The 112767-nt window shown below is 65.1% G+C and carries 106 protein-coding genes (1 of these 106 only partly in view); 49 read left to right on the forward strand and 57 right to left on the reverse strand.

Annotation, left to right across the window (positions count from 1 at the left end; all coding sequences use genetic code 11):
* Window positions 1–226 precede the first annotated feature (226 nt).
* Both AC1VNY_RS12205 and AC1VNY_RS12210 read left to right on the forward strand, forming a co-directional pair.
* On the forward strand, window positions 227–1003 hold the full coding sequence (locus AC1VNY_RS12205) for a sulfite exporter TauE/SafE family protein (protein WP_482405328.1): 777 nt from the start codon (window positions 227–229) through the stop codon (window positions 1001–1003).
* A gap of 35 nt (window positions 1004–1038) precedes the next feature.
* Window positions 1039–1983 carry an MBL fold metallo-hydrolase gene (locus tag AC1VNY_RS12210; protein WP_482405329.1) on the forward strand — a complete coding sequence of 315 codons (945 nt, stop codon included), beginning with the start codon at window positions 1039–1041 and terminating at the stop codon, window positions 1981–1983.
* Between the two features lie 366 nt (window positions 1984–2349).
* Here the strand turns inward: AC1VNY_RS12210 and AC1VNY_RS12215 are convergent, their stop codons facing one another.
* A complete protein-coding gene (locus tag AC1VNY_RS12215; protein WP_482405330.1) occupies window positions 2350–3762 on the reverse strand; it encodes a flavin monoamine oxidase family protein in 1413 nt (470 codons plus the stop codon).
* Between the two features lie 198 nt (window positions 3763–3960).
* Between AC1VNY_RS12215 and AC1VNY_RS12220 the strand changes: the two genes are divergently transcribed.
* Both AC1VNY_RS12220 and AC1VNY_RS12225 read left to right on the forward strand, forming a co-directional pair.
* Window positions 3961–4836, forward strand: coding sequence for a YiiX/YebB-like N1pC/P60 family cysteine hydrolase (locus tag AC1VNY_RS12220; RefSeq protein WP_411779834.1), 876 nt, complete (start codon window positions 3961–3963; stop codon window positions 4834–4836).
* A 178-nt stretch (window positions 4837–5014) separates the two neighbouring features.
* Window positions 5015–6613, forward strand: coding sequence for a glycosyltransferase family 39 protein (locus AC1VNY_RS12225; RefSeq protein ID WP_482405403.1), 1599 nt, complete (start codon window positions 5015–5017; stop codon window positions 6611–6613).
* On the opposite strand, the gene AC1VNY_RS12230 is transcribed toward AC1VNY_RS12225, so the two are convergent.
* The gene (locus tag AC1VNY_RS12230; RefSeq protein ID WP_482405331.1) at window positions 6614–8818 is read right to left on the reverse strand and encodes a TonB-dependent receptor; all 2205 of its coding nucleotides are present in this window, start codon (window positions 8816–8818) and stop codon (window positions 6614–6616) included.
* 147 nt (window positions 8819–8965) lie between these two features.
* Here AC1VNY_RS12230 and nikR point away from each other — a divergent pair, with 147 nt between their 5' ends.
* Entirely contained in the window at window positions 8966–9409 is a 444-nt protein-coding gene (nikR, locus tag AC1VNY_RS12235) for a nickel-responsive transcriptional regulator NikR (RefSeq protein ID WP_482405332.1), read from the forward strand.
* A gap of 62 nt (window positions 9410–9471) precedes the next feature.
* On the opposite strand, the gene AC1VNY_RS12240 is transcribed toward nikR, so the two are convergent.
* Both AC1VNY_RS12240 and AC1VNY_RS12245 read right to left on the reverse strand, forming a co-directional pair.
* Window positions 9472–10419, reverse strand: coding sequence for a hydroxymethylglutaryl-CoA lyase (locus AC1VNY_RS12240; RefSeq protein WP_482405333.1), 948 nt, complete (start codon window positions 10417–10419; stop codon window positions 9472–9474).
* Between the two features lie 7 nt (window positions 10420–10426).
* Window positions 10427–11596 carry a CaiB/BaiF CoA transferase family protein gene (locus AC1VNY_RS12245; RefSeq protein ID WP_482405334.1) on the reverse strand — a complete coding sequence of 390 codons (1170 nt, stop codon included), beginning with the start codon at window positions 11594–11596 and terminating at the stop codon, window positions 10427–10429.
* A 171-nt stretch (window positions 11597–11767) separates the two neighbouring features.
* Here AC1VNY_RS12245 and AC1VNY_RS12250 point away from each other — a divergent pair, with 171 nt between their 5' ends.
* From AC1VNY_RS12250 to AC1VNY_RS12260, 3 genes are all read left to right on the forward strand, one after another.
* Entirely contained in the window at window positions 11768–12691 is a 924-nt protein-coding gene (locus AC1VNY_RS12250) for a LysR family transcriptional regulator (protein WP_482405335.1), read from the forward strand.
* A 335-nt stretch (window positions 12692–13026) separates the two neighbouring features.
* Window positions 13027–14439, forward strand: coding sequence for an MFS transporter (locus tag AC1VNY_RS12255; protein ID WP_482405336.1), 1413 nt, complete (start codon window positions 13027–13029; stop codon window positions 14437–14439).
* A 104-nt stretch (window positions 14440–14543) separates the two neighbouring features.
* Window positions 14544–15296: a sulfate transporter family protein gene (locus AC1VNY_RS12260; RefSeq protein ID WP_482405337.1), complete on the forward strand. Its 753-nt coding sequence runs from the start codon at window positions 14544–14546 to the stop codon at window positions 15294–15296.
* Between the two features lie 98 nt (window positions 15297–15394).
* Here the strand turns inward: AC1VNY_RS12260 and AC1VNY_RS12265 are convergent, their stop codons facing one another.
* From AC1VNY_RS12265 to nth, 6 genes are all read right to left on the reverse strand, one after another.
* Window positions 15395–16897, reverse strand: coding sequence for a DHA2 family efflux MFS transporter permease subunit (locus tag AC1VNY_RS12265; protein ID WP_482405404.1), 1503 nt, complete (start codon window positions 16895–16897; stop codon window positions 15395–15397).
* A gap of 62 nt (window positions 16898–16959) precedes the next feature.
* Complete coding sequence (locus AC1VNY_RS12270; RefSeq protein WP_482405338.1) at window positions 16960–17472, reverse strand: isoprenylcysteine carboxyl methyltransferase family protein; 513 nt, start codon at window positions 17470–17472, stop codon at window positions 16960–16962.
* Window positions 17469–18521 (reverse strand): type III polyketide synthase, encoded by a 1053-nt coding sequence (locus AC1VNY_RS12275; RefSeq protein ID WP_482405405.1) that lies wholly within the window; start codon window positions 18519–18521, stop codon window positions 17469–17471. The genes AC1VNY_RS12270 and AC1VNY_RS12275 overlap by 4 nt, the downstream gene beginning before the upstream one ends.
* 138 nt (window positions 18522–18659) lie before the next feature.
* Window positions 18660–20288 (reverse strand): MFS transporter, encoded by a 1629-nt coding sequence (locus tag AC1VNY_RS12280; RefSeq protein WP_482405339.1) that lies wholly within the window; start codon window positions 20286–20288, stop codon window positions 18660–18662.
* Window positions 20275–21420, reverse strand: a complete 1146-nt coding sequence (locus tag AC1VNY_RS12285) for an HlyD family secretion protein (RefSeq protein ID WP_482405340.1) — start codon at window positions 21418–21420, stop codon at window positions 20275–20277. The genes AC1VNY_RS12280 and AC1VNY_RS12285 overlap by 14 nt, the downstream gene beginning before the upstream one ends.
* Before the next feature lie 170 nt (window positions 21421–21590).
* Window positions 21591–22376, reverse strand: a complete 786-nt coding sequence (gene nth, locus AC1VNY_RS12290) for an endonuclease III (RefSeq protein WP_482405341.1) — start codon at window positions 22374–22376, stop codon at window positions 21591–21593.
* Between the two features lie 22 nt (window positions 22377–22398).
* On the opposite strand from nth, the gene AC1VNY_RS12295 reads away from it, so the two are divergent.
* The gene (locus AC1VNY_RS12295; RefSeq protein WP_461192646.1) at window positions 22399–22959 is read left to right on the forward strand and encodes a DUF2244 domain-containing protein; all 561 of its coding nucleotides are present in this window, start codon (window positions 22399–22401) and stop codon (window positions 22957–22959) included.
* Window positions 22960–23066: 107 nt separating this feature from the next.
* Complete coding sequence (locus AC1VNY_RS12300) at window positions 23067–23963, forward strand: methylated-DNA--[protein]-cysteine S-methyltransferase (protein ID WP_461192653.1); 897 nt, start codon at window positions 23067–23069, stop codon at window positions 23961–23963.
* A 140-nt stretch (window positions 23964–24103) separates the two neighbouring features.
* Here AC1VNY_RS12300 and AC1VNY_RS12305 read toward each other — a convergent pair whose 3' ends face one another.
* The 8 genes from AC1VNY_RS12305 to dnaK all read right to left on the reverse strand — a co-directional run bounded on the left by AC1VNY_RS12305 (window position 24104) and on the right by dnaK (window position 31224).
* On the reverse strand, window positions 24104–24727 hold the full coding sequence (locus AC1VNY_RS12305) for a 2,3-bisphosphoglycerate-dependent phosphoglycerate mutase (protein ID WP_482405342.1): 624 nt from the start codon (window positions 24725–24727) through the stop codon (window positions 24104–24106).
* Window positions 24728–24774: 47 nt separating this feature from the next.
* On the reverse strand, window positions 24775–25587 hold the full coding sequence (dapB, locus tag AC1VNY_RS12310) for a 4-hydroxy-tetrahydrodipicolinate reductase (protein ID WP_482405343.1): 813 nt from the start codon (window positions 25585–25587) through the stop codon (window positions 24775–24777).
* 65 nt (window positions 25588–25652) lie between these two features.
* Entirely contained in the window at window positions 25653–25955 is a 303-nt protein-coding gene (locus tag AC1VNY_RS12315) for a DUF1330 domain-containing protein (RefSeq protein WP_482405344.1), read from the reverse strand.
* Between the two features lie 21 nt (window positions 25956–25976).
* Window positions 25977–26687, reverse strand: coding sequence for an orotidine-5'-phosphate decarboxylase (gene pyrF / locus AC1VNY_RS12320; protein ID WP_482405345.1), 711 nt, complete (start codon window positions 26685–26687; stop codon window positions 25977–25979).
* 6 nt (window positions 26688–26693) lie between these two features.
* Window positions 26694–27272 (reverse strand): NADPH-dependent FMN reductase, encoded by a 579-nt coding sequence (locus tag AC1VNY_RS12325; RefSeq protein ID WP_482405346.1) that lies wholly within the window; start codon window positions 27270–27272, stop codon window positions 26694–26696.
* A gap of 50 nt (window positions 27273–27322) precedes the next feature.
* Complete coding sequence (locus tag AC1VNY_RS12330) at window positions 27323–27925, reverse strand: class I SAM-dependent methyltransferase (RefSeq protein WP_028341757.1); 603 nt, start codon at window positions 27923–27925, stop codon at window positions 27323–27325.
* 99 nt (window positions 27926–28024) lie between these two features.
* Complete coding sequence (gene dnaJ / locus AC1VNY_RS12335; RefSeq protein ID WP_028341758.1) at window positions 28025–29152, reverse strand: molecular chaperone DnaJ; 1128 nt, start codon at window positions 29150–29152, stop codon at window positions 28025–28027.
* 170 nt (window positions 29153–29322) lie between these two features.
* Complete coding sequence (gene dnaK / locus AC1VNY_RS12340; protein WP_026192053.1) at window positions 29323–31224, reverse strand: molecular chaperone DnaK; 1902 nt, start codon at window positions 31222–31224, stop codon at window positions 29323–29325.
* A gap of 567 nt (window positions 31225–31791) precedes the next feature.
* Here dnaK and AC1VNY_RS12345 point away from each other — a divergent pair.
* From AC1VNY_RS12345 to AC1VNY_RS12360, 4 genes are all read left to right on the forward strand, one after another.
* The gene (locus AC1VNY_RS12345; protein ID WP_482405347.1) at window positions 31792–32727 is read left to right on the forward strand and encodes a hypothetical protein; all 936 of its coding nucleotides are present in this window, start codon (window positions 31792–31794) and stop codon (window positions 32725–32727) included.
* A gap of 83 nt (window positions 32728–32810) precedes the next feature.
* Window positions 32811–33521 (forward strand): bifunctional nicotinamidase/pyrazinamidase, encoded by a 711-nt coding sequence (gene pncA, locus AC1VNY_RS12350; RefSeq protein WP_482405348.1) that lies wholly within the window; start codon window positions 32811–32813, stop codon window positions 33519–33521.
* A 22-nt stretch (window positions 33522–33543) separates the two neighbouring features.
* Window positions 33544–34398, forward strand: coding sequence for a helix-turn-helix domain-containing protein (locus AC1VNY_RS12355; RefSeq protein WP_482405349.1), 855 nt, complete (start codon window positions 33544–33546; stop codon window positions 34396–34398).
* 68 nt (window positions 34399–34466) lie between these two features.
* Window positions 34467–34892 carry a VOC family protein gene (locus AC1VNY_RS12360; protein ID WP_482405350.1) on the forward strand — a complete coding sequence of 142 codons (426 nt, stop codon included), beginning with the start codon at window positions 34467–34469 and terminating at the stop codon, window positions 34890–34892.
* 48 nt (window positions 34893–34940) lie between these two features.
* On the opposite strand, the gene grpE is transcribed toward AC1VNY_RS12360, so the two are convergent.
* A complete protein-coding gene (grpE, locus tag AC1VNY_RS12365; protein WP_482405351.1) occupies window positions 34941–35546 on the reverse strand; it encodes a nucleotide exchange factor GrpE in 606 nt (201 codons plus the stop codon).
* Window positions 35547–35711: 165 nt separating this feature from the next.
* Window positions 35712–36800 (reverse strand): heat-inducible transcriptional repressor HrcA, encoded by a 1089-nt coding sequence (gene hrcA, locus AC1VNY_RS12370; protein ID WP_016841498.1) that lies wholly within the window; start codon window positions 36798–36800, stop codon window positions 35712–35714.
* A gap of 170 nt (window positions 36801–36970) precedes the next feature.
* On the opposite strand from hrcA, the gene rph reads away from it, so the two are divergent.
* Genes rph through hemW form a run of 3 tightly spaced genes read left to right on the forward strand, consistent with a single transcriptional unit; the run spans window position 36971 to window position 39475 of the window.
* Window positions 36971–37684 carry a ribonuclease PH gene (rph, locus tag AC1VNY_RS12375; protein ID WP_016841497.1) on the forward strand — a complete coding sequence of 238 codons (714 nt, stop codon included), beginning with the start codon at window positions 36971–36973 and terminating at the stop codon, window positions 37682–37684.
* Between the two features lie 11 nt (window positions 37685–37695).
* Window positions 37696–38331: an RdgB/HAM1 family non-canonical purine NTP pyrophosphatase gene (gene rdgB / locus AC1VNY_RS12380; RefSeq protein ID WP_482405352.1), complete on the forward strand. Its 636-nt coding sequence runs from the start codon at window positions 37696–37698 to the stop codon at window positions 38329–38331.
* The gene (gene hemW / locus AC1VNY_RS12385) at window positions 38318–39475 is read left to right on the forward strand and encodes a radical SAM family heme chaperone HemW (RefSeq protein ID WP_482405353.1); all 1158 of its coding nucleotides are present in this window, start codon (window positions 38318–38320) and stop codon (window positions 39473–39475) included. The genes rdgB and hemW overlap by 14 nt, the downstream gene beginning before the upstream one ends.
* Before the next feature lie 88 nt (window positions 39476–39563).
* On the opposite strand, the gene AC1VNY_RS12390 is transcribed toward hemW, so the two are convergent.
* Complete coding sequence (locus AC1VNY_RS12390; protein ID WP_482405354.1) at window positions 39564–40778, reverse strand: penicillin-binding protein activator; 1215 nt, start codon at window positions 40776–40778, stop codon at window positions 39564–39566.
* 323 nt (window positions 40779–41101) lie between these two features.
* On the opposite strand from AC1VNY_RS12390, the gene rsmI reads away from it, so the two are divergent.
* The 4 genes from rsmI (at window position 41102) to AC1VNY_RS12410 (ending at window position 44564) form a co-directional block, all read left to right on the forward strand.
* A complete protein-coding gene (gene rsmI / locus AC1VNY_RS12395; RefSeq protein ID WP_304497963.1) occupies window positions 41102–42055 on the forward strand; it encodes a 16S rRNA (cytidine(1402)-2'-O)-methyltransferase in 954 nt (317 codons plus the stop codon).
* Complete coding sequence (locus AC1VNY_RS12400) at window positions 42042–42428, forward strand: YraN family protein (protein ID WP_038382707.1); 387 nt, start codon at window positions 42042–42044, stop codon at window positions 42426–42428. The genes rsmI and AC1VNY_RS12400 overlap by 14 nt, the downstream gene beginning before the upstream one ends.
* Window positions 42429–42453: 25 nt before the next feature.
* Complete coding sequence (gene gshB, locus AC1VNY_RS12405) at window positions 42454–43401, forward strand: glutathione synthase (protein ID WP_482405355.1); 948 nt, start codon at window positions 42454–42456, stop codon at window positions 43399–43401.
* A 191-nt stretch (window positions 43402–43592) separates the two neighbouring features.
* Window positions 43593–44564, forward strand: coding sequence for an MBL fold metallo-hydrolase (locus tag AC1VNY_RS12410; protein WP_482405356.1), 972 nt, complete (start codon window positions 43593–43595; stop codon window positions 44562–44564).
* Window positions 44565–44658: 94 nt separating this feature from the next.
* Here the strand turns inward: AC1VNY_RS12410 and fsrB are convergent, their stop codons facing one another.
* Both fsrB and AC1VNY_RS12420 read right to left on the reverse strand, forming a co-directional pair.
* Window positions 44659–45948, reverse strand: coding sequence for a siderophore utilization protein FsrB (fsrB, locus tag AC1VNY_RS12415; RefSeq protein ID WP_482405357.1), 1290 nt, complete (start codon window positions 45946–45948; stop codon window positions 44659–44661).
* A gap of 28 nt (window positions 45949–45976) precedes the next feature.
* On the reverse strand, window positions 45977–48139 hold the full coding sequence (locus AC1VNY_RS12420; protein ID WP_482405358.1) for a TonB-dependent siderophore receptor: 2163 nt from the start codon (window positions 48137–48139) through the stop codon (window positions 45977–45979).
* Between the two features lie 550 nt (window positions 48140–48689).
* Here AC1VNY_RS12420 and AC1VNY_RS12425 point away from each other — a divergent pair.
* The 3 genes from AC1VNY_RS12425 to AC1VNY_RS12435 all read left to right on the forward strand — a co-directional run bounded on the left by AC1VNY_RS12425 (window position 48690) and on the right by AC1VNY_RS12435 (window position 53245).
* Window positions 48690–50240 (forward strand): YifB family Mg chelatase-like AAA ATPase, encoded by a 1551-nt coding sequence (locus AC1VNY_RS12425; protein WP_482405359.1) that lies wholly within the window; start codon window positions 48690–48692, stop codon window positions 50238–50240.
* Between the two features lie 229 nt (window positions 50241–50469).
* Window positions 50470–50892, forward strand: a complete 423-nt coding sequence (locus tag AC1VNY_RS12430; protein ID WP_482405406.1) for a hypothetical protein — start codon at window positions 50470–50472, stop codon at window positions 50890–50892.
* A gap of 103 nt (window positions 50893–50995) precedes the next feature.
* On the forward strand, window positions 50996–53245 hold the full coding sequence (locus AC1VNY_RS12435; protein WP_482405360.1) for a PAS domain-containing hybrid sensor histidine kinase/response regulator: 2250 nt from the start codon (window positions 50996–50998) through the stop codon (window positions 53243–53245).
* Between the two features lie 166 nt (window positions 53246–53411).
* On the opposite strand, the gene coaA is transcribed toward AC1VNY_RS12435, so the two are convergent.
* The 7 genes from coaA to hisB all read right to left on the reverse strand — a co-directional run bounded on the left by coaA (window position 53412) and on the right by hisB (window position 58246).
* Window positions 53412–54368 (reverse strand): type I pantothenate kinase, encoded by a 957-nt coding sequence (gene coaA, locus AC1VNY_RS12440; protein WP_026192056.1) that lies wholly within the window; start codon window positions 54366–54368, stop codon window positions 53412–53414.
* A gap of 35 nt (window positions 54369–54403) precedes the next feature.
* Window positions 54404–54727, reverse strand: coding sequence for a phosphoribosyl-ATP diphosphatase (locus AC1VNY_RS12445; RefSeq protein ID WP_028341982.1), 324 nt, complete (start codon window positions 54725–54727; stop codon window positions 54404–54406).
* A gap of 150 nt (window positions 54728–54877) precedes the next feature.
* Complete coding sequence (gene hisF, locus AC1VNY_RS12450; protein WP_038382736.1) at window positions 54878–55654, reverse strand: imidazole glycerol phosphate synthase subunit HisF; 777 nt, start codon at window positions 55652–55654, stop codon at window positions 54878–54880.
* 9 nt (window positions 55655–55663) lie between these two features.
* Window positions 55664–56392, reverse strand: a complete 729-nt coding sequence (gene hisA / locus AC1VNY_RS12455) for a 1-(5-phosphoribosyl)-5-[(5-phosphoribosylamino)methylideneamino]imidazole-4-carboxamide isomerase (protein WP_028335795.1) — start codon at window positions 56390–56392, stop codon at window positions 55664–55666.
* Window positions 56389–57039: an imidazole glycerol phosphate synthase subunit HisH gene (hisH, locus tag AC1VNY_RS12460; RefSeq protein WP_482405361.1), complete on the reverse strand. Its 651-nt coding sequence runs from the start codon at window positions 57037–57039 to the stop codon at window positions 56389–56391. Before hisH ends, hisA begins: the two co-directional genes overlap by 4 nt.
* Window positions 57036–57566 carry a DUF2628 domain-containing protein gene (locus AC1VNY_RS12465; RefSeq protein WP_482405362.1) on the reverse strand — a complete coding sequence of 177 codons (531 nt, stop codon included), beginning with the start codon at window positions 57564–57566 and terminating at the stop codon, window positions 57036–57038. Before AC1VNY_RS12465 ends, hisH begins: the two co-directional genes overlap by 4 nt.
* 86 nt (window positions 57567–57652) lie before the next feature.
* Window positions 57653–58246 carry an imidazoleglycerol-phosphate dehydratase HisB gene (hisB, locus tag AC1VNY_RS12470; RefSeq protein ID WP_016841476.1) on the reverse strand — a complete coding sequence of 198 codons (594 nt, stop codon included), beginning with the start codon at window positions 58244–58246 and terminating at the stop codon, window positions 57653–57655.
* A gap of 244 nt (window positions 58247–58490) precedes the next feature.
* Here hisB and hslV point away from each other — a divergent pair, with 244 nt between their 5' ends.
* The 5 genes from hslV to AC1VNY_RS12495 all read left to right on the forward strand — a co-directional run bounded on the left by hslV (window position 58491) and on the right by AC1VNY_RS12495 (window position 62776).
* Complete coding sequence (hslV, locus tag AC1VNY_RS12475) at window positions 58491–59048, forward strand: ATP-dependent protease subunit HslV (protein WP_028335798.1); 558 nt, start codon at window positions 58491–58493, stop codon at window positions 59046–59048.
* Window positions 59049–59050: 2 nt separating this feature from the next.
* Window positions 59051–59536, forward strand: a complete 486-nt coding sequence (locus AC1VNY_RS12480) for a GNAT family N-acetyltransferase (RefSeq protein ID WP_482405363.1) — start codon at window positions 59051–59053, stop codon at window positions 59534–59536.
* Window positions 59533–60180, forward strand: coding sequence for a DUF2585 domain-containing protein (locus AC1VNY_RS12485; RefSeq protein ID WP_482405364.1), 648 nt, complete (start codon window positions 59533–59535; stop codon window positions 60178–60180). Before AC1VNY_RS12480 ends, AC1VNY_RS12485 begins: the two co-directional genes overlap by 4 nt.
* A gap of 9 nt (window positions 60181–60189) precedes the next feature.
* Window positions 60190–61494, forward strand: a complete 1305-nt coding sequence (gene hslU, locus AC1VNY_RS12490; RefSeq protein WP_016841472.1) for an ATP-dependent protease ATPase subunit HslU — start codon at window positions 60190–60192, stop codon at window positions 61492–61494.
* 157 nt (window positions 61495–61651) lie between these two features.
* Window positions 61652–62776 carry a hypothetical protein gene (locus tag AC1VNY_RS12495; RefSeq protein ID WP_482405365.1) on the forward strand — a complete coding sequence of 375 codons (1125 nt, stop codon included), beginning with the start codon at window positions 61652–61654 and terminating at the stop codon, window positions 62774–62776.
* An 18-nt stretch (window positions 62777–62794) separates the two neighbouring features.
* Here the strand turns inward: AC1VNY_RS12495 and AC1VNY_RS12500 are convergent, their stop codons facing one another.
* The 3 genes from AC1VNY_RS12500 to AC1VNY_RS12510 form a co-directional block, all read right to left on the reverse strand.
* Window positions 62795–63385 carry a Smr/MutS family protein gene (locus AC1VNY_RS12500; RefSeq protein ID WP_482405366.1) on the reverse strand — a complete coding sequence of 197 codons (591 nt, stop codon included), beginning with the start codon at window positions 63383–63385 and terminating at the stop codon, window positions 62795–62797.
* The gene (gene mltA / locus AC1VNY_RS12505; RefSeq protein WP_482405407.1) at window positions 63382–64827 is read right to left on the reverse strand and encodes a murein transglycosylase A; all 1446 of its coding nucleotides are present in this window, start codon (window positions 64825–64827) and stop codon (window positions 63382–63384) included. Before mltA ends, AC1VNY_RS12500 begins: the two co-directional genes overlap by 4 nt.
* A 148-nt stretch (window positions 64828–64975) precedes the next feature.
* Complete coding sequence (locus AC1VNY_RS12510; RefSeq protein ID WP_038382753.1) at window positions 64976–65680, reverse strand: Tim44/TimA family putative adaptor protein; 705 nt, start codon at window positions 65678–65680, stop codon at window positions 64976–64978.
* A 421-nt stretch (window positions 65681–66101) separates the two neighbouring features.
* On the opposite strand from AC1VNY_RS12510, the gene secB reads away from it, so the two are divergent.
* A complete protein-coding gene (gene secB, locus AC1VNY_RS12515) occupies window positions 66102–66590 on the forward strand; it encodes a protein-export chaperone SecB (RefSeq protein ID WP_069279084.1) in 489 nt (162 codons plus the stop codon).
* A gap of 200 nt (window positions 66591–66790) precedes the next feature.
* On the opposite strand, the gene dnaQ is transcribed toward secB, so the two are convergent.
* Genes dnaQ through AC1VNY_RS12535 form a run of 4 tightly spaced genes read right to left on the reverse strand, consistent with a single transcriptional unit; the run spans window position 66791 to window position 69650 of the window.
* Window positions 66791–67516 (reverse strand): DNA polymerase III subunit epsilon, encoded by a 726-nt coding sequence (gene dnaQ, locus AC1VNY_RS12520; protein WP_482405367.1) that lies wholly within the window; start codon window positions 67514–67516, stop codon window positions 66791–66793.
* A gap of 30 nt (window positions 67517–67546) precedes the next feature.
* Window positions 67547–68146, reverse strand: coding sequence for a dephospho-CoA kinase (gene coaE, locus AC1VNY_RS12525; RefSeq protein ID WP_482405368.1), 600 nt, complete (start codon window positions 68144–68146; stop codon window positions 67547–67549).
* Between the two features lie 48 nt (window positions 68147–68194).
* Window positions 68195–68803, reverse strand: coding sequence for a Maf family protein (locus tag AC1VNY_RS12530; RefSeq protein WP_482405369.1), 609 nt, complete (start codon window positions 68801–68803; stop codon window positions 68195–68197).
* Window positions 68804–68813: 10 nt separating this feature from the next.
* Window positions 68814–69650 carry a pyruvate, water dikinase regulatory protein gene (locus tag AC1VNY_RS12535; RefSeq protein ID WP_016841463.1) on the reverse strand — a complete coding sequence of 279 codons (837 nt, stop codon included), beginning with the start codon at window positions 69648–69650 and terminating at the stop codon, window positions 68814–68816.
* Between the two features lie 475 nt (window positions 69651–70125).
* On the opposite strand from AC1VNY_RS12535, the gene hemJ reads away from it, so the two are divergent.
* Window positions 70126–70548, forward strand: a complete 423-nt coding sequence (hemJ, locus tag AC1VNY_RS12540) for a protoporphyrinogen oxidase HemJ (RefSeq protein ID WP_038382762.1) — start codon at window positions 70126–70128, stop codon at window positions 70546–70548.
* Between the two features lie 252 nt (window positions 70549–70800).
* Window positions 70801–72066, forward strand: coding sequence for a transcription termination factor Rho (gene rho, locus AC1VNY_RS12545; protein ID WP_028341998.1), 1266 nt, complete (start codon window positions 70801–70803; stop codon window positions 72064–72066).
* A 31-nt stretch (window positions 72067–72097) separates the two neighbouring features.
* Here the strand turns inward: rho and AC1VNY_RS12550 are convergent, their stop codons facing one another.
* On the reverse strand, window positions 72098–72466 hold the full coding sequence (locus AC1VNY_RS12550; protein ID WP_482405409.1) for a hypothetical protein: 369 nt from the start codon (window positions 72464–72466) through the stop codon (window positions 72098–72100).
* Between AC1VNY_RS12550 and mnmE the strand changes: the two genes are divergently transcribed.
* The 5 genes from mnmE (at window position 72366) to AC1VNY_RS12575 (ending at window position 78481) form a co-directional block, all read left to right on the forward strand.
* Complete coding sequence (gene mnmE, locus AC1VNY_RS12555; RefSeq protein WP_482405370.1) at window positions 72366–73691, forward strand: tRNA uridine-5-carboxymethylaminomethyl(34) synthesis GTPase MnmE; 1326 nt, start codon at window positions 72366–72368, stop codon at window positions 73689–73691. The two genes, AC1VNY_RS12550 and mnmE, sit on opposite strands and share 101 nt — an antisense overlap.
* A 233-nt stretch (window positions 73692–73924) precedes the next feature.
* Complete coding sequence (gene mnmG / locus AC1VNY_RS12560) at window positions 73925–75808, forward strand: tRNA uridine-5-carboxymethylaminomethyl(34) synthesis enzyme MnmG (protein WP_482405371.1); 1884 nt, start codon at window positions 73925–73927, stop codon at window positions 75806–75808.
* A 134-nt stretch (window positions 75809–75942) separates the two neighbouring features.
* On the forward strand, window positions 75943–76608 hold the full coding sequence (rsmG, locus tag AC1VNY_RS12565) for a 16S rRNA (guanine(527)-N(7))-methyltransferase RsmG (RefSeq protein WP_482405372.1): 666 nt from the start codon (window positions 75943–75945) through the stop codon (window positions 76606–76608).
* Between the two features lie 31 nt (window positions 76609–76639).
* The gene (locus AC1VNY_RS12570; RefSeq protein WP_028342002.1) at window positions 76640–77491 is read left to right on the forward strand and encodes a ParA family protein; all 852 of its coding nucleotides are present in this window, start codon (window positions 76640–76642) and stop codon (window positions 77489–77491) included.
* A 99-nt stretch (window positions 77492–77590) separates the two neighbouring features.
* Complete coding sequence (locus AC1VNY_RS12575) at window positions 77591–78481, forward strand: ParB/RepB/Spo0J family partition protein (RefSeq protein WP_304497983.1); 891 nt, start codon at window positions 77591–77593, stop codon at window positions 78479–78481.
* Between the two features lie 15 nt (window positions 78482–78496).
* Here the strand turns inward: AC1VNY_RS12575 and holA are convergent, their stop codons facing one another.
* From holA to AC1VNY_RS12595, 4 genes are all read right to left on the reverse strand, one after another.
* A complete protein-coding gene (holA, locus tag AC1VNY_RS12580) occupies window positions 78497–79528 on the reverse strand; it encodes a DNA polymerase III subunit delta (protein ID WP_482405373.1) in 1032 nt (343 codons plus the stop codon).
* 8 nt (window positions 79529–79536) lie between these two features.
* Window positions 79537–80094: an LPS assembly lipoprotein LptE gene (gene lptE / locus AC1VNY_RS12585; protein ID WP_028342005.1), complete on the reverse strand. Its 558-nt coding sequence runs from the start codon at window positions 80092–80094 to the stop codon at window positions 79537–79539.
* Window positions 80081–82729: a leucine--tRNA ligase gene (gene leuS / locus AC1VNY_RS12590; RefSeq protein ID WP_482405374.1), complete on the reverse strand. Its 2649-nt coding sequence runs from the start codon at window positions 82727–82729 to the stop codon at window positions 80081–80083. The genes lptE and leuS overlap by 14 nt, the downstream gene beginning before the upstream one ends.
* A gap of 352 nt (window positions 82730–83081) precedes the next feature.
* Window positions 83082–84773, reverse strand: coding sequence for a sensor domain-containing diguanylate cyclase (locus AC1VNY_RS12595; protein ID WP_482405375.1), 1692 nt, complete (start codon window positions 84771–84773; stop codon window positions 83082–83084).
* A gap of 109 nt (window positions 84774–84882) precedes the next feature.
* On the opposite strand from AC1VNY_RS12595, the gene AC1VNY_RS12600 reads away from it, so the two are divergent.
* Window positions 84883–85599, forward strand: coding sequence for a YggS family pyridoxal phosphate-dependent enzyme (locus AC1VNY_RS12600; protein WP_482405376.1), 717 nt, complete (start codon window positions 84883–84885; stop codon window positions 85597–85599).
* Between the two features lie 164 nt (window positions 85600–85763).
* On the opposite strand, the gene AC1VNY_RS12605 is transcribed toward AC1VNY_RS12600, so the two are convergent.
* Complete coding sequence (locus AC1VNY_RS12605) at window positions 85764–86549, reverse strand: 2-keto-4-pentenoate hydratase (protein ID WP_482405377.1); 786 nt, start codon at window positions 86547–86549, stop codon at window positions 85764–85766.
* 103 nt (window positions 86550–86652) lie between these two features.
* A complete protein-coding gene (locus AC1VNY_RS12610; protein ID WP_482405378.1) occupies window positions 86653–87192 on the reverse strand; it encodes a L,D-transpeptidase family protein in 540 nt (179 codons plus the stop codon).
* A gap of 242 nt (window positions 87193–87434) precedes the next feature.
* Here AC1VNY_RS12610 and AC1VNY_RS12615 point away from each other — a divergent pair, with 242 nt between their 5' ends.
* Together AC1VNY_RS12615 and AC1VNY_RS12620 are read left to right on the forward strand one after the other, a co-directional pair.
* Entirely contained in the window at window positions 87435–88121 is a 687-nt protein-coding gene (locus AC1VNY_RS12615) for a response regulator transcription factor (protein WP_016841446.1), read from the forward strand.
* A gap of 57 nt (window positions 88122–88178) precedes the next feature.
* A complete protein-coding gene (locus tag AC1VNY_RS12620; RefSeq protein WP_076833662.1) occupies window positions 88179–88619 on the forward strand; it encodes a cyclic nucleotide-binding domain-containing protein in 441 nt (146 codons plus the stop codon).
* 178 nt (window positions 88620–88797) lie between these two features.
* Here the strand turns inward: AC1VNY_RS12620 and AC1VNY_RS12625 are convergent, their stop codons facing one another.
* The 4 genes from AC1VNY_RS12625 to AC1VNY_RS12640 all read right to left on the reverse strand — a co-directional run bounded on the left by AC1VNY_RS12625 (window position 88798) and on the right by AC1VNY_RS12640 (window position 94402).
* Window positions 88798–89613 carry an exodeoxyribonuclease III gene (locus AC1VNY_RS12625; protein WP_028342012.1) on the reverse strand — a complete coding sequence of 272 codons (816 nt, stop codon included), beginning with the start codon at window positions 89611–89613 and terminating at the stop codon, window positions 88798–88800.
* Window positions 89614–89771: 158 nt separating this feature from the next.
* Window positions 89772–90578, reverse strand: coding sequence for an outer membrane lipoprotein carrier protein LolA (locus AC1VNY_RS12630; protein ID WP_482405379.1), 807 nt, complete (start codon window positions 90576–90578; stop codon window positions 89772–89774).
* Between the two features lie 100 nt (window positions 90579–90678).
* Complete coding sequence (locus AC1VNY_RS12635; RefSeq protein ID WP_482405380.1) at window positions 90679–93159, reverse strand: DNA translocase FtsK; 2481 nt, start codon at window positions 93157–93159, stop codon at window positions 90679–90681.
* A gap of 16 nt (window positions 93160–93175) precedes the next feature.
* Window positions 93176–94402, reverse strand: a complete 1227-nt coding sequence (locus tag AC1VNY_RS12640; protein WP_304497991.1) for an aminotransferase class I/II-fold pyridoxal phosphate-dependent enzyme — start codon at window positions 94400–94402, stop codon at window positions 93176–93178.
* Window positions 94403–94582: 180 nt separating this feature from the next.
* On the opposite strand from AC1VNY_RS12640, the gene AC1VNY_RS12645 reads away from it, so the two are divergent.
* Window positions 94583–95056, forward strand: a complete 474-nt coding sequence (locus tag AC1VNY_RS12645; RefSeq protein ID WP_482405381.1) for an NUDIX domain-containing protein — start codon at window positions 94583–94585, stop codon at window positions 95054–95056.
* Between the two features lie 208 nt (window positions 95057–95264).
* Here AC1VNY_RS12645 and AC1VNY_RS12650 read toward each other — a convergent pair whose 3' ends face one another.
* From AC1VNY_RS12650 to AC1VNY_RS12660, 3 genes are all read right to left on the reverse strand, one after another.
* Entirely contained in the window at window positions 95265–95669 is a 405-nt protein-coding gene (locus AC1VNY_RS12650; protein WP_016841439.1) for a GFA family protein, read from the reverse strand.
* A gap of 230 nt (window positions 95670–95899) precedes the next feature.
* Window positions 95900–97348: an ammonium transporter gene (locus AC1VNY_RS12655; protein WP_016841438.1), complete on the reverse strand. Its 1449-nt coding sequence runs from the start codon at window positions 97346–97348 to the stop codon at window positions 95900–95902.
* A 40-nt stretch (window positions 97349–97388) separates the two neighbouring features.
* Complete coding sequence (locus AC1VNY_RS12660; RefSeq protein WP_026192063.1) at window positions 97389–97727, reverse strand: P-II family nitrogen regulator; 339 nt, start codon at window positions 97725–97727, stop codon at window positions 97389–97391.
* A 682-nt stretch (window positions 97728–98409) separates the two neighbouring features.
* Between AC1VNY_RS12660 and AC1VNY_RS12665 the strand changes: the two genes are divergently transcribed.
* Genes AC1VNY_RS12665 through AC1VNY_RS12690 form a run of 6 tightly spaced genes read left to right on the forward strand, consistent with a single transcriptional unit; the run spans window position 98410 to window position 106160 of the window.
* Window positions 98410–98655: an acyl carrier protein gene (locus tag AC1VNY_RS12665; RefSeq protein WP_304497994.1), complete on the forward strand. Its 246-nt coding sequence runs from the start codon at window positions 98410–98412 to the stop codon at window positions 98653–98655.
* Window positions 98656–98659: 4 nt separating this feature from the next.
* Complete coding sequence (locus tag AC1VNY_RS12670; RefSeq protein WP_482405382.1) at window positions 98660–99862, forward strand: acyl-CoA dehydrogenase family protein; 1203 nt, start codon at window positions 98660–98662, stop codon at window positions 99860–99862.
* 1 nt (window position 99863) lies between these two features.
* Window positions 99864–100787, forward strand: a complete 924-nt coding sequence (locus tag AC1VNY_RS12675) for an amino acid--[acyl-carrier-protein] ligase (protein WP_482405383.1) — start codon at window positions 99864–99866, stop codon at window positions 100785–100787.
* Between the two features lie 15 nt (window positions 100788–100802).
* Window positions 100803–101801, forward strand: a complete 999-nt coding sequence (locus AC1VNY_RS12680; RefSeq protein WP_482405384.1) for a DUF1839 family protein — start codon at window positions 100803–100805, stop codon at window positions 101799–101801.
* Between the two features lie 46 nt (window positions 101802–101847).
* The gene (locus tag AC1VNY_RS12685; RefSeq protein ID WP_482405385.1) at window positions 101848–104361 is read left to right on the forward strand and encodes a glycoside hydrolase family 2 protein; all 2514 of its coding nucleotides are present in this window, start codon (window positions 101848–101850) and stop codon (window positions 104359–104361) included.
* Window positions 104358–106160 carry an alpha/beta fold hydrolase gene (locus AC1VNY_RS12690; protein ID WP_482405386.1) on the forward strand — a complete coding sequence of 601 codons (1803 nt, stop codon included), beginning with the start codon at window positions 104358–104360 and terminating at the stop codon, window positions 106158–106160. Before AC1VNY_RS12685 ends, AC1VNY_RS12690 begins: the two co-directional genes overlap by 4 nt.
* 121 nt (window positions 106161–106281) lie before the next feature.
* Here AC1VNY_RS12690 and AC1VNY_RS12695 read toward each other — a convergent pair whose 3' ends face one another.
* The 5 genes from AC1VNY_RS12695 to AC1VNY_RS12715 all read right to left on the reverse strand — a co-directional run bounded on the left by AC1VNY_RS12695 (window position 106282) and on the right by AC1VNY_RS12715 (window position 109494).
* On the reverse strand, window positions 106282–106884 hold the full coding sequence (locus AC1VNY_RS12695; protein ID WP_038382777.1) for an ATP-dependent Clp protease proteolytic subunit: 603 nt from the start codon (window positions 106882–106884) through the stop codon (window positions 106282–106284).
* A 51-nt stretch (window positions 106885–106935) separates the two neighbouring features.
* Window positions 106936–107292, reverse strand: a complete 357-nt coding sequence (locus tag AC1VNY_RS12700; RefSeq protein WP_482405387.1) for an SRPBCC family protein — start codon at window positions 107290–107292, stop codon at window positions 106936–106938.
* On the reverse strand, window positions 107289–107603 hold the full coding sequence (locus tag AC1VNY_RS12705) for an ArsR/SmtB family transcription factor (RefSeq protein ID WP_016841428.1): 315 nt from the start codon (window positions 107601–107603) through the stop codon (window positions 107289–107291). The genes AC1VNY_RS12700 and AC1VNY_RS12705 overlap by 4 nt, the downstream gene beginning before the upstream one ends.
* Window positions 107604–107752: 149 nt before the next feature.
* Window positions 107753–109072: an ammonium transporter gene (locus tag AC1VNY_RS12710; protein WP_482405388.1), complete on the reverse strand. Its 1320-nt coding sequence runs from the start codon at window positions 109070–109072 to the stop codon at window positions 107753–107755.
* Window positions 109073–109155: 83 nt separating this feature from the next.
* The gene (locus AC1VNY_RS12715) at window positions 109156–109494 is read right to left on the reverse strand and encodes a P-II family nitrogen regulator (protein ID WP_016841426.1); all 339 of its coding nucleotides are present in this window, start codon (window positions 109492–109494) and stop codon (window positions 109156–109158) included.
* A 329-nt stretch (window positions 109495–109823) separates the two neighbouring features.
* On the opposite strand from AC1VNY_RS12715, the gene AC1VNY_RS12720 reads away from it, so the two are divergent.
* Complete coding sequence (locus AC1VNY_RS12720; protein WP_482405389.1) at window positions 109824–110714, forward strand: DUF4339 domain-containing protein; 891 nt, start codon at window positions 109824–109826, stop codon at window positions 110712–110714.
* A gap of 43 nt (window positions 110715–110757) precedes the next feature.
* Here the strand turns inward: AC1VNY_RS12720 and tesB are convergent, their stop codons facing one another.
* On the reverse strand, window positions 110758–111621 hold the full coding sequence (gene tesB, locus AC1VNY_RS12725; RefSeq protein ID WP_016841424.1) for an acyl-CoA thioesterase II: 864 nt from the start codon (window positions 111619–111621) through the stop codon (window positions 110758–110760).
* Window positions 111622–111738: 117 nt separating this feature from the next.
* Between tesB and AC1VNY_RS12730 the strand changes: the two genes are divergently transcribed.
* Window positions 111739–112767, forward strand: the 5' portion of a protein-coding gene (locus AC1VNY_RS12730) for a ubiquinone biosynthesis hydroxylase (RefSeq protein WP_482405390.1). Its footprint extends 192 nt past the window's final position; 1029 of the gene's 1221 nt are visible here — the first part of the coding sequence; its start codon is at window positions 111739–111741; its stop codon lies off the right edge, out of view.

Raw genomic sequence — 112767 nt, forward strand, 5'->3', positions numbered from 1 at the left:
AGATGTGTATAAGGGACAGGGGGTGGGGGTCTCTCCACCAAGAGAATATTCGGAAGGGGCAGATTGCTCTGACGACGACTGCGCGCGGAGCAGCGAAATTAGTGCATCACCTTGAAATCACCAACGCGGCGCGAGCCCCCACCCTAACCCTCCCCCGCAAGCGGGGGAGGGAATTGATGGAGCGTGCACTTGCCACGCGATTGGCACTCTTTCTCCCTCCCTTCCCATGACCTCCCTCTCGCTCATCCCCTCCGACATTTCGACCAGCATCGCGCTCGCGATCTGTGCGATCGCCTTCGTGTCGGGCACGGCGCGCGGCTTCTCCGGCTTCGGCTCGGCACTGATCTTCATGCCGCTCGCGAGCAGCGTCGCGGCGCCGCGGCTGGTGGCGGCGCTGCTGCTGATCATCGACTTCGTCGCCGCCACGCCGCTGCTGCCGAACGCCTGGACCCATGCCGACCGCAAGGCGACCGCGGTCATGGTCGCCGGCGCGCTGGTCGGCGTTCCCATCGGCACCTATTTCCTGACCGTGCTCGAACCTGTCACGACGCGCTGGATCATCTCCTGCTTTGTCGCGGCGCTGCTCGCGCTACTGCTGTCGGGCTGGCGCTATCACGGCAAGGAGCACGTCGCCCTCTCCGTCGGCGTCGGCAGCCTCTCCGGATTTTGCAGCGGCCTCGCGCAGACCGGCGGCCCGCCGATCGTCGCCTACTGGCTGGGCCGCCCGATCTCGTCGGTGATCTCGCGCGCCAATATCGTGCTGTTCTTCGGTGCCTCGGACTTCTTCTCGCTGGTCAGCTACTGGTTCACCGGCCTGATCACGATCGAATCGGTCAAGTTCTCGCTGATCGTCGGCCCGATCTACGGCATCGGCGTCTGGTTCGGCGCCGCGCTGTTCGGCAAGGCGAGCGAAAAGATGTTTCGCGCGATCTGCTACGCGCTGATCGCCGCCGCCGTCATCGTCGGCCTGCCGGCGCTTGATGGCATCTTGCGCGGCGGCTAGGGTCGCAGCACTCAAAAGAGACCAGGGAGACACCGATGATCGATCGCCGCAATGCATTGAAACTGGCGCTCGGCGGCGCCGCCGTGCTCGCAGCGCCTCACTTACGCGCGCAAACCGACAAGGCGCGGACCCGCATCGTGTTCCTCGGCACCAAGGGCGGGCCACGCGTCGGCAACGGCGCTTCGAACCCCGCCAATCTCGTCGTCGTCAACGATACGCCGTTCGTGATCGATTGCGGCATGGGCGTCAGCCGCCAGCTTGTGCGCGCGGGCGTGCCGATCCCGCAGGTCAAGTACATCTTCATCAGCCACCATCATTCCGATCACAATCTGGAATACGGCAATCTGTTCTACAACGCCTGGGCGGCCGGCCTCTCGACGCCGATCCATTCGTTCGGCCCCAAGGGCATCGAGGCGATGACCAAGGAATATTGGGAGCTGAACAAGTTCGACGTCGAGACCCGGATCGAGGACGAAGGCCGGCCCGATCCCCGAAAGCTGCTGATCGCGAAAGACATCAGCGACGACGGTGTGGTGCTGAAGACATCGGATGTCACCGTGACCGCGTTCCGCACGCCGCATCCGCCGATCACGGATAACTTCGCCTACAAGTTCGAGACGCCGGACGGCACCATCGTGTTCTCCAGCGACACCGCCTACAATCCGAAGCTCGCCGAGTTTGCCAAGGGCGTCGACGTGCTGGTGCACGAATGTCTCTACGTCCCCGCGGTCGATCGCCTGGTCGCCACGACCAAGAACGGCGCCACGCTGAGGAAGCATCTGCTCGACAGCCACACCTCGACCGAGGACGTCGGCCGCATCGCCGCCGCTGCCGGCGTGAAGACGCTGGTGCTCAGCCACTTCGTCCCCGGCGACGATCGGCAGGTCACTGACGACGACTGGACCCGGGACGTGAAGAAGAACTATTCCGGCCGCATCGTGGTGGCCAAGGATCTGATGGAGCTAAGGCTGCCGGTGTGAGGGGGCACGCGGCAAGCACACTGTTCAGGCTCCCTCCCCTTGCAGGAAAGCCTTCCGTCGGCGCCCGGCTTTCCCTGCGCCCTCTGCTAACGGAGAGAGCGGAACGAACGGCAAAACTCGGACAAAACATGTCGCGAGAATGCGGATTTGTGATTCACAAATCGCGCAACATATTCAGTGTCGTCCCTGCGAACGCAGGGACCCATAACCACGAATGGTTATTGGTGAACGATGGTGGAACGACGAGCCCCGTTCACAACATCTGCTGCGGCGTATGGGTCCCTGCTTTCGCAGGGACGACATCTGTTGTGCGGCAACGTCTTTCGGCCAGCATGACAAATCGCAGCGCCTGATCTTCCTCAACCGTCAATTCATCGCCCCGGAGCGCGGCGACGTGCGGCGCTTGTGTTTTGCGGCGGGCGCTGCGGGCGCCGGTGTCGCTTCCTTCACCCCGCCGATCCTGCGTAGCGCGGCGTCGGCGGCGCGCTCGCCGCTGTCCCAGGCGCCGTCGATCGTGCCCCACAGCGTTTCATGGGTGGCCTCGCCCGCGAGATACATCGCGCCGATCGGCTCGGACAGGATCCTGCGGGAGAACTGTCCGCCGGGTACTGCGGCAGACATCGCGCCGAGGATGAAGGGCTGTGCATTCCAGCGCGTCGCGCTGGTCTTCTTCACGGCGGCGCCGACCTCGCTGCCATAGAGCTTGGTCAGCCATTCCACCGCGAAAGCCGCCATCGCCTTCTCGCCCTGCGCGGACAGGTCGCGGCCGAACGAACCTGCAACGTCGATCGTGCACAGCGAGGAGCCCGCGATATTGCCGTAGAGCAGCGCCGTCTTGGTCGAATTGCTCTGCTCGATGATGACGTCGTCGCGCGACGGCCCGAGCGGATTGCCGGGGATCTCCAGCGCGATGCGATCGTAGCTGCCGAGGCTGAGCTTGGCGGCGGCATCGAGCGCGCGCTTCGGAAGCTCCGGCGCGAACTTGATGTTGCCGCTCGCAAGCACGTTGCTCGACACGGTGACGATGGCGGCGCGCGCGGTGATCTTGCCGGAGGGCGTCTCGACCATCACGTCGCGATTGCTCCACAGGATGCGCTGCGCCGGCGTCGACAGCGCGAGCGGCAGTCCCTCGCCGAGCTTTGCGATCAGCGCGCCGAGCCCCTGCCGGCAGGCGATCGCGGTGTTGCGATCCTGCGCGCGCACCTTGTCGACGGCGGAAAGATCCTTCAGATCCTTGCCGCAGAAATTGGGCCCGAGCAGGAATTCCGCGGTGCCGGTCCAATCGCCGAGGTCCTTCGGCATGACCGCGGCGCAGGCGATATCGGCCTTGCGCGCAGCGTCGTCGATGGCGCGATTGGCGCGCACCAGCGCCGCCAAAAACTCCTCGGTCTCGCCGGGGCGGGCATAGCGCCGGCCGATCCGGATCTTCTGGCCCACGGGGGCCGTGACGATGTCGAGGCCCGCGGAGCGGGCCAGCCGGATCATCGGGTTGGTTTCGGGATTGTGCATCCAGCGCGCGCCGCGGTCGAACGGCACGCCGAATGTCGATGCGTCGGTCTGGCAGCGACCGCCGAGCTGGCCGGCCGCCTCCACCACGATCACCTTGCGATTTGCGGCAACGATCCGTCGCGCCGCGGCGATGCCTGCGGCACCCGCGCCGATCACGACGACGTCGGCCTCGCGCGGCGGCGGCTGCGCAGCAAGCACCCGGCCGCCCAGCGCAGGCACCAGCGCGAAAGCTGCGGACGCCGACAGGAAATCGCGGCGGGTCACTGTCATGACATAGCTTCTGGCATGGTTTCCGGGGACTTGCGGAGAACGGGAACGCTTCGCGAACTGTGCCGCATCTCACCGACCTCAGCAACCATCATGGTAAATCAATCATGATTGATCCGCCGATGGCATGAACTAAATTGCAACGGCTTGCGACCATGATTAAGTCAGCACAAGCGGTCGTAGAACCGCTGGGGGGAATCCATGGGCGTAATGCTCGATACCGTCGGTAAATGGATCGCGGGGTACCTTCAAAAGGAAGTTCCCGGTTACGAGCCGTTCACGCCGAGCGACCCGGACCATTTGCGGAGCATCATGCAGCCCGGCGACGTGCTGCTGGTCGAAGGCAACAACCGGATTTCCGGCATCATCAAATACCTCACGCAATCGACCTGGTCGCACGCCGCGCTGTTTGTCGGACCGATCGACGGCGCGTTCGAGCCTGACGGCGAACAGCATGTGCTGATCGAGGCCAACATCGGCGAAGGCGTGACCTCCGCGCCGCTGTCGAAATATCTCGCCTACCACACCCGCCTCTGCCGTCCGGTCGGACTGTCGTTCGAGGACCGCACCACGGTGTGCCGCTACGCCATCAACCGCATCGGCTTCGGCTACGACACCAAGAACATCGTCGATCTCGCGCGCTATCTGTTTCCGCTGCCGATCCCGCAGCGCTGGCGCCGCCGCATGATCGCGTTCGGCTCCGGCGATCCGACCAAGATCATCTGCTCGGCGCTGATCGCGCAGGCGTTCGACGCCGTGCGCTATCCGATCCTGCCCAAGATCACGCGCGCTGCCAGCCGCAAGGCGCGCCGCGACATCCTGCATATCCGCGATTCCTCGCTTTACATGCCGCGCGACTTCGACATCTCGCCCTATTTCGAGGTCGTCAAACCCACTATCGTGCACGGTTTCGACTACACGGCCCTGCACTGGGCCGACAAGCAGAAGCCGCTCCAGGAGGTAGCCGGCGAATTCGGTGTGTTTCCAAAATCGCCGCCGCTTGTTCCTGAAGCGACTGACGAAGAGGCGGCGCTTCCGGCTGCGGAAATGACCGCGGAAGATCGCGCGCCGGTGTGACGGGCGCGGGCGTCAGGCTCGAAATATCGGGCGTTGGCCGCGTCGGCCATGATCTGGAATCCGTCTCATCGTCCGGCTTCGACGTTGAGTTCTTGCTCCCACATCAATAGGGTGCGCGCGCTTCGGCCTGCTTTCATTCGGTAGTTTTACGGTGCTTTCGATCTTCAATTTCTCGGCGATGGCTGCGGCCTCGGAGAATGACCCGGCGCGCTGGCGCCGTCCGTTCATCAAGTGGCTTGAAGGGATCGAGACCGGGTGGTCTGTTCCCGTTCTGCTCACCCTCTTTGTCGCGATCTGGACCGCCTATCTCGTCATCGCCTATCTCGGCGCCGGCCTGCACCCTGATGTGCTCGAGAGCTGGACGCTCGGCCGGCACCTCGCATGGGGATACCCCAAACATCCGCCGTTGATGGGCTGGATCACGCGGGGATGGACCGCGATCTTCCCGCTGACCGATTGGTCGCTGCAGCTGACGGCGATGGTCAACGCAGCCGTGGCGCTGTGGGCGGTCGACCTGATCTCGCGCCGGTTTGTCCGCGGCGAGAAGCGGGTGATCGTCCTGCTGCTGGCGATGCTGCTGCCGGTCTATCAATTCCATGCCCAGCGCTTCAACGCCAACACGGTGCTGCTGGCAGCTTGGCCGCTCGCGACCTACTGCTTCCTGCGCGCATTCGAGGCGACGAGGCAACTCGGCTGGGCGATCGCGGCGGGCGCGGCCTGCGCGCTCGCCATGCTCGGCAAATACTATTCGATCTTCCTGGTCGCGAGCTTCGTCTTCGCGGCCGTGCTGCATCCGGACCGCCGCCGCTATCTGCTGTCGGCCTCGCCCTGGATCTCGGCGCTGACCGGAGTGCTCGTGCTCGGTCCGCATCTGCACTGGCTCTCCACCACAGGCGCAACGACGTTCGACTATGCGCTCGCGCATGCCGGCGCCGATCATGTCGCTGCGCTGCGGGAAGTCACCTATTTCATCCTGGGGCTGATGGCGGCGCTCTCGCTCGCGGCGGTCACCTGGGCGTTCATCACCGGCCCGCGGCTGGCGCGGCTGCCGGCCGACTTCCGCGCCATGAACGCCGGGCTCCGCTTGCTGCTGCTGGTCGCGATCGGGACCATCCTGTTTCCGGTGGCCGTCTCGCTTGCGGTCGGCACCGACTTGCCGTCGCTCTGGGCGGTGCAGGGCCTGTTCCTGTTCATTGTTCTGATCGTGTGCACAACGAGCTATCCGATCGAACGCTTCTATGCGGTCAACCTGGCCGTGATGGTGGCGGGGTTCGCGGTTCTGGCCGTCGTCGCCGGCGCGCCGCTCCATGCGCTCTATCGCAATGTCTACGGCTATGGAGAAGGCCGCGGCTTCTATCACGCGGTCGCGGCGGAACTCACCGCGCGATGGCACGACGCGGCAGGAATGCCGCTCGCCGCCGTCAGCGGCGACGACGCGCTCGCCTTCGCTACGGCTTTCTACAGTCCGGACCATCCGTTCTATGCCCGGCCGTTTGCCTATCAGTACACATGGGGCCTGCCGCGCAAAGTCACGCTCGACCGCGGCTGGGCCGCGCTGTGTTTCGCCGATCAACCGGATTGCCTGAACTGGATGGAGCGCACGACACTGCGCGCAACGGACGTCATTCGCTCCGAATTCGATGCCGAGGCGACGTTGCTGGGCAGGCGTGGCCAGACACGCCGGGTCGTGATGTTGATCGTGCCGCCCACCCGCGAAACTCCCGCCGTCCACCCCGATGTCGAGGATTTCAGCTCGAGCCGCCGCGCGCGCGACTGATCAGAACGTCGCCGCCAACGTCAGGCGGACGGCGAGCGGCTCGGCAGGATGCACATGGCGGTCGGCGACGCCGTCGATCGGTTCGCCCGGCAGCCGCGACAAATAGTAGTATTCGATCTGGTTGGTTTGTGCGTTGAAGAGATTGAGGACGTCGAGCTGCAGCCGCATCCCGTTGTCGAATTTATAGCCGGCGCGGGCGTTGACGATGAACGACGACAGCGAGCGCACGCTGTCGTCCTCGATCAGCGGGCGCGGGCCGAAATAGCGGGCGCGCAGGCTGCCGAACCAGCCGGTGTCGCGGCCGAAGGTGACGCCGCCGCTGGCGACCCAGGCCGGCGCACCTGGAATGAAATTGCCGGCCGGATCGGCATCCGTGAAGCGGGCGCGGGTATAGGCGAGATCGAAATCAAAACTCATCCACGGCAGGAGCTTGTACTGGTTGGTCCACTCGACGCCGACGCGCCGGCTCGGGCGGCTCGGCTCGGTGGTGCCGGCATCGCCGACGAACAGCAGCTCGGAATCGAAGTCGAGCACGAACACCGCGAGCGACGAAGTGAGGCCGTCGATCGCCCTGGTGCGGATGCCGAGCTCGGCGCCCTTCGAGCGCACCAGCAGCGGCACGCGTTCGAGCGGCGTCATCTTGTCGTTGGGATCGACGGTGATGGTCGCGCCCCTGATGTCGTTGGAATGCAGGCCGAAGCCGGCATTGCCGTAGAACTCGGTCCTCGACCAGGGGCCGAGCACGATGCCGGCCTTCGGGCTCGTCATCGCGGCCTGCGCGTTGCCGGAATTCTGCGGCGTGTCGCTCAGCACGTGGCCGGCGAAATAATCCTCGCGGATGCCGACCGTGGTGCGCCGCCAGTCGGTCCAGCGCGCGGTGCTATCGGCCCACAGCGCGACGCTACCCTCTTGCACCTGGTCGTTGCGCACGGTGGACAGGATCTCGCGCTGCGCGGTCTTGAACAGGCCGACATTGATGTCGTCGTAGCGGGTCTGGACGCCGACCCGGGTCTGCGTATCGACGCCGGCGAAGCGGGCATCGAAGGCGTGGCTGGCGTCAAAGCCATACACCGTGCGCTTGTCGGTCTGGCTGAACTGGTCGCCATTGACGGGGTTGTCGAGGAAATAGGTGAAGTCATTGTAGAGCTGCAGGGACGAGCGGATCACATAGGCGTTGAGCTTGCTCTGCCCGTAATCGCTGGACTGCGCCCAATTGCCGGACAGGCTGAAGCGGCTCGAGGTGCCGCCGTCGGTCGGATTGAGCGACCCGTAACGGTCGATCAGGCCCTGGTCGATCGCGCGCTGCGCGACCTGGTCAGTCGAATTCCAGCCGTTGGAATAGGCCATCGCTGTCAGCGAGAAGCCGTCGGTCGCGGTGCCCTGGCTATAGCGCAGCACGCCGTTGAGCTTGCGGATGTCGTCGGGCACGTCCCAGGGACCGTTGTATTTGTTGGCCTCGAAAGCCGCGAGCAGCGTTCCATCACCGACCTTGGTCGCACCCGCAGCCATCGCGCGCTGATAGCCGAAGCTGCCAACGGTCAGCTCGGCGACGTTCCTGGGCAGGCCGTTCAGATAATTGATGTCGACCGCGCCGGCGGAAGCGAAGTCGCCCTTGTCCGCGTAGTACGGACCCTTGCGGACGTCCATCGACCGGATCAGCTCCGGGATCAGGAAATTGATATCGGCATAGCCCTGGCCGTGACCATGGGTCGGCATGTTGACCGGCATGCCGTCGACGGTGATGGCCAGATCGGTGCCGTGATCGAGATTGAAGCCGCGCAGAAAATACTGATTGGCTTTGCCCTCGCCGGAATGCTGGGTGACGATCAGGCCCGGCACCACCTCCAGAACTTCGCCGACACGCGAGACCGGCCGCGCATTCACTTCGTCGCCGCTGATCTGCCGCGCGCTGGCGGCGGTCGGTTGCAGATCGGACGCGGACACGGTCGCCGAGCCGCCGGTGATTCCGTCGCTCGCAGCGGTGGGCTGGGTCGGCTGGAGCGCTGCGGGCTTGCGGCCGCCGGCGGCGACATGCCGCGGACGCTGGGACGGGTTGGCGCGCTTGGGCGGCGCCTGGTCCGGCGACGTCACCGTCACCGGCGGCAACTGGCCGGGCGCGGGAGCGACCGTCTGCGCTTCGGCGACCGGCGCGAGTGCTGCAATGGATGCGGCGGCGGGAAATATCCGCCATGCAGTACGACGCAACGCGCATGCCCCCGCATGATACCTGTTACAGTCACGCGACGACCGCACCAGTCCAACCAACCCCGGCAAAACGACGCTAGCAAGCGCGGTATGACGTTACAAGAAAAATGTCATACCGCCAGGCAGCCGAGCCACCACGGATAATCCATGCAACGCATCACCATCACCATCGAGGATGACCTGCTCGCGGAGATCGACGCCGCCGCCGAGGCGCGCGGCTATCAGAACCGCTCCGAGATCATCCGCGATCTCGCACGCGCCGGCTTGCAGCAGAGCGCGGAAGAGGCGCCGTCAGGGCAGTGCGTTGCGGCGCTGGTCTATGTCTACGACCACGCCGCGCGCGATCTGTCGAAGCGGCTGGTGCAGAATTTCCACGGCCATCACGACCTGTCGCTGGCGACGCTGCACGTCCATCTCGACGACGACAGCTGCATGGAGGTGACGGCGCTGAAGGGTGCCAGCAGCGAGGTCCGGCATCTCGCCGATCACGTCATCGCCGAACGCGGCGTGCGTTACGGCCGCGTCGTGATGATCCCGACCGCCCCGGACAAGAAGCCGCGCAAGCGCGGGCATGGGCACAGGCATGATTGAGAGCGTGGCGTTTTCGTAGCCCGGATGGAGCGCAGCGCCATCCGGGCTACACAATGAATACGCTACGCCGCCTTCGCCTTGGTGCCGCGCGGCAGGCCGGCGCGGGCGAGGCCGCCATAGAGCTGCTCGTTCGGCATCTCGGATTTCAGGATCGCGCGCACCTCGACCAGGCGATCGAGATCGATGCCGGTCGGAAATCCCTTGCTCTCGCAGAGGAAGACGAGGTCCTCGAACACGACATTGCCGGTGGCGCCCGGCGCGAACGGGCAGCCGCCGAGGCCACCGAGCGAGCCGTCGAGCACGCGGGCGCCCTCGTCGAGCGCGGCGGAGGCATTGGCGATGCCCATGCCGCGCGTGTCGTGCAGATGCACGCAGACCGGCTTCGATCCCGCGATCTTCACCGCGCCCCGCGTCAGCTCGCCGACCTGCTTCGGCCCGGCATAGCCGACCGTGTCGGCAATCGCGACCATGTCGACGCCGACCTCAAAGAGTTTCTCGGTGAGGCGCAGCACCTCCTTCGGATCGACCGCACCCACGATCGAGCAGCCCAGCCCCATCGAGATCGCGGCATTGACCAGCGGCTTGTGGGCGCTGGCGTCGCGGAGCTCGCAGAGCCGCTTGATGTTCTCGATCGCCGATTCGCGCGAGCGGTTGGCGTTGGCCTGGCTGTGCTCCTCGGTCGCCGACACCACCGAGGCGATCTCGGCGACGCCGGAGGCCAGCGCCTCGTTGACGCCGCGCTCATTCAGCGCCAGCGCGACGCCGTGCGCGCCGGGCAGCGCGGCAATGGTCGCGACGACGTCACGGACATCGACGAATTGCGGGAAGGTCTTGGCCGGCAGGAACGAGCCGACCTCGAAATGCCGGACGCCGGCGGCATATTCGTCGCGCACCCAGCGCTCTTTCGCCGCGGTCGACGGGAACGTCTTCACCAGCTGCAGGCCGTCGCGCAGGCCGACCTCGCGCAGGCTCACCTTGTCGCTCGGATAGATATCGTGGACGCGGGTCATGTCAGCCTCACGCAGCGTTTCCGGTTGATGAAATTGTCTGTTGTGCGAGCTCGGCGCGCACCGCCTCGGTATCGGCGCCCAGTACCGGCACTTTCAGGCCTTCGCCGATATTGCGGCCGTTCCATTCGAGCGGCAACGCGGGGACGCGGAACGGCTTGCCGTCGGCGTTCACGTTGTTGACCAGACCGCCCGGACGCAGCACGTGCGGATCCTGCAGTAGATCCTCCGGCCGGTTGATCGGCGAGAAGCAGATGTTGAGCGCATCGAGCCTCGCCGAGAGGTCCGCCACGTTCCAGTCCTTGATCACCGCGGCAACGCGCGGAATGATCCGGTCGCGCGCCATGATGCGGTCCGTGGTGGAGCGCAGCGTCGGGTCGTCGGCGAATTCCGTGAGGCCGAACTCGCGGCAGAAGCTCTGCCAATGACCTTCGGTGACGACGCCGATGAAGATGCGATCGCCGCCGGCGGCATCGAAGATGTCGTAGATCGGCCAGGCATGCTCGCGCTCCGGCATCGAGCGCGGTTTGCGCCCGGTCATCTCGTACTCGACCATGTGCTGGGCGACCAGGAACAGGCAGTTCTCGAACAGGCCGATGCGGATGTCGGCGCCATCAGCCTTGCCGCCACGCTTCTGATAGAGCGCGGCGAGGATCGAGATCACCCCGAACATGCCACCCATGATGTCGTTGGCGGAGGAGCCGACGCGCTGCGGCTTGTCACGCGTGCCGGTCATCGCCGCGAGCCCGGACATCATCTGCACGACCTCGTCGAGCGCCGGCCGATGATCGTAGGGACCGGACAGAAAGCCCTTGTGGCCGGCGATGATCAGCTGCGGATATTTTTGGCGAAGCTCCTCGGCGCCGAGCCCCTGCTTGTCGAGCTGGCCGTCGCGAAAATTCTCCAGGAACACGTCAGCACTGGCGAGCAGCCGGTGCATCGTGTCGCGGTCCTCGGGCTTGGCGAAGTCGAGCACGATGCTGCGCTTGCCGCGGTTGAACAACGGGAAGAACGAGACCCCCATACCGCCGAGCGTACGGGTCTTGTCGCCAGCGGGCGGTTCGACCTTGATCACCTCGGCGCCGAGTTGCGCCAGGATCATGCCGCAGGTCGGCCCCATCACCATGTGGGTCATCTCGACGACCCTCACGCCTTCCAGCGGCAGTCCGCTCCCGGTCATCGGTTTCTCCGTGCTCGTTGCGCTCTTGTTCTGACGCGTTTTCTCAATGCGAACCGGTACCCGTTTCGCTCGAAAACGCTTTGTGATCGGCGCAGGTTAGGCTTCCGCACGCTATCTGAAAAATATAATCTGTCGAATAGTGTATTCGTGGTTCTAGAACGCTGAACCCTCATGGATTCGCGCCAGCTTCGCTATTTCATCGCGGTTTACGAGCAGCGCAACCTGTCGCGGGCGGCGGATCAGGCCAATGTCGCGCAATCCGCGCTCAGCCACCACATCGCCAATCTCGAGGCGGAATTCGCCACGCCGCTATTCGAGCGCAAGCCGCGCGGCATGGAACCGACCGCGGCTGGCGAGCGGCTCTATGAACATGCCCGCATCATCCTGCGCGCGATGGCGGCGGCCGAGCGCGAGATCAAGGAAGGCGCCAGCGTGATCGCCGGCGATATCTCGATCGGCATGGCCAATTCCGGGATGAAGGCGATCGGCGTGCGGCTGATGCGGACCGTGCTGACGAAATATCCGAACCTAAAGCTGTCGCTGACCGAGAGTCTCTCCGGCGCGACGCTGCTGCATCTGCTGAGTTCCGAGGTCGACCTCGCGCTGGTCTACAATCCGCCGTCGGAAAAGGACCTGATCGCCGAGCCGGTGCTGGAGGAACAGATGTTCTGCGTCGGCACCGAAAAGCTGATCGGCAAGAAAACGCCAATCACCTTCGAGGAGGTGACGCGGCTGCCCCTGATCCTGTTGCGGTACGGACTATCGGCGCGCGCACTGCTGGATGATCCCGTGCTGCTGAAGCGGCTCGAGGCCAATGCGATCATGCACCTCAACTCGACCAGCGGCATGATCGGCGCGCTGACCGCGGGCTTGGGCTGCACGATTGCGACCACCCATTTCGTCAGCGAGCCGTTGAAGGCACGATCGCTGGTCGCGCGCGAAGTCATCGAACCAAAGCTGACCCGCACCCTCTATCTTTGCCGCTTGCGCAATCGCCCGATGACCTACGTCATGGAGGAGATGTGCCGCCTGATCCGCGCCCTGATCGCAGACCAGGTGGGCCGCGGCGCCTGGGAGGCGACGCTGCTGATCTGAATGCATGACTCAGTGGTTGCATAACAGGTTCAGTGTCGTCCCTGCCTAGTGCGCAATTGCGCACGGGAGCAGGGACCGCAAAGTTGCGCACCAGTGGGACGACGAGTCCCTTTCACGGCACCCGCCGCGGCGTATGGGTCCCTGCTTTCGCAGGGACGACAGTTGAACAAGCCGTTTGACAGGTGAATCAAAGCAACCCTTCCCCCTGAGTTCGAAAATATCGAACGTTTCCTTCGATATGTTCGTCTGGATTTCTGGCTCCCGGCTGCCAAACATGCGCGACCGGCACGCCTTCGCAAGAGGGGCGGCCGTTGCACCATTCGGGGAGGACCATCATGAGCGCCGTCGAACTCGGCTCGGTCGCCGATATCGCCAACACGACAAGCGGACCCGACCAGATTTCGCGACGGCTTGAGGCGCTGCCCACCTCCGGCCTTGTCTGGCGGCTGGTGATCCTGCTCTCGCTCGGCGGTTGCTTCGAGATCTACGATCTGTTCTTCACAGGCTATATCGCGCCGGGCCTCGCCCGCAGCGGGTTGATGACCACGACGACGCAGGCCTTCTTCGGCTTCTCCGGCATCGGCGCCTTCGTCGCGGCGACCTTCGCCGGCCTGTTCATCGGCACCTTCTGCCTCGGCTTCCTCGCCGATCGTTTCGGGCGCAAGGCGGTCTTCACCTGGTCGCTGCTGTTCTACAGCGCTGCATCGGTGATCATGGCGTGCCAGACCACGCCCGGCGGCCTACTGCTGTGGCGCTTCATCGCCGGGATCGGGATCGGCATCGAGGTCATCACGATCGACGCCTATATCACCGAACTGGTGCCGAGCTGGATGCGCGGCCGGGCGTTTGCGATCAACCAGGCGGTGATGCTGTCCGCGGTGCCTGTTGTCGCCGCGCTGTCGTGGTGGCTGGTGCCGCTCTCGCCTCACGGCATCGACGGCTGGCGCTGGGTGGTGCTAATCGGCGCCGCCGCCAGCATGATCATCTGGGTGCTGCGGCTCTACGTTCCGGAAAGCCCGCTCTGGCTGGCCCGCCATGGCCGCGCCGCCGAGGCCGAGAGGATCATGCGGACGCTCGAGACCGCAGCGCGGACGGCTGCGCCGCGTCCTGCCCCCGCGGTCGCAGCCGCACCAGTTCGTGCGCCGGTCGAGACCGGCTATGCCGACCTGTTCAGGCCGCCCTACGTCTCGCTGGTCGTGCTGCTCATGATCTTCAATCTCTGCCAGGCGTTCGGCGTCTACGGCTTCTCCAACTGGGTTCCGGCGCTACTGGTGCAAAAGGGCATCAACGTCACCAAGAGCCTGCAATATTCGTTCATCATCGCCTTCGCCTATCCGCTCGCGCCGCTCCTGGCCGCAACCTTCGCCGACCGCTTCGAGCGCAAATGGATCATCTGCGGCGCGGCTGCCGCGATCTCGGTATTCGGCCTCGCCTTCTCGCAGCTCACCGAGCCGGTGCTGCTGATCGCCAGCGGCGTGCTGGTGACGGGGGCCAACATGACGCTGTCCTACGCCTATCACGCCTACCAGACCGAGGTGTTCCCGACCGCGATCCGGGCGCGCGCCGCGGGCCTCGTCTATTCGATGAGCCGGCTCAGCGCGACCTTCTCCGGCTTCATCGTGGCGTTCATGCTGAAGGAGGCCGGCGTTGGCGGGGTATTCGGCCTGATCACCGCGGCGATGGTCATCGTGATCATTGCTATCGGTGTCTGGGGACCGAACGTCCGCGGCAGGCCGCTCGACGCCTAGAGCCTTTCGCTCGAAAACGCTCGTACCGCGGCACAAACGGCACTTGCCGAAGCCATATTGGGTGTCTACCTCTCGCGGGTCATTTGTGCAGAGGTAACCCAGTCATGTTAGCCGCCGCCGTCAAGGCGCTTTCGCAAATCCTGTCGCCGCCGATGCGCTCGATCCTGTGGCGCTCGATCGGGCTTGCGCTGGTGCTGATCACCGTGCTGGCGATCGGCCTGCAGCGGCTGCTGAGCTGGTTTGCCGACACTGGCGAGGTCTGGGCCGAAGGCATGCTCGGCCCCAGCTTCCATTCCACGCTGCACGTGCTGTCCTGGATCGTCTCGATCTCGGCGGGCCTTGGCGTCGTGCTCGGCGGCATCTTCCTGATGCCCGCGATCACTTCGCTGGTAGCGAGCCTGTTTGTCGACGACGTCGCCGACCATGTCGAGCGCGAGCATTATCCGGCCGACCATCCCGGCACGGCGCTGCCGGTCACGCTCGCGACGATCGAGGGCGTCAAGACCGCGCTGCTGACGATCCTGGTCTACCTCGTCGCGCTGCCGTTCGTGCTGTTCGCGGGCGCAGGCTTCATCATCTTCTTCATCGCGACCGCCTGGCTGCTCGGCCGCGAATATTTCGAGCTTGCGGCGATGCGGTTCCGCTCGCCTGATGACGCCAAGGCGATGCGCAAGGAGAACGCGGCGACAGTCTTTACCGCGGGCCTGTTCATCGCGGCCTTCGTCTCGATCCCGATCGTCAATCTGGCGACGCCGCTGTTCGGCATGGCCTTCATGGTGCACATGTACAAGCGGCTGTCGGGCCCGCGGCGCGAGCTGATCGAGCCGGCGCGGCGAACCAATGTGTCCTCGGTCTAGAGCTTTTCCCGTTCCGATGGAATCGGAACGGGGCTCTAGATTCTTGTTTTGACGCGTTTTCTTCACGCGAACCGGTATCCACTTCGCTCGAAAACGCTCTAGGTGGTATCCGGAAGCGCCGGCAGCGATGCCGATACCCGATCGCTTGCGAATGGCACGAGCAGCAGTCCGACGATCGCCACGCAGGCGAGCATCGCCCATGCCTCGTTGACGGTGAGTGCGAGCGACGCCCGTTCGACCAACGGCCGGATGAACGCCACCGTCGCGTCGTCCGGCAGACCCGGCGGACGATCGATCAGCAACTTCGGATCGAGCCCGATCGCCTGCGCCGCGGTGATATCCCCCGCCAGCAGGCGCACGCGGAAATCCTCGCCATAGATCGGGCTTCGCCCATAGAGGATGGTATCGATCAGGGCGATCCCGATCGCGCCGCCCAGATTGCGCATCAGGTTGAACAGTCCGCTGGCGTCGGCGATTTCCGCCTCCGGAAGGGCGCCCAGCGCAATGCGCGTCGGCGGCAGCAGGCAGAACATGATCGCGACGCCGCGCACGACCTGCGGCCAGAACATCTCGCCAAAATCCGCTGTGCGCGGCTGAATGGCGCTCCAGCCGAGGCCGAGCGCGAACAAGGCGAAGCCCGCACCGGTCAACCGCCGCGCGCCGACGCGGCTTTCGAGGATCGCCGCAAGCGGCGCGGCGACGAGCTGCGCAACCCCCGTGACCAGCATGATCTTGCCGATCTCGAAGGCGTCATGGCGGCGGACGAAACCGAGGAATACCGGCATCAGATAGGTCGATCCATAAAGGCCAATGCCGAGGCAAAAGCTCAGTGCGCAACCGATCGCGAACGGGCGCCGCTTGAAAAGCGTCAATTGCGCGATCGGATAGGCCGCGCGGAGCGTGCGCCGGATCAGCAGCGCCATCCCGGCAATGCTTCCGATCAGCAGGCCGAGGCAAGGCATCGCGGCCCAACCGCGTTGCGGCGCTTCCTTCAGACCGATCATGAAGCTTGCGAGCGTCGCTGCGAACAGGACAAGCGACCATTTATCCAGCCTTGAGAATGCGCGAAGCTGCACGCCTTCCTTCGGAAGCAGCAACGGCGTGACCGAGGCTGCCACCGTTCCCGGAACCACATTGATCAGGAACAGCCATGGCCACGACCAGGTCTGCGTGATCCAGCCGCCGACAACGGGTCCGACGGTCGGCGCGAGCACCGCGACGACGCCGCCGATCGTGGTGGCCACCGCATGAAGCCGCGCCGGGAACAGCGTGAACACGGCGGAGAACACTGCGGGGATCAGGACGCCGCCGGAAAATCCCTGCAGCACGCGAAACGCCAGCAGCGCGGCAAAGCCGTCGCTGAGGGCGCAGCCGACCGACGCGACGGTGAACAGGCTCACGGCAAGCGCGAACAGCCATCGTAACGACAGCGCATGCGTGAACAGGCCGGTCAGTGGGATCGCGATCACTTCCGCGATCAGATAGGCGGTCTGGATCCAGCTCATCGCCGCCGGCGAGATCGCAAGCGCGCGCTGGATCGTCGGCAACGAGGTTGCGACGACCTGGATGTCGAGAATCGCCATGAACATGCCGCAGCACATCAGGAGGAAGCCGGCCCAGGTCGCAGCCGATGGGCTGTCGGTTCGGTGATCCGCCCCCTTGCTCATGGCGTGCTTGTGCGTGGCCAGTCGGAAACGGAGAGCGCGCGGTTCTCGACCCGAATCCGGAGCGCAAGCACCGCGAGATTGAGGAGGGTGAAGATCAGCGCCAATCGCGGCAGGTGCAGCGTGAGCGGTAGCAGCGCGATTTCACCGACCACGACGGCGTAGTTTGGATGCGGGAAATATCGGTATGGCCCGGATGCGACCAGCGGCGCGCCCGGCAGCACGACGATTCGCGTGGTCCATCGCGGCCCGAGCGCCGTGAGGATCCACAGCCGCAAGCCTTGCAGCAGCAGAAAACCCGCCAGCGCGGCCAGATTGACGTCCTGGTCGCGGCCCCAGATCCACAGCGCGGTCAGCCAGCCGGCGTGAACCAGGACAATGAGCGGGTAGTGATTGGCGCCGACCTCGACCGCGCCTCGTGCGAGAAGCCGCTCCGTGTTGCGACGTGACAGCACGAGCTCGGCGAGACGCTGCAGCGTGACCAGAGCGAGGATGACCGACGCGAAGCTCACGCCGCGTGCCTGAGCGCAACGCAGCTGAGCGTGAAGCCCGGGCCAAGCGCCGTGAGCAGCGAGCGCGACGGCAATCCCTTGGCGCAGGCGCGTTCGAGAACAAAGAGAACCGTCGGGCCCGACATGTTGCCGCAAGCCGCGATGACGTCGCGTTCGTGATCGAGCGTGCCCTGATCGAGCGCGAGCGCCCGCTCCAGCGCGGCGATGACCTTGGCGCCGCCGGGATGGCAGAGGTAGCGGTCGACGTCATCGGCCGTCAGCTGCATCCGCGCGAGGATTTCGGCAACGGCCGGCCCAAGATGGTCGCGGACGAAATCCGGAATGGTTCGCTGAAAGACCACGCCGAATCCTTCCGGATCGACTGTCCAGCCCATGATGTCGAGCGTATCCGGCCACAGCTTTTCACCCGTCGCCTCGATCCGCGTCGCGCCGCCGTCCCCGGCGCGCAGCACGATCGCGGCCGCGCCATCGCCGAACAGGCTGGCCGCAACGATATTTGCCTTGGTGAGCTCGTCGTGCCGGACCGCGAGCGTGCAGAGCTCGAGCGCAACCAGCAGCACATTCGCTCCCGGCCGCGCTTCGGCCAGCCGCGCCGCGATCGACAGGCCAGACACACCGCCCGCGCAGCCCAGGCCGAACACCGGCACGCGCGACACATCCGTTCGCAGACCGAGCTTGCCGGCGACGCGCGCCTCCAGCGTCGGCGTGGCTATCCCCGTCGAGCACACCGTGACCACGATATCGATGTCCCTGCCGGTCAGGTCGGCGCGCGCAATCGCCTTGCGGGCCACGTCGACATATAGCGTCTCCGCGCCCTCGAGGAACGCCAGCGTTCGCTCCGGCCAGCCGCGCCGTTCGAGATACCATTCGATCGGCTTGACGCCGTAGCGATGCTGGATGCCGGTGTTGGCGAACAGGCTGGAGAGCGTCTCGAATTCGGCATAGCGGTCCGCGAGGAGGTTACGCGCGGCCTGCAGGACCTGTCCCTGATGGAATAGATGCGGTGGAACCGCCGTCGCCAGGGAAACAAGCGCGGCCGTCTGCTTCATCTCGATCATCGTGGCTCCATTTCCCCCGCTCTTGGAACCGCGCGATGAGCAAAATATTTCAGCACGCCTGCGACATAGCACGAGCGCCGCATTCACTATAAATTGACCCGGCGGCGATATCCGCCGCCTCCTCGCAAATCAGGAAGCGGCGACGCCCAGCCTGCGCATCACGCTCTTCACGAAGCCCAACGGCGCCGGCGACAGCGGGCCCTGCGGCGCGCGCGTGATGAAGGCGACCAGGACCAGCGCCAGGATCGCGAGCCAGAAGCACAGCCAGAAGCCGTCGATATAGGCGAGCGTGTTGGCCTCGCGCTGCACCAGCGCCGCCAGCGTGCCGACGGCGCGCCCCGTCGCGGTCCCGATGCCGTGGCCGGAAAATTCACCTGCCAGCCGCTTGAGCAGGTTCACGACGTCGATGTTGCCGTTCTGCACATGCTGTCCGAGATAGTTCGAATGGATCTGCTCGCGGACCCGCAGCCAGGTCCCCATCAGCGCGACGCCGATCTCGGCACCGCCAAGGCGCATGATCTGGATATAGGCCGCGAACGCCGTCGCCCGCGACGGATCGGAATTCGACAGCGCCATGATGATGATCGGCAGCAGCGTGAACGCCTGCCCGATCGACGTGAGCAGGACGATGCCGACAAAGTCCTCGCGCGCCCAGACATGGCTCAGCTGCGTGCCCCAGAGATTGGCGGCCGCGAATGCCGAGAAGCCGAGCACCACGACGATGCGCGGATCGAGGTGGCGCAGCAGCAAGATCGAGACCGGCACCAGCACGAACATCGGCAGCGCGCCGTAGGTGAACAGCAGCACGCCCGACTGCTCCGGCCGCAGCGCGGCGACGGTGCCGAGGAAGTTCGGCACCAGCGACGAATTCGACAGGCTGGTCAGCGTGTACAGCAGGATGACGATCAGCGAGAGCCCGATGTTGCGCGAGAACAGCACGTTGAAATGCGCCCAGGGCCGACGCGCCACCATTTCGTTGATCATGAAGGCGACGATCAACAGCCCGCCACCGATCAGAAGCGCCATCACCGTGCCCGACGACAGCCAGTCCAGCCGGTTGCCCTGATCGAGCCCGGCATAGACCATCGACACCCCGGCGCCGAGCAGCAGCATGCCGCCCCAATCGGCATGGTGCAGCAGGTCGCGATTGACCGGCTCGTTCGGCGTGCCGAGATACACCATCAGCCCCATCAGCGGCGCGATCACCACGCCCTGCCAATACAGCCACTGCCAGCCGAGATGCTCGACATAGAAACCGACCAGCGAGCTCGACGAGTCGAGCGCGAAGCCGACGCGGATCGAGTACATCGCAATCGCCGGCAGCCACCATCGGATCGGCAAATTGCGCAGGATGATCATCAGCGTCGCCGGCACGAAGGTGCCGAGCAGGATGCCGTGGGCGATGCTGAGCGTGATCAGCATCGTGTAGTCGCGCACGAACGGGATGGTCAGCGAGACCACCGCATAGACCAGACTCGGAATGCCGAGCACACGGCGCAGGCCGAACACGGTGGCAAGCCAGGCCACTGCTGGCGCGACGAAGATCTGCGAGCCGATCGCAGCCGTCGAGAGCCAGGCGCCCTCGTCGAAGCTGAGCGAGAACGCGCCGCGCAAATCGGGCAGGCCGACGGAAGTCAGGCGGCTGTCGAAATTCGCCAGGAACGCGCCGAGCAGCACGGCGACGACCGCGAACAGCGGATAGCGCGCGACGTCGCCGCGCGAGACCGGACCGCTGTGTCGGTCGTCACTTTCCGCCATTGGCGACCGCCTCGCCGGTGTCGATCCGCGTGACGACCGACATGCCCGGCAGCAGGCGCTCGAGCAATGGCTGGCCCTTGTCGAACTGGATACGCACCGGGATGCGCTGCACCACCTTGGTGAAATTGCCGGTGGCGTTATCGGGCGGCAGCAGCGCGAATTGCGATCCGCTCGCCGGCGCGATGCGCTCGACGACGCCGCGCAGCTTCTGGCCCGCGAATGTGTCCACGGTGACCTCGACCGGCTGGCCCGGCTTGACGTTCGTAAGCTGGGTCTCCTTGTAGTTGGCGATCACATAGACGTTCGGCAGCGGCACGACATTGATCAGATTGGCGCCGATGTTGACGTAGTCACCCGGCTGGACCTGGCGCTCGCCGGTGACGCCGTCGAACGGCGCCACGATCTTCGTATAACCAAGCTTGAGCTTGGCCGATGCCAGCAGCGCCTTGGCGGCGTCGAGATCGGCGGCACGCTGCTTCTTGGTGCCTTGCAGGACCTCGAGCTGATGGCGCTGCGCCGCGATCACGGCGCGGCTGGCGCGCACGTCGGCCTCCGCCTTGGCGTAGGATGCGGTCGCCTGCTCGAGCCGCTGCCGCGTGCCGGCGTCGGTTTGCGACAACGACTGCTGACGCTCTTCCTCCTGGCGTGCCAGAGTCTGCTGCGCTTCTGCGGACAACCGTGCAGCCTCGGCCTGCGCGATGGTCGCATATTGCAGCTCGACCTGGTTGTTGAGGTTGTCGAGCACGGCCTGGGCACCGACCACGCCGGCCTCGGCCTGCGCCACCTGCGCCTGATAGTCGGCCGGATCGATCTGCACCAGGAGATCGCCGGCCTTGACGCGCTGGAAATCGGAGACGGCGACGGTGAGCACCTCGCCGGACACGCGGCTGGAGAGCTGGGTCAATTCGGCGCGCACATAGGCATCATTGGTGGTCTGGATCGTGGCGCTGCCGACCCAGGCATCCCAGCGACTGGTCGCCACCGCGACGAACACCAGCGCGATGAGCACGGCAAACAGCGGAATCGCGAAACGGCTCCAGAAGCCGCTTGCTACTGATTGCGGCTTGGCAGGCGCCGGAGCAGGCGCGGTCTGGCTGGCGGGCGACGGACCATCTTCAACCTGCTCTGCCACACCGCACTCCCTCAATCACGCACCGGAACAGCCGACGAACCTGGAGCCTTTTCCGTTCCGATTGAATCGGAACGGAGCTCCAGATTCCTTTTTTTGACGCGTTTTCTTCACGCGAACCGGTATCCACTTCGCTCGAAAACGCTCTGATAGCACATGATGACGATCATGCCTCAGACGGTCTTTTCCGGCCACCGGCAGAGATCATTGATCAGACACACTTCGCAACGTGGACCGCGGGCGAGGCAGGTATAGCGGCCATGCAGGATCAGCCAGTGATGGGCGTGCAGCATGAACTCGGTCGGGATCACCTTCTCCAATCCCAGCTCGACCTCGAGCGGCGTCTTGCCGGGCGCGAGCCCGGTGCGATTGCCGACGCGAAACACATGGGTGTCGACCGCCATCGTGTGCTCGCCGAATGCCATGTTGAGCACGACATTCGCGGTCTTGCGGCCGGCGCCGGGCAAGGACTCGATTTCGGCGCGCGTGCGCGGCACCTCGCCGCCGAACTCGGCGATCAGCTTCTGCGAGAGCGCGATGACGTTCTTCGCCTTGTTGCGATAGAGCCCGATGGTCTTGATGTAGTCGCGCACCCTGTCTTCGCCGAGCTCAAGCATCTTCTCCGGCGTGTCGGCAACCGCGAACAGCGCTCGCGTCGCCTTGTTGACGCCGGCATCGGTCGCCTGCGCCGACAGCACCACCGCAACCAGCAGCGTGTAGGGGTTGAGGTGCTCGAGTTCGCCCTTCGGCTCGGGATTGGCTTTGCGGAACCGGTCGAAAGCCTCGTAGACCTCCTCCGATGTCCATGGCTTTGGCTTTGCGACGTGCTTGGCGGCCTTCTTGGCCGCCTTCTTTGCCCCGCGTTTGGGCAGCAGCCTTGCCGCTTTTGCGGCTTTCTTCTTCGGTGCGGAGCGAACGCTTGACGTGCTGGCGCGTTGAGAGCGAATGATTTTGGCCATGAACCGGATATACTGATACGTCATGACCGCAGGCAACGACTTTGATCCGGGCGAAGACCTCAGGGCCAATGACCTCGCGGCTGATGCCGCTGAGGCCGAGCCCAAATTGTTCTCGGCATTGCTGACGCCGCACCGCTCGCTCAATCGCACCGGCTTTATCGTGCTGATGTCGTTCGTCACCGCGGTCAGCTTCATCGCCGGCGCGGTGTTCTGGTGGCTCGGCGCCTGGCCGATCTTCGGCTTCTTCTGCCTCGACGCGCTGGTGATCTATTGGGCGTTCAAGGTCAATTTCCGCACCGCCAAGGCGAGCGAGGAAATCACCGTCACACCGTCGGAACTGCGGGTGCGCAGGATCAGCCATCGCGGTCATGTGGTGGAATGGGTGCTCAATCCGCTCTGGGTGCGGTTCGAACAGATTTCGCATGAGGAGTTCGGCATCGAGCGGCTCTATCTGGTCTCCAGGGGCCGCCGGGTCAGCGTTGGCAGCTTCCTGGGTCCGGACGAAAAGGCCAGCTTCTCCAAGGCCTTGACGGCGGCGCTCAACGCCGCAAAACGTGGCCCGACCTACAACCCCATCCGCTAGGTCTTATTTGAGCATGATCTTTTCGGAAAACCGGTCTCCACTTTTCCGGATCATGCTTGTCAGAAATCGGGTGGTTTGGACGCGCCATGGCTCCTAAATCAGACACCATGATGACACTCGCCATACACGATCAGCGCCTGGCCAAGCCGGGCCTCCAGAGCGCCGCGCTGCGCGACTATGACTCGGTTCGGCGCGCCATCGCGTTCATCTCGGAGCACTGGCGCACGCAGCCGACCATCGAAGCGATGGCCGATGCCGCCGCCGTCACGCCGGATGAACTGCACCATCTGTTCCGCCGCTGGGCAGGGCTGACGCCGAAGGCTTTCATGCAGGCGCTGACCCTGGACCACGCCAAGAACCTCTTGCGCGATTCCGCCAGCGTGCTCGACGCGGCACTCGACTCCGGCCTGTCAGGGCCGGGACGGCTGCACGACCTGTTCGTCACGCATGAGGCGATGTCGCCGGGCGAATGGAAGACCGGCGCCGGCGGCATGACGCTGCGCTACGGCTTCCACCCCTCGCCGTTCGGCACCGCGATCGTGATCGCAACGGATCGCGGGCTTGCGGGGCTTGCCTTCGCCGATCACGGCGACGAGCAGACCGCATTCGCCGACATGAAGCGGCGCTGGCCGAACGCGACCTATGTCGAGGACACCAACGGCACCACCGCATTGGCGCAGCGCGTGTTCGATACAAGGTTGTGGCGGGCGGACCAGCCGCTGCGCGTCGTCTTGATCGGCACCGATTTCGAGGTGCGGGTGTGGGAGACGCTGCTCAAGGTCCCGATGGGCCGCGCGGTCAGCTATTCCGACATCGCCTGCAAGATCAACAGTCCAAAGGCCTCGCGCGCGGTCGGCGCCGCGGTCGGCCGCAATCCGGTGTCGTTCGTGGTGCCCTGCCATCGCGCACTCGGCAAGAGCGGCGCGCTGACCGGCTATCACTGGGGCATCACCCGCAAGCAGGCGATGCTGGGCTGGGAAGCCGGCCAGGTCGGATTGCATTAAGCAACCGTTACCCGTCACCCTGAGGAGCGCGAAGCGCGTCTCGAAGGGTCGACGGCCCGGCTGGTGGCCGTGCATCCTTCGAGACGCGCGCAAGGGCGCGCTCCTCAGGATGACGGGACGAGCAGATTGATCGCTTCAGCCTACCCCGCCAGATCGACCTTGGACGCAACGGTGGAATCGGCATTGAGCCGATAGACCACCGGCGCGCCGGTCGCGAGCTCGCGCTTGAGGATCTGCTCCGGCGTCAGCTTCTCCAGCACCATGATCAGCGCGCGCAGCGAATTGCCGTGGGCGGCGATCAGCGTACGCTGGCCGCGCAGCACGCCGGGCAGGATCTCCTGCACGTAATAGGGCAGCGTGCGCGCCAGCGTATCCTTCAGGCTTTCGCCGCCGGGCGGCGGCACGTCGTAGGAACGGCGCCAGATCAGGACCTGGTCCTCGCCCCATTTCTTGCGGGCATCGTCCTTGTTGAGGCCGGAGAGATCGCCGTAGTCGCGTTCGTTGAGCGCGAGATTCTTCGTGGTCGGCAATCCGGTCTGGCCGATCTGCTCCAGCATCAGCTTCAGCGTGTGCTGCGCACGGATGAGATCGGAGGTGAACGCGACATCAAACGACAGGCCCTGCGCCTTCAGCTTGCGGCCGGCCTCGTTGGCTTCGTTGACGCCTTGCTCGGTGAGATCAGGGTCCTTCCACCCGGTGAAGAGGTTCTTCAGATTCCAGTCGCTCTGACCGTGACGAACGAGCACAAGAAGACGATCACTCATTTCAGATTCCGTTTTCGCTTAGCTGGATTTCATTCCGTCGAGCGGCGTTAGTCGCTCAACCCGAGGACGTCGGCCATCGAATACATGCCGGGCTTCTTGCCATGCGCCCACAGCGCTGCCTTCAGCGCGCCCTGCGCGAACAGCGCGCGATCTTCTGCATGGTGCGAGAGCGTGATGCGCTCGGAGGGGCCGGCAAAGATCACGCTATGATCGCCGGCCGCAGTGCCGCCGCGCAACGAGGCAAAGCCGATATCGCCCGCGCGCCGCGCGCCGGTGAGACCATCGCGACCGCGCGCCGAATGCTGATCGAGCGCGATCTTGCGTCCCGCGGCCGCGGCTTCACCGAGCATCAAGGCGGTGCCCGACGGCGCATCGATCTTGGACTTGTGGTGCATCTCGAGAATTTCGATGTCAAAGCTCTGGTCGAGCGATTGCGCGACGCGCTTGACGAGCGCGGCGAGCAGATTGACACCGAGGCTCATATTGCCGGATTTCACCACGATGGCGCGGTTGGTCACGCTGCGGATCACCGCATCGTCGGACGGCGACATCCCGGTGGTGCCGATGACGTGAACGAGGCCGCGCTCGGCCGCGATCGCGACATTGGCGATGGTCGCGGCCGGCACCGTGAAATCCAGGATGCCGTCGGCGCCCGCCGACATCGACCACAGATCGGCCGACAGCTTGACGTCATTGGCGGGGAGGCCGGCGAGCACGCCGGCGTCCTTGCCGAGCAGCTCCGAGCCCGGCGCTTCCAGCGCACCGACCAGCGCCGCCCCCGGGGTCTCGGAAATCACCCGCGTCAGCGTGCGGCCCATCCGGCCGCCGGCTCCCGCAACAATCAGACGCATGTCAGCCATGGCTCACCTCTCCACGCGATATAGCGAGCCAAGGCTGTTCCGGCAACCGAACCGGCCACCCGCGATCAGGGCTGCGGGCCGTCATAGCCCTCGATGATGATGAGGTCGGCGATCGAATGCGGCTGCCGCACCCTGATGTTGGCCTGGTATTCCGGGGAGTTGTAGCAGGCCATCGCGGTTGCGTAGTCGGGGAATTCGATCACGACATTGCGGGAGCGGCTCTCTCCCTCGACGCAGTTGAGCTGGCCGCCGCGCACCACATAACGGCCGCCGAACTTCTTGAAGATCGCAAGGTTGGCCACCGCGTAGGGCTTGTAGCCCTCGTCATTATGAACGTCGACGCGTCCAATCCAGTATCCCTTCGCCATCTCTGTTCTCCCTCTTGTTGTTCAGGCGAGCGCCTGGGCGATTTCGGCGTGAATGGCTTCGGCTGAAGCCTTCGGATCGGCGGCTTCCATCACCGGACGTCCGACCACCAGATAGTCGGCGCCGGCGGCAATGGCGCGGGCCGGCGTCATGATGCGCTTCTGGTCGCCGGTCGCCGAGCCTGCGGGACGGATGCCCGGCGTCACCAGGTTCATCTGATCGCCGACGATCTTGCGCAAGGCGGCGGCCTCCTCGGGCGAGCTGACGAGGCCGTCGACGCCAAGCGCCTGCGCCTGTTTGGCGCGCGCTTCGACGAGATCGGAGACGTTGAGGCGATAGCCCGCCGCATGCAGGTCGGTGTCGTCGTAGGAGGTCAGCACCGTCACCGCGAGGATCTTCAGGCCGGAGCCTGCGCGGGCCTCGACCGCTGCCTTCATGGTCTGCGGATATGCATGCACGGTGAGAAAGGTCGCGCCGAGCCCGGCGACGCTTTCGACCCCGCGCGCGACGGTGTTGCCGATGTCGTGCAGTTTCAGATCGAGGAACACCTTCTTGCCGCTGCCTGCAAGCTGTTTCGCCAGCGCGAGGCCGCCGGCATAACCGAGCTGATAGCCGATCTTGTAGAAGGTGACGGCATCGCCGAGCCGGTCGATCATCGCCTCGGCGCTGGCGACCGACGGCAGATCGAGCGCCACGATCAACCGGTCTCTTGGAGCGATCCTGGTTGGCTGCATGTCACCTCACATCATGCGTTGGGAATGGTCGATCAGCTGCCGCACCAGCGCGCGCATTACGTCGATGTCGGCCTGGTGCTTCAGATGATCCATATCGTCATAGGCCTGCTCGGCGAATGACAGCGCGAGCTGGTTCGGGATCACGGTGGCGTGGCACGCCGTCAGGATCAGGCGCAGCGCAGCCAGCGCGCGCGTGCCGCCGAGCCGGTTGCCGGATGCGGCTGAAATCGCGAACGCGCGGCCGTGGAACACTTGACCTCGCACCTCATGCGGATCCTGCACGCGGCTCACCCAGTCGATCGTGTTCTTCACCAGCGCCGGCACCGAGGAATTGTATTCCGGCGTCACGATCAGCACGCCATGATGGGCGCCGATCATGCGCTTCAGATTCACGGCATGCTGCGGCACGCCGGATTTCGCCTGCAGGTCGCCGTCATAGATCGGCAGCTGAAAATCGCCGAGCGAGATGCGGGTGACGTCGGCGCCGGATTGCGCCAGTTCGTACGCCAGCACGGCGGCCAGCTTCGCATTGAGCGAGCCTGACCGAAGCGATCCGGGGATCACGAGGATTTTCAGCGCGGACATCTTGAAATCGCAGGTATTGGGCGCAGGCCCGGCGCGACGGCGCTGGGTGGTCAGCCCTTGCGATACACCCAGACCCGCGCGGGCGGAAGGTTCATCCAGATCCGCTCGGAGGCCTCTGTGGACACGCCCGGCAGCGACTTCGGAATCGGAGGCACCACCGAATAGGTGAACTGAATGAACGGCGCGCCGGGCGCGAGCGCCAGGAAGGCGTCACGGACCAGCCTCAGGCGGGTCAGCATCGGCTTGGTGACGAGCGGCAGGCCGGAGACCACGGCCGAGGCGGGAGATTTCAGCACCTCCCACACAGTATCGCGCAGCGTGTAGGCATCCCCCTGGACGACCCTGGCCTGCGGATAGCGTTCGCGCAGCAACGCGCAGAAGCCGGGATTGTATTCGACCAGGACGAGACGCTTTTGATCGACGCCATGCTCGATCAGCGCGTTGGTGATCGCCCCGGTGCCGGGCCCAAGTTCGATGACCGGCCCTTCGGCGTCACGATCGACATATTGCGCCATGGTGCGGGCGAGCAGCCGTCCGGACGGCATCACCGCGCCCATATGCAGCGGCTTCTCCATCCATGAACGGAGAAATCGAACCTCGTCGTCGAGACGGAGGGGCTTCTTCGACGCACGCACGGACGATTGCAAAGGCATGTCGCTACCAGGCGGGGACCGCACAATCGAGCGGTTGTCAGAAAACAGTCACAAAGACGTATAGGTCGAAGTCGTTACGGTCAAGCATAACGACTGCGGCTAGACGGAGCGATTGCCAAAGAAGTCCTTGACCTTAGAGAAGAAACCCGCTGCCTCCGGCTGGGTTGCGCCGGACGAGAGTTTTTCGAACTCCATCAGCAGTTCTTGCTGCTTCTTGGTCAGATTTTGCGGCGTTTCGACCACGACCTGCACATACATGTCGCCGGTCTGGCGCGAACGGAGCACCGGCATACCCTTTGATGCGATGCGGAATCGCCGGCTGGACTGGGTGCCGGCCGGCACCTTCACCTTGGTCTTGCCCTTGTCGATGGTCGGCACCTCGAACTCGCCGCCGAGCGCTGCGGTCACCATCGAGATCGGCACGCGGCAGTGCAGGTCGGCGCCGTCGCGCTGGAAGAACTGGTGCGTGGTCAGCGACAGGAAGATGTAGAGGTCACCCGGCGGTCCGCCGCGGACACCGGCCTCGCCTTCGCCGGCGAGACGAATTCGGGTGCCGTCCTCGACGCCCGGGGGAATGTTGACCGACAGCGTGCGGTCGCGCGTCACCCGGCCGGAACCCGCGCAGGAGGTGCAGGCATCCTCGATCATCTGGCCGCGGCCCTGACAGCCGGGACAGGTCCGCTCCAACGTGAAGAAGCCCTGGGCCTGCCTGATACGGCCGGCGCCGCCGCAATGCGAGCACGTCTTCGGCTTGGTGCCGGCCTTGGCGCCGGTGCCCGAGCAGGATTCGCAGGTGACCGAGACCGGGATCTCGATCTGCGCGGTCTTGCCCTGGAAGGCTTCCTCGAGCGTGATCTCCATGTTGTAGCGCAGGTCGGCGCCGCGCTCGCGGCCGCCGCCGCGGCGCTGCCCGGCCATGCCGAACAGGTCTTCGAAAATGTCGGAGAAGGATGAGGCGAAGCCGGCGCCGAAGCCGGGACCGCCGCCGCCCATGCCCTGCTCGAACGCGGCATGGCCGAAGCGGTCATAGGCGGCGCGCTTGTCGCCGTCCTTCAGCACCTCATAGGCTTCGTTGATTTCCTTGAACCGGACTTCGCTGGTGGCGTCGCCCGGATTCTTGTCCGGATGCCATTTCATCGCGAGCTTGCGGAAAGCCGATTTGAGCTTGGTCTCGTCCGCGTTCCGCTCAACCTCGAGGGTCTCGTAATAGCAGCGCTTGGTGGACATCCTTCAATTCCGTCCGAAGTTCATCGCGATCGCCGAAGCTTGCGCTCAGGATCGCGTCAAGGATTGCGCCTGTCTGGAAGATGCAGCGATCGCCTTAAAGAAAAATGACCCCCACTCCTCCGAGACGCGGCGCGTGCTCATTGGTGTGAGGGTCATGATCGCAAATCCGCTTAAGCAGACTTCTTGCTGTTCTTGTCGTCATCGACCTCGGTGAATTCCGCGTCGACAACGTCATCCTTGGCAGCGTCCTTGGCCGCATCGGCCTCGGCCTGCTGCTTGTACATGGCCTCGCCGAGCTTCATCGAAGCCTGCGCCAGCGTGTTGGTCTTGGCCTTGATCGCCTCGGCGTCGTCGCCCTTCAGCGCTTCCTTGAGGTCGCTGACGGCGTCTTCGATCGCGCGGCGCTCGGTGTCGGCGATCTTCGAACCGTGTTCGGCCAGAGCCTTCTCGGTCGAATGAACCAGACCGTCGGCATGGTTCTTGGCGTCGACAGCCTCGCGGCGCTTCTTGTCCTCGGCCGCGTTGACCTCGGCGTCCTTGACCATCTTGTCGATGTCGGCCTCGGACAGACCGCCGGATGCCTGGATCCGGATCTGCTGTTCCTTGCCGGTCGCCTTGTCCTTGGCCGACACGTTGACGATGCCGTTGGCGTCGATGTCGAAGGTCACCTCGATCTGCGGCATGCCGCGCGGAGCCGGCGGAATGCCCATCAGGTCGAACTGGCCGAGCATCTTGTTGTCGGCCGCCATTTCACGCTCGCCCTGGAAGACGCGGATGGTGACGGCGCCCTGATTGTCTTCGGCGGTCGAGAACACCTGGCTCTTCTTGGTCGGGATCGTGGTGTTGCGGTCGATGATGCGGGTGAACACGCCGCCCAGCGTCTCGATGCCCAGCGACAGCGGGGTCACGTCGAGCAGCAGCACGTCCTTGACATCGCCCTGCAGCACGCCGGCCTGGATCGCAGCGCCGATCGCGACGACCTCGTCGGGATTGACGCCCTTGTGCGGCTCCTTGCCGAAGAACTGCTTCACGACTTCCTGGATCTTCGGCATGCGGGTCATGCCGCCGACCAGCACCACTTCGCCGATCTCGCCGGCGGTCAGGCCGGCATCCTTCAGCGCCTTGCGGCACGGCTCGATGGTTTTCTCGACGAGGTCGGCCACCAGCGCCTCGAACTTGGCGCGGGTCAGCTTCATCGTCAGATGCTTCGGACCGGTCTGGTCAGCCGTGATGAACGGCAGGTTGATTTCGGTCTGCGTGGTCGACGACAGCTCGATCTTGGCCTTCTCCGCAGCCTCCTTCAGGCGCTGCAAGGCAAGCTTGTCGTTGCGCAGGTTGATGCCCTGTTCCTTCTGGAATTCGTCGGCGAGATAGCCGACCAGGCGCATGTCGAAATCTTCACCGCCGAGGAAGGTGTCGCCGTTGGTCGACTTCACCTCGAACACGCCGTCGCCGATCTCGAGGATCGAGACGTCGAAGGTGCCGCCGCCGAGGTCGTACACAGCGATCGTGCCGGACTTCGACTTGTCGAGACCGTAGGCGAGCGCGGCAGCCGTCGGCTCGTTGATGATGCGCAGCACTTCGAGACCGGCGATCTTGCCGGCGTCCTTGGTGGCCTGACGCTGCGCGTCGTTGAAATAGGCAGGAACCGTGATGACAGCCTGCTCGACCTTCTGGCCGAGATGCGCCTCAGCGGTCTCCTTCATCTTCTGCAGAATGAAGGCCGAGACCTGCGAGGGCGAATAGGTCTTGCCATCGGCTTCGACCCAGGCGTCGCCGTTCGATGCCTTGACGATCTTGTAGGGAACGAGCTTCTTGTCCTTCTCGACCATCGGGTCGTCATAGCGGCGGCCAATGAGGCGCTTCACCGCAAAGAACGTACGCTCGGGATTGGTCACCGCCTGGCGCTTCGCCGGCTGGCCGACGAGGCGCTCGCCATCGTCAGTGAAGGCAACGATCGACGGCGTCGTCCGCATGCCCTCGGCATTCTCGATCACCTTGGCGTTCTTGCCATCCATTACGGCGACGCACGAATTCGTGGTGCCGAGGTCGATCCCAATGACCTTACCCATGGTTTTCATATCCTCTTTGCTACGGCAGGTTGGTTGGGCCCTGACGGCGCTCCGTACCGAACCCCCAGACGTTCACATACTCGCGATATTGCGACGGTGAGCCTGATATAGGAGAGAGGGTCCTGCCCGCAAGGACTGGACGCAACGTTGAGGCCTGAAAAGACTGACGTTTGAAAGATTGTGTCAGCCCGACTGCGGCGCCGGTTCAAGCCCGATCCAAGTTAACAAATCGGCAATGATGCGGCCCGACGTCGACCGCGAACATCCGCTACACGACGTCGGCGCTGTTGAGTGAACACTCACAAACGTCGTATGCGAGAGCTGCGCACAGGCCGAGGGCGCGCTGTTTGGCCGCTGGCGGCCGATCGTCGGAAACGTCGGGAAACCGGGAAGTGCCAGCCAATCGGGACGAAAAGCCCATGGAATCGGGCCTGCAGGCCCGGAGCGGGGCTTTGGCGGCCTGTTGCAGGGTCATCAAAACCGCTAAAAGCGGTCCGACTGAAAGAGGCCATCCAGCCCTGCACCGGCCCCGTTGCGCGGCCACCAAGCAAAACCGGTAGATCCCCCATGACGCCTTTTCGACTTCTCGTTGCGGTTGCCTTGCTGCTTGCTGCCACCTGTCGTGGCTTTGCCGCCGACGTGGTGTTTCCGCCGGGCGCGCATGTCGGGATGAAGCCGCTGGTGGGCCTCAACCGCGCCAAGTCGTTCATCGGCTTCGAGACCGAGGACCAGGGCGTGAAGGTCTTGATCGCCGATCTACCCGCGGACGCCTACAACGAGGTCGTGAGCGCCTTCAAGGCCAACCCGGCCGGTAGCGGAAACATCAAACCGGAGAGCCTCGAGACGCCGGCCGGCCTTGCCTATTACACCGTGGAGAGCGCGCGCGACGGCACCACCAATGTGCGGCGCTATTCCATGATCCTGCCGGGACCGACCTTCTCCGGCTATGTCGCGGTGCAGGTGCCGGAGAACGCGAGCAAGATCTACACCGACGATGCCGTGCGGCAGATGTTCGCCACCGCCCAGATCCGCAGCGAGGTGCCGGTCGACGAACAGCTCGGCATGATGCCGTTCAAGGTCACCGAGCTCAGCAGCTTCAAGAATGTCCGCATGCTGGCGCCGGGCGCGGCGCTGCTGATGGCCGACGGCGACGACAAGGGCCTTGAGACCAAGCCCTTCATGCTGCTTGGCATCATCGGCTCGGCCCCGGCCACACCAGATGATCGCGGTCGCTTCGCCCAGCAGATCGCCACCACGATCCCAGGCGTACGCGACGGGCGGATCACCATGTCCGAACCGATCCGGATCGACGGCCAGCCCGGCTTCGAGACGCGCATCGACGCCGTCAGCGGCAAGGACAACACCCCGGTGACCATCGTGCAGTGGCTGCGGTTCGGCGCGCAAACATCGATGCGCATCATCGGCAGCTCCCCGCGTACCGATTGGGAGAAGGCCTTCCCGCGCTTCCGCGCGGTGCGCGACGGCATCCAGCCGCGCGGCTGACAGGCCCGCCGAAAAATCGGCCTTTCGCAGCTCCACGAACGGAACTAGCCTCCTCGCGCGGCTACCAAAGCGAGGAGGGCGCGATGTTGGATCGACGACAGGTCGTTGCAGGGCTCGGTACGCTGGCGCTTGCGGCGCTGGTTCCAAAACATCTCTGGGCGGCTGCCATCAAGCCCGACGACGGCTCCGCGCTGCTCGTGATCGACGTCCAGAACTGCTTCCTGCCCGGCGGCAGCCTCGCGGTGAAGGACGGCGAGCAGGTGGTGCCGGTGATCAACCGGATCGCCAAGAGCTTCGCCAATGTCGTGATGACGCAGGACTGGCACACGCCCGGACACATCTCCTTTGCCTCGACCCATTCCGGCAAGAAGCCGTTCGAGACCGTCGACCTTGCCTATGGCAAGCAGGTGCTGTGGCCCGACCACTGCGTCCAGGGCACCGATGGCGCTTCGCTGTCGAAGGAACTCGCGATCCCGCAGGCCGAGCTGATCATCCGCAAGGGTTTTCACAAGGACGTCGACAGCTACTCCGCCTTCACCGAGGCCGACGGCAAGACCACCACCGGGCTCGCCGCCTATCTGAAGGCGCGCAACGTCGAGCGGGTTTTCGTGGCCGGGCTCGCCACCGATTTCTGCGTGGCATGGACCGCGCTCGATGCGCGCAAGGCCGGCTTCGAGACCTATGTGGTGGAAGACGCCTGTCGCGGCATCGACACCCAGGGATCGCTCGCCAAGGCATGGGACGACATGGCCAAGGCCGGCGTCAAGCGCATCCAGTCCACGGATATCGCGTAAGACGCAGCCTCGCGAGATCCGCATGGCCGCGTCTGCGTCACCCCTTGCATTCGATCTCGCGCAGCGCCTGCCATCGCCGCGCCTGGCGGGCCTGATCGTCCGGATCACCGGTTATCGCGAGACCGCGACGGGCCGGTTCGCGCAACGGCAGACCGCGCCGCTGATCGTCCCGCTGATCATCAGTTTCGGCTCGCCGTTCCTGATCGCGCTGTCGCGCGAGCCCGGTGCGGCCGATCGTCAGCTCAGCTTCGCCGCCGGCCTGCATGCCGGGCCTGTCTACATCGAGTCCGACGGCCACGCTGCCTGCGTGCAGGTCGATTTCACCCCGCTCGGCGCCTACAGCTTCTTCGGCGGCGCCGTGACCGACCTCGTCGGGCGCATGGTCGATATCGGCGATGTGCTCGGCCGTGATGGCCGTCGTCTGCGCGAGCAGCTCGGCGCCGTGGCGTGCTGGCAGCGCCGCTTCGACCTGATCGAGGCGTTCGTGCTGCGCCGCGCCGGCCACACGCCGTCTCCCGAAGTCGCGTTCGCCTATCGAAAACTGGCGCGTTCGGCCGGTGCTGTCAGCATCACGGCACTGGCCGACGAGATCGGCTGGAGCCGCAAGCATCTGGCCGGCCGGTTTCGGTCCGAGCTCGGCCTCGCCCCCAAATCGCTGGCGCGCATGATGCGGTTTCACCGGGCGAGCCGGCTGGCACAAAGCGGCGCCGCGCTTGGCTGGGCGGGGATCGCGGCGGAAAGCGGCTATGCCGACCAGGCCCATCTCGCCCGCGAGTTCGTCGAGTTCGCGGGCGAACCGCCAACCGCCTGGGCGCGCCGCCAGGCGCTGACCGACCGCCGGCTGGTTCACGCCGACGATGGGCTGGCGGACTGGTAACAAACCTTCAAGCCGACGCCACGTTGCCTCGTGCAGGATGGCGCCGTCAGCCAAGGAGGTGAGCGACCATGACGCACGACATCGAACCGCCCCGCATCTATCCGACCCTGCGCTGCAAGGACGCCGAGGCGATGACCAATTGGCTCACGACGGTGCTTGGGTTCACCGAACACGTCGTCTACCGCGATGGCGGCGTGATCCATCACGCCGAGCTCGCCTATGGTTCCTCGATGCTGATGCTGGGCCAGAGCCGCGACGACGCATATGGCAGGCTGGTCGGCGACCTCGACAACCGCCGCACGGACTCGATCTATATCGCCGTCGACGATCCCGACGCGCTGCACGCGAAGGTCAAGGCCAGCGGCGCAAAGATGGAGATGGAACTGCGAGACACCGACTATGGCAGCCGCGACTTCGCCTGCCGCGATCCGGAAGGAAATCTCTGGAGCTTCGGCACCTATTGGCCGAAGGCACACGAGAAGCCGCGACCGTGAGCCCGCGCAATCCGCGAGCTCACAAACGGGCAGCCGGGGTTGGACGGATCAGGCGGTGATGTCGGCCGTCGGGACGGCCTTGGCGCCGCCCTTGGAGACGCCGACCAGTGCCGGACGCAGGATGCGCTCGCCGATCATGTAACCGGCCTGCACGACCTGCACCACGGTGCCCGACGGCACCGACGGATCAGGCACCTCGAACATCGCCTGCTGGAAGTTCGGATCGAACTTCTCGCCGATCGGGTCGAACTTCTTGACGCCGTTCTTCTCCAGCGCGTTGAGCAGCGAACGTTCGGTCAGCTCGACGCCTTCGATCAGCGCCTTCAGGCCGGGATCGGCGGCTTCCTTGGTCTCGGCCGGCACCGCATCGAGCGCGCGCTGCAGGTTGTCGGCGATATCGAGCACGTCGCGAGCAAAGCCGGTGATGCCGTAGGTCTTGGCGTCGGCGACCTCGCGGCGGGTGCGCTGGCGGAGATTCTCCATCTCGGCCAGCGTGCGCAGTGTCCGGTCGCGCGCCTCGGCGAGTTCCTTGGCCAGCGCCTCCGCCGATCCGGCCTCGGGCTCGTCAGGCATGATGTAGGGCTTCGAGACCACGGGCTCACCCGTCGGCGCCGAATTCTCGGTGTTGTCATTGGCCCGGTTCGGATCGGTCATGGCTTGCCTTCTCGAAAACTCGCGTCGGTTCAAATCTTGGGGATTGCTTGCCGGGATATCGTGCTTTGGGCGGCGAAAATCAAGCGCAACATACCGGTTTCGGGAACTGGCATCTCCGGCTTGGGTGAAGAAAACCCGTCAAATGAAAGCGAAATCGCCCTCCGGTCAGCCGCCGAGCATCTTGCTGACGATGCGAGCGGCATAGTCCACCGTCGGTATCACCCGCGCATAGTTCAGCCGCGTCGGTCCAATCACGCCGAGGACGCCCACGATCCGCCCCTGGGCGTCGCCGTAGGGCGCGATGATGGTCGAGGAACCCGACAGCGAGAACAGCTTGTTCTCCGAGCCGATGAAGATCCGCACGCCCTCGCCGCGTTCGGCGCGGCCGAGCAGATCGATCACGCCGCGCTTGGTTTCGAGATCGTCGAACAGCGACTTGATGCGCTCGAGATCGTCGAGCGCATGCAGGTCCTCGAGCAGATTGGCGTGACCGCGCACGATCAGCTGGCGGTCCTCGTTCTCGCCGCCGGACCAGCTCGCGATGCCCGCCGCGACCACCTTTTGCGTGAGCTGATCGAGCTCGGCGCGGTTTTGCGTCAATGCCGTCTCGAGCTCGAGCCGCGCTTCAGCCAGCGTCCGGCCGCGGATCCGCGCGTTGAGGAAGTTGGTCGCTTCGGTCAGGGCCGAGGATGGAACACCCGGCGGCAGCGCCAGCACGCGGTTTTCGACCTGGCCGTCTTCGCCGACCAGCACGACCAGCGCCTTCTCCGGCTCCAGCCGCACGAACTCGATGTGCTTCAGCCGCGCATTCGACTTTTGCGTCAACACCACCGCCGCGGCACGGGTCAGCCCCGACAGCCGCGTCAGGGCTTCGCCAAGCGCGGCCTCGACGGATTGCGCGCGGCCGACGGCAGCAAGCTGGGTCTGGATCGATTGACGCTCGGCCTCGGTGAGGTCACCGACCTGCATCAGCGCATCGACGAAGAAGCGCAGCCCGAGTTCGGTCGGTAACCGTCCGGCGGATGTATGCGGCGCATAGATCAGACCGAGCTGCTCGAGATCCGACATCACATTGCGGACCGAGGCCGGTGACAGCGGTAATGCGATCAGGCGCGAAATGTTGCGCGAACCGACCGGCTCGCCGGTCGCAAGATAGCTTTCGACGATTTGACGAAAAATGTCGCGCGAACGCTCGTTGAGCTGGGCGAGCCCGGCATGCGGCGCGATCAGGCCAATCGGATCGTGGTGAGTCACACTCCAGTCCCTCACAATTACTGCATAATTTGTCGATCCGGGAGGCCGATGACAAGCATGCATTCGGCCCCGTGGTACCGGACCATACCGGGGCCGAAAACCCTTGCCGCTGCCCCTTCCCCCTCCTACAAGCACGGCCAGCCAATTTTCTCGGATTTCTGGAGGATTTCATGCGGCCAAGCCGCCGTGCACCCGATGAACTGCGTCCCGTGTCGCTGGAACGCGGCGTCGTCAAATATGCCGAGGGTTCCTGCATGGTGAAGTTCGGCGACACCCATGTGCTGGTGACCGCCACGCTGGAAGAGCGGTTGCCGCCGTGGCTGAAGGGCCAGGGCCGCGGCTGGGTCACCGCCGAATACGGCATGCTGCCGCGTGCCACCCTGGAACGCACCCGCCGCGAGGCCTCGGCCGGCAAGCAGGGCGGCCGGACGGTCGAGATCCAGCGGCTGATCGGCCGCTCGCTGCGCGCGGCCGTCGATCTCGAGGCGCTCGGCGAGCGCCAGATCACGGTCGATTGCGACGTCATCCAGGCCGACGGCGGCACCCGCACCGCCTCGATCACCGGTGCCTGGGTGGCGCTGGCCGACTGCATCAACTGGATGAAGACCCGCAACATGCTGAAGACCAATGTGTTGCGCGACAACGTGGCGGCGATCTCCTGCGGCATCTACCAGGGCACGCCGGTGCTCGATCTCGACTATGCCGAGGATTCCGAAGCCGACACCGACGCCAATTTCGTCATGACCGGTGACGGCCGGATCATCGAGGTGCAGGGCACCGCCGAGAAGACGCCGTTCTCGGAAGGCGAGTTCCTGGCGCTGATGGCGCTGGCGCGCAAAGGTGTCGCGCGTCTGGTCGACTTGCAAAAGATCGCGGTGGCGTAGTCAGATTGGTCATGCACCGCCGAATCACCGGAAGGCTCGTCATCGCCACCCATAATCCCGGCAAGCTTGCCGAGATGCGGGAACTGCTGGCGCCGCACGGCGTGGAGGTGGTGTCGGCCGGCGAGCTTGACCTCGCCGAGCCCGAGGAGACCGGCGACAGTTTTCGTGCCAACGCGGCGATCAAGGCGATCGCGGCAGCGAAGGCGACCGGACTGCCCGCCTTCGCCGACGATTCCGGCATCGTGGTCGACGCGCTCGACGGCGCGCCCGGGATCTACTCGGCGCGTTGGGCCGGCGAGGGCAAGGACTTCATGGCGGCGATGACGCGGATCGAACGGCTGCTGCAGGAACGCGGCGCCACCGCACCGGACCGGCGCAAGGCGCACTTCGTATCGGCGTTGTGCGTGGCCTGGCCGGACGATCATCTCGAGGAGGTCGAGGCCCGCGTCGATGGAACCCTGGTCTGGCCGCCGCGCGGCACCGCCGGATTCGGCTATGATCCGGCGTTCCTGCCCGACGGCTACACACGGACCTTCGGCGAGATGACCAGCATCGAGAAGCACGGCCTGCCGCCGCTCGGGCTCGGCCTGTCGCATCGCGCCCGCGCCTTCGTGAAGCTCGCGGAGATCTGCCTTGAGCCACGCTGACCGAGAAGCCTTCGGCGTCTACGTGCACTGGCCGTTCTGCCTGTCGAAATGCCCGTATTGTGATTTCAACAGCCACGTGCGGCATGCGCCCGTCGACGAGGAGCGCTTCGTGCGCGCGTTCGCCCGCGAGATCGAGACGACGGCCACGCGCGTGCCGGGGCGGCAGGTGTCCTCGATCTTCCTCGGCGGCGGCACGCCTTCCTTGATGCAGCCGCAGACCGTCGGTGCCGTGCTCGATGCCATCGGCAAGCACTGGCAGGTCTCGCGCGATGTCGAGGTCACGCTCGAGGCCAATCCGACCAGCGTCGAGGCGACGCGCTTTCGCGGCTATCGCGCAGCCGGCGTCAACCGCGTCTCGCTCGGCGTGCAGGCGCTGGATGATGCTTCGCTGAAGGCACTGGGCCGCCTGCACACCGCGCGCGAGGCGCTCGACGCGGTCGCGATCGCGCGAAGCGCATTCGACCGCTACTCGTTCGATCTGATCTATGCCCGTCCCGACCAGACGCCGCGGATGTGGGCCGATGAACTGAAGCAGGCGATCTCGGAAGCGGCCGAGCATCTGTCGCTCTATCAGCTCACGATCGAGGAAGGCACGCCGTTCTTCGGGCTGCATGCCGCCGGCAAATTGCAGACGCCGGATGAAGCGACCGCGCGCGCGCTCTACGACGTGACGCAGGAGGTCTGCGCCCGCGAGGGATTGCCAGCCTACGAGATCTCCAATCACGCCCGTGCCGGCGCCGAGTGCAAGCACAACCTCGTCTACTGGCGCGGTGAGGAATATGCCGGCATCGGCCCCGGCGCACATGGAAGGCTCGACATCGACGGCGTCAGGCACGCGACCGCGACCGAGCGGCGCCCCGAGGCCTGGCTGTTGAATGTCGAGGAGCGCGGCCACGGCGTCGTCAGCGATGACAGCCTCAACAGCGAAGAACGCGCCGACGAGTTTCTGCTGATGGGGCTGCGGCTCGCCGAGGGCATCGATCCCAAGCGCTATGCGAAGCTCTCCGGCCGCCAGCTCGACCCGCACCGGATCGCGATGCTGCGCGAGGAAGGCGCGATCGCCGTCGATGCCGACGGACGGCTGCGCGTCACGAAGTCGGGATTCCCGGTGCTCGACGCCGTCGTCGCGGATCTCGCGGCCTAGCTGCACGGCGCCAAAATATCGAAAACAACCCCATGCACAGTAGCTGGCGGGTGCTTTAGCGCGATTTCAGGCCGCCGCCTGACGAAAATTAAGCCCCAAAACTCTTCGGCGAACCTGCAACCGCAGTAGCGCCGCCCGAGGCCACCTTCATGACCGCAAGGCCGCGCTCATTGGTGCCGTCGGAGCGGAAGCGGAACAGACCGTCGATACCGGCGAATCCGGATGGATTGGTCAGCGTCTCCGGCGCAAAGCGCTGCGCCCCTTGCGTGCGCGCGAGCGCCGCCATCAGCGCCACCGCATCATAGGCAAGCGTCGCGGTGCGCACCGGCTCGCCGCCATATTTGCTGCGGTAGCGGCCGGCGAAGCTGCGGAAGCCGGACGGATCAGGCGCGGCGTAGAGGCCGCCCTGCAAGACGGGGCTCGCGAACACCCGCGGATTGTCCCACAGCCCGGTGCCGAGCAGCTGGATGTTGCGCAGATTGGCGCCCGCCGCGGTCAAGGCATCGGCGGTCGCGACGACCGAATCACCATCGTCGGCGATCAGCAGCGCGTCGGCCTGGCCGAGCGCCTGCGCCACGGTTCGCGCCGGCGTCGCGCGATCGGCGCCATATTTCTCGAATGCGACGACGCGGCCGTTCTTGCGGCCGACCGCCTGCTTGAACGCGGCCTCGACCACGTTGCCATAGGCATTGTCCGGCACCATCGCGGCGAACGAGCGCTTTCCGATCCCCGCCGAGTAGTCGATGATGCGATTGATGTCGGATTCCGGCAGGAAGCTGAGCAGATAGACGCCGCGCCCGGCCACGCTCGAATCGGTGGAGAACGCGATCACCGAGGTTCCGCGCGGCCGCGTCAGTTGCGCGACGGCCGGCACCGAGCCCGCGAACAGCGGTCCCAGAATGATCTCGGCGCCTTCGGACAGTGCCTGCTGGGCACCCTGCGACGCGCCCTGCGGGCTGCCGCCATCGTCCTTGATCAGGAGCTGGATGTTCGGGTTCTGAAATTCCGCCAGCGCCATTTCGGCCGCGTTCCGCATCGACTGGGCGGCAAGCCCGGCATTGCCGGAAGCCGATAGCGGGAGGATCAGCCCGATCTTGACCTGCCCGGTGCCGACCGCCTGCGGCTGCTGCTGCGGGCCGGCAGGACCGCCTTCCTGGTTGCCGCCGAGCGGGCTGGAAAACTGGCTCAAGCTTTGCTGCACGCCGGAACAGGCCGTCAGCAGCGGCGCGCCCACGAGGAGGCCGAGCGCGGTCCGCCGGGTGGTGCCCGACGGCGGGGACTTGCGGTGATGCGGGCCTTCCATCGTCTCTCTTCTCTTGGCCGACCGTGATCAGCCAGGACTCCATCCAGCTCTGATGAGGCGGGTGGATTCAGGCATATTCTCGGCGAATAGTTAACTAAAACAAAAGGATTATGGCCCCGCGGCGCCCTTGCCGCGGCCTCCATTCCCCCCCCTCAGGCAGCGTTCCGTCACCGCCGTTTGCAGATATGGCGCTAGCGCCGCCATCCCTCTAGAGCTTATCCCGTTCCGATTGAATCGGAACGGGGCTCCAGATTCTCGGTTTGACGCGTTTTCTTCACGCGAACCGGTACCCACTTCGCTCGAAAACGCTCTAGATTGGCATTATGCGCGCAAAAGCCAGTTCCCTCCACCATTCGGATGCCACGACAGGCGCTGCGGCCAGAACCTTTTCGATCGGCGGCCAGCAATTGGCCGCGCCAAGGGCCGCACCCGGGCTCCATCTGGTCGCGACCCCAATCGGAAATCTCGCCGACATCACCCTGCGCGCGCTGGAGACGCTGGCCGGTGTCGACGTCATCGCCTGCGAGGACACAAGGATCACCCGCCGGCTGACCGAGCGTTACGCGATCGCCGCCGAGCTCGCGCTCTACCACGAGCACAACGCGGTCCAGGCCCGTCCCAAAATTCTGGAGCGGCTGGCGCAGGGCGCCGCGATCGCGCTGGTCTCGGATGCCGGCACGCCGCTGATCTCCGATCCCGGCTTCAAGCTGGTGCGCGACGTCTGCGCCGCCGGGCATGCCGTCATCGCGGTGCCGGGGCCATCGTCGGTGCTGACGGCGCTGTCGGTCGCGGCCCTGCCGACCGACCGGTTTTTCTTCGAGGGATTTTTGCCCGCGAAGGAGCACGCGCGCCGGGCACGGCTCAACGAGCTGGCGAGGGTCGATTCGACGCTCGTGATGTTCGAATCGGGCAATCGCGTACAGGACACGCTGCGCGATCTCGCTGCGATCATGGCCGGCCGCGATGCCGCGATCTGCCGCGAGCTGACCAAGCTGCACGAGCAGATCACGCGCGCGCCGGTCGCCGAGCTGGCGGCAAGCGCGGACGCGCTGGAAACACGCGGCGAGTTCGTGCTGGTCATCGGACCGCCGGCCGATGATGCCGGGGTGATGGACCAGGATAAACTTGACGATCTGCTGCGGGCGCAGCTCGCCCGCGGCAGCGTCAAGGATGCGGTCGCCCATGCGGTCGAGCTGTCGGGCCGACCGCGCCGCGAGGTCTATGCCCGCGCCCTCGAGCTTGCGAAGACCACCGGGGACGGAAATGGCGAAGACTGACAGCGCCTCGCCGGAGCGCGTCGCGGCGTTCCGGACCGGCATCTCGGCCGAGAGCCGCGCCGCAGCCCTTCTGATCGCCAAGGGCTATCGCATCCTGGCACGACGCTTCCGTACCCCCTTCGGCGAGATCGACCTGGTGGTGCGCCGGCGCAACTTGCTGGCCTTCGTCGAGGTCAAGGCCCGTGCCAGCCTCGACGACGCCGCCTATGCGGTGACGCCACGGCAGCAGCTGCGCATCATCAATGCCGCCCAGGCCTGGCTGATGGCGCATCCCGAACATGCCGAATTTGATCTCAGATTCGACGCCGTGCTGATTGCGCCGAAGAGCCTGCCGCGCCATCTGTTAGCGGCATTCGACGCCAGCCCTAATTAACCTCAAGACCTCGCGGGACACGCTTATGAAATTGAAGATCGCCGTCCAGATGGATCCCATCGCGCGCATCAATATCCGCGGCGATTCGACGTTTGCGCTGCTGCTCGAGGCGCAAAAGCGCGGCCACGGCATTTCCTACTACACGCCCGACAAGCTGTCGCTGCGCGGCGAGGAGCTGGTGGCGCCGGTGCAACCTCTCACCGTGCGCGACGAGGTCGGCGATCACTTCACGCTGGGCGAGCCGAAGCGCGAGCCGCTCAACGGCTTCGACGTCGTGCTGCTGCGGCAGGATCCGCCGTTCGACCTCGCCTACATCACGTCGACCCATTTGCTCGAGCGCATCCATCCGAAGACGCTGGTCGTCAACAACCCGGCCAGCGTACGCAACGCGCCGGAAAAGCTGTTCGTGATGAATTTCCCGCAGCTGATGCCGCCGACCCTGATCTCGCGCGATCTCGACGAGATCAACGCATTCCGCGACCAGCACGGCGCCGTCGTCATGAAGCCGTTGCACGGCCATGGCGGCGCCGCGGTCTTCCGCGTGATGCCGCAGGACATGAATTTCGGCTCGCTGTTCGACATGTTCTCGGTCACCTTCAAGGAGCCCTGGGTGATCCAGCGCTTCCTCCCCGAGGTGAAGCATGGCGACAAGCGCATCATCCTGGTGGATGGCGAGTTCGCCGGCGCCGTCAATCGCGTGCCGGCAGCGGACGATCTGCGCTCCAACATGGTGCGCGGCGGCGCGGCCAAGGCGACCGAGCTCTCGGATCGCGAGCGCGAAATCTGCGCCACCGTTGGGCCCTCGTTGCGCGAACTTGGTCTGATGTTCGTCGGCCTCGACGTGATCGACGGCAACCTGACCGAGATCAACGTCACCTCGCCGACCGGCATCCGCGCAATCCAACGGCTCAATGGCCCCGACGTCGCAGCGATGATCTGGGATACCATCGAGAAGAAGCGCGCCGCGAAATAATCCTTCTCTCTTGTTGCGTTGCACATGCTGGCTGAAATTTAGCCAGCGTACGGGCGCGCGTGCGTTCGCCTTATTCTACTTGCCAGCTTGCGCGGGCGAGGGCAGCATTCTCTTGCCTGCGTCAGGTCAAGCGGCGGGTCAACGCGCGGGCAACAACGCAAAATCTCATAAAAATTGTGGAGGAAGACGTTATGACGCTCAATGTCTCACGACGATCCTTGCTCGCGCTCGGTGCCGGTCTCGGCGCCAGCACCCTGCTCGGGGGCACCGCACAGGCACGCGCGCCGAAGCTCGGCACGCAGACACCCTATTGGCACCGCTTCATGCTCGGCGAAGCCGAAGTGACCGTCGTATCCGACGGGCCGCTTCCGCTCGGCGATCCCTCCGGCACCTTCACCGGTGTGCCGAAGGAGGAGGTGAAGAAGATGCTCTCCGACAACTTCCTCTCGCCCGACAATGTCGTGCTCGAGCAGAATTCGCCGATCGTCAACACCGGCGACAAGCTGATCCTGTTCGATACCGGCATGGGCACATCGCAACTGTTCGGCAAGACCACTGGGCGGCAGCAGAAGAGCATGCAGGAAGCCGGCATCAAGCCGGAGGACATCGACGCCGTCGTGCTGTCGCACGCGCATATCGATCATATCGGCGGCATCGTCGGCGCCAACGACAAGCCGTTGTTCCCGAATGCGCAGTACTACATCGCGCAGAGCGATCTCGAGTTCTGGACCGACGAAGGCAAGATGGGCAGCCCGTTGAAGGATTTCATCGTGCATGCCCGCAAGAACCTGCTGCCGGTGCGCGACCGCATCGTGTTCTTCAAGGACGGCCAGGAATTCCTGCCCGGCGTGACGGCAATCGCAGCGCCCGGACACACCGTGGGCCACACCATCTTCATGGTGAGCTCGGGCGGCAAATCCTTCGCGTTCCTCGGCGACCTCTCGCATCATGCGGTGCTGCTGCTGGAGCGGCCGCGGATGGAGTTCTCCTACGACACCGACCCGAAGCAGGCGGCGAACTCGCGGGTCAAGCTGCTGGAGATGCTGGCCGCGAACAAGACGGCCGTGATGTCCTATCACTTCGCCTGGCCAGGCTACGGCCACGTCGCCAAGGTCGGCGAAGGCTTCCACTACTATCCGGAGCCGATGCAGATGAACCTGTGACGGACTGATTGCGAAGACGGACTGCCTCGGGAGCGGCCGCCGCCGCTCCCGAATGCATTTGTCATCCGGTGCAAGGAGCCACTGGGTGTCCGGCCTATTCCGCCGGCGCAAGACGGCTCTCGGGGCGTGTGCGCATCGTACCTCGCGCGCCAATCCGCGCACGACGCTTGCGCCACCAGATCACCACACCCGTCGCCGACAGCGCCGCAACCACCAATCCCATCAGCGAGATCAGGATGCGCCCGGGCAAGCCGGCGATCCGGCCGGAATGCAGCGGAAACTGCATCTGCACGAACACGTCGGCCGCGGTGCCGACCCATGGCAGCCGCTCGCCGAGCGGACGGCCGTCCTCGCTGTCGTAGTAAAGCTGCGCCGGCCCGACGCCCGCGGCGCCATGTTCGTCGCCCGGCTCGAAGAATGCGACCGCATAGACGCCATGGGCCGGACCATAATTGATCGAACCGATCGGCGTGGTCCAGCCGCGCGCCCTGCCGTCGGCCGCGGCCCGCGCGGCAATCTCCGCATAGGTCATCCTTGGCTCGATCGGATCGTCGAGATGACGGTATGGCCGCTGCTCGTAGGGTGTCGGCGTGTAGTTGGACACCGTCTTCATCAACGGCGAGAACACCTCGAAATAGAGGTTCAGCGAGAATGCCGTGAACGCGATCACGAACAGCAACGCCCAGGTCCACAGGCTGAAGGCGCGATGAATGTCGAAATTGATTCGATAGGCGCTGCCTGAGGTCTTGATCTTCCAGGCCGGCGCCCAGCGGGTCCAGAAACCCTTGCCGCACGGGCCTGATATTGCCGACGCCCGCTCCGCTCTTGCGCGCCGCCGCGACGGCAGGGTCAGGTAAAAGCCGACGAAGCAATCGATCGTCCAGATCACGGCGATGACGCCGAGGAAGCGCATGCCCCAGCGATCGCTGCCCCAGAATTCGGGGATGTGCATCGTGTAGTGCAGCTTGTAGAGGAACGAGACGAAGTTTTCGCGGGTCACCGGCCAGACCGCGCCCCAATAGCGGCGTCCGAGCTCGGCGCCGGTGTTCGGATCCAGGAAGACCTGGTTGTAGTCGAGCGTGTAACGTTTGCCGGTCGCCGGATCGATCCGCGGCAGCACGAAGAACCACAGCGACTCGCCTTTCTCCGCGGTCATGAACATGTGGACGACGCGGGCACGATGATCGCGCTGCTCGATCAGCCCTGCGAGCTCGACCGACGGGATCGCCGGTCCGGAGCTCGTCACCTCGAACAGCTGGCTGTTGAGCACATCGTCGATCTCGTGGTCCCACGAGATGATCGCGCCGGTGACGCCCGAGAAGAACAGGAAGGCCGCGGTGAGAAGACCCGCCCAGCGATGCAGTCGTCCGAAGATTGGTCTCATGGGCATTTCAGCAGGTTGTTCGGGGTGATCACCAGCGATAGGTCAGCTTCGCGATCGCCTTGCGACCCTCCGCGTAGAAGCAGCTGGTGTTGCCGTAGCAGGCTGCCACGTAACGCGTGTCGGCGAGGTTGGTGACGTTGAGCGAGAGGCGATAATTGTCCCTGGTGTAGGCGACGAGCGCATCGACGACCGTCGATGCCGGCACCTTGAAGGTGTTGGCGTCGTCGCCGAACGTCGATCCGACGTAGCGGACGCCGGCCCCGAACTGGACGCCGGCGAGCGGACCTCCCTGAACGGTGTAATCGCCCCACAGCGAGAAGCGGTTGAGCGGGACCGTGGTCGGCGCCTTGCCGACATTGACGGGATCCTTGGTGACGACCGCGTCGACATAGGCGTAGCCGCCGCGGATATTGACGCCCTCGACAAGCGTCGCGGTGCCTTCGAGCTCGATGCCGCGCGACCTGACCTCGCCGGTCTGCTCCGCGAAATAGGACGGCGGGGCGTAGGTGACGACGTTGGATCGGGTCAGGTCGAAGGCGGCCAGCGTGATCAGCGCATTGATGCCGACCGGCTGGTACTTGACGCCGACTTCGTACTGGACGCCGGACTCCGGCTTCAGCAGTTCGCCGGCGGCGTTGATGCTCAGCACCGGCAAGAATGATTCCGAATAGCTGAAATAGGGCGCGATGCCGTTGTCGAAATTGTACATGACGGCGGCCCGCCCGGTGAATGCCGAGGCATCGGTCGAGGTCGACGTCCTCGCGAGATTGTTGTCGAGGTCGGTGGTGACGAAATCCTGCCGCCCGCCAAGCAGGAACGACAGCCGGCCGAGCCTGATCTGGTCCTGCAGATAGAGGCCGGCCTGCGACTGCTTGATGCCGGTGTCGTCATACGGCCCGTTGTTGATCCAGCTGTTGGTGTAGACCGGTGCGAAGACGTTGAGCTTGCCGGTGCTGTAGCTGGAGGCCATGTCTCGGAACGAGGTGTTGCGGTAGTCGACGCCGAACAGCGTCGTGTGGCTCAGCATGCCGGTGACGAACTTGCCCTGCAGCTGGTTGTCGACCGCGAAGGAATCGATCGTCGAGCTGCCACCGGCGCCGCCGCGCGACAATAGGCCCGCGGCTTCGTCGGCGGCCGACGCATAGCCGGTGCCGTAGAAGCTCTTCTGCTCGTTGTGCATCCACGAATAGCGCAGGTTCTGGCGGAAGGTCAGCGCCTCGTTGAAGTCGTGCGACAGCATGTAGCCGACCGAAGATTGCTCGGTGTCGAACTGGTTGAAGCCGGGTTCGCCGACGAAGCGCGTGTTCGGAATGTAGCGGCCGTTATTGGCCCAGACGGTGCCGGACGGCGGCAGGAATTGCAGGCCCCAGCCGGTGCGTTCCTTCTGGTAATTCGCGAGGAAGGTGATCGTGGTGTCCTCGTTCGGCTTCACGGTGACGGCGGGCGCGATGAAGACGCGATTGTCCTTGGTGTAGTCGACCTGGGTCTCGCCATCGCGCGCGACGCCGGTCAGGCGCCACAGCACCGTCCCTTCCTTGTTGGCGCGGCCGCCTATATCGAACTCGCCCTGATAGCGGTTGAAGCTGCCGCCGGACAGCGACACTTCCCCGAACTCGCGCGCGGTCGGCAGCTTGCTGACATAATTGAGGATGCCGCCGGTGCCGCTGCCGCCGAACATCGCCGAGGATGGTCCCTTCAGGACTTCGAGGCGCTCGGCGCCGTACGGATCGAGCCCGAGGAAGTGCACATAGTTGCTGCTCGGCAGCCGCAGGCCGTCGAGATAGAGGCCCGGCATCGTCATGTCGAAGCCGCGGATCTGCAAGCCGCCGAAGCGGGTGTCCGAGCCGCCATTCACGTCGCCACTGACGCCTGCGGTGTAGCGCAATGCCGCGCCCACCGATTCCGCACCCTGATTCCTGATCTGCTCCGTCGTGACGACCGAGATCGATTGCGGGATTTCGATCAACGGCGTGTCGGTCTTGGTCGCCGTGCCCGAACGCGTGGCAACGAACCCGACCACCGGACCGCCGGCGCGCTCACCGGCGCCGGCACCGGATCGTGCCGCCGCCGGCGGCGTCGCCTGCTGGGATCGAGCCACGCGGTTGGCGCGGCTCGGGCGTGCGGTCACCGGACGACGAACCGGTTTTGCATTCGGAGCTGTCGCGCGCTGCTGCGGCGCGTCCACGCTCACCGGCGGTAGTTCCGATTGCGCGTCGGCGCGTTCGATCGTGACTCCTGCGGCAAGGACGGCGGCGGTACATAGACCGATCGTTCGCAGTCGCGGATGTTGACGGGTGGAATGCGAAGCAAGTCGATCGATCACGCGAAGGCGCCCCTGATGTCAGCCTGGATGGATTTGTGATCCGGCTCTACAGCGCGGGGCTCGCGAGTACAGACCTCGGCAGTTGGAATAGATCGAGACCGCGCGCGCGATCAGCGTGCGATCGCTGAAACAGCAAGGAAATCGACGACACGCTGCGACAATAAGCGCGATGCTCGTGCGTGCTGGAATGATTCTTGAAAATGATTCTTGCAGTTGTCGACGACGCGAGCCGTGTTCGATCGCGAGAAACACGTGTCATCGCGAGCGACGCCATACGCTTCCGCACCGGCCCGAAGCGGATGCGCCGCGCGGTGAAGTGGTACCGGACGATCAGCCCTCGGCGCGGCGAATGTTCTTGTAATGTTCTTGCGCTCGCCGCCGGGTTCCGCTACCCTCGATTGCGGAAGATAGGGGCAGCATGGTTCAGCGCGTTTCCACCGTCGCATTCGAGGGGATCGAGGCCCGCGCGGTCGACGTGCAGGTGCAGGTCGCGCCGGGATTGCCCGCGTTCGCGATCGTCGGCCTGCCCGACAAGGCGGTGTCGGAAGCCCGCGAACGCGTGCGTTCGGCGCTGATCGCCTCCGGCCTCGCGCTTCCCGCCCGCCGCATCACCGTCAACCTCGCACCCGCCGACCTGCCCAAGGAGGGCAGCCATTACGACCTGCCGATCGCGCTCGGCCTGATGGCGGCGATCGGCGCGATCCCGCCGGATGCGCTGAACGGCTTCACCGTGCTCGGCGAGCTCGGGCTCGACGGCTCGATCGCGCCGGTGGCGGGCGTGCTGCCCGCGGCAATCGGCGCCAATTCGCGCGATGAGGGATTGATCTGCCCGGCCGCCTGCGGCTCGGAAGCCGCCTGGGCCAGTCCGGACATCCAGATCATCGCGGCACACTCGCTGATCCAGATCGCCAACCACTTCAAGGGCACGCAGGTGCTGTCGCGCCCGCAGCCGAAGGTGCAAGACCAGAACGAGGCGCGCGAGGAAACGCTTTTGGACCTGCGCGACATCAAGGGCCAGGAGAGCGCGAAACGCGCGCTTGAGATCGCCGCCGCCGGCGGTCATCATCTGTTGATGATCGGATCGCCCGGCGCCGGCAAATCGATGCTGGCGGCGCGACTGCCCTCGATCCTGCCGCCGCTGTCGCCGTCGGAGCTGCTCGAAGTCTCGATGATCGCCTCGGTTGCCGGCGAGATCCGCGACGGCGCCTTGACCGCGCGACGCCCGTTCCGCAGCCCGCATCATTCCGCCAGCATGGCCGCGCTGACCGGCGGCGGCATGCGCGCCAAGCCCGGCGAGATCTCGCTCGCGCATCAGGGCGTGCTGTTCCTCGACGAACTGCCGGAGTTCGATCCGCGTGTGCTGGATTCGCTGCGCCAGCCGCTGGAGAACGGCGAGGTTTCGGTGAGCAGGGCCAACCACCGCGTCACCTATCCGGCGCGCTTCATGCTGGTCGCGGCCATGAACCCGTGCCGTTGCGGCCATGCCTATGAGCCCGGCTATTCCTGCAAGCGCGGCCGGCTCGACCGCTGCACCGCCGACTACCAGATGCGGATCTCCGGCCCGCTGATGGATCGCATCGATCTGCGGATCGAGGTGCCCGCCGTGACCGCGGCCGATCTGATCCTGCCGCCGCCGGCGGAGGGATCGGCTGAGGTTGCCGCCCGCGTCGCGGCCGCGCGCGACATCCAGCTCGCGCGCTATGCGGCTGCCGGCATGCCGCATGTCCGCACCAATGCGGAAGCGCCGAGCTCGCTGCTCGAGACCATCGCGCAGCCCGACGCGCATGGGCAGAAGCTGCTGCGCGAAGCTGCCGACAACATGCACCTCACCGCGCGCGGCTATCATCGCGTGCTGCGGGTGGCGCGCACGCTTGCCGATCTCGACGGCGCCGAGACGATCGGCCGGCTGCACCTCGCCGAAGCGCTGTCCTATCGTGCATTGGCCGACGATTTGCGTCGCGCCGCCTGACCTAACTGAAGCCCTGTCCCGATTCGTGCCGGAATGCCCCGCGTCAACGCGGCGGTAACGAGTTTTGTTTACGCTCCGCAAACCATAAGCACCGCGATCGGCGGCAAGCTTGGGTCGAGCGAGTTGTGTCATGTTGCGTTTGAAGATTTTGACCTCGGTGGTCCCCCTTGCCGTGGCCGCGGTCCTTGCCCGCGCCGAGTTCCTGCCGGGCCCGCGGCCCTGCATCGAGATGGGTGGCGCCACGATGCAGATCGCATCGATCCCCTGGCTGGCGCAGCTTCACGTCAGCTTCACCGACGACCCCAGCCAGGCCACCGTCCGGGTCCAGATCGCCGACAGCGCCGACGCCGCCGACTTCACCGTGATCGACGACATCGACGATACCGAGGCCGGCGCCTGCGAGCGCAGCGCTGCGCCGCAGCTGATCGGGATTTCCAGCGAGGCCTCGGCAACCGGCCCCGTCATCTATCTGACGCATGATGCCGGCCCATCCGACTACCGTGTCTTCGTGCAGTCGAAGACGTTCTCGGTGCGCGATGCCGCGGCCCTGATCGTCAGCGCCCGCGGCGGACACCGCCGCCTCGAAGCCGCATCGCCCGCGCCTGACACGCGCGTCCCGAACCGGGTCATGGCAGAGTTAACCCCCCGCTAACCTTGTTCTGAGGGCAGCGCGAAATGGCCACCAATTTCAAGCACTTTGCAAGCTGGCCGACGCATCGTCAGCGCCAGATCAAGCTGTCTCAGGGTCACCATTGATGGGGCGTTTCTTCCGGATCAAGTTGCGCCTTCGCCGCTTCCTCCGGCGCCATTCCTGGGTCGCGACGATCGTCCGTTCGTTCACGATCTTCTCCGTCGCGTTCGGCAGCGCCTTCGGGTTCATTTCGGGCGCGCTCTCGCAACAGAGCGGCTACGATCCCAATGCATTCGCGATCGGGGTCAGCTTCCTGTTCGCGCTCGCCTGCCTTTGGATCGTGACGCTCGGCATCCGCCTGCGGCTGATGCGCAAGCGGCTGCGCACCATCGCCATGCACAATGAAGCGATGGCCGACCGCAACTGGGAACTGCAGGAGGCCGAGCAGCGCGCCTCCACCCTGTTCGAGGCGCAGGACGATTTGATCGTGCTGCGCGACCTCGACGGGCTCATCACCTATGCCAACGATGCCTATTGCGAGCTGGCGCAGATTTCCCGCAGCGAATTGATCGGCAGCACCGCAACGCTGAAGGTGCTTGAACAGGGCGACACCGCGCTCGAATCCAACGGCACGCGGGTCTACGACCAGAGGATCGAGGGTCCGCTCGGGCCGCGCTGGATCGCCTGGCGTGAAGGCCTCGTGCGCAACGATGCCGGCGCGCCGGCGGAGATGCAGAGCGTCGGCCGCGACGTCACCGACCGCACCGAGAGCGAGCACGCGCTCGCCGAAGCGCGCGATCAGGCCGACGCCGCCAACCGCGCCAAGTCGCGTTTCCTTGCGATGGCGAGCCACGAGATCCGCACCCCGCTGAACGGCATCATCGGCATGAGCGGATTGCTGATGGATACGCAGCTGACGCCGGAGCAGATGACCTACGTCAAGGCGGTCAAGACGTCCGGCGACGCGCTGCTCGCGCTGATCGAGGAGCTGCTCGATTATTCCAAGATCGAGGCCGGCAAGATCGATCTCGAACACCGCGTCTTCGCGCTGTCCGGCCTGATCGAGGACATCACCGAACTGCTGGCGCCACGCGCGCAGACCAAGGGCATCGAGATCGCCGCCTATGTCGACGAACGGCTGCCGATGCAGGTGACCGGCGACGCCGCGCGGCTGCGTCAGGTGCTGCTCAATCTCGCCGGCAACGCCATCAAGTTCACCGCGACCGGTGGCGTGGCGCTGATCGTCGAGCCCGGCATCTGGCCGAATGAGATCAACTTCCTGGTTCGCGACACCGGCATCGGCATCGCGCCAGAAGCGCAGCAGCGTATTTTCCGGGAGTTCGAGCAGGCCGACGATCGGATCGCGCGCAGCTATGGCGGCACCGGCCTCGGCCTCTCGATCAGCGACCGCATCGTCAAGCGGATGGGCGGCCGCATCACGCTCGCAAGCACGCCGGGCGCCGGCTCGACCTTCGAGGTGTCAATCCCGCTCGTCGCGGCCGATACCGGCGGGGCCAACGGCTTCGCCGCGCCCGACTTGACCGGACATTCGATCATGCTGGTGGCGCCGCACAGTATCGAGGTCTCGCTGATCTCGCGGCGGTTGCAGCGCTGGGGCGCACAGACCTGTATCGTGTCGGATGCCAATGTCGCAGAGGCGCTGCTGCCGGAGCGGAGCTGGCACGCGGCGCTGATCGACCACACGCTCGGCACCCCGGCGATGGAGGCGTTTGCCGACGCCGCCCGCCTCCACGCAACCCATCGCATCGTGATGTTCACGCCGGCGACGCGGCAGGACCTTTCGGCCTCCGAGTCAGCCATGTTCACCGGTTACCTGGTCAAGCCATTGCGCGCGTCGTCGCTCGCCGCACGCCTGACCGCATCGCCGGAAATCGCTGCGCCGAGCCTTGCGATCGAGGCGGCCGCCGAGTCCGCGCCCACGGCGCCCGCATCCGCGTTGCCGGACAAGGGGCTCTCGATCCTGGTCGCCGAGGACAATGAGATCAACGCGCTGTTGATGCGCTCGCTGCTCACCCGGCTCGGCCACAACGTGGTCATCACCACCAATGGCGAGCGGGCGATGGAGTCCTGGCTGTCGGCGACCTCAGCCGGCACGCCCTATGATCTCGTGCTGATGGATATCCAGATGCCGCGCCTCAACGGCATCGAGACCACCAAGCAGATCCGCGCCCATGAGGCGGCGCAATCCGTCCGCCGGACCCCGATCCTGGCACTGACGGCAAATACGCTGGTGGAAGACCGCTATGCCTGCTTCGAGGCCGGCATGGACGGTTTTCTGATCAAGCCGCTCGACCGTGAGAAGCTGGAAGAAGCGCTCGCGGGCCTCGCAGCCGCGCGGCATATCGCGGCGTAGTAGCGAAAATTCCGCGTCGTCCCGGCGAAGGCCGGGACCCATAACCACGACTGCCAATTGGTGAACAAACGTCTCGCCGCCTGCCCTTTGCAGGGGCCGCGGAGAATGGGTCCCGGCTTACGCCGGGACGACACCGTTGATGTGGTCCGCTATAGCGGGTCAGAACTTACAGCCGGCGCAGCGCGACCGACTGCACCACGTGGTCGGCGCCCTTCTTCAGGATCAGCGTCGCGCGCGGGCGGGTCGGCAGGATGTTGTCCTCGAGATTGGCGAGGTTGGTGCGCTCCCAGATCGCGATCGCGGTCGCCGTTGCTTCCTCGTCCGACAGCGGCGCATAGCGGTGGAAGTAGGACCTCGGATCGGTGAACGCGGTGTCGCGCAGCGCCAGGAAGCGCTTGATGTACCACTCCCGCAGCACGGCCTCGTCGGCGTCGATATAGACCGAGAAATCGAAGAAGTCGGAAACGAACGGCACCGCCTTGCCGTCGCGCGGCAGCCGCCCGGTCTGCAGCACGTTGACGCCCTCGACGATCAGGATGTCAGGCTGGTCGATCTCGACCCATTTGTTCGGCACGATGTCGTAGGTCAGATGCGAATAGACCGGCGCGCGCACGCGGCGCCGCCCCGCCTTGATGTCGCTGAGGAACGACAGCAGCGTCGGCAGATCGTAGCTCTCCGGAAAGCCCTTCTTCTGCATGATGCCCTGCCGCTCGAGCACGGCATTCGGAAACAGAAAGCCGTCGGTCGTGATCAGATCGACCTTCGGCCGCGGCGACCAGCGCGCCAGCAGCGCCTGCAGCACGCGTGCCGTGGTCGACTTGCCGACCGCGACGGATCCGGCGACGCCGACGATGTAGGGCATCTTGCGGTCGCGGATGTTGAGGAACTGACGCTGCGAGTAATACAGCCGCTGCGTCGCATCGACATAGATCGAGAGCAGCCGCGACAGCGGCAGGTAAATGTCCTCCACCTCCTGCAAATCGAGGCGATCGTGCATCGAACGCAGACGGTCGAACTCGCCCGGCTCGAGCGTCATCGGCGTATCGTCACGCAGATGCGACCATTGCTGGCGCGTGAAGATGCGGTAGGGGTTGTACTGCTGATCTGGTGCCCGGATGTCCATGAGGCCGCCCCTCTCGATGCGCTCGATCATTTGCGCTAGTCGCGCTTGCGCGACGCCTTCTCTTCCAGTCCCGACATCGAGGTCCGCTTCTCCAGCGCGGCCTCGACATCCTCCAGCTTCACGCCGCGTGATTTCAACAGAACCAGCAGGTGAAACACGAGATCGGCACTTTCCGCGATGAGGTGATCGCGGTCATTCTCGACCGCGGCGATCACGGTCTCGACCGCTTCCTCGCCCAATTTCTTGGCGCAATGCTCCGCGCCCTTGTCGAGCAGCTTGCGGGTGTAGGACGCCTCACCGCCCGTTGCAGCGCGGGCGTCGATGGTGGCGGCCAAATCGTGGACCGTGAAACGCGACATCAACTCAACTCAAGCATGCACAGCGGCACCGCACGGGTGCCATCCCTTAGGTGGGGACTTAGCATTTTTGTGACAAGGAGTCCCAGCTCTCCCTGTTTGAGCGTGGTCTTCACGGAAAACCGGTCTCCACTTTTCCGGACCACGCTCACGCTACGGATCGAGCCGCATCGGCAGGCCGGCGCGCACCATGTGATCCTTGGCCTGGCGGATGGTGAATTCCCCGAAGTGGAAGATCGACGCGGCCAGCACGCCGGTGGCGTGACCCTCGCGGACGCCGTCGACCAGGTGATCGAGATTGCCGACGCCACCGGACGCGATGACCGGTACGGGGACACTGTCCGCGATCGCCCGGGTCAGCGGCAGGTCAAAGCCCTGCCTGGTGCCGTCCCGGTCCATCGAGGTCAGCAGGATTTCGCCGGCGCCGAGCGAGACGACCTCCTGGGCGTATTCGATGGCGTCGATCCCGGTGGCATTCCGCCCGCCATGGGTGAAGATCTCCCAGCGGTCCGAGCCGCCGGCGCGCTTGACCCGCTTGGCGTCGATCGCAACCACGATGCATTGCTCACCGTATTTCTCGGCCGCTTCCTTGACGAATTCGCGCCGGCTGACGGCCGCCGAATTGATCGAGACCTTGTCGGCGCCGGAGCGCAGCAGGGTCTTGATGTCGTCGACGGTACGGACGCCGCCGCCCACGGTCAGCGGCATGAAGCAGGCCTCCGCGGTCCGCCGCACCACATCGAGCATGATGCCGCGGTTCTCATGGGTGGCCGTGATGTCGAGGAAGGTGAGCTCGTCGGCGCCGGCGGCATCATAGGCGATTGCTGCCTCGACCGGGTCGCCGGCGTCGCGCAGATCGACGAAGTTGACGCCCTTGACCACGCGGCCGTCCTTGACGTCGAGGCAGGGGATCACGCGAACCTTGAACATGATCTCCTCCTACGCGCCGCGGATCAGCTGAAGGGCAGCGGCCGGATCGAGCCGTCCGTCATAGAGCGCACGGCCGACGATCGCGCCGGCCAGCTTCTTCGCACGCGGCTCCAGCAGCGCCTTGACGTCGTCGATCGAGGCAAAGCCGCCGGAGGCGATCACTGGAATCGAGATGCGGTCGGCGAGCGCGATGGTAGCGTCGAGGTTGAGGCCCTTGAGCAGGCCGTCGCGGGCGATGTCGGTGAAGATGATCGCGGCGACGCCGGCATCCTCGAAGCGCTGTGCGATCTCGAGCGCGGTCACATGCGAGGTCTCGGCCCAGCCTTCGACCGCGACCTTGCCGTCGCGCGCATCGAGACCCACGGCCACGCGACCTGGGAATGTCTTCGCCGCGCCCTTCACCAGCTCGGGATCGCGCACTGCGGCGGTACCGATGATGACGCGCGTGATGCCCTTGTCGAGCCAGGCCTCGATGGTCTTGAGGTCGCGGATACCGCCGCCGAGCTGCACCGGCATGGTGACGGCCTTCAGCATCGCCTCGACCGCATGGGCATTCATCGGCTTGCCGGCGAAGGCACCGTCGAGATCGACGACGTGGAGATATTCGAAGCCCTGGGCGGCGAAGCTCGCGGCCTGCGCCGCCGGATCGAGATTGAACACGGTGGCGCGCGCCATGTCGCCCTGCTCGAGGCGCACGCACTGGCCGTTCTTCAGATCAATCGCTGGAAAGAGGATCACGGCTTCCACTTCAAGAAATTGGCGATCAAAGCGAGGCCGAAGCGCTGGCTCTTCTCCGGGTGAAACTGGGTGCCGATCGCGGTGTCCTTGCCGACGATCGCGGTCACCGGCCCGCCATAATCGGCGCGCGCGAGCACGTCCGCCTCATTGGCGGCGTTGAGGTGATAGGAGTGCACGAAATAGGCGTGACGTCCCTTCGGCCCGAGCGGCAGCCGCTCCAGCACCGGATGCTCGCGCACCATGTCGAGCGTATTCCAGCCCATATGCGGGACCTTCAGGCTCTCGTCGCGCGGCTCGATCTTCTCGACATCGCCGCCGATCCAGTTGAAGCCCTCGGTGATCACGTGCTCCTTGCCGCGCGTCGCCATCAGCTGCATGCCGACACAGATGCCGAAGAACGGCCGCGCCTTGACCCGCACCGCTTCGGTGAGCGCTTCCAGCATGCCGTCGACCGCGTCGACGCCGCGGCGGCAGTCGGCGAACGCGCCGACACCGGGCAGCACGATGCGATCGGCGCGATACACCGCGTCGGGATCGCGCGTCACCTTGATGACTTGCGGATCCTCCATGCTGCGCGCGGCGCGCTCGAAGGCCTTGGCCGCCGAATGCAGATTGCCGGAGCCGTAATCGATGATTGCAACGGTCATCGCGTTCCTCCCGGCTCTGGAAACAATCCGATGATGCCGCCCTGCGGCATCGACGGGGGTTTTGAGAATGATTGACCCGGAACGTCGCGGGTCGGCGGCGGCGCGCCGCGATCGACCGATCGCTGGTCGTTGACAGCGCCGCGATGCCGCGCAGTCCAGCGCGCGAAGAAGCGGCGCTCGGCGGCCTCCACGTCGTCGCCCACGACAATGTCGATCTGGCGCCATTTGCGCCGCGACAATGTCCAACGTTGCAAGCTCGCCGCTTCGAGCCCGAGCAACACCATCAGCACCAGGTCGACGAAGAAGATCGCGCTGCGGCCGACGCCAAGCTTCGTCAGCGCGTAATCGATCACGAAAGTAAGAACGAGCCAGCCGATCAGCGCCAGCCAGAGCCGATGCCAGGCCAGCCAGATCACGCCCGCAACCGCGGCCCAGAAATGGAAGCCGTCGCGCACGAAGACGAACTTGTCGGCCGCCGCGAGATCGGCGCCGTTGGCCACGGGGGCATGCACTGTGTAGACCGGCATCGAACGCTCCGCCAAGGATGGACTCTTATTTAAAGCATGATCTTTCGGAAAACCGGCATCTACTCTTCCGGATCATGCTCCAGAGATCAGCCGCCGAGCTGACCCTTGGTCGAGGGCACTTCGCCCTGGGCACGCGGATCGATCGCAATTGCCGTCCGTAGCGCCCTCGCCAGACCCTTGAAACAGGATTCGGCGATATGATGGCTGTTCTCGCCATATAGGGTCTCGACGTGCAGAGTCACGCCGGCGTTCATCGCGAAGGCGTTGAACCACTCGCGCACCAGTTCGGTGTCGAACTCACCGATCTTGTCGCGCGGGAATTCGGCCTTGAACACCAGCACCGGGCGGCCGGAAATGTCGATCACGACGCGCGACAGCGTCTCGTCCATCGGCATGTGGATCGAGGCGTAGCGGGTGATGCCGGCCATGTTGCCGAGCGCCTGCTTCACGGCCTGTCCGAGCGCGATCCCGACGTCTTCGGTGGTGTGGTGGTAATCGACATGGAGATCGCCATCCGCCTTCACCGTGATGTCGATGCGCGAATGCCGGGCCAGGAGGTCGAGCATATGGTCGAAGAAGCCGATCCCGGTCGAAACCGTGGATACGCCTGCTCCGTCGAGGTTGACCGTCACCTCGATGTCGGTCTCCTTGGTCTTGCGCTTAATGGTTGCGGTGCGCATGAAGATTGAGCTTTCCCGTGCCGAAAACGCCGGTCTTTTAACAGGCTGATGTCACCTTCGCTACTGCGGGATGACCTCGAAACGCCCCAACTTGGGGCCATGGTGACCGGAATTCGTTGTCGATTTAGTTCTGACGCGTTTTCTTCACGCGAACCGGTACCCACTTCGCTCGAAAACGCTCCGAAATCCCCCGATTGTAACCCCCTGCCCGACCGCCTAAATCTGCCCGGAAGAGAGGTAACCTATGCAAGCATCCCCAAATGAGCTGCCGGTCTGGCATGGCACCACGATCTGCACGGTCCGCAAGGGCGGCAAGGTAGTGATCGGCGGCGACGGGCAGGTCTCGATCGGCCAGACCGTGATCAAGGCCAATGCCAGGAAGGTCCGCCGGATCGGCAAGGGCGACGTGATCGGCGGCTTTGCCGGCGCCACCGCCGACGCCTTCACCCTATTCGAGCGGCTGGAAAGCAAGCTGGAGCAATATCCGGGGCAACTGACCCGGGCGGCCGTCGAGCTTGCCAAGGACTGGCGGACCGACCGCTACCTACGCCGGCTGGAGGCCATGATGATCGTGGCCGACAAGGACGTTTCCCTGGTGCTGACCGGCACCGGCGACGTTTTGGAGCCCGAGTCCGGGGTCATGGCGATCGGTTCCGGCGGAAATTACGCCCTCGCCGCGGCCCGCGCGCTGGTCGATACCGACAAGGACGCCGAGACCATTGTCCGCCGCGCGCTGGATATCGCCGCCGATATCTGCGTCTACACCAACCGGAACGTGACGATCGAGACGATCGGCGGCTGAGCATGGCCCGCCCCTATCATTTCCGCCCGATGACGCCGGCCGACCTGCCGCAGATCAAGCAGTGGCTGGCGTTGCCGCATGTCCGGGAATGGTGGGGCGATCCGGCCGAGCAATATGCGCTGGTCAGCGGCGACCTCGACGAGCCGGCCATGGACCAGTTCATCGTCGCAACCGATGCGTCCGATTTGGGCTACATCCAGTGCTACGACCTGACGGCGTGGAATTCCGGCTTCGGGGCCCAGCCGGAGGGTACGCGCGGGATCGATCTCTTCATCGGCGAGCCCAGCATGATGGCAGGTGGCCACGGCTCGGCGCTGATCCGCGCCTTTGTCGATGACCGCCTGGCGCAGGGCGCGCCACGCATCGTCACCGATCCCGATCCGGCCAATGCGCGCGCGATCCGCGCCTATGAGAAGGCGGGTTTTCGGAAGATGGGTATGGTCGATACGCCGGACGGGCCGGCGCTGCTGATGGCGCGCGACGCATGACGATCGCGCACAAGCCCATCACCGGCATCTCAGCGTGGCATTGGCTGGCGATTGCGGCAGCGCTGCTCGTGCTGCAGGCGGCGCTGCTTTATGCGATGGGCCGTCTGCCGATCTGTGCCTGCGGCTATGTCAAGCTCTGGCATGGCACGGTCCAGAGCTCGGAGAACTCACAGCACATCGCCGATTGGTACACGCTGTCGCATGTGCTGCATGGCCTGCTGTTCTACGGTCTGACCTTCCTCCTGCTGCCACGCCTCGCCTGGCCCGGGCGGCTGATTGTCGCGATGCTGATCGAAGGCAGCTGGGAGCTCGTCGAAAACTCCAACTGGATCATCGAGCGCTACCGCGCCGGCACGATCTCCCTCGATTATTACGGCGACACCATCGTCAATTCGGTGTCGGACACGCTTGCGATGGTTGTCGGCTTCCTGCTGGCGCGCAAGCTGCCGATCGCCGCGACCGTCGCGCTCGGCGTCTTGTTCGAAACCGTGTTGCTGCTTCACATTCGCGACAATCTGACACTGAACATCATCATGCTGATCCACCCGTTCGAGGCGATCCGGCAGTGGCAGGCCGGGCCGCCGATTCTTAAGGGAACACGCCTTGGAGGACTGCCGCTTGCCGAGACCTCGATTCCAACCTAGCTAGAGCCAATGACTCACTTCTCTCCCCGTGAAATCGTTTCTGAACTCGACCGCTTCATCGTCGGCCAGACCGACGCCAAGCGCGCCGTCTCGATCGCGCTGCGCAACCGCTGGCGGCGGCTGCAGCTCGCCGGTTCCCTGCGCGAGGAGGTTCTGCCCAAGAACATCCTGATGATCGGGCCGACCGGCGTCGGCAAGACCGAGATCGCGCGGCGGCTGGCCAAGCTCGCCGGCGCGCCGTTCCTCAAGGTCGAGGCCACCAAGTTCACCGAGGTCGGCTATGTCGGCCGCGACGTCGAGCAGATCGTCCGCGACCTCGTCGAGGTCGCGATCGCACAGACCCGCGAGCGCAAGCGCAAGGACGTTCAGGCCCGCGCCCAGCTTGCCGCCGAGGAACGGGTGCTGGACGCGCTGGTCGGCCCGGGATCGAGCCCGGCGACGCGCGAGTCGTTCCGCAAGAAGCTGCGCGCCGGCGAGCTCAACGACAAGGAAATCGAGATCGAGACGCAGTCGGGCGGCAGCGGCATGCCGATGTTCGAAATCCCCGGCATGCCCGGCGCCCAGATGGGCGCGATCTCGCTCGGCGACATCTTCGGCAAGATGGGTGGACGCAGCAAGACGCGCCGCCTGACGGTGGAGGGCTCGCACGAAATCCTCGTCAACGAGGAATCCGACAAGCTGCTCGACACCGATCAGCTGGTGCAGGAGGCGATCAACGCGGTCGAGAACAACGGCATCGTGTTCCTCGACGAGATCGACAAGATCTGCGTGCGCGAGAACCGCGCCGGCGGCGACGTCTCCCGCGAGGGCGTGCAGCGCGACCTGCTGCCGCTGATCGAGGGCACCACGGTCTCGACCAAGCACGGCGCCGTCAAGACCGACCACATCCTGTTCATCGCGTCGGGTGCATTCCATATCGCCAAGCCGTCGGACCTTTTGCCGGAGCTGCAGGGCCGCCTGCCGATCCGCGTCGAGCTGCAGGCGCTGACCCGCGACGACATGCGCCGGATCCTGACCGAACCGGAGGCGTCGCTGATCAAACAATATGTTGCGCTGATGAAGACCGAGGGCGTCACGCTCGACATCACCGACAACGCCATCGACGCGCTGGCCGATGTCGCCGTGGCGGTGAATTCCACGGTCGAGAACATCGGCGCAAGGCGGCTGCAGACCGTGATGGAGCGGGTGCTGGACGAGATCTCCTTCACCGCGCCCGATCGCCACGGCGAGACCATCCAGGTCGACGCCGACTACGTCACCAAGCATGTCGGCGACCTCGCCAAGAACGCCGATCTGAGCCGGTTTATTTTGTAGGCGGCCACCGTAGTCGTCCCGGCGAAAGCCGGGACCCATAACCCCGACAGTCCGCGGTGACAAAGACTCGGGCCGACATTCCTTCTAGAACTACCTTCGGTGGTTATGGGTCCCGGGTCGCGCTTCGCTTGCCCGGGACGACGAGAGTGGGCGATCGATGAATCTGCGGGTGTGGCAAAACCCCTGGCGCCTGATGCTGGCCGTCAATGCAGCCGTGCTGGTCGGCGTGTTCCTGCACAAGATCGCGCTGCCGCCCTTCGTTCCCTACATCCATTTGCTGGTCGACTATCATTACGGCTTCACCAAGCGCGCGCTGGTCGGGGCGATCGTGTCGCTGTTCACCGACAAGGTGCCCGTATGGCTGGTATTCGCGCTGGCCGGCGCGATCTGGCTGCTGACGCTCGGACTGTTCATCAAACTGTTCCGCCGCACATTCGGCTTCAACGACGCGCATTGGCCGTTGTTCGTCTTCATCGCGGGCTCGCCGTTCTTCCTGAAGAACTTCATGCACACGCTCGGCCATTTCGACATCTATGGGTGTGCGCTGACGATCGTGCTGCTGCTGATCCCGGCGCGCTCAGTGGTGTACGTGCTGATTGCCGCGCTGTTCTCGATCCTGCTGATCCTGGTCCATCACATCTTCGTCCTGATGTATGTGCCGACCATCGCGGCAATCGTGGTGCTGCGCTTTTATCTGGTGCAAGGCGTGACGCCGCGGAACGCCGTCTTCGGCATCGCGGCGCTCGCAGGAGTCGGCATCCTGTTCCTGGTCGCGCAATTCGCCGGCACGGTCGACGTGCCCTATGACGAATTCATCCGTCATCTGCAGAGCCGGATGGCCGATCCGGCACGCACCGACCTGCTTCAGTTCGGCTACATCTGGTACCAGCCGCTGTCGAAGGAGTTCGCCGACACCTGGGCGCGCATCCCCTCGAACATCCTGGGGGTTCCGGTGTTTGCACTTCTGATCTGGCTGCACACGCCGCTGTGGCGCTATTTCGCGCGACTGATCGGCGCGCTCGCGAGCGACCTGCATCGCCGGATCGTGCTCGGCGCGCTCGTTGTGATCAGCGCCGGCTATTTCGTGATGTTCGTGACCGTGTTCGACTATTCGCGCTGGATCTCGAACTGGGCGGTCTGCATGTTCCTGATGTTGCATGCCACCAGGATGCTGCCGGCGTCGAAGGATGTGCCGGTGATCCCGTCAGACGATAGCAAGACCACAATCCTCGGCTGGATCGTGACGCTGATCCCGCGCGTCGGGATCGTCAGGCCGTTCTAACATTTTCGTTGATCATGCTCAGCGCGCGCGCCGGACACGCACGTAGAGCGCGCCCTCGCCGCCATGGCCGATATGCGCTTCCTCGAAGCCAACGACCAGCGAGCGGAATTCCGGCAGGCTGAGCCATTCCGGAACCTGGCGGCGCAGCACGCCGCGTTCGGAATCGAGCCCGCCGACCTTGCCCTTGCCGGTGATGACGAGCACGAAAGTGAGCCCGTCGCTGTGCGCGCGCTGCAGAAAGGTGAACAGCACGCGATGCGCGCGCATCTGCGTCATGCCGTGCAGATCGAGCCGCGCATCGATCTCCTGCCGGCCGCGCGAGAGCTTTGCACGTTCGCGGCGGCCGATCGGCGCCAGCGGCGGCACGTGCGGACGTTGCGCCGGTGCAGCCTTGACCGTTGTCGCCGGCTTGACCGGGATGGATTTGGCCGCGCCGTGATGGACGGCCGGATCAAAGGCGACGGCGTGGGCCTTCGCGGCGACCGGCCGCTTGCGCAGCGGCTTGACCTGCTTTGCCACGCTCTCCCAGAGCGCACGCTCCTCTTCGCTCAGCGCGCGCTTGCGCCGCGACGGAGCGGACAGATCGGGGATCGGCGCGGGTCGTTTCATTGATCGCGGTGATGGCGATAGCGCCGGAAGCGCCGCTTCTCCGGTTGCGGAATATCGGGCCGGGCGACCGGCAACGGCACCGGTTCTGCCACAGGCGCGGCCTGCGCGACAGGGGTCGTTGCTGCCGGCGCTGCGGGCGCGACATCCTTCGCGGCCGGGTTCTTGGCGGCGCTGGTGGCCGTATCTTTCGCCGCGCTTCTGGCGATGCCGGCGGTCGGCACATCCGCAGCCTTCGCCGCCGGCTTGTCCTTCGGCGGCTCGGTCTGCGGAAACAGCTTTGCGATCTTGGCCGAGGGCCGCTCATCCGGAACCGGCAGCCTGTGGCCGCGCGCGACGGGATCGAGACCCCTCGGCACCAGCATGACGAACTGCATGTTGTGCCGCAGCCGGCCCGACACCTTCCCGGCTTCCGCACCAGCGCCGAAATAAAGATCGGCGCGCGCCGGGCCGACGATCGCCGAGCCGGTGTCCTGCGCGATCATCAGCCGGTGGAACGGCGTCTTCGACTGTTCGGATTCGATCGGCAGCTCGCCGGCGATGAAGAACGGCGTGCCGTAGACATGCAGCGCCTTGTCGACCGCGATCGAGCGGCCCGGCGTCAGCGGCACGCCCTGCGCGCCGACGGCCTCGTCCTTGTCGGACAGCGGGACCTCGCGGAAGAAGACGTAGGAGCGGTTCTGCCGCCGCAGGTCGTTCGCGCCGTCGGGGTTCTGCTCCATCCACTCCCTGATCTTCTGCATCGACATCTGATCCTTCGGGATGATGCCGCGGTCGATCAGGACGCGTCCGACCGGCGTATAGGGATAACCATTATGCGCATCGTAATTGATGCGCAGCGTGGCGCCGTCCTCGAGCTTGATCCGCGCCGAGCCCTGGATCTGCGCGAACAGGAGATCGGTCTGGCTCTTCAGCCAGCAGATCTCGAGCCCGCGGCCGGCGATCGCGCCGTCCTCGATCTGGCCGCGGTCGTAATAGGGCACGAGCTTGCGCCGGCCGATCTTGCGATACACCGCGCCGCCATTGGGCAGGCCGACCGAATTCTGCGTCTTGCCGCGCACGAACAGGTTGGACGGGCGGCGATAGACCGGCACGTTATAAACGTCGGTCTGGGTCCGCGATCCATCGAGCACCGGCTCGTAGTAACCGGTGACGAAGCCGGCGTCCTCGCCGAGCCGCGAGATGCGCAGCGGCACGAAATTCTGCTCGAAGAAGTCCTTCGCCCTAACGCCGTCGCTCAGCGCGAGCCCCTTGGCGATCCGGCAGGGATCGCGCAGCGAGCTCCCGAGCGCTTTCGAATCCGCGGGCGCCCCCTGCTGGGCCGCGATCGGCTTGCAGCTGGTACGAAACGCCTTGTAGGCCGCGAGATGATCGTCGTCGCGCCAGCCGGCGACGTTGCTCCACGCGAGCGGCTCGTACTGGCTGCCGCTGACCTGCAGCGGCATTTCCAGATTGGGATAGGGGATCGGGTGGCTATGCTCGTGCCGCGGCGGAGGGTGCCGGCTTGATCTGTAGCGCGCGGCGATCGCTGCGGTGGAGCACAGCACCGCGAGCGCGCAGCACGCGACCGCGAGCCGCCCGTAGCTGAGATGCTTAGTGAGCGCTTCCAGTGCCAACCAGCTTCCAATTCGGATCGCGGGAAGTCGAGTCGCGGGCGAATGTCCAGATATCGGTGATGTCGGCGACCTTGTCCGGGCTGCCGTCGACGATGGTCCCGGCCTTGTCGCGCGTGACCGAGATCATCTGCGACACGAAGCGGACGGTGAGCTGGGTCGAGCGGTCGCGCGCCTCCGCGCTGACGATCTCGGCCTTGTCGATCGAGACGAACCGCGTCTCGGTCTTCTGCTCGTGCTTCTCGCGGTCCTTGATCGCGGCCTCGAAGCTTTCATAGACCTCGGTCGACAGCAGGTCGCGCAGCGCGCGGCGATCGCCATTGGCAAACGCCAGCACGATCATTTCATAGGCCGAGCGGGCGCCTGAGAGGAAATGCCGCGGATCGAACGAGGAATCCTGGGCGGCCACCGCGTCGAGACCCTGCGCGAGTGGCGTGCCAGGCTCGGCGATGCCCTTCCAGCGTTCCGTGGGCTCGACCGGCTCGGCGGGCGCAGCCGAGGCCGGCTGGTCGATAACCGATCCCGGGATCGGAACGACGTTGTTATCCTGACCGCGCTGCACGACGTTGGGCGCGGCGCGATCATAAGGCGGCCGCTCGCTTCCCGTGCGCTGTCCGAGAACGCTGCGCAGGCGCAGGAAGATAAACACGGCCAGCGCCAGGAAGATGATGGTGTAGATATCCACGTCGAATTCGCTTTCTGGTCTCTGCCGGCAACGGGCCGGCCGTCAAAGCGTTCCCGGTCGGGAACAGCAGAGATTACATCACCGATAGAGTCCGCAGATGTAGGCACGAAACTATGCCCGGCCAATGGCGCTTTTTGGCACGGGTAAGTGTAGCGCGTTTTGACCCCCGGGGGAAACCGTTCCTTTCAGGAAATCGCGTATCTTCAATAATTTAGGAAGCTGTTAAGAGTTTGGGCCGACTCACGCGCGCCGCCCTTTGCCGGGAGAACTTGCCGCGAGCCCGCCGGAACGCGCCCGTTCGTCGTCCTTGTGGACCGAGCCGGGCCTATGATAGCCACTCGCCCGGCATCGGCATTCTCAACACCTTAACGCGTGCCGTCGGACATTCTGTCCATCGAGCGCTGCTCCAGGAGACATTTTCATGACCAATGGCAACGGCGCCCCCGTCGAACAACCCGCTCCCCAGCTCAACGTATTGGCGCAGTACACCAAGGACCTGTCGTTCGAAAATCCGAATGCGCCGGCCTCGCTCGGCCAGCAGCAACAGCAGCCGGCGATCAACATCCAGATCAACGTCTCCGCCAACAACCTGTCGGAGAACGAGTACGAGGTGATCCTCTCGATCGAGGGCAAGGCCGAGACCGCAGGCAAGGTGATGTTCAGCTTCGACCTCGCCTATGCCGGCGTCTTCCGGATCGTGAATGTGCCGAAGGAGAACCTGCACCCGCTGGTCATGATCGAGTGCCCGCGGCTGCTGTTCCCGTTCGCGCGCGAGATCGTCGCGACCGCGGTCCGCGACGGCGGCTTCCCGCCTTTGTTGCTCGACCCCGTCGATTTCCTCGGTCTCTACCGCCAGAACATGGAGCGGCAGGCGGCCGCGCAAGCTGCTCCCGGCGTCAAGCCGAGCTGAGTTCTAAACTCGAGAAAATGTAACACGCGCGGAAGTGTGATCCGTCATCGTGAGGAGCCCGCGCTTGCGGGCGTCTCGAAGGATCGACGGCCGCCAGCCGGGCCGTGCATCCTTCGAGGCTCGCAAGAGCTCGCACCTGCAGCGACAAAGGCGAAGCCTTTGCGCGGGGATGACGGAACTGCGCCCCGACCTGTCTTGAATCAAGCCGCCGGTGCTGCAGCAGGCGCTGGCGGCGGCAGGTAATCGTTCCAGATCGGCTTCTCGCCGAGCGTGGCGATGAAGGCCCGGTGGGCCTCTCGATCGGCGTCACTGACCCGCGCGACTAGCGGGGTCTCGCGCTGCCGCCGCGGCGTATCACCACTATGGCCGCCCGCGCGCGCATCCGACGTTTCCGACGCCAGGATCAGCTGCGACTGCCGCGCTCCGATCAGGTCGATATAGACCTCGGCCAGCAGCTCGGCGTCGAGCAAGGCGCCGTGCTTGGTGCGGCGGGAATTGTCGATCTGATAGCGCGAGCAGAGATCGTCGAGCCGGTTCGACACGCCGGGATGCTTGCGCCGTGCCAGCAATAGCGTATCGACCAGCTGGTCCTTCGGGATCGCCTTCCGCTTGATGCGGTCGAGCTCGGCGTTGATGAAGCTGATGTCGAACGACGCGTTGTGGATCACCAGCGGCGTATCGCCGATGAAGGCCAGGAACTCGTCGACCACCTCGTTGAACAGCGGCTTGGAGGCCAGGAACTCGGTCGACAGCCCATGCACGGCGAACGCTTCGGCCGGCATGTCGCGCTCGGGATTGATATAGACGTGGTAGGTCTGTCCGGTCGGCATTCGGTTGAAGATCTCGACGCAGCCGATTTCCACCAGCCGGTCGCCGCGCAGCGGATCGAGGCCAGTGGTTTCGGTATCGAGAACGATTTCGCGCATGACGTGAATGAATCCGAAAAGGCGGGCGAATCAGGCGCGCCGCTTCGGCATCTTAACGACCTCGGCCAGAATGTCCCGGATACGCGCCCGCACCGGATCGAGTCCATGCGAGGTATCCACTATGAAATCCGCGCGCTTGCGCTTCTCGGCGTCCGGCATCTGCTTGGCGATGATGGCGTCGAGCTTGGCCGCATCCATCGTGCCGCGGGCGAGCACCCGCTCGCGTTGCAGTTCCGGCGAGGTGGTGACGACAACGACGGCATCGACACGCTTCTCGCCGCCGGTCTCGAACAATAGCGGCACGTCGACAACGACGATCGGGCTACCTGCGGCTTCCGCATCGGCGAAGAATTTCTGGCGCGACGCGCCGAGCATCGGATGCACGATCTGCTCGAGCTGCTTCATCGCAGCAGGATCGTGCACCACGCGCGCCGACAGTTTCGCGCGATCGACCTTGCCGCCGGCGGTGGTGCCGGGAAAGGCGGCCTCGATCGCCGGCGCGGCTTCGCCTTCGTAGAGCTGATGCACGGCCGCATCGGCGTCGTACACCGGCACGCCGGCCTCTATGAACAATTTGGCCGTGGTGGATTTCCCCATCCCGATCGAGCCGGTCAATCCAAGAATCAGCATCGCATCAACATCGGTTCAGCATCTCTCTCGTCGCCGCGCCTCCGCGCCTTACACCGCGAGCAGCTTCTCGCCGCGCAGGAACGCCAGCAACGACAATAGCGGCAGGCCGAGGATGGTGAAATGGTCACCTTCGATCCGCTCGAACAGATGCACGCCGAGGCCCTCGAGCTGGTAGGCACCGACGCTGGTCGTCACCGCCTCCCCGGCATGGTCGAGATAGCTCTCGATCTCGCCGGCAGCGAGCCGCCGCATCGTCATGCGGGCCACGCTCACATCGCCGAACAGGACCTTTCCATCGCGTGCGACCGAGACGGCGGAATGCAGCTCATGGGTCTGTCCGGCGAGCAGGGCGAGTTGCTCGGCGGCCTGCGTGCGGCCGGCGGGCTTGCTGAACATCCGTTGCCCCAGCGCCAGCGTCTGGTCGGCGCCGACGACATATTGACCGGGCCGCTGCCTGGACACGAACAACGCCTTCTCGCGCGCGAGGAGCAACGCGATCTCGCCCGGCGCAGAAAAACCGGAATTCTTCTGCACCGCGCGTTCGTCGATGTCGGCCGGCAGCGCCTCGAAATCGAGGCCGGCATTTTCAAGCAACATCTTTCGCGCGCGGCTCTGCGACGCGAGGATCAGCTTCTGTGGGCCGCGCCAGATGCTCATGACGTGAGAATCATTCCGACGGCCGCGCGCGCTGGCGGTCGTTGAAGAGCTTCATCACCGCAGCCGCCGTCTCCTCGATCGAACGCCGCGTGACGTCGAGCAGCGCCCAGTTGAATTTCGCGCTGAGGCGCCGGGCAAAGGCGACCTCGTCGGCGACCGACTGCTTGTCGATGTAGGTGTCGTTGTCGCGGTCGCCCATGGTGAGCAGGCGGTTCTGCCGAACCTGGATCAGGCGCTCGGGCGTCGCATGCAGGCTGACCACCAGCGGCTTCTTCAAGGTCTCGAGCTGGTGCGGCAGCGGGATGCCCGGCACCAGCGGCACGTTTGCCGTTCTGATGCCGCGGTTGGCGAGATAGATCGAGGTCGGTGTCTTCGAGGTGCGGGATACCCCGACCAGCACGACATCGGCCTCCTCGAGGCCTTCGACATGCTGACCATCGTCATGCATCATCGTGTAGTTCAGCGCATCGATGCGGCGGAAATATTCCGCGTTCAGCACGTGCTGCGCGCCGACGCGCCCGGTCGTCGCGGCACCCAGATACGCCTCGAACAACTGCATCACAGGCCCGATGATCGACAGGCTCGGAACGTTGATCTCCTTGCACTTGCCCTCGAGCCGGCCGACCAGATCCTTTTCCAGCAGCGTGAACAGGACGATGCCGGGCGATTCCTCGATCTCGTCGAGCACGCGATCGAGCTGCTTCTGGCTGCGCACCAGGGGATAGACATGCTCGACCGCGGTCACATTGGCGTATTGCGCGGCGACCGCGCGCGCCACGGTAATCAGCGTCTCGCCGGTCGAGTCCGACACCAGATGCAGGTGGAAATAATTGGAAGTCGTCGGCACCAGAGCCCCTGTCTAACCTGTGAATCCCTGTGGAGGTCGAGGAGAAGAATCCGGGTCCGCCGCCCGGGCTCTGTATATCTCGTCCCTTTCTTCACAGCACCCCGCAATAGGATAAGTCGACGTCACAGGCAGGATGATAGTGAACCCGTGTGGATTTGTCTCTTCATAAGCTGGCCACAGACGCGCGCAACCAATTGAGTCCTGCGAGAGATTCCGGATATCCGCTGCCGTCGAGCGGAATGTTGAGGGATGTGAACAAGGCCTCAAGAACCGCTGGACCGGATTGCATGAGTCAAATTCACTGCCATTAAGACTCAAACCTTAGATTCTAAAATTAATTAGGTTTTGGAGAGCCGTGTGTGCGGATATGTATCCGTCCCTCGCTGGCGAAGCCTTGCGCGCAACGCTGAGCCCTCCCGAACTGTTCCCCCCGAAAGGCATCACTGCGATGTTCGACTGGATCAACGCCCTGCCGATCTATGCCTGGGTCAAGGCCCTGCACATCGTCGCCGTGATCTCGTGGATGGCCGGCATGCTCTATCTGCCGCGGCTGTTCGTCTATCATTGCGAGGCCGAGGTCGGCTCCAGGCAGTCCGAGACCTTCAAGGTCATGGAGCGGCGGCTTTTGAAGGGGATCATCAACCCCGCGATGATCGTGACTTGGCTGGCCGGGCTTTTCCTGGTCTGGGCCGGACACTGGTACCTATCCGGTTGGTTTCACGTCAAATTTGCGCTGGTGCTCGCCATGTCGGGTATCCACGGCTTTTTGTCCCGCTGCGTGAAGGATTTCGCCGCCGACCGGAATCAGCGTAGCCAGAAATTCTATCGTATTATCAATGAGGTGCCGACAGTCCTGATGATCTTGATCGTGATCATGGTGGTGGTGAAGCCGTTCTAGACATCACGATGCTCAAGACGCATGCTTCAGTCCTTCTTGCGAAGGACGAATCGATTTTCTATATAGGATTTATCCCACCCCACGCAGGCGGATGTGGTCGCGTTCCGGTTCTTTTCGGACCGGCGCCGCATCAGGTTTGAAAGCCCAAACGGCACTTTCCTGGCTGAGACCTGCGGACCTTCCTTTGGCGTCCGCTTTTTCCAAAGCCACCTCGCACCCCTTCCCTACTTACTTCCTCACAGGACGACCCCAATGCGGGAAATCAAACTCCAGGACCTCAAATCGAAAACGCCGGCCGAGCTCGTCTCGTTTGCGGAAGAGAATGGGGTCGAGAATGCCAGCACCATGCGCAAGCAGGAGCTGATGTTCGCAATTCTCAAAAACCTCGCCGCCGCCGAGACCGACATTGTCGGCGAGGGCGTCGTGGAGGTGCTGTCCGACGGATTCGGCTTCCTTCGTTCGCCTGACGCGAACTACCTGCCCGGCCCCGACGACATCTACGTTTCGCCCTCGCAAATCCGCCGCTTCGGCCTGCGCACCGGCGACACCATCGAAGGACACATCCGCAGCCCGAAGGAAGGCGAACGCTACTTCGCGCTGCTGAAGGTCAATACGCTCAATTTCGAGGATCCCGAGAAGGCCAAGCACAAAGTCAATTTCGACAACCTCACGCCGCTATTTCCTAATCAGCGTTTCCGCATGGAGCTTGAGGATTCCACCAAGAAGGACCTTTCCGCCCGCGTGATCGATATCGTCGCGCCGATCGGCAAGGGCCAGCGCGCGCTGATCGTGGCGCCGCCGCGCACCGGCAAGACGGTGCTGATGCAGAACATCGCGCACTCCATCACCGCCAATCACCCCGACTGCTATCTGATCGTGCTTTTGATCGACGAGCGTCCGGAAGAAGTCACGGACATGCAGCGTTCGGTGAAGGGCGAGGTGGTGTCGTCGACCTTCGACGAGCCTGCGGTGCGTCACGTCCAGGTCGCCGAGATGGTGATCGAGAAGGCCAAGCGCCTCGTCGAGCACGGCCGCGATGTCGTGATCCTGCTCGATTCGATCACGCGCCTCGGCCGGGCCTACAACACCGTCGTGCCGTCATCCGGCAAGGTGCTGACCGGCGGTGTCGACGCCAATGCGTTGCAGCGGCCGAAGCGCTTCTTCGGTGCCGCGCGCAACATCGAGGAGGGCGGTTCGCTGACCATCATCGCGACCGCGCTGGTCGATACCGGCAGTCGCATGGACGAAGTCATTTTCGAAGAGTTCAAGGGCACCGGTAACTCCGAACTGATCCTCGACCGCAAGGTTTCGGACAAGCGGACCTTCCCGGCGATCGATATTGCCCGTTCCGGCACCCGCAAGGAGGAGCTGATCACCGATCCGCAGGTGCTCAAGAAGATGTACGTCCTGCGCCGCATCCTCAATCCGATGGGCACCATGGACGCCATCGACTTCCTGCTCGACAAGCTCCGCAACACGAAGAGCAACTCGGAATTCTTCGATTCCATGAACACCTGAGGCCGCGGCCGAAAGGAATAGGGCGCTCCGCTCAAACGGGGCGCCTTTTTTCATGCTGCGGATTTGCTGCAGCGAAGTGCAGCATAAAGGGAGCCGCTCTGCGCGCTGGCTTTCCACATAACTGTCTGACTTTATTTATATTTCTATCGTAGCTTTGTGATCTAGCTGGCGACACTGCAGCAAAATTGCTGCGCGACTGTTGCAGTGAAACCAAGCTATGCTGCGTCGCAGCATTTCGCGGTATAGGGTGCGAAATCGGAGCGGCATTGCCTTTGCCGATTTGCTGGAACAAATAGGCGATGCATCCACGCGACCAGACCATCTTCGCATTGTCCTCAGGACGGCCGCCGAGTGCGATCGCCATCATCAGGCTGTCTGGCCCAATGGCCGAGTCGGTCATTGTAGGACTGGCGGGCAAGACGCCGATGCCGCGGCTGGCGACCCGCGCGCTGCTCCACGATTCGAACCATCAACCGATCGATGACGCGGTGGTGCTGTGGTTTCCAGGCCCGGCCAGCGCGACCGGCGAAGACGTCGCCGAATTTCATGTCCATGGTGGACGCGCGGTGTTGTCGGCGATGTTCGATGCGATCGCGGCATTTGACAACGTGCGGCCGGCCGAGCCGGGCGAGTTCACCCGGCGGGCATTCGAGAACGGCAAGCTCGACCTGACCGAGGCCGAAGGCCTCGACGATCTGATCCACGCCGACACCGACCGTCAAAGGCGCCAGGCATTGCGCCAGCTGAAGGGGTTGCTTGGCGATCGGGCGCGAGACTGGCGCGAGCGCATCATCGCGGCGTCGGCGCTGATCGAGGCCGGCATCGATTTCTCCGACGAAGGCGATGTGCCGGCCGAGCTGATCGCGCCGGCGCTCGAGCGGATCCGGGCGCTGCATGATGAGATCAAGCAAGTCCTTGCAGGGCAGGGGCAAGGCGAGCGGCTGCGCGACGGCCTCGTGGTCGCGATCGCCGGTCCGCCGAATGTCGGCAAATCGACCCTGATCAATCAGCTCGCCAAGCGCGAGGTCGCGATCGTCTCGCCGCATGCCGGCACGACCCGCGATGTGATCGAGGTGCAGCTTGATCTCGACGGCTATCCGGTGACGGTGATCGACACCGCCGGGATTCGCGAGACCGACGACCCGGTCGAGCAGGAGGGTGTGCGCCGCGCCCGCGCCCGCGCCGCGGAGGCGGACCTGGTGCTGTGGCTGGCCGACAGCGGCGATGCTAAGGCGGCGCATGGTGGCGCGACGCCGACCTGGCTGGTGCGGAACAAGATCGACCTGGTCAGAACCACAGCGGGTGAGGGCGGCAGTTACCCGGAATTCAGGATCTCGGCTGCTCGTGGCGACGGGTTGTCAGAGCTCATCGCCGCGCTGGTCGGGTTCGCTCAGGACTATTTTGGAACCAGCGAAGGTGGCTTGATCAGCCGGACGCGGCAGCGCGGATTGTTGCAGGAGACCGTCGAATCTCTTCAGCGCAGTATCGACGTGGTCGGGCAGGGCGAAGAGCTGGCGGCGGAGGAACTCCGCCGGGCCGCCTACTCACTCGGTCGTCTGCTCGGCCGGGTGGACGTTGAAGACATCCTGGACGTCATCTTCCGCGAATTCTGCGTCGGGAAGTAGCGCCCGCCCATCTGTTTCACGTGAAACATGGTTTCGATCTGGTTAAGGAACCCTCGTCCTGTTTCACGTGAAACAATTGCTCGTCAGACAGCCGCACTGTTTCACGTGAAACAGCTCCGTCTGTCATTGCGAGCGGCGCGGAGCAGTCCATATTTGCCTCGGGCTTCGGTCTCAGAGCGGCGATCCGAACTTCGTTCTTCCGGCTTTCATGACTCCACGATAGAAGTCCCGCCATGATTTCCAGGGCAGACTCATTTGACGTCATCGTCATCGGCGGCGGCCATGCCGGCTGCGAGGCCGCGAGCGCTTCTGCCCGGATGGGCGCAAAGACCGCCCTGGTGACGCATCGCTTCGCGACCATTGGCGCGATGTCGTGCAATCCCGCCATCGGCGGGCTCGGCAAGGGCCATCTGGTCCGCGAAGTCGACGCGCTGGACGGTCTGATGGGCCGCGTGGCCGACGCCGGCGGCATCCAGTTTCGCATGCTCAATCGCCGGAAGGGTCCGGCGGTTCGTGGCCCCCGGGCCCAGGCCGACCGCAAGCTTTATGCCGCGGCGATGCAGGCGGCGATCACCGAGACCGCGAACCTCAGCGTCATCGAAGGCGAGGCGGATGAATTGGTCGTCGTCGACGGCCGCGTGACCGGCATTTGCCTGGGCGATGGGCGCCGGCTGTCGGCGGGGGCGGTTGTCATCACGACCGGGACCTTTCTGCGCGGTCTGATTCATCTCGGGGAGAAGAACTGGCCGGCGGGCCGGGTCGGCGAGGCGCCGGCCATGGGCCTGTCGGCTTCCTTCGAACGGGCCGGGTTTGTGCTCGGCCGGCTCAAGACCGGGACGCCGCCGCGCCTCGACGGCACCACGATCGACTGGTCCGCGGTCGAAATGCAGCCCGGAGACGAGCCTCCGGAGCCGTTTTCGGTCATGACTGACCGGATTACGACCCCGCAGATCAAGTGCGGCATCACCCGGACTACGCCGGCAACCCATGAGGTGATCCGGGCCAATGTGCATCGCTCGCCGATGTATTCCGGCCAGATCAAGAGCTCTGGACCGCGCTATTGTCCCTCGATCGAGGACAAGATCGTTCGCTTCGGCGACCGCGACGGCCATCAGATCTTCCTGGAGCCGGAAGGGCTCGACGACACCACGGTCTATCCGAACGGCATCTCGACCTCGCTGCCGGAGGAGGTCCAGCTCGCGATTCTCGCCAGCATCCCCGGCCTCGAGCGGGTGAAGATGGTCCGGCCGGGCTACGCGATCGAATACGACCACGTCGACCCGCGCGAGCTTGATCCGACCCTGCAGACCAAGCGTCTGCGCGGACTTTTCCTGGCCGGCCAGATCAATGGCACCACGGGCTATGAGGAGGCGGCGGGGCAGGGCGTTGTCGCCGGGCTTAACGCCGCTCTCGCTGCCAGCAGTGCCGATCCGATCGTGTTTGACCGCGCCGACGGCTATCTCGGCGTGATGATCGACGATCTCGTGACCCGCGGGATCACCGAGCCGTATCGCATGTTCACCTCGCGCGCCGAATACCGGCTGACGCTGCGGGCCGACAATGCCGACCAGCGCCTGACCGACAAGGGCATCGCACTCGGATGCGTTGGAACGGCGCGGGCCGAGCGCCATCGGACCAAGATGGCGGCGCTTGAGGCAGCTAAGCAACTAGCGAAGTCGGTCGCGATCACACCGAATGAAGCCGCCAAACACGGTCTCGCGCTCAATCGGGACGGCCATCGCCGGTCGGCCTTCGAGCTTCTGGCCTATCCGGAGATCGAGTGGCCCGCGGTCCAGGCGATCTGGCCGGAGCTGTCGGCCATTGACCCTGCGATTGCAGTGCATCTCGAGATCGATGCCAAATACGATGTCTATCTGAAGCGCCAGACCGCCGATGTCGACGCTTTCCGGCGTGACGAGGGTCTGGTCCTGACCGACATCAACTATGCTGATGTGCCCGGTCTTTCGAACGAGGCGCGCGCCAAATTGCAGACGGCGCAGCCGCGGACGGTCGGCCAGGCGGGCCGGATCGACGGCATGACGCCGGCGGCGCTGGGTATTCTGGCGGCCTATCTGCGGCGCGAGGCGCGGCGGAAGGCTGCGAAGGCATCTGCCTGACGTTTCACGTGAAACGTTAGGCGGCCCGGTCATTGCGATGAGCGGAAGCGACGAAGCAATCCATCGCTTCTCAGGTGGGACTATGGATTGCTTCGCTTCGCTCGCAATGACGAGCCCGACGGGCATTCCAGAGAATGGCTTCAATTTCGCAATCCGCCGAACTCAACGTCTCCGCCAAGGATAAGGCTGCGGCGCTCGCGCTGACACCTGTTTCACGTGAAACAGAGGCGCGGCTCGACCGCTACATCGCCCTCCTCCTGGCGTGGCAGGCCAAGACCAACCTCGTCGCGCCGTCGACGCTGCCTGCCCTCTGGACCCGCCACGTCTCCGATTCGCTCCAGCTTCTGAGCCTGGCGCCGTCGGCGAAGTCGTGGGTCGATCTCGGCAGCGGTGGCGGCTTTCCCGGTGTCGTGTTGGCATGCGCGCTGGCCGAGACCCCGGGCGCGTCGATTCATTTGGTTGAGCGAATCGCCAAGAAGGCGGCATTCTTGCGCGAGGCGATACGGGTGACGGCCTCGCCGGCGACGGTGCATCTGGCTGATATCGGGGATACTGTGGATAGAATTCCGGGACCCATCGATTGCGTCACCGCGCGGGCGCTGGCTCCGTTACATCAACTCATCGGCTTTGCGGAGCCGTGGGTCAAAAACGGCGCCAAGGCACTGTTTTTGAAGGGTCAAGATGTAGAGGCCGAATTGACCAAGGCCACTAAATGTTGGATTATTGAGCCAAAGCTACACGCCAGCCGCACCGGCGGACAGGGCTGGATCGTCGAACTCGGGTCAATCGAGCGGCGCTAGGGGACTCCGCGAGAGCAAATGGTATTTTGGTATGACTGTGATGGACGAGGTTTATCAAGAGGATAAGGCGTCCCAGCCGCCTGGCCATCCGCGCATCCTGTCGCTCGCCAACCAGAAGGGCGGTGTCGGCAAGACCACCACAGCGATCAATCTTGGCACTGCACTCGCTGCGATTGGCGAGCGCGTCCTGATCGTCGATCTCGATCCGCAGGGCAACGCCTCGACCGGCCTCGGCATCGATCGCCGCAACCGCAGCTGCTCGACCTATGACGTGCTGATCGGCGAGGCGCCGCTGCGCGATGCCGTGGTCGCGACCGCGGTGCCGCGGCTGCATATCGCGGCTTCCACCATGGACCTCTCCGGCCTCGAGCTCGAGCTCGGCACCACGCCGGGCCGCGCGTTCCGGCTGCGCGATGCGATCGCAGGGCTGAACAACAACGTCTCGCCCGAAGCCGACTACACCTATGTGCTGATCGACTGCCCGCCTTCGCTCAATTTGCTCACGGTGAATGCGATGGCGGCGTCGGACGCGATCCTGGTGCCGCTGCAATGCGAGTTCTTCGCGCTCGAAGGTCTGTCGCAATTGCTGCAGACCGTGGAGCAGGTGCGCTCGACGCTCAATCCAAGCCTGTCGATCCACGGCATCGTGCTGACCATGTTCGACTCGCGCAACAACCTCTCCAACCAGGTGGTTGCCGACGTGCGCCAGTTCATGGGCGACAAGGTCTACGACACCATGATCCCGCGCAACGTGCGCATCTCGGAAGCGCCGTCCTACGGCAAGCCGGTTCTGGTCTACGACCTCAAATGTGCCGGAAGCGATGCGTATCTCAAGCTCGCCACCGAAGTGATCCAGCGCGAGCGCGAGCTGCGCACGCATTGATGTTGCGTAGGATGGGTTTCGCTTCGCTCCACCCATCCTACGTTTCTTTTGAAATTCAAGTCTGGAGTACTGCGTGTGAATCCAAGGGAGCTCGCAACAATGGCCGATGAAGCGCGTTCGCGACTGGGGCGCGGGCTGGCAAGCCTGATCGGAGATGTCGGCGGCGAGGCGGCCGCGCATGTCGAGCGGCCGCGCAACCAGCGCAAGGTGCCGATCGAATTCCTCAAGGCCAACCCGCGCAACCCGCGGCGCAGCTTCGCCGACACCGAGCTCGGCGAGCTCGCCGATTCAATTCGGCAGCGCGGCGTGATCCAGCCGATCGTGGTGCGCGCGATCAAGGGCGCGCAGGACCGCTACGAGATCATCGCCGGCGAGCGCCGCTGGCGCGCCTCGCAGCTCGCTGGCCTGCATGAAGTGCCGATCGTGCCGGTCGAGGTCTCTGATTCCGACGCGCTCGAGATCATGATCATCGAGAACGTCCAGCGCGAAGACCTCAATGCGATGGAAGAGGCGCAGGGCTATCACGCGCTCGCCGACGAGTTCAAACGCAGCCAGGAAGACATCGCCAAGATCGTCGGCAAGAGCCGCAGCCATGTCGCCAACATGATGCGGCTGACCAAGCTGCCCGCCGAGGTGCAGGCGCTGATCTCGAAGGGCGATCTCTCCGCCGGCCACGCCCGCGCGCTGATCGGCGTGCCGGATCCGCTCACCGCCGCGAAGCGCATCGTCGCCGAAGGCCTCAACGTCCGCCAGGCCGAGGCGCTGGCGCATGAGGAGGGCGTGCCCGAGCGCAAGCCGCAGAAGGCGCGCAGTGGCAGCGCGGCCAAGGTCGACAAGGATGCCGACACGCTGGCGCTCGAGAAGCGCGTCAGCGATGCGCTCGGCCTTGCCGTCACCGTCAGTCATCGCGATCCCGGCGGCACCGTTCAGATCAGCTACCGCAACCTCGAGCAGCTCGACGAGGTGGTGCGGCGGCTCGAGGGCGGCTAGCCGCGTCGGCCGAAGTTACCCCCGCCGCTTCGCATTCGCAGCGATCGAGAGCAGCGCGCGCTGCGCGATCACGGCGGCGAGCGAGGCCTGCTTGCGCATGTCGAGCGCCGCGGTCGCGAGCTGATCGATCACGCTCACCAGCCGCGGCGGCGTGAAATTGCGCAGCGCGATTTCGACCGCGGGTTTGCGCGAGAAGTGCAGCCGCGGAAATCCGCCCTCGAGCACGGCTGACGCCGGCGTGCCGTCCGCGATCGCCAGCGCCGATTTGTGCAGCCATGCCGCCTGGCGCTGCGCGGCCGAGATGATCACGCCGGGATAGGTGCCGGCGACCATTGCTTTCGTGAACTCGCTCTCGACCAGCGCGGCGTTGCCGGCGAAGGCGCCGTCGACGATCGGGTCGAGCTTCAGCTCGGAGGCGTCGGACACCACGGTCATGACGTCCTCGAGCGTGATCTCGCCCTTGCCGTGCGCGAACAGCGCAAGCTTGCGCAGCTCGTTGCGCGAGGCCATGCGGTCGCCGCCGAGCAGGGACATCAGCACCGCGCGCGCATCCTGCGCGAGCCGCAGATTCGATACGCGCAGCTCGTCCTCGATCAGCTTGGTCAGGTCGCGCTCGGTGTCGGGATAGCAGCCGATCGCTACTGCATTCTTGGCGCGCTCGCAGATCTTGCGCAGCGGCGATTCCGGCCTGAGCTCGCCGGCCTCGATCACGATGCGGCAATCCCTGAGCGCGGTCGTCTCGGTCAGCGTCTCGACGCCGCTTGAGAAGTTGCGCGAGCCGGCGCGGACGCGGATGGCGCGGCGGCCGCCGAACAGCGGCATCGTCATGGCCTCGTCGACCAGCCGCGACGGTTCGGCGGCGAGCTCGTCGCCATCGAGCCGCACCAGCGAGAATGGATCGTTGGGATCGTCGACCGCGGAGGCCATCAGCGCATCGGCGCGCTCGCGCACCAGGCCTAAGTCCGGGCCGTACAGCAGGATGATCGGACGGCCCGCGTCAGGCCGGGCGAGGAAGCTGTCGATCTCTTTTCCGCGAAGCGCGACCAATGCGGCGATCAGGTTCCGGTGGAGAAGAAGGAGGCGAGGCGGGTCTGGATGTTGTCGGCGATCTCCTGCGCGGCGCGGTCCTCGGCGTCGCGGAAGGCGCGGGCGCGGGCGAAACGCTGGTAGGAGCCGGGCATGTCATAGGACACGCGCGAGAACGTGGTGCCGGTCATCACAGATTTGTTCGACGCGATCTCGACCAGGTTGAACTGGGCGTCGATGCCGTAGTTCTCGCTGGTCGGCAGCGCCGTGGCCTGGTCGATCATCAACGAGGAGCGGCTGGTGGTGAAGCGCAGCACCAGCCGATGCGTCGGCGGTGCGCCGGTGGCGGTGCCGTAGAGCTTGAAGGCGAGGGCGTTGCGGACCTCGACGCCGACCCGGGCCTCGCGCGAGGCGTTCGGCTTGTCGACCGGCGGAACCTCGACGCCCATCAGCTTCTCGCGCAGGGCGGACGACTGGCCGTCGAGGGTGCGCTCGGCATACATCGGCTGGAAGCATCCGGCCGTCAGCGCGGCCAAGGCAGCCACGGCCACGAGCCGGGCGGCGATCCTGATCCTAGCCGACAACATTGACGATCCTCATGGGCACCACGATCACCTTGCGGACGGCTTTGCCACCCAAGGCGGCTTTTACCGCATCGAGCGCCAAAACGGCAGCCTCTATATCCGCATTTTGCGCCGCCCGTGGCACGGTAACATCACCTCGTTTTTTACCGTTGACCTGGACGACCAGGGTCACGCTGTCTTCGACCAGCAAATCGCGCTCGATTTGTGGCCAATCGGCCTCGGAAACCAGCCCGGTCTGGCCCAGAACCACCCAGCACTCCTCAGCCAAATGCGGCATCATCGGCGAGAACAGCTGCACCAGGATAGTCGCGGCCTCCTTGACGGCCCAAGAAACATCGGGAGCCAGGTCCGGCGTCGGCTTGTCGCCTTTCGCCAGCACCTCGGACAGCGCGTTGGCGAACTCGCGGATATGGGCGAGACACACGTTGAAATGCAGCCGCTCGATCCCGGACGACACCTTGTCCAGCGCGCCATGGGCCGCCTTGCGCAGCGCCAATGCGTCGGGCCCGAACGTCGCCGGCCGGGCCGCCGGCGCCGTCTTGGCGATCTCGGCCGATTCGTTCACCAGCCGCCACAGCCGCTGCACGAAGCGCGAGGCGCCCTGCACGCGTTCGTCGCTCCAGATCACGTCGCGGTCCGGCGGTGAGTCCGACAGCATGAACCAGCGCGCGACGTCGGCACCGTAGCTCGCGATGATGTCGTCGGGGTCGACGGTGTTCTTCTTCGACTTCGACATCTTCTCGATCGGGCCGATCGCGACGTCCTCGCCGGTCGCCATCAGCACCGCGCGGCGGCCATTGCCGCCAACCTCGATCTTCACCTCGGCCGGCGTGACCCAGCTGCCGTCGGCCTTCTGGTAGGTCTCGTGCACCACCATGCCCTGGGTGAACATGCCGGCGAACGGCTCGCTCATGTCGATGTGGCCGGTCGCCTTCATCGCGCGGGTGAAGAAGCGGCTGTAGAGCAGATGCAGGATCGCGTGCTCGACGCCGCCGATATACTGGTCGACCGGCATCATCCGGTTGGCGACCGCGGGCGTGGTCGGCGCGGTCTCGTTCCACGGGTCGGTGAAGCGCGCGAAGTACCACGACGAGTCCACGAAGGTGTCCATCGTGTCGGTCTCGCGCACGGCCTTGCCGCCGCACTTGGGGCAAGTGACATGCTTCCAGGTCGGATGATGGTCGAGCGCGTTGCCCGGCTTGTCGAAGCTGACATCCTCCGGCAGCGTCACCGGCAGCTGGTCGTCGGGCACCGGCACCACGTCGCACGTCGGACAATGGATCACCGGGATCGGGCAGCCCCAATAGCGCTGGCGCGAAATGCCCCAGTCGCGCAGGCGGAAATTCACCTGCCGCTCACTGACGGGAGCGTTGCCGAGCAATGTCGAAGCCAGTTTCTTGGCGACAAGCTCAAACGCCTGCTCAGGCGTAAGACCATTCAGGTGAATGAACTTATTGTCCGAGTTCATCATGCGACCGTCGCCATCATAAGCGGTGTCGGTGATGCGGAATGTCGCCGGATCCTGCCCTTCCGGGCAGACCACCGGCGTGTTGCCGAGATTGTACTTGTTGACGAAGTCGAGGTCGCGCTGGTCGTGCGCCGGGCAGCCGAAGATCGCGCCGGTGCCGTATTCCATCAGCACGAAGTTCGCGACATAGACCGGCAGCTTCCAGTTCGGATCGAACGGATGCACCGCCCTGATGCCGGTGTCGAAGCCCTGCTTCTCGGCGGTGTCGATGATCGACTGCGCGGTGCCGATCTTCTTGATGTCGGCGATGAACTCCGCGAGCTTCGGATTCTTCGCGGCGGCGGCTACCGCCAACGGATGATCCGCCGAGATCGCCATGAACTTGGCGCCGAACAGCGTGTCCGGTCGCGTGGTGAAGATCTTCAGCTCGCTCTCGCCGGCCGGCGTGGTCGCCGCATCCAGTGCGAAGCGGATCAGCAAGCCTTCGGAGCGGCCGATCCAGTTGCGCTGCATCAGCCGCACCTTGTCGGGCCAGCGGTCGAGACCATCCAGCGCTTCCAGGAGCTCCTGCGAGTACTTCGTGATCTTGAAGACCCACTGGCTCATCTCGCGCTGCTCGACGACGGCGCCCGAGCGCCAGCCGCGGCCGTCGATCACCTGCTCGTTGGCGAGCACGGTCATGTCGACCGGATCCCAGTTCAGCTTGCGCTTCTCGCGCTCGGCGAGGCCGGCGCGCAGCATGTCCAGGAACATCTTCTGCTGATGCTTGTAGTAGCTGGGGTCGCAGGTCGCGAATTCGCGCGACCAGTCGAGCGACAGCCCGATCGACCGCAGCTGCTTCTTCATCGCGGCGATGTTGTCGTAGGTCCAGGCCTTCGGCGCTACCTTGCGCTCGATCGCGGCATTCTCGGCCGGCAGGCCGAACGCGTCCCAGCCCATCGGGTGCAGCACGTTGTAGCCCCTGGCGCGCATGAAGCGGGCCAGCACGTCGCCGAGCGTGTAGTTGCGGACATGGCCGATATGGATGCGCCCCGACGGATAGGGGAACATCTCGAGCACGTAGTATTTCGGCCGCGGATCGTCGTTCTTGGAGGCGAAGATCGCCTTTTCGTCCCACAGGCGCTGCCAGCGGGGTTCGGATTCACGGGCGTTATAGCGTTCGGCGGTCATGAAATCGCAAGGATTTTGGGTGGCTTTGGGTGATTTTCGGGTCCCATCCGGGGACGGCGGACTAGGCCACAAAAGCGCCTGCGCGGTCAACGGCTTGGGGCCTCCAAACGCCCCATCCCGTCGCGCAGCCGCCCTGCCGCTGTCGCAGGGGCGCCGTCTGCAGCCTCCTCGCCGTCCTGGCGAAGGCCAGGACCACAGAGCTTTGTCGAGGAAGGGATCGTGGCCCCAGCTTCGCGCAATAATAAACGGTGGGGGTAATGGATCCTGGCCTTCGCCAGGACGACGCTGAATAGGCGGCGTCGCCGATCGTCCATGGTTCCGCGCTCATGGCGCGGCTCGACCGCGCATGATCTCAGCTCGCCAGCGCCATCCCGGCTTCGTCCAGCGTCTGCAGGAAGCCGTGCTCGATCACGGCGTTGCGGCCGCGGCGTTTGGCGGCGTAGAGGGCGGCGTCGGCGGCCTCTATTAGGTCGCCGGGGCGCTGGGTCTCGTTCGGCTTTGTTGTTGCGACGCCGACGCTGACGGTGACGACGCAATGGCTCGAGGACGTGTGCGGCACGGCGAGGCCGAGCACGGCGGTGCGCACGGTCTCGCCGATCGCGAGCGCATGCGCGGCATCGGTGTTCGGCAGCAACAGACAAAATTCCTCGCCGCCATAGCGGCCGGCAAAGCCCATGGTGTCGGCAGCGATCCCGGACAGCACTTCGCCGATTCGGGTCAGGCAGACGTCGCCTTCGGGATGGCCGTAGGTGTCGTTGTAGAGCTTGAAGTGATCGACATCGATCATCATCAGCGACAGCTCGCACTCATATTGCTGCGCCCGCATCCATTCGAAGTCGAGCCGGCTCTGGAAGCCGCGGCGGTTGGCAAGGCCGGACAGCGCGTCGATCGAGGCCATCACGGTGAGACGATCGTTGGAGGCGACCAGTTCGCGCTCGCGCTGGCTGAGCTGCGCCGCCATCGCGTTGAAGGCGCGCGCCAGCGGCACGAATTCCGCCGGTAGCTTGTGCTTGGCGACGCGTGCCGACCAGTCGCCCTCGCCGAACCGCCGCGCCATGCCGGTCATCAGCTCGATCGGATGGATCACGAGCCGCTCGGCGCCGACCAGGGCACCCAACAAGACGAACAGGCAGACGAAGCCGAGCTGCAGATAGGCGGTGCGGATCTCGCGGTTGATCGCCGCGGTCACCTTGGCCTCATCCATGCTCACGATCAGCCGCGACTGCGTTCCGGCGATGCGCGCGAAGCTCAGCGTGCGCTGCGCGCCGTCGGACGCCGTGAACGACACCGAGCCGGACGGCTCGTCGTAACTCAGCGCCTTCTCGGCGATCGCCGCCATCAGCGGGATGGTGTCGAGCGAGCGGCCGATCAGGCTCGCGTGATCCGCGGGCGCGGCGATCACGACGCCGGTGCTGTCGACGAGAACGGCCGACATGCCGGGCTGGCCGCCGAGATTGGCCATGATCTGCGACAGCCAGTCGATGTTGATGCCGGCGACGACGACGGCATCCTGCTCCGGATTGATCGCGGCCACCGGATAGGCGGCCATCATCATCGGGCGGCCGTTGGTCCTGCCGCGCAGATAGTCGCTGAACACGAAGCCGCGGTTGTCCTGCGCCTTCTTGAAATAGTCGCGGTCGCCGACATTGAGGCCGACCTGGACGTTGAGGGTCGAGCACTGCACCAGCCCGTCCCTGGAGACGAACATGATGCTGCGGATCCAGGGCAGCACCGTCGGCAGGCTGGCGCGGAGCACCTCGCAGCTCTGCGCGATGCCGCCCGAAGCGCGGATATAGGCGGCGGATTTCAGCATGGTCTCAACCGAGGAGACCACCTCGCGCTGGGTCTCGGCGGCATGGGCGGTGAGACTGGCATAGCCGGCCGCGGCCTGCGCAATCTGCTTGCTGCGGGAATCCTCCAGCGTGCGGACGCGGTCGAGCATCAGGGGCGCGACCAGCATCAGCGCAAGCAAGGCCAGCCGGGCACGAATTCCCAGAACCTTCTTGAGCCTGACCCGGTTGCGGTTGAAAGTGACGCCCGACATTCTATTCCCTTGCCCGTGCGCAAGGTAGAATGCAGGGCTTCAAAAAGCCTTTCCCGAATTTGGTAAAATTCGAGCCAACCCCCCGCACCTGTCAGAGAACGGCACAAGCATGACGCAAAGCCCGACCACGCCGTTACCGCCCGGTTCACCACGTGACCCTGCCTTTGGCCTCGCCGCCGTCGAACGCGAGATCGCCCATGCCTGCAAGGAAGCGCGGCGCGACCGCGCGTCGGTGACCTTGATCGCGGTGTCGAAGACATTCGCGGCTGACGCAATTTTGCCGATTATCGGCGCGGGACAGCGCGTATTTGGCGAAAATCGCGTCCAGGAGGCCAAGGGCAAGTGGCCGGCGCTAATCCAGGCTCACCCGGGATTGCAGCTGCATCTGATCGGGCCGTTGCAGTCGAACAAGGCCAAGGAGGCGGTCGCGCTGTTCGATGCGATCCATTCGGTCGATCGCACCAGCATTTGCGAAGCGTTAGCCAAGGAAATCAAAAATCAAGGGAAGCACCCGGAACTGTTCGTCCAGATCAATACCGGCGAGGAGCCGCAGAAGGCCGGCGTCGCGCCGCAGGACGCGGATACCTTCATCGCGGCATGCCGCGACACCTACGGCCTGTCGATCTCGGGACTGATGTGCATCCCGCCGGTCGACCAGGCGCCGGCGCCGCACTTCGCGCTCTGCGCCAAGATCGCCGCGCGCAATGGTCTGACGAATCTCTCGATGGGCATGAGCGCGGATTTCGCGGTGGCGATCCAGATGGGCGCCACCCATGTTCGGGTGGGCTCGGCGATTTTTGGGACGCGGACGGTGCCGCATAACTGACTGTCGTCCCTGCCTAGTGCGCAATTGCGCACGGGAGCAGGGACCCATACTCCGCGGCCATTGCATGGGGCACGCGGCCAGATCGGCGGGCAACAACTAACGTCGGTGGTTATGGGTCCCTGCTTTCGCAGGGACGACACGGGTGTATGTGGCGCGTGCGCGGCCTACGCGAACTTCACCGACACTTTTCCGATCGCGCCGAAATCGGCCGCGAATTCATCGCCGGCGGCGATCGGCAGCGGGGGATGGCAGGTGCCCGTGGTGACGACTTCCCCTGCCCGCAAGGTCAGCCCGAGCGCGCGCAGCTCGTTGGCGCACCAGGCGAGCGCCGCGCGGGGATCGCCGAGCACGTTCTTGCCGTGGCCGATATAGCGTTCGCCGCGCAGTGTGATGGTCGGGCGGTCCTCGACCAGATCGATCGCGCGCCAGTCCGCTGTCGTTGCGGGTCCGAGCACGAACAAATGCGCGCAGGCATTGTCGGCGATCAGCTGCGCTTCGCCTGCGGCGACGAAATCGGCGAAACGCGAATCCGGAATCTCGATCGCCGGATGCAGCGTGCCGACGGCATCCAGCACCTCCTGCACGCTGTAGGGCGTTGTGCGCGGCGCGAGGTCGCGCGCCATGCGGAAGGCGTATTCCGGCTCGCCGACGCGCATCTCGTTGCCCTGCATCGACGCGGTGCCGCCATCCGGTATCACCGTCTCGGCAAGGATGCGCCCCGCGAGCGGGCCGGCGACATTGATGTGCTTCTGGCCGGCCGTGCTGGTCGCCGCGATCTTCCAGCCGAACAGTTTTTCGCGCGACGTTTTCTCCAGCGCAGCTTGCACCGCATAGCCCTCGGCGCGATCGCGCGGCCGAATTGCGCCATCGAGTGCGCCGAGTTTTGTTCCCGCGTGCCAGTGCTCGCTCAGGACGTTCGAGGCAGCGGCGATCTGGTTGTTGTCGAGCATGCTTTTTCACTCCCGCGGGAATTATTCTTGGTTGCGCGCGATCTCAGCACAAACGCGTCGCGCCTGTCGCGTGGGAAAACCGATGCTGAGCTATTCCACCACCCTACCCAATAACGATCCGGGTCTGCGGCGACATCCGTCGCAACAGCCGCAGCATCGACGCTTTCGTCATCGAGACGCAGCCCGCGGTCGGCGAGAAATTCGGCCGCGCCAGATGCAGGAATACGGCGCTGCCGCGACCGGCGACGCGCGGCGCGGCGTTGTGATCGATCTCGACGATAAAGTCGTAGAGATGGTCCTCGCGAGTCAGGCGGTCGCCGCCCTGCTCGCGATCGAGCCGGATCGGCTGGTTGTAGTGACGGTCGGCGGGGTCCTCGCACCAGGCATCCTCGCGCCGGATCGGCCGGGTCGGCAGGAAAGTCGTCGGACGCTGGTGCCGGTCGGCGCGCCACCAGAGCTGGCGCGGATGGAAGACGCCGCGCGGCGTGCCGCCGTCGCCCTCGCGCTTGTTGGCGAGGATTCCGCCGCGCCCGAGCGCCACCGGCACGGTCCAGCCATCGGCCGACAGCCAGCCCCGGCGCGGGTCGCCGGCGGCTGCTCGGACCTCGATGATGGAGAGCGGCCGATCACGTTTAACTGTCATATAAGTGATTGAAATAGCTGATCTTCCCCTAAGAATCGTTCCAAACTGAGCTTGCCTTGGAGGTTCAGAACATTCTATCTCCCGGCATTACAGGACATTCACGTCCTGCCCCGCCGGATTTGAGGTAGACTGCGTTGCCTTGTGAATCGGTAACAATCGCCTACCTGAGAACATATCTAGCCGATGTTACGGCCATAGGCGCCCTCCGCTTCTGACCGCCCCGCCCCCGAAGGATTGTACCTATGGCCAATGCCCGCAAGATCTTGATCGTGGATGACGATACCGATCTGCGCGATACGCTGGTCGAGCAGCTGTCGCTGCACGAGGAATTCGAAGCCTCCGCAGTCGACACCGGCGCCAAGGGCGCCACTGCCGCCAAAGCCAATTCCCCCGATCTGGTCCTGATGGACGTCGGCCTGCCCGACACCGACGGCCGCGAAGTGGTCCGCTCGCTCCGCAAGGGCGGCTTCAAGGCACCGATCATCATGCTGACCGGCCACGACACCGATTCCGATACGATCCTGGGGCTCGAATCCGGCGCCAACGACTATGTGGCCAAGCCGTTCCGCTTCGCGGTGCTGCTGGCCCGGATCCGGGCGCAGCTCCGCCAGCACGAGGCCAGCGAGGACGCGGTGTTCTCGGTCGGCCCCTACTCGTTCCGGCCCGGCTCGAAGATGCTGACCGGCGCCAATGCCAGGAAGGTGCGGCTGACCGAGAAGGAAACCGCGATCCTCCGCTTCCTCTATCGCGCCGGCCAGATGCCGGTGTCGCGCGAGACCCTGCTCCAGGAAGTCTGGGGCTACAATTCCGGTGTCACCACCCACACGCTGGAAACCCACATCTACCGTCTCCGCCAGAAGATCGAGAAGGACGCCGCCAACCCGGAAATCCTGGTGACGGAAGCCGGTGGCTACAAGCTGGTGCCGTGATACGCTTTGCGCTCAACGATTCGTGAAATCGAGGCGCACCGCGGTTACCGGACCTGAATGTCGATCGATGATGACGTAGCCCTGCTCGAGCGGGTCCCGACAATGCGTCTGTTGGGCGAGAGCTCCTTGCGCATGCTGGCGATCGGCTCCGAGCAACGTGATTTCAACGCAGGCGACGTGCTGTTCAAGGCCGGCGACGCTGCGGACGCCGGCTACGTCGTGCAGCGCGGCACCTTCCGCGTCGAGGAAGGCGGCGCCGAGATCATCGCCGGTCCCGGCGCGCTGATCGGCGAGCTCGCATTGATCGTCGCGATGAAGCGGCCGTCGACCGCCACCGCGCTGGAGCGCGGCTCGGTGATCCGCGTCGCGCGCAGCCTGTTCCAGCGCGTGCTGGAAAGCGATCCCGCCGCGGCCCTTCGGCTGCGCGACGAGCTCGCGCTGCGCACCAGCCAGCTCGCAAGCGATATCCTGATGGCGGGCGGGAAGTTGAGTACGTGATCTTTCCGCGCGTCATTCCGCAAGGTCATTGAACCGTCACCCTGAGGTGCGAGCCTTGCGGCGCAATTGCGCCGCTGGGCGAGCCTCGAAGGGTCGACGGCCACCAGCCGGGCCGTGCACCCTTCGAGACGCGCGTTCCGCGCTCCTCAGGATGACGGGTCGGGGGTCGGCGGCGCCCTTAAACCTCCATCACCGCCGTCACCGGCACGTGGTCCGACGGGCGCTCCCAGCCGCGGGCGTCGCGCGCGATCCTGAAATCGCTGACCTGATCCTTCAGCGCGCGCGAGACCCAGATGTGATCGAGCCGGCGGCCGCGATCGCCGACGGTCCAGTCCGCCGCGCGGTAGCTCCACCAGGTGTAGACCTTCTCCGACATCGGGATCCGCTCGCGCGCGATGTCGAACCATTCGCCATGCGCTTGCGCGGCGAGCAGCTTCTCGGTTTCGACCGGCGTGTGCGAGACCACCTTGAGCAGCTGCTTGTGCGACCACACGTCGTTCTCATGCGGCGCGACGTTGAGGTCGCCGACCAGGATGTGGCGGTCGTCGCCGCGTGGATGCAGCGGCTCGCAGGCCTTCATCTCGTCGAGAAATTGCAGCTTGTGCTCGAATTTCGGATTGAGCGCCGGATCGGGAATGTCGCCGCCGGCCGGCACGTAGAAATTATGCAGCACCAGCGGCTTTGACAGCTGCGCCTTTTCGCCGAAGGAAACCGAAATGTGCCGTGAATCGATCTTGTCGCAGAACGTCCTGATGTCGGTCGTCTCGAAGGGCAGCCGCGAGACGATGGCGACGCCGTGATAGCCCTTCTGTCCGTTCAGCGCGACGTGCTCATAGCCGAGCCGCTTGAAGCGTTTCAGCGGAAACGCATCGTCGATGCATTTGGTCTCCTGCAGGCACAGCACATCCGGCCGCGCGCTCTTGATGAACTTGGCGACGGTGTCGATGCGCAGGCGCACCGAATTGATGTTCCAGGTGGTGACGGAGAACCGCATGAGAGGGGCGTCTTAGCACGGTTCTCGGTGCGGGTTGGCGCTTTGTCCACAAGCAAGCGCTTGTAGGATGGGTAGAGCGAAGCGAAACCCATCACGGTCACAACACGCTGCGTCAAGGATGGGTTTCGCTGCGTTCTACCCATCCTACGGCATCGCGATCAGCCCGGCGAGGTGCCGGGATAGGTCGTGAAGTCGATCTTGAACAGCGCCGGATCGGGCTTCTGCGTCGCGTCGAGATTGTAGACCGCAACGGTCGTGTCGTAGCCCTGCGGGTCGGTGACGGTCCACTGCTTGAGCTTGCCGTCCTTGGCGCCGATCATCAGCAGGAAGCGGCTGGTGCCGACCAGCGCCTGCTTCTCCTCGATCGTGATGCTGACGAACACGTCGTCGGCGGTGACGCTGATGACGTTGGTGTCCTTCATCAGGTCGATGCGATCCGACAGCAGATAGCGCAGCGGGGTCTGCGACAGCGGATAGACGTCCTGGGTGGCGAGCCTGCGGTCGCGCACCGCGACCGAGGAGCCGTCCGCGATCACCTCGATCGGGCTCGGATCGTCATATTCGAAGCGCAGCTTGCCGGGCTTCTGGATGTAGAAATCGCCCTTGGTCTTGGTGCCGTCGGGGCCGACCTGGACGAAATTTCCGACCAGCGTTTGCAGCGACGAGAGATAGGCCGAGACCTTGGCGGCCTGCGCCTTCTGGTTGGCGTCGAAGGTCTGGAAGATGTTGGCGGGCACGTTGCGGCGCGGATCGGGAATCACCGGGTTCGGCGGTGCCTGGGTGGCGCCCGTCGTCGTCGGGCTCTTGTCCGCATTGGTCTGCGCGCCGGCGTCCTTTTTTGGCGCGGCCTTGGGTGCGGGCTTCGGCGGCGGCGCATTCTGCGCAGTCGCCGCGCCGGCGATCGCGGCGGTGACGAGAAGAGCCAGCGCGGTGCGCGTGCCGCGGTCAATGAGGTGTTTTGCCATCAGATATGTCAGGTCTCTGTTCGACGCTCGTCCCGCTGCGCCGGATTTTATCCCGCCTCTTCCGAGGGAGATATGGTTTTTCCGTGATGATCGCCCCCGATCAGAACTGGCCTTCTTCCTCCCCGACCAGGATTTCGCGCTTTCCGGCGTGATTCGCCGGACCGACGATGCCCTCAAGTTCCATCCGCTCCATCAGCGAGGCGGCGCGGTTATAGCCGATCTGCAGCCGGCGCTGGATGTAGGAGGTCGACGCCTTGCGGTCGCGCTTGACGATCGCAACCGCCTGCGTGAACAGATCGCCGCCGCCGTCGCCGCCCATGCCGGTGGCATCGAACACGGCGCCGTCCTCGTCGGTCGGCTCTTCCGCGGTGACGGCTTCGAGATATTCCGGGGCGCCTTGCGTCTTGAGGTGACGCACCACCTTCTCGACTTCCTCGTCGGAGGCGAACGGGCCGTGCACGCGGCTGATGCGGCCGCCGCCCGCCATGTAGAGCATGTCGCCCTGGCCGAGCAGCTGCTCGGCGCCCATCTCGCCAAGGATGGTGCGGCTGTCGATCTTCGACGTCACCTGGAAGGCGATGCGGGTCGGGAAGTTCGCCTTGATCGTGCCGGTGATGACGTCGACCGACGGGCGCTGCGTGGCGAGGATCACATGCAGGCCGGCGGCGCGGGCCATCTGCGCGAGGCGCTGCACCGCGCCCTCGATATCCTTGCCGGCGACCATCATCAGGTCGGCCATCTCGTCGACGATGATGACGATGTAGGGCAGCGGTTCGAGGTCGAGCTTCTCTTCCTCGTAGATCGCCTTGCCGGTCTCCTTGTCGAAGCCGGTGTGGACGGTGCGCGTCAGCTCTTCGCCCTTGGCCTTGGCTTCGACGAGGCGTGCATTGTAGCCGTCGATGTTGCGCACGCCGAGCTTGGCCATCCGCTTGTAGCGCTCCTCCATCTCGCGCACGGCCCATTTCAGCGCCACCACCGCCTTCTTCGGATCGGTGACGACGGGCGTCAGCAAGTGCGGGATGCCGTCATAGACGGAGAGTTCGAGCATCTTCGGGTCGACCATGATCAGGCGGCACTGATCCGGCCGCAGCCGATAGACCAGGCTCAGGATCATGGTGTTGATCGCGACCGATTTGCCGGAGCCGGTGGTGCCGGCGATCAGCATATGCGGCGTGCGCGCCAGATCGATGATGACGGGATCGCCGCCGATCGTCTTGCCGAGGCACAGCGGCAGCTTCGCAACCGAATCGATGCTTTCCTTGGCGACCAGAAGCTCGCGCAGATAGACCTTCTCGCGATGCGCGTTCGGCAGCTCGATGCCGATCGCGTTGCGGCCGGCAACCACGGCGACGCGGGCCGACAGTGCGCTCATCGAGCGCGCGATGTCGTCGGACAGCCCGATCACGCGCGACGACTTGATGCCGGGCGCGGGCTCCAGCTCGTACAGCGTGACCACCGGGCCGGGATTGGCCTTGACGATCTCGCCGCGCACGCCGAAGTCCTGCAGCACGCCCTCGAGCGAGCGCGAATTGGTTTCGAGCTCGGCCTTGCTCAGCGGCTGGCGATCGCTGGCTTTCGGCGCGCTGAGCACGGAGACCGAGGGCAGCTCGAACTTGTCGGAATTCTTCTTCTTCGGCTTCGGCTCGGCCTTCTTGCGCGGGGCGCGGGCGGCGGGAGCCTCGTCCTCCTCGTCCTCCTCTTCCTCCTCGTCGTCGAAAGCTTCAGCTTCGTCCTCATCATGATCTTCATGTGCGGGCGCGATCGAGGGCGCCGAGCGGCCGCCGCCGATATTGGGCTCCTGGCGCTCGAACGCAGAGCTGCGGCCCTGCGCACCGCTCGAGACCAGCGATCTGTAGGCGGTGGTCAGCAGCCAGCCGAGCCGCGCCTTCGCGCTCATCAGCGCATGGAACAGCCAGCCCAGCGAGACCGAGCTGCGGTCGTTGTCTTCTTCCTCGACGAACGGCTCGTCATCGTCAGATATCGGCGTCAGCTCGTCGTCCTGCTCCTTCGCGCCCCAGCCGCAGGCGAACAGGAAGCTTGCCGTCATCGCGACGACCAGGATCGAGCCGAGCACGACGCGATAGATGAAGCCGGGCGGGCCGAACACGACGGCCGGCGCACGCAGCAGCGCGTCGCCGACCACGCCGCCGAGCCCGGTCGGCAGCGGCCATGCGGTGTTGTGCGGCCAGCAGCTGGCGAAGCCCGCCGCGATCACCGTGCACAGGATCCAGCAGCCGAGCCGCAGCGCCTCGCGGTCGAACGGGCGATGCGTCAGCATCCGCCAACCCCACACCGCGACCGGCAGCACCAGCATGATGGCGCCGAGGCCGAGGATCTGCATCAGCAGGTCGGCGCCGATCGCGCCGGGATAGCCGAGCACGTTGCGGATCGCGCGCGAGGTGGCGTGGCTCAGCGACGGATCCTGCACCGACCATGTCATCAGCGCCGCCGTGATGGCGCCGGACAGCGCGATCAGGCCGAGCCCGGTGAGTTCGCGCAGCCGTCGTGCCAGCGCCTCGCGGAGCGAGAGCGGCAGATGGCCGACCAGGGGGATGACACGTTCGATCGCTGGCATACTCAATCTTCGCGCTTCGCGATTAACCCAGGGTTTCGACCAGGCGATGCATCGCCTCGGCCGTCGATTCACTGTCGGAGACGAGCGCAAGGCGGATATAGCCCGCGCCCGGATTGGAACCGTCGTTCTGCTGGCGCGCCAGATAGCTGCCGGGAATCACGCGCACGCCGGCGTCGCGATAGAGCCTGACCGCCGCCGCCTCGTCGCCGCCGCGCCCGGAGACGTCGAGCCAGACGCAGAAGCCGCCGGCGGGGCGCTTGTAGCCGTAGCGGTTGCCGAGGATCTGGTCGGCGAAATCGAACTTGATGCGATAAAGCCTGCGGTTCTCCTCGACATGCGCCTCGTCGCTATAGGCGGCGACCGCGACATGCTGCAGCGGCACCGGCACCTGCGGCGCGGCGACATTGCGCAGCTCGTGGAAGGCGGCCAGAAACTTCCTGTCGCCCGCGGCGAAGCCGACCCGCATGCCCGGCAGGTTCGAGCGCTTCGACAGCGACTGGAACGCCACCACATTGCTGAAGTCGGGACCGGCGCATTCGAGAATGCTGCCCGGCGCCTCGCGGGTGTAGATCTCCGAGTAGCACTCGTCGCTCAGGATGATGAAACCAAAGCGATCGGCGAGCTCTTTCAGCCGCGTGAAATAGGCGCGCGAGGCGACCGAGCCCTGCGGATTGGCAGGCGAGGCGATGAAGAACGCGACGGTACGCGCCAGCGTCGCCTCGTCGATCGAATCAAGGTCGGGCAGGAAACCGTTGCCGAGCGTGGTCGGCAGGTAGATCTGCTCGCAACCGGCCGCGCGGGCGCCGGCGCCGTAGGCCGGATAGAACGGGTTCGGCATCAGGATCGCCGGCCGGCCCTTGCGCGGCGCGACGTAGCGCGAGGCTGATATCGCGGCAAAGAACAGCCCCTCGCGGCTGCCGTTCAGCACCATCACCTCGCTCTCCGGATCGACCGGCCGCGGCAATTGGAACCGGCTCGACAGCCAGGTCGCGACGGCGCGGCGGAACGGTTCGATGCCCTTGGCGATCGGGTAGCGGCCGAATTCGGCGGTATGCTTGGCTAGCACCGGCCCGACGAAATCGGGCACCGGGTGCTGCGGCTCGCCTAATGACAGCGTAATCAAGGGCTTGGCAGGCTGATACGGCGCCAGCAGCTCGGTCGTGCGCAGGAAAGGGGAACGCTCGGCCTGGCCGGCGGATGCGACATCGCCGGCGCCCTGCGCCAAGCCGGATGAGGCGGTCATTGCCATGATTGAAATGCCAGCACTTTCACTGCGGTCGGAGGGTAGGGGGCGCCGACCGTAAACCGATCAAGTCACCATAGATAGGGCGAGGTTAAGACGCGATTAACCATCGGCGGCGCGGCACGGTCGGCCGGCGCGTGATATCAGCGCTCACGCCAGAAAACCGTATCGAAATTGCTCCGAGACATGATCCACCGCCGCGCCGTCCGGGCGCTCATCATCACCGGCGAGCGCGAAGTCCTGCTGATGCGGATTCGCCCGCCGCACGGCGGCGACTGCTTCTGGATCGCGCCGGGCGGCGGCGTCGAGGGCGACGAGACGGCTGAAGCGACGCTGCAGCGGGAACTGGCGGAGGAATTGGGGCTGGTCGATTTCGAGCCCGGGCCCGCCGTCTGGCGGCGTCACCACACCTTCAACTGGGGCGGCCGGCGGATCTCTCAAAAGGAAGAGTACCGGATCGTGCGCGCCGATCGCTTCGCGCCCGTGATGGCCGACGAGGCCGAGGCAAGGGTGCTCGATTGCTTCCGCTGGTGGCCGATCGCCGATCTATCCGGCGCGCGGGAGCGCCTCACGCCGCTGTCGCTCGCCGACATCCTCGATCGCTATTTGCGCGACGGCGCACCGAGCGAGCTGCCGGACGAGGAAGTTTTGGTCGACTGACGCGGCTAGATGGCTCCAACCTCCCTTGAAAAGGGGAGGTCGCTTTGCTCGGAGAGCAAAGCGGGTGGGGATCTATTTTCTCCGCAGACAGCATCGTGCGCGGCTGACCCCCATCCCAACCTTCCCCCTTTCAGGGGGAAGGAGAAGACAGGCAGCGGGCCGGATTTCGCTGCCGCTCCATCCAGACTACGCACGCGATGCGGGACGACTACCGCGCCGGCAGCTTCTCGAACGACGGCTTGCCCTCGGGCAGATGGTGGAAGGTCTGCTTGTCGCAGGTGTAGATCGTCATCTGCGGGGTGAACACCGAGGGGTCGTCGAAGGTGCCGACCTTCAGGATGGTGGCGGGCAGGCCCGGCACCTTGGTCACGAGGTGCGTGCCGCATTCCGGGCAGAACTCGCGCGTCACGGCGCGGTCGAGATCCTTGCGGGTGAACTGCTTGGGCTCGCTGGCGGTGTATTTGAAGCCGGTGGTCGGCATCGCCATGAACATGTTCGGTCCGCCGCCCGTGATGTACTGGCATTCCCGGCACAGGCACTGCGCCGCCATCATCGGCTCGCCCTCGGCCTCATAGCGCACGTTGCCGCAATAGCACCTGCCCTGCACCTTCATGACATCCTCCCGTTTTCGTTGTTTGTAGCCTGCCATTCCACAATGGCAGGCAATTCCGACAATATTTTCTCAAGCCGCGGAAAAAAGAAAGGGGCCCCAGCTTGCGCTGGAGCCCCTCAACGGCCCGGACATTGCCGGGTATGTGTCCGGACCGTAGTTCTGGGAACGACCGCTTGGGGAGGTCGCGCCCCGGGAGAACCCAAATTAACGGCCCTCAAGGGCCGTTAATTCTACATGTTGTAGGCGCGCTCCGTGTGCTCGGTGATGTCGAGGCCTTCACGCTCGGTCTCGACGTTGGCGCGCAGGCCGACGATCACGTCGACGATCTTGTAGAGGATCGCCGAACCGATGCCCGACCACACCAGCGTGGTGCCGACACCCCAAACCTGCGAGATCATCTGCGCCGCGAAGTCGTAATCGGCAACCTTCGGCGGGATCGCGGTGTAGTCGATGATCCCCGCACCGCCGAGCGCCGGGTTGACCAGGATGCCGGTGCCGAGCGCGCCGACGATGCCGCCGACGCAGTGAACGCCGAACACGTCGAGCGAGTCGTCATAGCCGAGCGCGTTCTTCACGACCGTGCAGAAGAACAGGCAGACCACGCCGACCACGAGGCCGAGCACGATGGCGCCCATCGGACCGGCGAAGCCGGCCGCCGGGGTCACCGCGACGAGGCCCGCGACCGCACCCGACAGCGCGCCGAGCAGCGAGGGATGGCCCTTGATAATCCATTCCGCGAACATCCAGGACAACGCCGCCGCAGCCGTCGCCACGAAGGAGTTGGTCATGGCGAGCGCAGCGCCGCCATTGGCTTCGAGGTTGGAGCCGGCATTGAAGCCGAACCAGCCGACCCAGAGCAGCGAGGCGCCGATCATGGTCATGGTCAGCGAGTGCGGAGCCATCAGCTCCTTGCCGTAACCGGTCCGCTTGCCGATCAGCAGCGCGCCGACGAGGCCGGCGATGCCCGCGTTGATGTGCACGACGGTACCGCCCGCGAAGTCGATCGCGCCCTTCTTGAAGATCCAGCCGGCATCGGCGTTGATCTCGTCGAGCTTGGCCTGCGCCGCGGTCTTGGCCGCGCCGTCAGCCGCGGCGGCGAGCGCCTTGGCGGCATCCTGGATCGCGTCCGGACCCGGCCAGTACCAGACCATGTGCGCGATCGGGAAATAGATCAGGGTGACCCAGAGCGGGATGAACAGCGCGATCGCCGCGAACTTCATGCGTTCGGCGAAGGCGCCGACGATGAGGGCCGGCGTGATCGCCGCGAAGGTCATCTGGAAGCACATATAGACGAGCTCCGAGATGTTGGCGTCGACCGAGAAGGTCGCCGCCTTCGAGTCCGGCGTGACGCCCATCAGGAAGGCCTTGGAGAAGCCGCCGATGAAGTCGGAGCCGCCGGTGAAGGCGAGGCTGTAGCCATAGAGGGCCCAGAGCACGGTGACGAGGCAGACCGTGTAGAACACCTGCGCCAGCACCGAGAGCATGTTCTTGGAGCGGACCAGGCCGCCATAGAACAGCGCGAGGCCGGGGATGGTCATCAGCAGCACCAGCACCGTCGAGGTCAGCATCCAGGCGTTGTCGCCCTTGTTGACGGTCGGCTCGGCGTAGGCGGCGGTCGCGGCGAACAGGCCGACTGCAAGGGCCGCCAGTCCCGCGCCGTAGGGACGCTTGAACGTCATGTTATTTCACTCCTGAGGTCTTAAGGTTTGAGCGCGAAAATCAGAGGGCCGCGGCATCGGCCTCGCCGGTGCGGATGCGCACGGCGTGATCGAGGCTGATGACGAAGATCTTGCCGTCACCGATCTGACCGGTCTTGGCGGCGGAGGTGATGGCGTCGATGGTCTTGTCGACCTGATCGGAATTGACCGCGACCTCGATCTTGATCTTGGGCAGGAAGCTCACGGCATATTCGGCACCGCGATAGATTTCCGTGTGGCCTTTCTGGCGGCCGTAGCCTTTGACTTCCGTCACCGTGAGACCATGAACGCCAATGGCGGTCAGGGCGTCACGGACCTCTTCCAGCTTGAATGGCTTAATGATCGCCATAACAATTTTCATGAGTCCTATCCCCGCTTGGGCCCGGTGCGAATGAACACCGGGAGTTTCGACTGAGGTTCACCACGCGGAGGACATCCACTACGCGGGCACAGCCTGGACCCTTAGAATCAAATGCCGTGCCAAACGGCCGGAGTTCGCTAATGGATTATGAATCCGGACCTTTTCCCGCTTTGCGGGAGGGAGTTGCCCCTGCGCTATTCCGCCGCGCCTAAAATATGGTCAGGCCTGTCTAGAACGCAGGCACGGCCAACTCCGGACACAATTCTGCTCAGCCGCGGTGCAGGAGACGGTATCCAGACACAGCTGCAGGCTGTCCCGCAGCCTGCGACCACCCTCTGGATCGGGCCGCCGACTCGCGAGCCTGCCGGACGGATTGCGCCGAGGGAATTTGCCGTTGGGCTTCATCGGCTTGCCTGAATTCCCGCCCCCGGACGTGACCTGCGCCGAGATCCCGAAGGCAAGCGAAGCCTGTGGCGGGCATCATCGCCGCGCCGTTCTGCGCGAGCCGGACCAAGGCCGTATGCGGCAAGCGCACCAAGACGGTACAAGTCCCGCACTTTCGGCAGTGTTCGTTACGGATCGTTAGCTGTCTGTAGCATTGTAGTTCCGGCGTTAACGCCGCCGTTGCCGTCGTTGCGCTATTGCCGCCGCATAAGAACTTCAATGACAGGTGGGGCAACCAATGATTGATCGTATCCGCGCGCTGCTCGAGCAGCAGCCGATGATTTCGCTGGATTTCAACACGATCACCGACGACACGAATCTCTATGACGCAGGGCTGACATCCTTCGCCACGGTGCAGGTGATGCTGGCGCTTGAGGAAGAATTCAACATCGAATTTCCCGAAGCGATGCTCACGCGACGGACCTTCTCGTCGCTGTCCAACGTCGCGGACGCCGTTTCACGGCTTACGCAGCAGGCGGCGTAACACCATGAGCGTGGTGAGAATGATAGAGCCGGTGCCGGCCTCTGCCGACACGCCGGCCGAGCGCATGCGTCGGGTCGCCAAGATCGCCGCGCAGCAGGTCGACGCGGTCGACCGCGAGGGCCGTTTTCCGGCCGACACCATCGAAGCATTGAAGCGCGAGCGCCTGCTCGGCGTCGCGATCCCCGTCGAGCATGGCGGGGAGGGATTGGGCACGATGGAGATCGCGGATCTCATCGTCCAGCTCGCCCAGGCGTGCGGCTCGAGCGCCATGATCTACGCCATGCATCAGATCAAGACGTCGAGCTTCGTCAGCCACGGCGGCGCCAGCGACTGGCATCTGGCCTATATGCGTCGCATTGCGGCTGAGCAGTTGCTGGTGGCCTCCGCGACCACGGAAGGCGGCATCGGCGGCAATTTGCGCAATTCGATCTGTGCGGTTGAAGTGGCAGACGGCCGTTTCTCGCTGACCAAGGAAGCGACCGTCATTTCCTATGGCCGCCATGCCGACGCAATTCTCGCCACGGCGCGGCGCGCTCCGGACGCCGCAAGCTCCGATCAGGTGATGGTTGTCATTCCCGCAGACCTGAACCGGACGCTGGAGCGCACCTCCGTATGGGACACGCTCGGGATGCGCGGCACCTGTTCGGACGGTTTCCATCTTGTCGCGCACGGGGACGCGGCGCAGATCTTCCCCAAGCCGTTCTCGGAGATCGCGGCGCAGTCGATGCTGGCGAGCTCGCATATCTTCTGGGGCGCGACCTGGTTCGGTATCGCCACCGACGCCTTCAATCGTGCGCAAGCGTTCGTCAAGGCTGCGGCGCGCAAGCAGGCGGATGGAAGTCTCCCGCCGGGCGCGCTACGGCTCGCCGAAGCGGCCGCCCTGCTTCAGGAGATGAAGGGTCATCTCACGGCGGCCATTCACCGCTTCGATGCGGCCAAGGGCAATGACGACGCGCTTTCCTCGATCGGCTTCACCGCCGAGATCAACGCGCTGAAGGTCGCCGCGAGCGAGAAGGCGGGGGCGATCGTGCGGCTCGCCATGCAGATCAACGGCATCGTCGGCTACAAGAACGGCACGCCGTTCAGCGTCGGCAGGCATCTGCGCGACGTGACCTCCGCGCCGCTGATGATTTCGAACGACCGCATTCTTTCCAACACCGCGACGCTCCTGCTGATGAGCCGCTTTGATACCAGCCTGAGAGGTTGAGATGGACGCCAAGACGTTCGATGCCACGAGCCTGCTCGACACTCTGTTTGACAAGAGCATCCTGTTCAAGACCGGAGTAGACGGGCTTTATGGCCGCTCTGGCGTTTTCGAAGAGGTGATCGAGCGCTTTGAGCGGCTCGTGACCAGCATCGGAGCGCCGGACAAGGCAACCCGCATCCACTTCCCGCCGGGCATGAGTCGCGCCACGCTTGAAGGCAGCGGTTACATGAAGAGTTTCCCGCAGCTCGCGGGCTGCGTGCATTCCTTCATAGGCGGCGAGCGCGAGCATGCGCAGCTTCTCGGCATGATGGCCGCGGGAGAGGACTGGACCGAACTGCAGCAGGCGACGAACGTCGTGCTGACGCCGGCCGCCTGCTACCCGCTCTATCCGACCGTTGCCGCGCGCGGTCCGGTGCCCGACGACGGTGTCCTGTTCGAGCTTTCCTCCTATTGCTTCCGCCACGAGCCTTCCAAGGATCCGGCGCGCATGCAGCTCTTCCGCATGCGCGAATTCGTCCGCATTGGGACGGCCGAGCAGGTGTGCGCCTTCCGCGAAAGCTGGCTGGAGCGCGGCAAGGCGATGATCGAATCACTCGACCTGCCATGCGAGGTTGACCTCGCCAACGATCCGTTCTTCGGCCGCGGCGGCAAGATGATGGCCAACAACCAGCGCGACGAAGGACTCAAGTTCGAGCTGCTGATCCCGGTGACCAGTATCGAGAAACCGACGGCCTGCTTGTCCTTCAACTACCATCGCGACCATTTCGGCCAGACCTGGGGCCTGAAGTTCGCGGATGGCAGCCTGTGCCACTCGGCCTGCGTCGGCTTCGGGCTGGAGCGCGTGGCGCTCGCGCTGTTCCGCCATCACGGCCCTGACGTCGAGGCCTGGCCGGCTTCCGTGCGTGAGACGCTTTGGAGCAACTGATTTGGGGCAACTGAAATGAAGAGCGCCATCGCCGGGCTCGATCCGGCCGCCCACAAGCCGCACGGGTTGCACGATCCGGAGCGGCGATGGCCACAGACCAACTGCTATGTCGATCTGCTGATCGAGGTGATGCATGCGACCGGGAATGACCCGGTCGCGGCGCTCGGCTTCACCGTCGCGCAGGATTTCGAAGGCGACCAGTTCACGTTCTTCAAATTTCCGACGGCCGACCTGCAGCGATTGGCCGGCCTGGATATCCAGGAACTGTCCGTGTTCGATCGCCTGGAGACGCATGTTCTCAATCAGATCGAGCGCGGGCGGCTGCCGCTGGTCGAGGTCGATGCCTTCCATCTGCCCGACACCAAGGGCATCACCTATCGCACCGGCCATTCCAAGACGACGGTCGGCATCAACGTGCTCGTTCCCGGGCGCCGCCACATGGCCTACTTCCACAACGACGGCTACTTTGCGCTGGACGGCGAGGACTATGACGGCATTTTCGGACAGCGCGACGGCGCGCCGGCCGGCGGCCTGCCGCTGTTTCCTTATGCCGAGTTCGTCAAATTCGACGCCACGCGCCCTTCGCGCGATCCGGTCGGTGCCGCTACCGAGATCCTCGCGCAGCATCTGCGGCGGAGGCCGAAGCGCAATCCGCTCGACGCTTATGCGGCTGTGTTCGGCCGCCATGCCGAGGTGCTGGCCGGCCGGTCACCGGAGTATTTTCACGTCTACGCCTTCAACACGTTGCGGCAGCTGGGCGCCAATTTCGAACTCCTCTCCAGTCATCTGGAATGGCTGGGACGGCACGGCGAGACCAGTCTCGCTGAGGCGATCGAAGCCGCCGCGGCGATCGCCGAGGGCGCCAAGGTCATGCAATTCAAGCTCGCCCGCGCCATGGCCCGGCATCGGTTCGATGGGCTCGCGGACGCCATCGGGCCGATGGCCAAGGCCTGGCAAACGGTGATGGACGCGCTGGACGGTCGTATGACGGATCTCGCCAGTAAGGCAGCATAGGACTGGCTTGCCGGCCATGGGAATGCGTGTGTGCACGGACACTTTTGTGTCGACGACCGAGACGGCCGAGCTCCTGGACAGCGGCTGGCGCATGGTCGTCTCGCCGGCCGGCGCGTGGGCGTCTCCGGCGGCGGTCGACGGCAGTGCCGAATGGCTGGAGGCGGCGTGCCCCGGCACCGCCGCAGCTGCGCTGGAAGCGCTTGGCCGCTGGGACCGCAACCATCCCGCTCCGCTGCACGACCAGGACGTCTGGTATCGTCGCCGGCTCGATGCCGCAGGACCCGTCCGTCTTGTATTTGACGGCTTGGCGACGGTCGCGGAGGTCTGGCTCGACGATCGCCTCGTGCTGTCCTCGACCTCGATGTTCGAGCGCCATGATGTGGCTCTGACGCTTGCCGGCGGCGAGCAACTGGTCATCGCATTCCGCAGCCTCAGGCGCCATCTGGAAACCTTGACCGGTCCGCGTGCGCGCTGGAGGCCGCGCATGATCGACGATCAGCGGCTGAGGCTCGTGCGGACCACGCTGATCGGCCATATGCCGGGTTGGTCCCCGGGCTTCGACATCGTCGGACCGTGGCGGCCGATCAAGCTGATCCGCGATACCGATCGTCAAGCCGTGCGCGATGTGCAGATGCGGGCCGACCTCGCCGGCACGACAGGGCATCTTTCGGTCACGGTCACGCTGGTCGAGCCGTTAGACGGCACGCCGGCCATGATCGCCTGTGCGGGCGCTGTCGCCGCGTTGACGGCCGAGACAGTCACGCGGCTGACGGCAAGACTGGATATCGCGAACGTTGCGCCATGGTGGCCGAACAGCCATGGCGAACCGGCGTTGCACGAGGTCGTCCTGACGCTCGGCCCGATGCGAATTGCACTCGGCCGCGTCGGCTTCCGGCATATCGAGATCGATCGTGGCGCCGACGGCCGCGGCTTTCGGCTGGTGGTCAATGGCGTATCCGTCTTTTGCCGCGGCGCGGTGTGGACGCCGTCCGATCCGGTGGGGCTGCCGTCCTCACGCGCGGAAGTCGCGTGTGACCTCGATCTTGCACGGCGGGCCGGGGTCAACATGCTCAGGGTCGGCGGCACGTTCGTCTATGAGAGCGACGCATTTCACGAGCTTTGCGACGAGATGGGCATCCTGGTCTGGCAGGACCTGATGCTCGCCAATTTCGACTATCCGGCGAAGGACGAAGCCTGGCAGGCGTCGCTCTCGCGCGAGGTCGGGAATCTGCTCGGGCGGCTCAGGCATTCGCCGTCACTCGCCGTTCTGTGCGGCGGCAGCGAAGTGGCGCAGCAGGCGGCGATGATGGGCTTGCCGATGTCGATGGACCCGACGCCCTGGTTCGACAAGGTGGTGCGGCCCATCGCCGAAGCGCAGCGTCCCGACGTGGTGCTTGTGACGTCATCGCCATCCGGCGGCAACCTGCCGTTCACGGCCGATGGCGGGCCGACGCATTATTACGGGGTCGGTGCCTATCGCCGTCCGCTGGATGACGCGCGCCGGGCCGAGGTGCGCTTCGCGAGCGAATGCCTTGCCTTTGCCAATGTGCCTGACAAGGCAACGCTGGATGCGCAACTGCCTGTGCCGCCGGTGCACGATCCGCGCTGGAAGGCAGGTGTGCCGCGCGACGTCGGCGCCTCCTGGGACTTCGAGGATGTGCGCGAGCATTATCTGGAGACGCTTTTTTCCGTCGACGCACGCCGGCTGCGCATCGAGAATACCAGTCGCTATCTCGAGCTTTCGCGTGCGGTGACGACCGAGGTGGTGGAGCGCACCATCGACGAATGGCGCAGGCCCTGTTCGCTGACGGCCGGAGCGCTGCTGTTCTTCTGGAAGGACTTGCGGCCGGGTGCGGGCTGGGGCGTGGTCGATTCGACCGGCCGGCCGAAACCCGTCTGGCACGGGCTCAGGCGGGCATTTGCCCCGCTGCGGCTGATCCTGAGCGATGAGGGCGTCAACGGGCTGACCGTCCATGCCGTCAACGATACTGCGAAGACCGTCCAGGCGACATTGTCGCTGACCTGTCTGCGGGACGGCGTCACGGCGGTGGTGTCGGCGCGCCGGCCGATCAGCGTGCCGGCGCACGGTGGCCTGTCGCTTTCGGCCTTCTCGGTGCTCGGCGCCTTTTTCGATATCTCCTACGCCTATCGCTTCGGGCCGCCCGGACATGAAGTCACCGTGGCAAGGCTGGAAGACTGCGACGACGGGAAGGTCTTTGCCGAGGCCTTCCATGTGTTGCCGGATGTCATGACCGCGCGGCGCGACGTGGGCCTGACTGTGAGCTTGGTGCGCCGGAAGGACGCGTGGCGGCTGCGGCTCGCCTGCAAACGCGCGGCCTATCATGTCTCCATCCAGGACGATCTGTTCGTTCCAGCGGAGAACAATTTTCACCTGATGCCGGGCACCGAGCGGGAGGTCGGCCTTGACGGTCCGCATGTGGCGACGCCTGGCGGCACAGTGACGGCGCTCAATGCCGATCGCGACATGAGCTACGAGGCGCCCAGAGCGGAAGAATTGGAAGTCGGGCGGACAAATGAGTCCGCCGGGAGCATGACATGAAACCAATTGTCTTTGCCGATACCATCGGCTGGCTGAACGAAGCGAAGGGAAGGCGGGGTGTCGTCATTGCCGGCGCGCATGGTCATGAGGATCTGTGCAGTCGCCGATTCCTGAAGCTGTTGTCCGACAAGGCGGCCGCGGCGGGCCTGCCTACCCTGTTGTTCGACTATCCCGGCTGCGGCAACGCGGCCGGCGACCACGCGGCGCCGGGCCAGGTGATGGCCTGGACTGCAAGCATCGGCGCGGCGATCGACCGGTTGAAGCGGGATTGCGGCGTGGAGGATGTCATCCTCGCCGGCTTCCGTCTCGGCGCGCTGCTGGCCCCGCTCGCCGCAGTGGGACGCGATGACGTGGCGGGCCTTGCTTTGCTGGCGCCACCGGGTTCGGGCAAAACCTATGTGCGCGAAATCACCGCGATGTCGCGCGTGATCGATGGGGCACTCGCCAAGGGCGCCGCAAGCGACGCGACGTTCGCCGAGGGACGCGAGGCCGTCGGCTTCCGGCTTTCGCATGAGACGCTCGCCGATCTGTCGATGCTGGATTGGCGGCGGGCCGTCGCGGCCCTTCCGCCCATGCCGACGCTTTTGATCGCGAATGGACAGCCGTTGGCCGTCTCTGAAATCCGCGCTGGCCGGACTTCGGTCGAAAGCACGACGATCGTGCAGTTCAAGGACTATCATCTGCTCATGTGCGACCCGACCGCGAACCGGATTCCGGCCGACGTTGTCGGTTGCTGGACGGACTGGCTGTCCGATCGGGCCGTCGCCGGCGCGGTTCAACGCGTCGAACCCTTGCCCGGCCGCGAGATACTGGAGGGGGCGCACTACACGGAAGAGCCGGTTGTGATCGGGCAGGCGTCATCGATCTGTGGCGTGCTGACCCGGCCGCGTGTCAGCCATGCTGCGGCCGATCCGGTCATCTTCCTCAACTCCGGCGGCGTGCCGCATGTCGGCTGGGCGCGCGGCACGGTCGAGGCGGCACGCGAGCTGGCGGCCGCCGGCGTGGCGTCGCTGCGCATCGACCTGCCGGGCATCGGCCTGAGCGACGATGCTGCGAGCGACCGTCTGTTTCTCTATGATTCCAGCACCCGCCTCGACGTCAGCGCGGCGATCGACTGGATGCAGCGGGCGGGCTTTGCCAAGGTCGAGCTTGTGGGCACATGCTCGGGCGCCTTCCAGGCCCTTCACACTGCGCGCGCGGACCTCCGCGTCCGCGCCCTGACCATGATCAACCCGCTCTGCTTTGCCTGGAACAGTTCCTACGCGCTGGAGCTGACGGCCTGGAAAGCATACGAAACCTCCAAGGCGAATCGCGGAAGCCGGCAGCAGATCGGTCCGGCGGAGGGATCTGCGATGACGACCAGGTCCGCCTGGAAGCTGTCAGTGTCAGATAGCGCCAGGCGGCTGGTGCGGCGCGGATTGGAAGCCGTCAAGTCGACGTTGTCGGCGACGCATCCGTCAGCCCTGCTTGGTCGTAACCGCGTCGAGCGCTGGATGCGCGAGCTTTGCAGTCGCGACGTACGCGTCCTCATGGTCACCTCGGACGGCGATCTCAGCCTGCAGGAGATCGCACGCCATTTCGGCCAGGACGGCAAACGGCTCACAAGCATCCCTGGCGTGACGCGGTTGACGCTGCCGAACGCCGACCATTCGCTCACGCCTCGTCATGCGCGACGCGCTGTCGTCGCGAGCCTGATCGATCGCCGCGGCGGCAAGCGTGGAGGATCGATCGGTCCCGATGTCGCGCGGGCCATCGCGCCGCACACCGAGCTGAAGCGCAAATCGATGGCGCTGTCATGAAACGGTGCGGCCGCTCTAGTGTCCCGAATCCGAAGTTCGTGAAGGTGGTTGCCGCGAAATCGCACGAACTTCGCATTCAGCACACCAGCGACCGATATCAGCGCGGTACCGGATCATGTTTTTAGGCGGCGTCGCGTTCGGCGAAGACCTTGTCGATCAATCCCCATTCGAGCGCCTGCTGCGCGGACATGAAGTGATCGCGATCCAGGGTCCGTTCCACGTCGGCTTCGGTGCGCCCGCAGTGCTGCGCATAGAGCCGGATGATGCGCCGCTTGGTCTCCTGCATTTCGGTGGCATGGATCAGGATGTCGGATGCCTGGCCCTGGAAGCCGCCGAGCGGCTGATGCACGTGGAGGCTCGCATTCGGAAGCGCGGCGCGGTGACCGGGCTCGCCGGCCATCAAAAGGAACGATCCCATCGAGCGCGCCGTGCCCATGCACAGCGTGTGCACCGGCGCCTTGATGAACTGCATGGTGTCGTACATCGCAAGCCCGCTGGTGATCACGCCGCCATAGGAGTTGATGTAGAGGTTGATCGGCTTGTGAGGATTCTCGGCCTCGAGGAACAGCAGCTGGGCGCAGACCAGTCCGGACATCGCATCATTGACCTCGCCGTTCAGGAAGATGATGCGCTCGCGCAAGAGCCTGGAATAGATGTCGAAGGAACGTTCGCCGCGGGTCGACTGTTCGACGACCATAGGGACGAGTTGCATCATGTCGCGCATCGGCGACCTCCATTGCTGCAGGTGATGAAGTCTCAACGAGTTCTAAAGTGATCAGGCCGCGCGCATCAGGCAGCGGTTGTTGCTGTTGGCCGGCTGCGGCTGCTTTGCGCTGATGTCGCGGGCTTGCTGGATGATGCGAAAGCGGGTGCCGCCGGCCTCGTTCGGCTCGATCCGGAAGGTGACATGGCTTTCGCGAAACGGCGGCTCGGACTCACGCAGCCGGAAGCGCACCTCTTCGCCAGCGATTGATGAGAGCGGTTCAGCGTCCGCGAGATCGCAATCCGGGAGCCAGCGTTCGCGCAGGGCTGGAATGGTCACCGCGCGCCACACTTTTTCGGGCGGTGCATCGAGCTCGTATTCGAGCACCAGGTCGGCGTCGGCATGATCAGGCTCAACTGTGTCGCTCATTGATCCATGTCCTTCAGCAGATCGGAGAGCGCTTCGATGCGCTTCGGCCAATAGGCGCGGTAGCGGGCGAGCCAGGTCCCGATGCTGGCGATGCCGTCCGGGTCAACCTCATAGTTCACGAAGCGGCCCTGTCGCTGCTCGCGCACCAGCCCTGCCGCGCGCAGCACCGCCAGATGCTGCGACATCGCCGGCTGGCTGATCTCAAGTCCGTCGCGCAAGGCGCTGGCGTTCAGGCTGCCGCCGGCCAGCTTCTCAAAGACCTTGCGGCGGGTCGGATCGGCCAGCGCCTTGAAGATATCGGTATCGACCATGCCGACACATAAGCATATACTTATGTGTCGTGCAAGCCTGAACTGTCCCGTGCAGCGTGACGTCGCGGCGCACGGGTACTTTGCATGGGGTTGTTTTACGAATTCGCCCTCGCAGGGCCCATCTCGTCCCGGCGATACGAGCTCGGCTGCTACTGCAACGCCTCGCCGTGCTGCGAGATGTCGAGACCTTCGAGCTCCTGCTGCATCGAGACGCGCAGCGGGACGAAGGCGCTGACCAGCTTGAGCAGCACGAAGGTGACGCCGCCGCACCAGACAAAGGTGACCGCGACGCCGTAGAGCTGGATCAGCAGCTGCTTCGGATTGCCCTCGAGCAGGCCGGATGTGCCGCCGATCGCGGAGGCTGCGAACACGCCGGCAAGCAGCGTGCCGGTCAGGCCGCCGATGCCGTGCACGCCGAACACATCGAGCGAGTCGTCATACTTGAAGCGATGCTTCAGCCAGGTGCAGGCCCAGAAGCAGACCAGGCCGGCAATGATGCCGATGATGACGCCGTGCCACGGCGCGACGAAGCCGGATGCTGGCGTGATGGTGCCGAGCCCCGCGACCGCACCCGAGATCATGCCGAGCACCGACGGCTTGCGGCGCGTCGCCCATTCGATCGCGCCCCAGGTCAGCGCGCCGGCGCAGGCCGCAAGATGGGTGGCGGTGATCGCCATCACCGCGCGCGAATTGGCCGCGAGCGCCGACCCGCCGTTGAAGCCGAACCAGCCGACCCAGAGCAGGCCGGTGCCGACCACTGCGAGCGACAGGTCGAACGGCGAAAGATTGTCATGGCCATAGCCATGGCGGTTGCCCATCACCTTGGCCGCGACCAGGCCGCTGATGCCGGCGGAGAGATGCACCACAAGACCGCCGGCGAAATCCAGCACGCCCGCTGATGCGAGGAAGCCGCCGCCCCACACCCAATGCGCCAGCGGCACATAGGCGAAGATGAACCAGCCGATCGAGAACAGCACATAGGCGGAGAACCGCATGCGGTCGGCGACCGAGCCTGCGACCAGCGCCACCGTGATGATCGCGAACGTCATCTGGTACAGCATGAACAGCGCTTCGGGGATGGTCTTCGCCGCCGGATTGATGCTGTCCATGGTGATGCCGGCCAGGAACCAGCGATCGAGCGAGCCGAGCCATGGACCGTCGCCGACGAAGCTCAGCGAATAGCCGAAGGTGACCCAGAGGATCGAGACCAGCGCAACGGCGGTGAGGCTCTGCGCCATCGTCGCCAGCACGTTTTTCTTGCGCACCATGCCGGAGTAGAACAGCGCCAGTCCCGGGATCGTCATCATCAGCACCAGCGCGGTGGCGACGATCATCCAGGCGGTGTCGGCGGCGTTGATGCCGGAGCTGGCCGCAGTATCTTGGGCGAAGGCCGGCGTGCCCCACGCCAGCAGGATTGCAGCAGTGATCGGCGCAGCTGATATCGCTGCACGAAGAGCTCGTGCCCCCATCATCATTCCCCGGCGGTCGTCGTTTCTTGGCGTGTGGTTGTGGCGTGCGCCGGCGTCGTTGCCGGCGGTGATCTTGATAAAGCTCAGAGCGCGTCGTTGTCGGTCTCGCCGGTGCGGATGCGCAGCGCGTGGTCGATCGGCGTCACGAAGATCTTGCCGTCGCCGATCTGGCCGGTGCGGGCGTGCTGGGTGATGACGCTGACCGCCTTGTCGGCGAGCTCGGTATCGACGGCGATCTCGATCCGAAGCTTGGGCAGAAAGTTCACGACATATTCGGCGCCGCGATAGATCTCGGTATGACCCTTCTGGCGGCCATAGCCCTTCACCTCGGTCACGGTCATGCCGTGGACGCCGATCGCGGTCAGCGCCTGGCGCACCTCATCGAGCTTGAACGGTTTGATGATCGCGACGACGAGTTTCATGGTTCAGGCCTTCATTCCCTTGAGGTTTTCCGTGTGCGCCCGTCCCGGAGCGGCACTTGCCGTCCCGCGAGCCGGCACCTGCTGCCTCCCGGAGCGGCAATTTGCCATCCCCGAGCCGGCGTTTCGCGTCCGCCAAATCTGGCAGCTTTCTGGGCAAATGGCATAAAAAAGTTGCAGGTTGAAGCGGAAAACATGCGCAGCGCGTGAGCTCCCTCACTGTACGGATTGGAAACGCTCCGCCACAATGTGGCTTTCCCGCCCCGGCCAGCGGTCTTGCTGGTTCGTTTCGCCTATCGCGTGTCCCTGCGCGCGCCCCGAGGAAACAAGAAATGTCGAACCGAAACTGGTTTTATGCATCCGAAGGCCAGCAAAAGGGCCCCCTGCCTGAAACCCAGCTCCGCGACCTGATCACCCGGGGCATGGTGGGGGCCGACACCCTGGTGTGGACCGAGGGCATGGCCGGCTGGCAGAAGGCCGGGGAGATTCCGGGCCTCGTCCCGAGCGCCGGCGCGCCGGAGGCATTTCCGCAGGCCGGCGGACCGCCGCCCGTGGCGGCGTCCGGAAGCTACAGCGGCGGCACACTGTCGGCCGACTTCCCGATCTGGGGCCTGTTCGGCCGCAGCCTCCTGATGTTCATCGGCCAGATTCTCGTCATCCCGGCGCCGTGGACCGCGACCGGCCTGTACCGCTTTGCGATCCCCTATATCCGCGTGCCGGGCCGGCCGCATTTCGCCTTCACCGGGCAGCCGCTCGACATCTGGTGGGTCTTCATCGTGCTCGGCCTTCTGACTTATGCCGGCGCGGCCGACAGCAACATCGTGACGCTGCTCTCGCTGCTGTTGCAGGGCTTCCTGAGCTGGATGATCGTGCGCTGGATCATCGGCCATCTCAGCTCGAGCGGCCAGGACCTGCCGATCTCGTTCAAGGGCAGCCCCGTCGCCTATGTCGGCTGGTACGTGGCGATGGTGGTCTCGGCTATCACCATCATCGGCTGGGCCTGGGTGCTGACCGCCTGGATGCGCTGGATCTGCCGCAACATCGACGGCACACGCCGCGAGGTCAGCTTCAACGCGTCCGGCATCGAGGTGCTGTGGCGAACCATCGTGTTCACGATCGCCTGCGGCTTCCTGATCCCGATTCCGTGGGTGCTGCGCTGGTACGGCAACTGGTTCGTCTCGCAATTCGCGCTGACCGAGCGCGGTGCCTACGCCGGCCAGTAAACGCGATCTCATCGTGCCGCCCGGCTCTGTTCGAGCGTGAGCTCTACGCCTTTCGCTCGCGCACCGAACCTTCTTGCGCGACGGACGCCACCAGCGTGCCGTCGGGCTTGAAGATCAGGCCGCGCGTCAGGCCGCGGCCCGACTGCGCGCTCGGCGAATCCTGCGCGTAGAGCAGCCATTCGTCGGCGCGGAACGGGCGGTGAAACCACATCGCGTGATCGAGGCTCGCCGGCATCATGCGCTTGTCGAACAGCGTGCGGCCGTAGCGCGCCATCACGGCATCGAGCAGCGAGAAATCCGACGCATAGGCGAGCGCGCACAGATGCAGCGCCGGATCGTCGGGCAGCTTGGCCGCGGTGCGGATCCAGACATGGATGCGGCCGTCGTCGATCTTCTGGCCGAAATAGCGGCCGAGCTCGACCGGGCGCAGCTCGATCGGCCGGTCGCTCTCGTAATAGCGGCGGATGAACTCCGGCATCTCCTTGAACATCGGCTGCTTCGACACCTCCTCCGCGGTCAGCTTCTCCGGCGGCGGCACGTCGGGCATCTTCTCCTGATGATTGAAGTTGCTCTCTTCCTCGGCGTGGAACGACACCATGATGGAGAAGATCGCGTTGCCGTGCTGGATCGCGGTGACGCGGCGGGTGGTGTAGCTCTTGCCGTCGCGCAGCCGCTCGACCTGGTAGATGATCGGGATCTGCGGATCGCCGGGCAGGATGAAGTAGCAATGGATCGAGTGTGGCAGCCGGCCCTCGACGGTGCGGCAGGCCGCCACCATCGCCTGGCCGATCACCTGGCCGCCGAACACGCGCTGCCAGCTCGTCTTCGGGCTGTTGCCGCGGAACAAATTCACCTCGAGCTGCTCGAGATCGAGGATGGACAGCAGGTCGATCAGGCTCTTGGACATGGATAGGCCCCGGAATGACGATTGGGGCTGTTAGCCGCCCTTGTTTCTAAACTCTGTTTCGCCCAGCTAATATCAGGTAGCAAGTCTCCTTTGATGGCGTAATCGAGTAAGGATCGCATGTCGGCACAGCGAAGTATTGTCATCTGCGGGGGCGCATTTGCAGGGTTGGCGCTGGCCGTGGCGCTGCGCCAGGGGCTTGGGCCGGACATCCCGGTCATCGTGGCCGATCCGGCGCTGAGCCAGCGTCCGAGCCGAGATCCGCGCGCGACCGCGATCGTGGCGGCCTGCCGGCGGCTGTTCGAGACCCTCGGCGTCTGGGGCCAGGTGGCGCCGACCGCGCAGCCGATCACCGATATGGTCGTGACCGACTCCAGGCTGGAGGACGCGACGCGCCCGGTGTTCCTGACCTTCGCCGGCAATGTCGAGCCCGGCGAGCCGTTCGCCCATATGGTCGAGAACCGCTATTTGATCGATGCGCTCGCGAGCCGTGCCGAAGCCGAGGGCGTCGAGCTGCGCGCCACCGCGGTGTCGAGCTTCGCGTCGCGCCCCGACGGCATCAGCGTCACGCTGGCCGACGGCACCATGATCGATGCGAGCCTGCTGGTTGCCGCCGACGGCGCCCGCTCGAAGCTGCGCGAGCGCGCCGGGATTGCGACCCATGGCTGGGACTATAACCAGTCCGGCATCGTGGTCACGGTCGGGCACGAGCGCGAACATCACGGCCGCGCCGAGGAGCATTTCCTGCCCGCAGGGCCGTTCGCGATCCTGCCGCTGACCGGCAATCGCTCGTCGCTGGTGTGGACCGAGACGCGCAAGGATGCCGCGCGTATCGTCGCCTTGAACGAAGAGCAATTCCACGCCGAGCTCGAGCAGCGCTTCGGCCTGCATCTCGGCGAGATCAAGCCGCTCGACAAGCCGCGCGCGTTTCCGCTCGGCTATTTCGTCGCGCGCTCGTTCATCGCCGAACGGCTGGCGTTGATCGGCGACGCCGCGCATGTGATCCATCCGATCGCGGGGCAGGGGCTCAATATGGGCCTGAAGGACGTCGCTGCGCTCGCCGAGGTCGTGGTCGATGCGGCGCGGCTCGGCATGGACCTCGGCCAGGCCGACGTGCTCGAGCGCTACCAGCGCTGGCGGCGCTTCGAT

This window comes from Bradyrhizobium ferriligni (genome assembly GCF_056837965.1).

Coding starts and splice junctions, on each gene's coding strand:
- AC1VNY_RS12205 (WP_482405328.1), top strand. CDS start 227: ATGACCTCCCTCTCGCTCATCCCCTCCGACATTTCGACCAGCATCGCG.
- AC1VNY_RS12210 (WP_482405329.1), top strand. CDS start 1,039: ATGATCGATCGCCGCAATGCATTGAAACTGGCGCTCGGCGGCGCCGCC.
- AC1VNY_RS12215 (WP_482405330.1), bottom strand. CDS start 3,762: ATGACAGTGACCCGCCGCGATTTCCTGTCGGCGTCCGCAGCTTTCGCG.
- AC1VNY_RS12220 (WP_411779834.1), top strand. CDS start 3,961: ATGGGCGTAATGCTCGATACCGTCGGTAAATGGATCGCGGGGTACCTT.
- AC1VNY_RS12225 (WP_482405403.1), top strand. CDS start 5,015: ATGGCTGCGGCCTCGGAGAATGACCCGGCGCGCTGGCGCCGTCCGTTC.
- nikR (WP_482405332.1), top strand. CDS start 8,966: ATGCAACGCATCACCATCACCATCGAGGATGACCTGCTCGCGGAGATC.
- AC1VNY_RS12240 (WP_482405333.1), bottom strand. CDS start 10,419: ATGACCCGCGTCCACGATATCTATCCGAGCGACAAGGTGAGCCTGCGC.
- AC1VNY_RS12245 (WP_482405334.1), bottom strand. CDS start 11,596: ATGACCGGGAGCGGACTGCCGCTGGAAGGCGTGAGGGTCGTCGAGATG.
- AC1VNY_RS12250 (WP_482405335.1), top strand. CDS start 11,768: ATGGATTCGCGCCAGCTTCGCTATTTCATCGCGGTTTACGAGCAGCGC.
- AC1VNY_RS12255 (WP_482405336.1), top strand. CDS start 13,027: ATGAGCGCCGTCGAACTCGGCTCGGTCGCCGATATCGCCAACACGACA.
- AC1VNY_RS12260 (WP_482405337.1), top strand. CDS start 14,544: ATGTTAGCCGCCGCCGTCAAGGCGCTTTCGCAAATCCTGTCGCCGCCG.
- AC1VNY_RS12265 (WP_482405404.1), bottom strand. CDS start 16,897: ATGTGCTGCGGCATGTTCATGGCGATTCTCGACATCCAGGTCGTCGCA.
- AC1VNY_RS12275 (WP_482405405.1), bottom strand. CDS start 18,521: ATGAAGCAGACGGCCGCGCTTGTTTCCCTGGCGACGGCGGTTCCACCG.
- AC1VNY_RS12280 (WP_482405339.1), bottom strand. CDS start 20,288: ATGGCGGAAAGTGACGACCGACACAGCGGTCCGGTCTCGCGCGGCGAC.
- nth (WP_482405341.1), bottom strand. CDS start 22,376: ATGGCCAAAATCATTCGCTCTCAACGCGCCAGCACGTCAAGCGTTCGC.
- AC1VNY_RS12295 (WP_461192646.1), top strand. CDS start 22,399: ATGACCGCAGGCAACGACTTTGATCCGGGCGAAGACCTCAGGGCCAAT.
- AC1VNY_RS12300 (WP_461192653.1), top strand. CDS start 23,067: ATGATGACACTCGCCATACACGATCAGCGCCTGGCCAAGCCGGGCCTC.
- AC1VNY_RS12305 (WP_482405342.1), bottom strand. CDS start 24,727: ATGAGTGATCGTCTTCTTGTGCTCGTTCGTCACGGTCAGAGCGACTGG.
- dapB (WP_482405343.1), bottom strand. CDS start 25,587: ATGGCTGACATGCGTCTGATTGTTGCGGGAGCCGGCGGCCGGATGGGC.
- AC1VNY_RS12315 (WP_482405344.1), bottom strand. CDS start 25,955: ATGGCGAAGGGATACTGGATTGGACGCGTCGACGTTCATAATGACGAG.
- pyrF (WP_482405345.1), bottom strand. CDS start 26,687: ATGCAGCCAACCAGGATCGCTCCAAGAGACCGGTTGATCGTGGCGCTC.
- AC1VNY_RS12325 (WP_482405346.1), bottom strand. CDS start 27,272: ATGTCCGCGCTGAAAATCCTCGTGATCCCCGGATCGCTTCGGTCAGGC.
- AC1VNY_RS12330 (WP_028341757.1), bottom strand. CDS start 27,925: ATGCCTTTGCAATCGTCCGTGCGTGCGTCGAAGAAGCCCCTCCGTCTC.
- dnaJ (WP_028341758.1), bottom strand. CDS start 29,152: ATGTCCACCAAGCGCTGCTATTACGAGACCCTCGAGGTTGAGCGGAAC.
- dnaK (WP_026192053.1), bottom strand. CDS start 31,224: ATGGGTAAGGTCATTGGGATCGACCTCGGCACCACGAATTCGTGCGTC.
- AC1VNY_RS12345 (WP_482405347.1), top strand. CDS start 31,792: ATGACGCCTTTTCGACTTCTCGTTGCGGTTGCCTTGCTGCTTGCTGCC.
- pncA (WP_482405348.1), top strand. CDS start 32,811: ATGTTGGATCGACGACAGGTCGTTGCAGGGCTCGGTACGCTGGCGCTT.
- AC1VNY_RS12355 (WP_482405349.1), top strand. CDS start 33,544: ATGGCCGCGTCTGCGTCACCCCTTGCATTCGATCTCGCGCAGCGCCTG.
- AC1VNY_RS12360 (WP_482405350.1), top strand. CDS start 34,467: ATGACGCACGACATCGAACCGCCCCGCATCTATCCGACCCTGCGCTGC.
- grpE (WP_482405351.1), bottom strand. CDS start 35,546: ATGACCGATCCGAACCGGGCCAATGACAACACCGAGAATTCGGCGCCG.
- rph (WP_016841497.1), top strand. CDS start 36,971: ATGCGGCCAAGCCGCCGTGCACCCGATGAACTGCGTCCCGTGTCGCTG.
- rdgB (WP_482405352.1), top strand. CDS start 37,696: ATGCACCGCCGAATCACCGGAAGGCTCGTCATCGCCACCCATAATCCC.
- AC1VNY_RS12390 (WP_482405354.1), bottom strand. CDS start 40,778: ATGGAAGGCCCGCATCACCGCAAGTCCCCGCCGTCGGGCACCACCCGG.
- rsmI (WP_304497963.1), top strand. CDS start 41,102: ATGCGCGCAAAAGCCAGTTCCCTCCACCATTCGGATGCCACGACAGGC.
- AC1VNY_RS12400 (WP_038382707.1), top strand. CDS start 42,042: ATGGCGAAGACTGACAGCGCCTCGCCGGAGCGCGTCGCGGCGTTCCGG.
- gshB (WP_482405355.1), top strand. CDS start 42,454: ATGAAATTGAAGATCGCCGTCCAGATGGATCCCATCGCGCGCATCAAT.
- AC1VNY_RS12410 (WP_482405356.1), top strand. CDS start 43,593: ATGACGCTCAATGTCTCACGACGATCCTTGCTCGCGCTCGGTGCCGGT.
- fsrB (WP_482405357.1), bottom strand. CDS start 45,948: ATGAGACCAATCTTCGGACGACTGCATCGCTGGGCGGGTCTTCTCACC.
- AC1VNY_RS12425 (WP_482405359.1), top strand. CDS start 48,690: ATGGTTCAGCGCGTTTCCACCGTCGCATTCGAGGGGATCGAGGCCCGC.
- AC1VNY_RS12430 (WP_482405406.1), top strand. CDS start 50,470: ATGGGTGGCGCCACGATGCAGATCGCATCGATCCCCTGGCTGGCGCAG.
- AC1VNY_RS12435 (WP_482405360.1), top strand. CDS start 50,996: ATGGGGCGTTTCTTCCGGATCAAGTTGCGCCTTCGCCGCTTCCTCCGG.
- coaA (WP_026192056.1), bottom strand. CDS start 54,368: ATGGACATCCGGGCACCAGATCAGCAGTACAACCCCTACCGCATCTTC.
- AC1VNY_RS12445 (WP_028341982.1), bottom strand. CDS start 54,727: ATGTCGCGTTTCACGGTCCACGATTTGGCCGCCACCATCGACGCCCGC.
- hisF (WP_038382736.1), bottom strand. CDS start 55,654: ATGTTCAAGGTTCGCGTGATCCCCTGCCTCGACGTCAAGGACGGCCGC.
- hisH (WP_482405361.1), bottom strand. CDS start 57,039: ATGACCGTTGCAATCATCGATTACGGCTCCGGCAATCTGCATTCGGCG.
- AC1VNY_RS12465 (WP_482405362.1), bottom strand. CDS start 57,566: ATGCCGGTCTACACAGTGCATGCCCCCGTGGCCAACGGCGCCGATCTC.
- hisB (WP_016841476.1), bottom strand. CDS start 58,246: ATGCGCACCGCAACCATTAAGCGCAAGACCAAGGAGACCGACATCGAG.
- hslV (WP_028335798.1), top strand. CDS start 58,491: ATGCAAGCATCCCCAAATGAGCTGCCGGTCTGGCATGGCACCACGATC.
- AC1VNY_RS12480 (WP_482405363.1), top strand. CDS start 59,051: ATGGCCCGCCCCTATCATTTCCGCCCGATGACGCCGGCCGACCTGCCG.
- AC1VNY_RS12485 (WP_482405364.1), top strand. CDS start 59,533: ATGACGATCGCGCACAAGCCCATCACCGGCATCTCAGCGTGGCATTGG.
- hslU (WP_016841472.1), top strand. CDS start 60,190: ATGACTCACTTCTCTCCCCGTGAAATCGTTTCTGAACTCGACCGCTTC.
- AC1VNY_RS12495 (WP_482405365.1), top strand. CDS start 61,652: ATGAATCTGCGGGTGTGGCAAAACCCCTGGCGCCTGATGCTGGCCGTC.
- AC1VNY_RS12500 (WP_482405366.1), bottom strand. CDS start 63,385: ATGAAACGACCCGCGCCGATCCCCGATCTGTCCGCTCCGTCGCGGCGC.
- mltA (WP_482405407.1), bottom strand. CDS start 64,827: ATGCCGCTGCAGGTCAGCGGCAGCCAGTACGAGCCGCTCGCGTGGAGC.
- secB (WP_069279084.1), top strand. CDS start 66,102: ATGACCAATGGCAACGGCGCCCCCGTCGAACAACCCGCTCCCCAGCTC.
- dnaQ (WP_482405367.1), bottom strand. CDS start 67,516: ATGCGCGAAATCGTTCTCGATACCGAAACCACTGGCCTCGATCCGCTG.
- coaE (WP_482405368.1), bottom strand. CDS start 68,146: ATGCTGATTCTTGGATTGACCGGCTCGATCGGGATGGGGAAATCCACC.
- AC1VNY_RS12530 (WP_482405369.1), bottom strand. CDS start 68,803: ATGAGCATCTGGCGCGGCCCACAGAAGCTGATCCTCGCGTCGCAGAGC.
- rho (WP_028341998.1), top strand. CDS start 70,801: ATGCGGGAAATCAAACTCCAGGACCTCAAATCGAAAACGCCGGCCGAG.
- mnmE (WP_482405370.1), top strand. CDS start 72,366: ATGCATCCACGCGACCAGACCATCTTCGCATTGTCCTCAGGACGGCCG.
- AC1VNY_RS12550 (WP_482405409.1), bottom strand. CDS start 72,466: ATGACCGACTCGGCCATTGGGCCAGACAGCCTGATGATGGCGATCGCA.
- mnmG (WP_482405371.1), top strand. CDS start 73,925: ATGATTTCCAGGGCAGACTCATTTGACGTCATCGTCATCGGCGGCGGC.
- rsmG (WP_482405372.1), top strand. CDS start 75,943: ATGGCTTCAATTTCGCAATCCGCCGAACTCAACGTCTCCGCCAAGGAT.
- AC1VNY_RS12570 (WP_028342002.1), top strand. CDS start 76,640: ATGACTGTGATGGACGAGGTTTATCAAGAGGATAAGGCGTCCCAGCCG.
- AC1VNY_RS12575 (WP_304497983.1), top strand. CDS start 77,591: ATGGCCGATGAAGCGCGTTCGCGACTGGGGCGCGGGCTGGCAAGCCTG.
- lptE (WP_028342005.1), bottom strand. CDS start 80,094: ATGTTGTCGGCTAGGATCAGGATCGCCGCCCGGCTCGTGGCCGTGGCT.
- leuS (WP_482405374.1), bottom strand. CDS start 82,729: ATGACCGCCGAACGCTATAACGCCCGTGAATCCGAACCCCGCTGGCAG.
- AC1VNY_RS12595 (WP_482405375.1), bottom strand. CDS start 84,773: ATGTCGGGCGTCACTTTCAACCGCAACCGGGTCAGGCTCAAGAAGGTT.
- AC1VNY_RS12600 (WP_482405376.1), top strand. CDS start 84,883: ATGACGCAAAGCCCGACCACGCCGTTACCGCCCGGTTCACCACGTGAC.
- AC1VNY_RS12605 (WP_482405377.1), bottom strand. CDS start 86,549: ATGCTCGACAACAACCAGATCGCCGCTGCCTCGAACGTCCTGAGCGAG.
- AC1VNY_RS12610 (WP_482405378.1), bottom strand. CDS start 87,192: ATGACAGTTAAACGTGATCGGCCGCTCTCCATCATCGAGGTCCGAGCA.
- AC1VNY_RS12615 (WP_016841446.1), top strand. CDS start 87,435: ATGGCCAATGCCCGCAAGATCTTGATCGTGGATGACGATACCGATCTG.
- AC1VNY_RS12620 (WP_076833662.1), top strand. CDS start 88,179: ATGTCGATCGATGATGACGTAGCCCTGCTCGAGCGGGTCCCGACAATG.
- AC1VNY_RS12625 (WP_028342012.1), bottom strand. CDS start 89,613: ATGCGGTTCTCCGTCACCACCTGGAACATCAATTCGGTGCGCCTGCGC.
- AC1VNY_RS12630 (WP_482405379.1), bottom strand. CDS start 90,578: ATGGCAAAACACCTCATTGACCGCGGCACGCGCACCGCGCTGGCTCTT.
- AC1VNY_RS12640 (WP_304497991.1), bottom strand. CDS start 94,402: ATGGCAATGACCGCCTCATCCGGCTTGGCGCAGGGCGCCGGCGATGTC.
- AC1VNY_RS12645 (WP_482405381.1), top strand. CDS start 94,583: ATGATCCACCGCCGCGCCGTCCGGGCGCTCATCATCACCGGCGAGCGC.
- AC1VNY_RS12650 (WP_016841439.1), bottom strand. CDS start 95,669: ATGAAGGTGCAGGGCAGGTGCTATTGCGGCAACGTGCGCTATGAGGCC.
- AC1VNY_RS12655 (WP_016841438.1), bottom strand. CDS start 97,348: ATGACGTTCAAGCGTCCCTACGGCGCGGGACTGGCGGCCCTTGCAGTC.
- AC1VNY_RS12660 (WP_026192063.1), bottom strand. CDS start 97,727: ATGAAAATTGTTATGGCGATCATTAAGCCATTCAAGCTGGAAGAGGTC.
- AC1VNY_RS12665 (WP_304497994.1), top strand. CDS start 98,410: ATGATTGATCGTATCCGCGCGCTGCTCGAGCAGCAGCCGATGATTTCG.
- AC1VNY_RS12670 (WP_482405382.1), top strand. CDS start 98,660: ATGAGCGTGGTGAGAATGATAGAGCCGGTGCCGGCCTCTGCCGACACG.
- AC1VNY_RS12675 (WP_482405383.1), top strand. CDS start 99,864: ATGGACGCCAAGACGTTCGATGCCACGAGCCTGCTCGACACTCTGTTT.
- AC1VNY_RS12680 (WP_482405384.1), top strand. CDS start 100,803: ATGAAGAGCGCCATCGCCGGGCTCGATCCGGCCGCCCACAAGCCGCAC.
- AC1VNY_RS12690 (WP_482405386.1), top strand. CDS start 104,358: ATGAAACCAATTGTCTTTGCCGATACCATCGGCTGGCTGAACGAAGCG.
- AC1VNY_RS12695 (WP_038382777.1), bottom strand. CDS start 106,884: ATGCGCGACATGATGCAACTCGTCCCTATGGTCGTCGAACAGTCGACC.
- AC1VNY_RS12700 (WP_482405387.1), bottom strand. CDS start 107,292: ATGAGCGACACAGTTGAGCCTGATCATGCCGACGCCGACCTGGTGCTC.
- AC1VNY_RS12705 (WP_016841428.1), bottom strand. CDS start 107,603: ATGGTCGATACCGATATCTTCAAGGCGCTGGCCGATCCGACCCGCCGC.
- AC1VNY_RS12710 (WP_482405388.1), bottom strand. CDS start 109,072: ATGGGGGCACGAGCTCTTCGTGCAGCGATATCAGCTGCGCCGATCACT.
- AC1VNY_RS12715 (WP_016841426.1), bottom strand. CDS start 109,494: ATGAAACTCGTCGTCGCGATCATCAAACCGTTCAAGCTCGATGAGGTG.
- AC1VNY_RS12720 (WP_482405389.1), top strand. CDS start 109,824: ATGTCGAACCGAAACTGGTTTTATGCATCCGAAGGCCAGCAAAAGGGC.
- tesB (WP_016841424.1), bottom strand. CDS start 111,621: ATGTCCAAGAGCCTGATCGACCTGCTGTCCATCCTCGATCTCGAGCAG.